The organism is Pseudomonas sp. MN1F (assembly GCF_009391885.1).
Taxonomy (GTDB): Bacteria; Pseudomonadota; Gammaproteobacteria; order Pseudomonadales; family Pseudomonadaceae; genus Aquipseudomonas.
Map to the genome: position 1 here is coordinate 1 of NZ_VZII01000005.1, position 115,343 is coordinate 115,343.

A 115,343-nucleotide genomic window follows, 5' to 3' on the forward strand; every position below is an offset into this window, starting at 1 on the left:
TTTCATCCATCAGGCCGATGATGGTCAGCTCTCTTACATAGCCCATCAACTCCGAGGCCTGCTCGCGGGCATCCCGGCAGGGAATGCCTGGCTCGATGCGGAACAGCGGATGGGTCTGGTGTTCGCCTTGGAAGAAGGTGGTTTTGCCGACGGTGAATTGGGTGTCGTCTGTGCTCATCGATTCCTCTCCTGAAGTTGTCGATTGCCTGTTATGGCTTCAATGCAGGCTGGTAGACCGCTCCAGGGCCAGTGACAGCGCATCCGCCTGGCCCCAGGCAATCTGCATGGCGCGTAGCCCATTCACCAACGATTCACGGGTTTGATCATCTTCGATGGCGTCGAGGATTCGGTGGCAATGGTTGTAGGCGAGCATCAGGTAGTGGGTGACGTTCATCACCACGTGATCGATGGGCACGATGCCTTCGCTGACGGCGTTGGTGAGGGTCTTGTCGGAGGGTAGGTCGAAATGATGGGGTGGGTCGGGGACGATCTTTTTCATAAAGACTCCTGAACGCTTGGGACTGCCGCTTCCGTTTCCACAGGAAGGGCGGCAGCTGTACACGGAGTGGAAACCCGAGTGCATTCAGGAAAACTCGGTAGGCACAGGCCTTCCGGGTACAGCCGCCATTAACGACAAACCCAAAATGCTTGATGCGGGTTTCCACACCCGATCGCTGAACTGCCAGCGACCCAGAGAGGCTAAAGGGCAGCGTATTCAGGAACAATCAGACGCGAGTCGACAGGGCTTGTAGGATATTTCCAGCCACATCATGCCGCCAGCCTCAACTTGTAGGACCCTTCTGAAAATACAGTAGGAAGAGCCATACAGACCCGCGTTTATTCCGTTGCATCCCCTCGGAAGCCTCAAAGCCCATGCCATCCAACGCAGCGAAGTAGCGTTCGCGCTCAAACTCAGGTATTGATGTGCGCGCTTTCATGAGGAGATCGTTGTGGAGTGGTACGAATCGTTGTTTCTGCAGGCCTGCGCCCATGTCATGACTCTGGCGAAAATAGCCCAGCCTCGCACCCCGCAAGGTGCACTGAAGCTGAATGTCACCAGCACCTATGAGTTGGTGGAAGCCTACCAACGTGGTGTGACCCTGGCCTTCAACGCTAAGGAGTTGCAGCAGCACTTCGTCGAAGGCGCAGATTGCGCGCTGCTGATCCTGACGAGCGAACACCAGTTCACCAGCACGTTGCAAGACATCAAGCGCCAACACGATGTGGTGCTGAGTGCCTCGCTCGGGACCAAAATCCGGTCCAGCGATTTCGCAACTTATCACGTTGACGTTGCGCTCATCCGCGCGACGAAAGCCGGTGCGATGGATATCGCCCACTAAGCAAGGGCTGCTCACAGCAGCCCTTCAACCAAATTAGCCGCGGATCTCTGCCACCACAGCTGCCAGCGCCTGGGCCGGGTCCGCCGCTTTGCTGATCGGGCGGCCGATCACCAGGTAATCGGAACCTGCGTCCAGCGCCTGGCGCGGCGTCAGAATGCGGCGCTGGTCGTCCAGCGCGCTACCCGCCGGGCGAATGCCTGGAGTCACCAGTTGCAGGCCAGGGTGCGCAGCTTTCAACGCTGGCGCTTCCAGCGCCGAGCACACCAGCCCGTCCATGCCGGCCTTTTCGGCCAGCGCAGCCAGGCGCAGCACCTGCTCCTGCGGGTCCACGTCCAGACCAATACCCGCCAGGTCTTCGCGCTCCATGCTGGTCAGCACGGTAACGCCGATCAGCAACGGCTGCGGGCCGCTGCGCTTGGCCAGCTCATCACGGCAGGCCGCCATCATGCGCAGGCCGCCGGAGCAGTGGACGTTGACCATCCACACACCCATTTCTGCAGCAGCCTTCACAGCCATGGCGGTGGTGTTAGGGATATCGTGGAACTTGAGGTCGAGGAACACCTCGAAGCCCTTTTCGCACAGGGTCTCGACAATGCCGGCAGCGCTGCTGGTGAACAACTCTTTGCCAACCTTCACCCGGCACAGAGCAGGATCGAGCTGGTCGGCCAGCTTGAGGGCGGCATCACGGGTTGGGAAATCCAGGGCGACGATCAGGGGCGTCTGGCAGGCGGACATGGTCAAGGTCTCTTTGGTAATTCGTAAACGGCGCGCATTGTAAACGAAGTGAGCGTGCCTTTGGGGCCAGGGCGCCATCAGAATTGGCCCAGACAGGTACGGCTCCTATAATTGAACCAACGGATAAGGCCATCGCTCAAAATTTGTACAAGCGAAACCTTCAAAGCGCATAGGAGAACGACAATGCCCTGGTATGCCTGGCTGATACTCATCATAGCCCTCGGCTCGATCGTGGGCGGGTTGATGATGTTGCGCGATACAGCGAAAAAGCTGCCGCTGACGGAAGAACAGCTGCGCAAAGTGCATGAACGCAATGCCGAGGCGGATGCCAAGGATGCGCAGGACCGGTAAGCTGCAGGCGGTGACGCCGGGGCAGACAGTTGCCAGCCCCGGCCAGCTACCCTACTCCACGACCAACTTGCCCCGGTTGCGCTCCAGCAGCGCATTGCCTATTCCTTTGATCTCCAGCAGTTCATCTACCGAAGCGAACGGCCCGTTGGCATCCCGATAAGCCACGATCGCTTCGGCCTTCGCTTTGCCAATGCCATTGAGTTCCTTTTGCAAGGTCGGCGCATCTGCGGTGTTCAGGTTCAACATGCCGGATGGCGCTTGTACCTGGCTTACCATCGGCACCGGCTCTTTCGGAGCGGCGCCTGTTGCAGGCGCGGCGCTGAGTGAAAAGGACAAGCCGGCAAACAGCGGCAACAGCAGGTAATTGAGGACGGTATTACGCATGAAGGTCACTCCTGTGAGTTGAGTTTGAAAGCAGCAAGATCCTTGGCTGCCCACTCAAGCTAGCGGCTCACAGGCCATTCTCCCAGCGTTTGTCGCAAGGGAATGGTAACCAGATTAGACGTCACAGCATGTTGCACGCCCGCCAGGTAAAACATCCCACAGCGGGCGTGCACAGTCCCTTCAGCGTCAGAAGATTGTGTCGCGCAGCACCCGTTGCAGGTACTGACCGTAGCCATTCTTCATCAGGGGTGCGGCCAGCTTTTCCAGCTGCGCAGCGTCAATCCAGCGCTGACGGTAGGCAACCTCTTCAGGGCAAGCGACTTTCAGGCCCTGGCGGCGTTCGATGGTGGCGATGAAACCGCTGGCTTCGAGCAGCGAATCATGGGTGCCGGTATCCAACCAGGCATAGCCCCGCCCCATCACCTCGACAGACAATTGCTCGCGCTCAAGGTACAGGCGGTTGAGGTCGGTGATCTCCAGCTCGCCGCGAGGCGAAGGCTTGAGCCCCTTGGCCATCTCGATCACGTCCTGGTCGTAGAAATACAAGCCGGTGACCGCGTAGTTGGACTTGGGCTGGAGCGGTTTCTCTTCCAGGCTGATGGCCTTGCCGCGGTTGTCGAACTCGACCACACCATAACGCTCAGGGTCGGTCACGTGGTAGGCGAAGACACTTGCTCCCTGATCACGGCCCATCGCATCGAACAGCAGCGTCTGGAAGTCATGGCCGTAATAGATATTGTCGCCCAGCACCAGTGCCGATAGGTCGTTACCGATGAAGTCTTCACCAATGATGAAAGCCTGCGCAAGGCCGTCCGGCGATGGTTGTACGGCATAGGTGATGTTGATGCCCCACTTGTGGCCATCGCCCAGCAACTGCTCAAAACGCGGCGTGTCCTGCGGGGTGGAGATGATCAGGATGTCACGAATGCCCGCCAGCATCAGCGTGGTCAGCGGGTAGTAGATCATCGGTTTATCGTAGACCGGCAGCAATTGCTTGGAGATTGCCAGTGTGGCCGGGTGCAGGCGCGTGCCCGAACCGCCTGCCAGAATGATGCCTTTGCGTTGCTTGAGTGTGCTCATTTGTCGTGCTTCCCTGAACGGCAGCTGTAGTTCTTTTCTACCCATTCCCGATAACTGCCTGACTGCACGCCCTCGACCCATGCAGCATTGTCCAGGTACCACTGCACTGTCTTGCGAATACCGGTTTCAAACGTTTCGCTCGGTTTCCAGCCTAGCTCGCGCTCGAGCTTGCGGGCATCGATGGCATAGCGTCGATCATGCCCCGGACGGTCGGCAACATAGCTGATCTGATCCGCATAGGGCTTGCCGTCAGCCCGTGGGCGGAGTTCATCGAGCAAGGAACAGACGCGCTCGACGATCTCCAGATTAGGTTTCTCGTTCCAGCCACCGACGTTGTAAACCTCGCCCACCATACCAGCCTCAAGCACCCGGCGAATGGCGCTGCAATGGTCCTTGACGTAAAGCCAGTCGCGAATTTGCTGACCATCACCGTACACCGGCAGCGCTTTGCCAGCCAACGCGTTGACGATCATCAGCGGAATGAGCTTTTCCGGAAAGTGCAGTGGCCCGTAGTTGTTTGAGCAGTTCGTGGTCAGCACGGGCAAGCCGTAAGTGTGGTGGTAGGAGCGTACCAGGTGATCGCTGGCCGCCTTGCTCGCCGAGTAGGGGCTGTTGGGCTGGTACTGATGGGTTTCGGTGAACGCCGGCTCACCGGCCTTGAGCGAGCCGTACACCTCATCGGTGGACACATGCAGAAACCGGAACGAATCCCGCCTAACACCCTCAAGCCCCTGCCAATAGCTGCGTACCGCCTCGAGCAACTGGAAGGTTCCGACCACGTTGGTTTCGACGAATGCCTGCGGACCGTGAATGGAGCGGTCGACATGCGACTCGGCGGCAAAGTTGAGCACCGCACGCGGTTGATACTCGGCCAGTAGCCGCTGCAGCAGCGGACCGTCGCCGATATCCCCGTGCACGAACACATGCTGCGGATTGCCCTGCAGGCTAGCCAGGCTTTGCAGATTGCCAGCGTAGGTCAGTTTGTCGAGGTTGATGAGGGTTTCGCCCGATTGGTTCATCCAATCCAGCACGAAGTTCGCACCGATAAAGCCGGCGCCGCCGGTAACCAGGATAGTCATGGGTTCAGGTCGGTCTCATGCGGTCGGTAGAAAGGATGCTGTAAGTGTAAACGAGATCATTGAAAGCGTTATCGGCTAGGGTACCCCGTGGCTTGAGGGTAAGCGCTCCATGAACCCCACATTCAAAGCGCTCAGTTGATCGCCGATGCCGTGCTCCCGATTTCTTTCTGGAGCCCGCACGCCATGATGCGTCCCGACGCCAAAGTCGAAAAGGTCTATCTCTACCCCAAGCCCGTCGACTTCCGAAAATCCATTGATGGTTTGGCGGCGCTGGTCGAGTTGGACATTAGGCTCTGTACGAAATCCCGAGAAACCCAATCGCCGCGCCTTGAACGCAGAGATTTTATAGAGTCCCCCGCCATCGACGGAAATGAATTCTGTGATGGCAAAGCGTTACCAACTCTCGGACGAGGCTTGGGGTTTGGTCTCCGATCTCTTCATCGAAACCCATGGCCGAGGGCGCCCGCGCCTTAGCGACCGACTGATGCTCGATGGCGTGCTCTGGGTGCTCTGTTCGGGGGCTGCGTGGCGGGACATGCCGGAGCGCTTCGGCCCGTGGTCAACGGTGTATCAAAGGTTTCGGGGTTGGCGAAATCAGGGCACATTCGATCAGATGCTCAAACGTCTGCACCTGAGATTGAATGAGCAGGGTTTGATCGATCTGCAAACCTGGATGATCGACTCAACCGCAGTACGTGCAACCCGAGCCTCATCTGGCGCTCGGAAAAAAGGGGGCCTGACGAGCCTGCCGATCACGCTCTAGGCCGCAGTCGCGGCGGCATGACAACCAAGATCCACATGCTCTGCGACGCCAACGAGTCCCCGTTGAGCTTCCTTCTCTCTGGCGGTCAAGCCAGTGACATCAGCTACGCCCAGCCTCTGCTGGACGGCGTCAGCATTCCCTCGAGCCTGCGTGGTCGCCCGCGTAAACGCTGTAAATGGCTGCTTGCCGACAAGGGCTACGACGCCGAAGCGCTACGCCGCTACTGCGATCAATATCGGATGCAGCCTGTCATCCCGCTACGCTCAATGAAGCGCAAGCCCAAACCTGGCTTACCCAGACTGTTTGATCTGCCCAAGTACCGGCAGCGCAACATCATCGAGCGCATGTTTGGCTGGCCGAAAGAGAATCGCAGGATCGTGACTCGCTTCGACAAGCTTGCGAAAAGCTATGCCGCCGTCTCACTGGCTTGTTCCATGCGGTGTATGCGACAACTCTTTTCGTACAGAGCCTACGAAGCCCTGCTGCCGTGGAACTGCTTGCCAGAAATGCCACGGTAAACCATTAACCCATAGTTGGCCAGGTGGGGTTCATGGATCGCGTACGGGCGAAGTTTTAAAACGTTCGGACTCCAGACGCTTGAGCCAGAGACAGAAGCCGTTTCGCTGGTAAGTAGGCCGCCACTCATTCACCCATCAACTCAACCGCGAAGAAGCCTGATGATAAAAAACAGCCCTAGAGCCATTAAATAGAAAACCAGCGCATTAAGAATATACATCTCACCATACCAAATCCAGTGCATGACGGACGAAGCGCAAAGCATGTAGAGAAGTGTGCGCAGATAATCATTCTCGCGAAAGCCCGAGTCAATCAGCCGCAAAAAACATACACTAATAAAACCATTCATGAAAACACCGAACAGCCCAAAGTTCTCAAATGCGACACCAGCAACGTGAATACCCCCCATGCCAGTAATAATATACCAGAGAGCAGGGTTATCCACCGTGATTGGCTTCATCATCCCGAACAGCGAATAGACTGGCGATGGAGCCAATGAAAGAAACATATCGATGTAAGTTTGGCCATATCGCAGATGTTCTCCATCCCAGAAGTACGTCAACTGCTCCACAAGAGGCAAAATCACCGCATTCCAGGAGTTAAACAGGAAAAACTGCTCGATATTGTCTGCTGTCAGAACAATATCCATCCGAACCATGGAAATCACCACACCACTCGACAACAGCAGCAACATGAAAAGGCTGACGAAGAACAGTGTTTTCAGCTTGATCAAACTGCTATAGCGATACATAAGCCCGAGTATGCAGGCGACGAAGAGCACAACAAAGTCCCTATCCCCTGTCATTGCATTTGCAACGCAGTAGGACAGCACCAGCAGCACAGATGCGACTGTTATCAGCCGGGACGGATAAACCAAGGCCAAGGCGACCACAGCAATGATGGAAAATACCATCACCGACTCAGTCCCTGTAAACGCCTCGAGCATTGAGTCTATATTAACGAACCGATAGCCAATAAGCATGACACAGGCCACAAAGAATAGTGCGCCTGCCGCTTTGAAGTCCGCAGGTGAAAAAAAACCGCTCCGCTGTGGCCCCAGACTACTCACGCTCCTCACGGGCGCCAGGAGCGAAAGGAGGTAGGCCAATAATCCACCAACAACGCCAATGCTCCATACCAGCGAAAGCCTCAGCACAAAAGCATCATCTACGGAGAAATCATACCCACCTATTGGCCACAACGTGACCGTTTCACTCCACAAGCAGCTTATGAGACCGAGAAAAGGCACCGAATAACAGACAGTATACAGCGCTATCAAATATTTTTTGGACAGCAGGCACATAATGCACTGCGAGACCAAAATCACCAAACACATCAAAACCAGCAATATGATCATAATCCTAATCCAACAAAGTCCTGGAGCCCAACCAGCAGGCGAGCTCGACAGTCGCCCCCTCCCCAAGCATCCGGTTCACCCATTCCCAGTCATTCACCGTAGCAACACACGCAGTCCCAACACAATTAGAACCAGCATTTGAGCAATGAGAGCATAGACAAAGCACCTGAAAAGACTGACAGCAAACATGCTCCCCTCAGTACTTACGAACAATGTCGACAGCAGATAAACAACGGCATATACAACGCTGGCCGAGAATACGATCCAGGTCATACGCTTGCTGTGCATTACCTGGGTTATGATCGTAGTCATCAGACCGAGCCCGCCCGCGGAGAGAGCGAAGCCGAGAAGTTCTTTCTTCTCGCAGAGCCCGTCACCGAGATAACACAACCATAGATCCCGGGCAAAAAACATCAGCAAGGGCAACAAGATGGAGGCAGCAGCCCCCAGTACCAAATACAGCCTGCTGGCACGCCCATCAAGCCCTGCTAGCCGGACGACGACATAAGAGGCAAGAGCACTTGGGAGCACAGTCACCAGAATGTAGAACAGGAAAAACAGGTTGAAATAACCAACCTCAGACGCGCTTGAGCTGGCGTTGGCAAAAATCATCAGACAGATGATATGGACAGGCGCCCCGAGAAGCATGCTCCCTGCAACAGCAGGCACCCCTGAGCGGGACAACGTCGAGCTCATTTCCCGAAAAGAAAAGATGACCCTCTGAAGGCCCTGCACACCCCCCGCAGCATTGGCCTTCATGATCTGGAAACCGATAGCAGGAGCAATCAAAGTGCACAAGCCCAGCGCCAGGAGCGAAAACTCCACACGCCTTGAAAAGCTTGCCACGGCGATCACTACCAACAGGCCCGTCAGACCATGAGCGGCCAAGGCCACCGCCCACTTTACGGACGCTTCGACCGTATACATAAGCCCTGTAAAGGTCAGATTACATACACAGGCAAAACCGAGTATGAAGGCTGCAAACAGTAGGTAGTCAGCATTCCGCTCATAAGATGAAGCAGGAGCAGAGAATAAACTGAGCACGATGACACAAAGCGCTCCCACTGCGGCTCCACCCCATATCGTCAAGCTCAGGAAAGTCCTGTAGTCAGCCTTGCCCTCACTGAAGACCACATAACGACTAAAAGCAACACTAAAGGCTTCACCGACTACGGTCGCTATACCCGTTATGATGACGTAACTATACGAAAATTCGCCATACAGCTCTATACCCAAAACACGAGCCAAACTGAAAAGCAATAAAAACATGCACAGTTTGTTTAAAAGAACTGTAATTGCGCAGATACCCCTAGCCACAGGAATCAACTTCTCGCAAAGAAAGAGATATACCAATCTACCGACTTCAGCAGTCCGGCTTCGACATTAAACGCAGGATCATAACCTAGTAGACTTCTGGCTTTGCCAATATCGGCCTGCGAATGCCTTACATCACCTGCACGAAAGTCTCGGTAAACCATACTTGAATCAGAGCTTACGCCCGCACTCGACAAGGCATCACTGATGCCGGAGAACAGCTGATTAAGCGTGGTACGATCACCGACAGCGACGTTGTAGACATTATTCTTCGCCTCAGCACTGGCACATGCAGCGAGAATATTGGCCTGTACAGCGTTTTCTACAAAACAAAAATCCCGACTCGTCTCACCGTCTCCGTTAACAAAGACTTCCTCGCCGTTAATCATGGCTGCGGTCCATTTTGGGATCACAGCAGCATATGCACCATTGGGATCCTGGCGCTTGCCAAATACGTTGAAGTAGCGAAGCCCAATGCTATGCAGGCCATATGTACTGGAGAACACTTCAGCATATAGCTCGTTAACATACTTGGTGACCGCATAGGGCGAAAGAGGCTTCCCTATCACCCCTTCTACCTTCGGCAGCGCGGGATGATCACCATAAGTGGAACTGGAGGCGGCGTAGGTGAAACTCTTGACCTTGGCATCCTTCGCTGCAACCAGCATATTCAGGAAGCCGTCGATATTGGTGCCGTTCGTGGTAATCGGATCATTGATAGAACGCGGGACCGACCCCAGAGCCGCTTGATGCAGAACATAATCGACAGAAACGGATTCTTGGACGGAAAAGCTCATAGCCTTCCTGCAATCATCGATATTTCGGATATCGCCTTCAATCAGCACGAAATGGGCCCATTGCTCTGCAGTGACGGCAGCCTGCACCTCATCCAGATTGTAATGGTGGCCGGTTGAAAAGTTATCAAGACCTACCACTCGCTGATCCAGTTGGAGCAAAGTCTCCAATAGATTGGACCCGATAAATCCGGCAACCCCAGTGATCAACCAGACCTTGGGATCTTTTTTTAATTCAGCTTTTACTTCTTCGAAGCGACTCATGGCGTTCTCTTGTCTTGACATTTTAAAATCGATGTCAGACGGGCGAGAAACTCGCCCGCTTGGCATTTACAGACGCAGATCCGACTGGGAAGCATCGAGTAAATATTTGAGGTCATAAAGGACGTGCTCAACCTTGCCCAGGCTCCGAATACTTTCAGGCCCCATGGCAGCGAACTCGTTATGCGCTACAGCCAGAATGATACCGTCGTAAGACCCGGCCTGCGGCTGGCTGACAGGGGTAATCGAATACTCATGCATCGCTTCTGCAGAATCGACCCAAGGATCGTAAACGTCCACGACGATATTGAATTCAGCCAGTTCATTGACTATGTCAATGACTTTTGTATTACGGAGGTCAGGGCAGTTTTCCTTGAATGTCAGCCCCATGATCAGAACTCTCGCACCATCCACATGAATTTTGCGCTTGAGCATAGCCTTGACCAACTGCGATACGACATAGGCGCCCATGTTGTCGTTCAGTCGACGTCCGGCCAGAATAATTTCTGGGTGGTAACCTATGGACTGTGCCTTATGGGTAAGGTAGTAAGGATCCACACCGATGCAATGACCACCGACCAATCCTGGACGGAACGGCAAGAAGTTCCACTTCGTCCCTGCGGCCTCCAGAACTGCCTGAGTATCGATCCCCAACCTGTTGAAAATGAGGGCGAGTTCGTTGATCAGTGCAATATTCAAATCGCGCTGCGTATTTTCAATGACCTTGGCGGCCTCGGCTACTTTGATGCTCGTAGCTTTGTGGGTACCCGCCACAATGATGGTCTTGTAGAGTTCGTCTACCAGATCTGCCACTTCTACGGTCGAGCCAGACGTAACTTTCTTGATGGTAGTAACGCGATGCTCTTTATCGCCCGGATTGATACGCTCCGGGCTGTAGCCCGCATAGAAATCGGTATTGAACTTCAGCCCGGAGACTTTCTCCAGCACTGGAACACAGTCTTCTTCGGTTGCACCCGGATAAACTGTCGACTCATAGATAACAATGTCACCTTTTTTCAATACCCGCCCGATAGACTGGCTCGCCTTGATCAGCGGAGTGAGATCTGGCTGCTTATGCTCATCGATGGGCGTCGGAACGGTAACGATAAAGATATTGCATGCGGACAAATCGTCCAGGGCAGAGGTGAAGCTCAACCCCGACGCACCCCGGAGCTCATCATCAGAAACCTCAAGGGTCGCGTCGTGACCAGCCCTCAGCGCCTCGACCCGGCGCAGGTTTATATCAAAGCCTACAACCTGCATTTTTTTGCCAAACTCAACTGCCAATGGCAAGCCCACATAACCGAGACCTACTATGGCCAACTTTACGTCTTCGAGTTTAAGCATTGTTTTCCCTTGCCATTCTTCAATATTAAGTCAATCAAAAGTCATGCATGACGCGGCGCTGAGCTCGAACATGACAACTGCGCGCGCCAGAGATTACACCGAAATCGCCACACGGAGCCATACTCAATTTTCAGCCGGCAAACACTGACGAGCCCGGCTTACACCTGCGGCACGCCGCCCCCCCCCGTCGAGGCGCTGACGACCAGCCCTGCCAAGGAGAGGCCTGCACCGATAAATGGAAAAGAATTGTATTAGGTTCGGGGAGTAGTGCTCGCGAAAATGCAGGTTGTGCGCCGAAAAAAGGCTTCGGGATTCCCCGATCAAGTCAGCACAGGCCGCCTGACCTGTGCTGAAATAGCCCGCCGTCCAACAGACCTCTACAAGCCCTCCACCCCATGAGTCAGATGAGCTTTTCCGATTTCGAGTACGCCGGTAAGCGCAAGCAAACCCGTCGCGAGCGCTTCCTGGCCGAGATGGAGCAGGAACCGCTCACGGCGGGTCTGCTTGCGCTTACCGGCCTATTCGAAATCGGAGAAGCTCATTTGACTCATGGGAAAGGCTTGCAGGGGTGGCTGAGTGAACGGCTATTTCAGCACAGGTCGGCTGACCCGTGCTGACTTAATCGGAGAATCCCTAACGCAGCGTTTCCTTGGCCGCCTTGCAAACCTAGATCGTGACAAGGAGGAGTCAAACCCGCGTTCTTTACAAAATCTGAATCCCGGGCCTGCGACGGGCACTGACCACGTGTAGTACTGAAGCCAGCCGTCACACAACATGCAACCGTTTGTAATCGTCACCCGCTGGCAACACCCGAACAACGTACGTCGCGCATTCTTACACGATGCAAAAATAACTGTGTATGATCATGAAATTTCATTAACCGCACGCTCAAAATTCATGAAACATGCCATGCCATTTTCCTTATCCAGGCGTACTGCTTTCAACGTTGCACTTTGCTTGACAGTAGTCCTCGGTTTTGTGCTGGTCTATCATCTGGGTTTTCGCGCCATGTCGCTGCGTACCGATGCCACGCCGGAAAGACTGAGGGACTTCACCTTTCCCGTCTGGCAAAGCGTCCCCTGGTCCCAACACGGGTTCCTGACCTTCCTGAACGCAGATGCGTACTCCAAGCATGAGGCCTATGCCAACCATTCCACCCTGTACCTGATTTTCATGAGAGGTCTGCACCAGTTACAGCAATGGGTACCGATGTTCACCATGCGCATGACCGGAGCGACGCTGGCCATGCTCGCGTCACTGGGCGTCGTGTGGTTTGCAATCCGCAACCAGCTCGCCAGCCTCTGTGACTGGCGGCGCTGCCTGCTGGTGCTGGCGGCCTTCCTCTATTTTCTGACATCGCCAGGCTTCTGGATTTCACTAGGCAAATTCAACGTCGACAATGGATTCGTCTTTGTTTTCCCCTTGGTATTGCTGACCAGTATCTTGCTGGAGCGCAACGGAGCCAGGGGCAGGTCGTTCTGGATCAGCGGCCTGGCGCTTTGCGTAGTGATGCCGATGGCCTCTGCCCTGTTCAGCTTCTTCATGCTGGGCATGGCGCTGCTGGTCCATGGTGCCGACAGGCGCCGGGTAATAGCCTCAGTCGTGCTTATGGCAGTTTCAGTCGTGCTTTATCTGCAACCTGTGCTCGTCGCCAAAGTGCTCGGATATTCCAGTGAAAACAGTACATGGCTGTTTCGTTCCGGACTGGATGGTGATATGCGTTTCTATGGCAATTTCATCGATTCGGTTGTAGCACCCCAGTTCAACCGCCCCTGGTACATGATCGCCATTCCCGCAATCCTGCTCATCATCCAGCTCGGCTATGGTCACTGCCAATCGAGCAGCACAGCACTCACAACGGTACAGGCCGTCAACGCGCAGGGCATGCTGCAGACATTCTCGGTCTATCTGCTGATGCTGCTGTTCTGGCCTCAGGCCGTCTCAATCCATCCCTATTTATACGACGCGCTGCTGGTGGGGCCGATAGTGGCATGGACGGTCATCAACTTTGCGACCCGACCAGTATTTGGCAGACACCTCTTCGTATGGCTACTCGTGCTGGCCTTTCTGATCCAGTTCAACCTCACCAAGATTTCTCAGGCCGGAAATTGCGCGGAGTGTTTCTTCCCTACGTGGGGCATGCTGGGCGAACGGGTCGGATAAAAATGGACAACGTGAAGTCAATCGCGATTCTGCAATCGAATTATATCCCCTGGAAAGGCTATATAGACATGATGGCGTGTGTGGATGAGTTCATCTACTACGACGAAGCGCAGTACACAAAGAATGACTGGCGCAATCGCAACAAGATAAAGACACCTCAAGGCTTGCACTGGCTGAGCATCCCAGTCGGCTCTGCCATTCATCGGCGCATTTGCGACGTGACTGTCAGTGATCCACGCTGGGCTGCGCGACACTGGAATACTCTGGAGGCGAACTATCGTCGCAGCGCTTTCTTTGAAGAAATCAGCGCGTGGCTACAGCCGCTCTATACGTCTGGCCTCGTACATTTGTCCGAGATCAATCAATCCCTGTTGCACGGCATCTGCCAGTACCTAGGTATTTCCACACGCCTGAGTCGGTCTACCGATTATGTCCTTGAAGGCACCCAGACCGGAAAGCTGGTCAACTTGTGCAAGCAGGCCGGGGCCACCGAATATGTTACCGGTGCGGCGGCACGTGCTTATCTCGAGGAGGAATTGTTCGCCAAGGAGGGAATCAGGTTGACCTATTTTGATTACGGAGGATATCCCGGCTACTCCCAGCCATGGGGGGAGTTCGTTCATGAGGTCAGCGTCCTAGATCTGTTGTTCAACTGCGGCCCAGATGCGGCCACCTACATGAAGCACGTGCAAAGATGAAGCTCGCCATTGTAGCCACCCTGTACAAGTCTGCCTCCTTCATCGCCGAATTCCATCGCCGGGCCAGCGCGGCAGCATCCGAATTCGCAGGCGATGATTATGAGATCATCCTGGTCAACGATGGATCACCCGATGACTCGCTAGCGATGGCGATCGCACTGGCGGATGAAGACCACCACCTGAGGGTGGTAGACCTGTCGCGCAATTTCGGACATCACAAGGCGATGATGACCGGGCTTGCACAGAGCGATGCGGACCTGGTCTACCTCATCGACAGCGATCTGGAAGAGGATCCCGAGTGGCTTTGCGCCTTCGCCAATGCATTGACGCATGGTCAGGCAGATGTGATCTATGGCGTGCAGGAGGCTCGCAAGGGAGGCCTCTTCGAACGCTGGAGCGGGAGCTGGTTCTGGAGCCTGTTCAACGCGCTGACCGACATGTCCCTGCCACCCAACATCGTCACCTCGCGACTCATGACCCGCCGTTACGTCGATGCACTATTGCGTCATGAAGAGCGCGAAGTGTTCATGGCGGGCCTGTGGCATATCACCGGCTTCGTACAAATACCTTTCGTGGTCAGGAAGCTAAGCCGAGGAACATCCACCTACACCCTTCGGCACAAGATAGCCTTGCTGGTCAACTCCATCACCTCATTCTCCAACAAGCCACTGACTGCGATTTTCTATATCGGTGCACTCATCTCGGTATTGGCGCTGCTGGCCAACATCTACCTGGTGCTGAACTGGCTCTTCTTCAGTCGTACACTCAGCGGCTGGACATCCTTGATGGCGTCCATCTGGCTCATTGGCGGAATGCTGATCTCCTCGATAGGTATAATTGGCATCTATCTTTCAAAAATTTTCTCCGAAGTGAAACAGCGTCCTTACTCCATCATCCGCCAGATTTATCAGGGCCAGAAGAAATGATCCGGATTGTCTTTCTCTGCTCCGGCGGCGGCGGCAACCTGCGTTTCGTCGCCGAAGCCATTCGCATCGGCGCGCTTCGGGCACAGTTGGTAGCGGTCATCACCGACCGCGAATGCCTGGCCAATCAATTTGCCCGAGAGCACTGCATCCCTAGCGAGATCATCGATTTCAGTGAACCGGGGCAGAAAACACTGGCACGCATGTTGCGCGACATGAACGCCGATGTTGTCATCACCAACGTACACCGGATTATCGTGCAGAACGTCGTGGAGGCCTTCGCAGGCCGCCTGTTGAATCTGCATTACTCCCTGCTGCCCGCCTATGGCGGAATGATCGGGAGCAAACCAGTCGAAGCCGCCCTGGCAGCCGCTAGCCCGTTCATCGGGGTGACGGCTCACCTGGTCGATGTTGTTGTGGATGCAGGCCATCCGCTGGTGCAATCCGTTATCCCCGTGCAATCGGGCGACACCGTATCGACCTTGATGGACACCGTTTTTCGCGCCGGATGCCTGAGCCTCCTCAACGCAATTTTATTGCATGCCGGAACTCCGGCCCTATACTGCGGCACCCATCGCCTCGGGGACCGTAACGTCTTTATCAATCCAGAAATGCCCCTGGATCATGGACTTTTCGATCAAGCGATGTGGCAGCGCATTGCCGATTATCCCGATTCCGCGCATTGATGGGCCTAGCACACGGAAAGCTGCCCATGAAATATTACTTACTCATCCTCCCAGTCGCCTTGCTGGTCAGCTATAGCCAGCTGATCGTGAAGTGGCGCGCCCAAGCCGGCCCAGGACCAGCGTCAGATGGCGTAATCGACCGCCTGATCGCGTTCCTGAAAGATCCTGTTCTGATGTCGGCTTATGGCGCGGCCCTGCTGGCATCGTTCGTTTGGCTGTTCGTCGTGGCACGCATGCCGCTGGCGGTCGCATTCCCTGTCTACATCGGCACCACCTTTCTGCTCGTGCTGATGGGTAGCCATCTCATCCTCGGAGAGCCGCTGAACTGGACCAAGATCGTGGCCGCCTCGCTGATTCTGGGTGGAATTCTGCTGGGGGTAACCTCCGATGCCTGAATCACCTGTCGACGAAATGCGCACATGGTTCGCCGTATTGCGTACGCGCATGCCTGACAAGGAAGCGCAGACCCTGTTCGATACCTATGCCGAAGAGGCCTTGTTTGGCCGACGCCTGATTGCCCCCGACATTGAGCAACTGCCCGCCGGCAGTTCCATCCTGGAAGTCGGTGCAGGGGCAATGCTGCTGAGCAGCCAACTGACTCGCGAAGGTTTCAAGGTCACGGCACTGGAGCCCACCGGAAGCGGATTCTCGCACTTTCAACGGATGCGGAAAGTTGTGCTCGAAAGTGCCAACGAGGGCGGCTTCGCTCCAACCCTATGCGCCATTCGTGCAGAGCAGTTACAGCAGCCTGACACCTTTGCCTACGGCTTCTCCGTCAACGTCATGGAACATGTCGATGATGTCGGCACCACACTGGAGCGCGTGACGCAGAGCCTGAAACCTGGAGCGACCTATCGCTTCACTTGCGCAAACTATCTCTTCCCCTACGAACCTCACTTCAATCTGCCTACACTGTTTTCCAAGAAGCTGACAGAAAAGGTGCTGGGCCCGCGAATTTTCAACAGTCGCAGGGTAAGCGATCCTTCCGGGACATGGCAGTCGTTGAATTGGATCACAGTGCCACAGGTTGCTGGTATCGTCCGCCGCTCCAAGAGAATGCGGGCAGTATTCGACCGTCATACGCTGGTCTATGCTTTCGAACGCATACTGAGCGATCCTCTGTTCGCCAGTCGTCGCTCGCCACTGATGTGTAGTTTGATCACCTGTATGGTGAAGATGCGCTTGCACAAGCTCTTGAGCCTCGTCCCTGCAAGCCTGCAACCCATCATTGATTGCCGGATCAGCAAGCCACACCCACGCAAGACAACATGACCCCGAACCTGGTATGTGAAGTCTGAAACAACGCGCATTTTCATTCCCGATTGAGGCTGGTAAATATGGCTGATCCTATTCCGTTCAATTCGCCGTACATGACGGGCAAGGAGTTGTTTCACATCGCAGAGGCGAAGTTTCAGAACAGGCTGGCCGGCGACGGCAATTTCACCAAACGTTGTCACCAATGGCTGCAGGAACAAACGGGCAGCAGCAAGGCTCTCTTGACGCACTCTTGCACCGCTGCCCTGGAAATGGCTGCCCTTCTGCTGGAGCTGCAACCTGGGGATGAAGTTATCCTTCCCTCGTTCACATTCGTCTCAACCGCTAATGCCTTCGTGCTCCGCGGCGCTGTCCCGGTGTTTGTCGACATACGAGAAGACACACTCAACCTCGACGAGTCGCTGGTGGAGGACGCCATTACCACCCGAACTCGCGCCATCGTTCCTGTGCATTATGCCGGCGTGGCATGTGAGATGTACCGCATCATGGAAATCGCGGCACGATATGGTCTGAAGGTAGTAGAAGATGCCGCACAGGGGGTGATGGCCAGTTATAAAGGCCAGGCGTTGGGTGCCATAGGTGATTACGGCGCATTCAGCTTTCACGAAACCAAGAACGTAATTTGCGGCGAAGGTGGCGCCCTGCTGGTTAACTCACCAACGAACACGCTTCAAGCAGAAATCATCCGCGAGAAGGGGACTGACCGCAGCCGTTTCTTCCGTGGCGAAGTCGACAAATACACATGGCAGGAAGTCGGATCCTCGTTTTTGCCAGGGGAAATAACGGCGGCTTTTCTCTGGGCACAGTTACAAGAGGCGCATTGGATTACCCAAGAGCGATTGGCCATCTGGCATCGCTATCATTGCGGACTTGAACGACTGGAAGCCTCAGGTGCAATCCGACGTCCGGTCGTTCCGGTCGACTGCCAGCACAATGCACACATGTATTACGTACTGCTCTCTCCAGAACTGAATCGTCAGGCAGTCCTCGAAAGCCTCAAGCGACAGGAAGTCCAGGCAGTATTCCACTACGTTCCGCTGCACGATTCGCCGGCAGGACGCAGGTTCGGTCGTGTACAGGGAGGCCTGGAGGTAACGTCACAGCAGTCTGCCCGCCTGATCCGCTTGCCATTATGGGTCGGGATCACTGCGGAACAGCAAGCAAGGGTTATCGATGCACTGGAACAAGCGGTACGCTGACCGCCCTCGTATCATAGGGGCGCCCAGCGTCAGGACTCGATAGCCCAGCGTTGGCAGACATGGTCTCCATGACTGCCAACCCGACGCCAGTAGGCTATAGGCTACTGGAAGACTTGAACCTGCGCCCCACGTCGATCAATGCCTGCTGCGCCGTTACAGGAGCGGACCAGCCCAGCAACTTCCCGGCCTTTGAGGCATCGATCTGCAGTGAGCCGCACAACTGTGTATACATGCTCTTCTTGCCCACTAGGCCCATTGTGAACCCGAGCAATTCTGCCGGGACAGGGAGCATGATGGATTTTTTGTTCATCCCCTTGCTTAGGAGTCGAATGGTGTCGCCGATCGACAGGTCTTCGGCATCACTGATCAAGAACGTCTGATTCGCCGCACCGGGATGAATCGCACAGGTCACGATAAAATCGACCAAGTTCTCCAGTGCAACCATGCTTCTCAGGTTTCGCACCATCCCGAAAGGCAGGGGTATGCCAAGACTCACCAACTTCAACAAACGACGGAAGTTACCAGGTGCATTCTCCGCGTAGACCAAAGGCGGACGAATGATTACCAACTCCATTCCAGTACCTTCGGCCATGGACTTCAGCGCATTCTCCGCCTCTAGCTTGGAAGTGGCGTAATCGGCATGAGGTGCAGGGAGGGAACTTTCGGAAAAAGGCGCTTCGTGGGTCAGGTTCCCGTTGACCCCAATTGAACTGATAAATACAAAACGCTTGACCCCGCTGCTGATCGCTTGCGATGCAAGAGCAACTGCACCGTCGACATTCACTCGCCGGAACTCTGCCAGGGGATCTGTCACCGAGTCCTTCAACACGTGCGCTCGAGCAGCGAGGTGGACCACTACGTCCACCCCCCTGAGAGCCTCCGACCAATCGGTAGAGCTACCGATATCACCGACAGCGTATACCCTGGCAGAGGTCTGGGCCGTCACAGGCCGCCGAACGGTACCCGAAGCTACGTACTGCGTATCCTGCTGCAAACGCGAAAGAACAGCGCTGCCAACAAATCCATTTGCACCAGTCACCAATATGTGCATCTTCACTCCAGCAGTTGTACCTAGCCAAACCGACGTCACGCAGCCAAGAGAAACATTATTCTTCGCTGCATGCACCCTGACTCACGGATCAAGACGACGCTGCAAGTGAATCCAGTCGACGATCTCCCCCTCAGGCGCATAGCCACTAACGGTCTCCCGCAGTATCTGGCGCACGCGATCGTAGTCGTCGCTGGAAACGGCTGCCAGCAGCTCAGTCAGTTTTTCCTTGAGCTCATCCCATGCAATAAAGTCTTCGTTGGCGCTCATGATCATTGGATGCTGGGTAGCCACCACATTGGCACCGATCAACAGCTCTTCGTAGAGTTTTTCCCCCGGACGCAATCCGCTGAACTCTATGAAGATATCACCATGAGGATTACGCTCGGAGCGAATACTCAGCCCGGACAGGTGAATCATTTTTTCCGCCAGCTCCACAATCTTCACCGGCTCGCCCATGTCCAGCACGAAGACATCACCCCCCTGCCCCATGGACCCTGCCTGGATAACCAGCTGTGCGGCTTCCGGAATGGTCATGAAATAGCGGGTGATATTCGGATGAGTCACCGTGATCGGGCCGCCGGACTTGATCTGCTTGTGAAACAGCGGAATGACAGACCCGGAGGAACCGAGCACATTGCCGAATCGCACCATGGTAAAGCGAGTCTTGTTGACCTGCGAAACATTACCGCCATCCCCGAAAAGCACCGGGGCGACTTCACGGCTCAACGCTTGCAACGTCATTTCGGCCAAGCGCTTGGTACTACCCATCACGTTGGTCGGCCGAACAGCCTTGTCAGTGGAAATCAGTACAAAGTTGGCCACACCAGCACGTAGTGCAGCCTGGGCCGTGTTCAAGGTACCAATCACATTGTTGAGTACGCCCTCGGCAATGTTGTGCTCAACCATCGGAACGTGCTTGTAGGCCGCCGCGTGGTAAACCGTATCGACCCGCCATGCCTTCATGATTTCGAACAACTGCGTTTGATTCCGCACGGAGCCAAGGATAGGCAACAATCGGACAGACAAGGACTCTCGGGAAACCCGCTGCTCAAGCTCGGAAAGAATGCTATACAGGTTGAACTCACTGTGCTCCAGCAGAATCAGTGTCCTGGGCGCCAAGCCAACGATCTGCCTGCAAAGCTCAGAGCCAATGGAGCCACCGGCCCCCGTAACCAGAACTGACTGACCAAGAATACAGCGCTCAAGCAGTGCTTCCTGTGCCGGTACGGCATCCCTCCCCAGCAGGTCGGCGATATCGACTTCTTGAATGTCGTCGACCTTGACACGCCCACTGGCTAGGTCCATGAATCCTGGAATACTACGCACATGCAGCGGGAAACCTTCGAGGTAGCCCAAAATCTCGCGACGGCGCCCTCGAGTCGCCGAAGGAATGGCCAGCAGGACTTCCTGGGCCCCAGTAGCATCGATCATCCGCTGAATATGAAGGGACTTGTAAACCTGCAAACCGGAAATAACCCGATCCGCAATGCTTGCATCATCGTCGATGAAGGCCACCGGACGCATGACTTTGCCCATACGCAAAGCGGCAACCAATTGGTTGCCGGCTGCTCCCGCGCCGTAAACTGCAACTTTCGGCAACCCGTTATCACGGCTGGTGAAAGGTACATGTTGCGTCGCTGCAAACCAGTCGCCCATAAAGTACTGGCGCATCGCCAGGCGCAGACCGCCGACCATAACCATGCTCAACCACCAGTAATTGAAGATGATGGACCGGGGAACGACGTTCTGGTGATTACTGTACCAATAAACTACGAACCCGAGAATGAGCGCAGAAAGACTGACTGCCTTGATGATCGCAATAAGTGCGTCATTGCCGAAATAGCGCATGACTGCACGGTACATACCAAACCTGATGAATAATGGGATAGCAACGACCGGCGCACAGAGGAAAAGCCATAGATGATCAGCAATGGGGTCGGCCATGTCCTCGATACCCAGGCGAACCACGAATGCGAGCCAAAGGGCCGCCCACACAAGAATGACATCAGCCAAAACCTGAAGAAGAAGCTTCTGCCGACGCGGAAGCCCCAGCATCGTAACTCGCAATTTATCGAAAACCCCTTCGAACACTACTACAGCTCCTCTAATGAATCTTGTTGCAACGTCTGCAATAACCTACGCCGAGCGGTCAACCCTTTTCAAGCGATCCAGCCCTGAATCCGACAACCAATGCTACTAACGGTGTGTAAGCCAGTAGAACGCCCACTACGCCATCCAGACCGAGCAGCATGACGCACATCGCTATCGGCAACAACCACAGAAGATTCAGGGCCGCAACAGCGAGAGTAACGGGCAGATGCTTGCCATACTTCCGGGAAGCGAACTGGTACGCGTGGCTGCGATGAGCCTCATAGACCTTGTCTCCACGCGCCAGGCGTCGAACCAGCGTAAAGGTCGCGTCGACTATGAAAACGCCTAGCAATATGAGCCAGCACCAAAACAACTGCGACGATGCCCATGCCGCCTGAATCGATAGAACGCCGAGGATGATACCGAGGAAACCGCTGCCGGCATCCCCCATGAAAATTCGTGCAGGAGGAAAATTCCAATATAGAAAGCCAGCCACCGCCCCTGCCAGCAGCAGCGGTAGGATTGCCAATTGCGCAAATCCGCCGACGACACACAGCAGGCTGATACCTGCACAGGCGCAGATCGCCTCGACACTGGCAATGCCGTCGATGCCATCCATGAAGTTGTAGAGGTTCAACAACCACACCAGATAGATTGCGGCAATCACGCTACCGAACCAGGCGAGGTCAAGTGTCCAGCCAAAAACCTCTAGAGGCGGCAGGCCACCCAACCAGAACATTGCCCAACCAGCGGCAATGAAATGCCCCAACAAGCGCCAACGCGCAGCGATATGCCCATGGTCGTCCATGAAGCCGATAATCGCTATCAAAGCCCCTGAGCCCGATAATGCGATCAACACATCGGTGAAATCCAGTTTGCCTGCCAGCAAGGCCAAGGACGCGAGAAACGAAATGACAATCGCCACCCCACCGCCGCGCGGAGTAGGCACCACATGCGAACTACGATCATTGGGAATATCAATGATACTCTTCGCCAACGCATACCGACGCAAAACTGCAGTAAGCCACAGGGAAACAAGGAACACCAGTGGAGTCAGCCACCATTGAGTCATTTTTAGATTTTTCCTGGGTAGTACTTTACGGTGACCGCGTCTGCACGGCTGGAATCGGAAGTCGTGGACACGCTACCGACTCTAGCTGATACAGCGACTGTGCGTCGGACTCAATCCTTGCGCCAAACCGTGCGATTGATGTAGTCCGTATAACTCAGCACCACGCGAACTACCTGCAGTGACACAGGGCCACCTTCGTAGTCCGGCACTACCGGGATGGCGCGGCCATTTGCCGCGTGCTGGGAAGTGACGACCTTGACTGCCGCCAGAACAGGATCCTTCTTCAAGCCACTCATGATCAGCGTACCCTGATCCATACCTTCCGGACGCTCGTGGGCGTTACGCAACGTCACAGCTGGCAGGTTGAGCAGGGACGCCTCTTCAGTGATGGTGCCACTGTCGGAAAGCACACAGAATGCAGACATCTGCAGCTTGATGTAGTCAAGAAGACCAAATGGTTTGACGAAGCGAATCAACGGGTGATCCAGCGATTCACCCAACGCCTCCAGACGCTTGCGAGTCCTGGGGTGAGTAGAAACGATTACGGGATATCCGTAGACGTCAGCCAGCGCTTTCAGCGTGACCAGCAAGTCCTGGAGATTCTCCGGTGTATCGACGTTCTCTTCGCGGTGCGTACTGACGACAAAAAACTTGTCCAACTCAAGACCGCTGCGCTCCAGAACATCGGAGCACTCAATCTTCGGCCTGTAGTAATCCAGCACTTCGTGCATGTGCGAGCCGGTTTTGATGATGGTTTCCGGACGAATACCCTCGGCAATCAGATAACGCCGAGCATGCTCGGTAAGGACCATGTTGATGTCACTCAAATGATCCAGCACCTTCCGGTTCAGTTCCTCGGGCACCCGTTGATCGAAGCACCGATTTCCTGCCTCCATATGGAATACTGGAATCTTGCGACGCTTGGCAGCAATAACAGCCAGGCAGGTGTTTGTATCACCGTAAAGCAGCAACGCATCGGGCTTCTCGAGATCGAAGATCTCATCCGCCTTGGTAATGACTTCAGCGATGGTCTGCGCGGCAGTTTCACCCGCGGCTCCTAGAAAATGATCGGGCTTGCGAATCTCGAGATCGTCAAAAAAAACCTGATTCAGTTCATAATCGTAGTTTTGCCCAGAGTGCACCAGGACATGATTTACCTGCCGATCAAGCTCGGCTATGACACGACTCATCTTGATCAGTTCTGGACGAGTCCCTACCAGCGTCATGACCTTAAGCATCAAGCTGCTCCTGAATGTAATCGAGGTTAAGGAGCAACTCCTTGATTCCCGGCACATCAAGACGCTCGGTGTTATGCGACGTATAGTCGTCGAGCTCGGAGATCTTTTGCTCACCCTCTACAAAGTACTTTTTATAGTTCAAGTCACGGTTGTCAGCCGGGATGCGGTAATAGCGCCCCATGTCTTCGGCTTTGGCCATCTCTTCACGAGACACCAGCGACTCATAAAGCTTTTCACCATGGCGTGTACCGATAACGCGGACAACGTTATCTTTGCCAAAGATTTCCTTGATCGCCTCTGCAAGCTCTCCTACCGTGGAGGCTGGTGCCTTCTGAATGAAGAGATCACCTTGCTGGCCGTGCTCGAAGGCGTGGAGTACCAGATCGACGGAGTCTTCCAGCGACATCAGGAAACGGGTCATGGCAGGATCGGTGACAGTCAGATCCTCACCCGTCCTGAGTTGCTCCACGAAAAGGGGAATGACTGAGCCACGGGAGGCCATGACATTACCATAGCGAGTCGCGCAGATGACGGTTCCGCCTGCCGGAATGGTGCGTGACTTGGCAACCATGAGCTTTTCGGCCATTGCCTTCGAGATGCCCATCGCATTGATGGGATAGACCGCTTTGTCAGTACTCAGCACTACGACGCGCTTGACGTCTCGGGCAATCGCGGCATTAAGCACATTCTCCGTTCCCTGGACATTGGTGCGTACGGCTTCCATGGGATAGAACTCGCAAGAAGGCACCTGCTTGAGGGCCGCCGCGTGGAATATATAATCTACACCGACCATCGCCTGCTTCAGGCTGTCATAGTCACGAACATCACCGATGTAGAACTTGACTTTATCATTAGCCAAGGCGATGCGCATATCTTCCTGTTTTTTCTCATCCCTGCTGAAAATCCTGATTTCTCTGACATTGGTATTCAGAAAACGCTTCAGCACCGCATTACCAAAAGAGCCGGTACCGCCAGTAATCATCAAAACTTTATTATCAAACATAGAAACCTTCCAATTTAGCTCAAGCCGTTACAGTGCACACGGGACACATGTAACCCGCAGAGGTGCTTCATGGCTTACCTGAGACAAGAAATCAACGCCCTTCCCACATGGCCCGAACCAGCTCAGGCCAGGAAGGGGCCACATAACCGGTGGCTTCACTGAAACGCCCGCCATCAAGCGAGCGATCAATAACCAGATTGTCATCAGGCGTTATTTTAATATCCTTGGCATATTGCTTTGCCAGAAGGCGCAAAAGCTCAAGCTTGGACACGGGCTGTGCCGCAACGTGATACAGGCCGCACAACTCCGGTCGAGGCAAGACGTAGTCTTTCATGACACGCGCCAGTTCAACGGTTGGAAGGCCTGAGAAAACAGCCTTGGAAAATCCTTTGACCGTGCCCTCCTGGGAGAGGAACCAGTCAACCAAGGATTGAGACGAGTTCAATTCATGCCCGATGATTGACGTGCGCAAAGTGATCGCGCCCGGCAAATCATGCAGCTCGCCGATATACTTGGACTTTCCATAAAGATCCTCAGCGTCAGAAGTATCATTCTCATGATAGTTCCCCTGGCGACCTGAAAACACGCAGTCGGTACTGACATGTATCAACCGCGCCTGCGCAAGAGAGCACAGGGCTGCCAACCGGTGCGGCAACATGGAGTTGATGGGCAATGCCGTGAGAGGGTCTTTCGCATCTGCCAATTGCTTGATCAGACCGACACAGTTTATGACCACCTCAGGACGAACCTTGTTGAGTACATTAACGAGCGCCTGCTGGTCCAGCACATCAACACCCGGCAGCAACCGGGAATGGCTCGATTGCGAAAAGTTCCGCAACCCCGTGAGGTTACGCAATGTCCCCCACACTTCATGACTATCGTCATTATCAAAGACCTTGAATACCGCGTTGCCCAGCATTCCGGTCACACCCAGCACCAAAACCCGCATAACTACTCCTTTCCACCGGCTTTTCCAAGCATTTCCACCAGAGACTCGACCTGATGCCGCATATCAAAATGCACGTCGAAGTAAGCCCTGCCATTCCTGCCCATTCTGTCACGCTCTTCCTTTCCAGACGCCTTCATCCGCTGAATTGTCTCGACAAGCGGCCCCGCCTTTTCGGCTGGCGTCGCCATACCTGCCTGCGCTTCCACGACAACCCTGGCTCCTTCGCCATTCAAGCACGCGATGATCGGTCTTCCCGCGGCAAGATACGCCTGCACCTTGCTGGGAATTGTCTGGGTGAAGATCTCATCGGCGTTCAGGGTAACAAGCAATGCTCCGGCGCGCTCGAAAACCTGCGGCATCATGTCCATCGGAAAGCGGCCGGTCAAAATGAGATTGTCCAGTCCGTGCAGGTCCTTTTGCTCTTTCAACCAGTTGAAACGACTGCCACTACCCACCAGGACCACACGAATCTCCGGGTCATCACGGAGACTGAGTGCAGCCTGGACGATGGTTTCCAACGCTTGAGCGGTTCCCAGGTTGCCGGCGAAAACAACACAGAAATGCCGATCAAGCAGTTGAATCAGGTCGTCAGGGATTATACCGGACGGAGTAACCGGAACGGCGTCGATACTATTCGGGTAGTAAACTATCTTGTCGCGACAGGCATAACGCGCAACAGGTTCGAAAAACGCTTTTGACTGAACGAAAAGCGAATCGCAAAAGGCATATATTCCTTTCACCACATAGCCGGCTATCTTCAACGCCAGCTTGTTCTTGATATAGCCGGTAGCAGCCAGGCTTTCTGGCCAGAGGTCCTGGACCCAAACCGTCAGTGGCGCCCGTTTTATATATTTCAGGGGAATGGCCGGGATTGCCTGTGTCAAAGGAGACATGGCAAATACAAAAATGGCATCAAACTTCCGCTTACGAAGCATGAAGGGAAACGCAAGCAAACCAAAGAAAACGAACGACAGGTAGTTTAGAATCAGGTTTTTTGCCCCACCTGCACCACGAGCGCACATCGGCACACGTAACACCTCGACTTTATCGAGATAACGCTCACGCTGAGTTCCGGCAAAACCATAACCGGAAAAATACTTGCCTTCTGGATAGTTCGGCTTGCCCGTCGCCACAACGACCTCGTGGCCCTGTTCATGAAGATGCCGAACAATATCATTGATAATGAAAGACTCGGGCCAGAAATACTGAGTCACCACCAAGATCTTCAACTTACTCGACCCCGAATTACTGTGCATTGTCGACTGACTTGAATATGGTTAACCAGGTAGATTTAGCGGTATTCGCCCAATCAAATTTATTTGCCTGCACTACAGCAGCCTCGGCAAGACGACGAGAGTATTCCTCGTCCGAAAGCACCCTTACCATTGCCCTGGCGATATCGTCGGGGTCGAATGGAGAGAAGTATTCAGCTGCCTCTGCCGCAAACTCGGGCATCGGCATGACGTTGGACGAGAGCACCGGCCGCCCCGCGCCCAAGGACTCAAGCAGGATATTCGGGCAGTTTTCACAAGAGGAGGCGAACACTACCAGCTCCGCATGTCGATAGTATGCTGGAAGCTCCAAATACGGGACCGCCCCCAGAATACTCACTCGATCAACGAGACCACGATCCCTGATCAGTTCATGCACCCGCTCAGCGCCAGGCATGTCAGACTCGCCAATCAGCACCAGACGAAACTGCTTCTGGAAGCTATCTGGTAAACTCGCATACGCACTGACGACCTCATAGTGATGCTTATAAACGTCAAAACGAGATACGTAGAGGATATAGCTTTCTTCGGTCAGACGCTGAGGGCGTGCAACGTTGGCATCCACCTCCCTGAACTCTTTTCCGATGCCATGCGGGATCGTTACCGGGTTGGGGATTTTTGTCAGTCCCTCAATAACGCTTCGTGCATAATCAGAGATGAAGATAGTGAGATCTGCTTCTGACATGCTGCGCAACATGGCACGGTACAACAGCCAGTTCCTGACCCGCTGCAGGCCAAACGGAATATAGCCCAATACACGCTTGTCGAAAGGTATCATGTTGCGGAACATGGTGACGACTTTGCACCCCTGCGGGACCGAACCGGCGACCACTCCACCAGGGCAAAACAACACATCTGCCTTGACCTTCCGCAGATAAGCCGGCAACAGCAACTTCTCCCAGAGGGTCCTGGTGAGAGGATTCTCAACAGGCCACTCAGGATAATGACGGGTGATCGCAGGGTGCTCGGGAAGTTTAAGTCCTTCTGGCGCCAGGATTATGATCTTTAAATCAGCACGATCCGGAATATGCCTTAGCAAATTAATAAGATAAGTTTGCCCGCCGCCCAGCCTAGCAGAAAAGGCGTTGATAACGATATTCAATTGAAAACTTCCTTATTCTTGCAAGCTTCACCATAACCGTCCGAAACCTGCGTCTCCCTCAGCCAGGCCTGGAACATCAAGACGTTCCAGATATGTACGCTGCGGTCAAACTTACCAAGCAAATGCTCGTGCCATACGCGTCCTACCTTGTCCGCATCCAGATACCCTTCCTCGGCAAGGCGTTTGGGGCACAGCAAATCCTCTGCCCATTCTCGCAACGGGCCACGCAACCAGTCCCCCAACGGAATAGAGAAGCCGGCCTTGGGGCGATCGATCAGCTCTGAAGGCACGTAACGATCGAGAAGGCGACGCAACGCCCATTTTCCCACACCGTCTCGCACAAGAAAGCGCTCGGGTAGAGAGAATGCGAACTCGGCAACGCGATGATCCAGCAACGGCGCTCGCGACTCAAGACTTGAGTGCATGGTTGCCCTGTCGACCTTCACCAGGAGATCGTCCGTCAGGTATTGTTTGACATCCCAACGCCTCATTGCCGAAATGTCGCCTTCCTCCAGCCCCGGGAATCCATCGAACCCACTGCACTGCCCGCCAATGACGATGCTTTCTTCTGGCTGCCAGTGGGACATGAGGCGGATATACATTTCACCAAGGCTCCGCGACTCGATCAACTGCCCTAGACGATTGACTCGGCGCCCATTGATCGACCGGTGGTATCGCTTGGGGAGCAATCCGGTCAACCTGTCCCAGCCGGCCGCAGAGGGCCCTGTCAGAACGGAAGACACCGCAGCTCTCAGGGGCATTGGCACCTTGCTGACCTTGCGCCAGAGATTGGCTGTAATCGGATAGCGCGGATACCCGGCGAACAACTCGTCCCCACCATCACCAGTCAAGGCAACCGTGACATGTTCACGCGTCAGCTTTGAAACCAAGGTCGTCGGAATCTGGGAAGAATCGGCGAAAGGCTCATCATATATACGGGGCAACAAAGGAATTAATTCAGCTGCATCCATTGCCTTGACATACATTTCAGTATGGTCAGTTCCAAGGTGCCGGGCAACTTCACGGGCATAGGGCGCCTCGTTGAATGCCTCTTCCTCAAAACCAATGGTGAACGTTCGAATTCGGCTCGAGCTCTGCGCCTGCATCAACGAAACGATCAGACTGGAGTCGACGCCCCCCGAGAGAAATGCACCGACTGGAACATCGGAAAACGACTGAAGACCGACTGCGGTTGAAAGGTGTTGATGCAGGGTATCCAGCACCTCTGAGTCGCTGGCTTGATTGAATTGACCTCTCGCGCCGGCAACGCGCTCATTGTCCAGACTCCAAAACGGTCGCGACTCGCCCGCGATGCCTTCCTCAGACACCTGCAAGAAGTGACCAGATTGCAGCTTGAAGATATTCTCGTAAATCGAGTGCGGCGCAGGAATATAGCCAAACCGCATATAATCAGCCAAAACATTCCGGTCAATTACAAGGTCCCTCCCGCATTGAGCCCTGATCGCCTTGAGCTCCGACGCAAAATAGAAACCCTGTTTGACCCGACCAAAATAAAGAGGTTTTTCTCCCAGGCGGTCGCGGGCCAACGTAAGTATCCGTGCCTGCTTGTCCCAAACAGCAATGGCAAACATGCCGACGAGGCGGGGCAGTGTCTGTTCAATCCCCCAATGCTCGAATGCTGCCAGCAACACTTCGGTATCGGAATGACCGCGCCAGCTTAAAGTCGCGCCTGCAGAGTCGAGCTCCTTGCGCAGGATCGCAAAGTTATAGATTTCACCGTTGAATACGATTACATAACGATCGGAAACCGAATGCATCGGCTGATGCCCGTGGGCAGACAGATCCAGAATAGCCAACCGCCGGTGGCCAAGAGCCAAGCCTGCCTGCTCGTCTAGCCAGACACCGCTATCGTCGGGCCCACGATGAAAAAGTGGTGCAAGCATAGACTGGATACGCCCTTCCAACGTCCCCACGTTATTCGCCATCAACCCTGCGAAACCACACATGTATACACTCAATCCTTAGCAAAATGGCCTATTGCGCCCGGAGACACCAAGCATCCCGAAACAGAAAACCGGTAAAATATCAGAGCTCGCCGAGAGCAAAGTGCCATCCTAGCGAATGATCGCGCTCTTCGGAAAACACAGGGAGAACGCAGGCATTCTTTTACCAATTTTTAGCCCCACAGCCAACCGAAAGCGACAGCCAGGAAGGCTCAATGAGGTAAGTCCGACAAACCTGCGGCGCAAATGCCATGGCAAAAGAAACATCGCAGCACCCGCGACGCAGTGTAACGCTCCATGAACCCCACATTCAAAGCCCCTCCCTGGAAACGGATGCTGTGCCCCCTACTCCCTTCTGGACCACACCGCCATGATGCGACCCGACACAAAAGTCGAAAATCTATGGCCTCCCTCATTTTTGCAATACTGATTACTGGCTGCAGTGGTTGGTTTGCTTAGATCTATCCGGCGTCTGTTTGGGGCACGCCCCGCGCCACGATGAGAGTCGCGCCTGACAAACCGTGCGCTTGCTGGAGCGACGGGCGTGGAGAAGCTACCGAAGGCCCAGCCCAGACGCTTGATGATGGACGGAGTGTGATCCATGAAGCCCACCTATCACATGATGGGCAGCAGGTTACTACGGCATCTCCGGCGAGCAGTTCCACAGCAGCAGCCTTTCGTATTCCTCTACCGACGGGGCCTGCGGCAACCACTCCAGTACGTGGCGCAGCCACGTGCAGGGCTCTTGGCCGTTGACCTTTGCGGTCTCGACCAAGCTGTAGATCTGCGCACTGGCCGTAGCGCCCTTGGGCGTGTCACTGAACAGCCAGGCTTTACACCCGATGACAAACGGCTTTATCGCACGCTCTGCCAGGTTGTTGTCGATCGGCAAATGGCCAGCCTCCACGTGGCGCGCTAGCCCTCCAGCAGGCGCAGTGGTACCTCCTGCGCACGGCTGGTGGTGTAGTCGAACAGCACAACTTATCGGTCAGGTGGCCCGCTGGCCTGCACCCACATCCAAGATTGACTGGTCGGGTCGCGGCCTGGCTCTTTTAGGACCTGTACGCGCGTTTCGTCGCAGTGAATCACCGGGCTTTCCAGCAACGGGTCACGCATCAGGTTCAGCAGCGGCTGGAAGTGTTCGCTGCACTGAATCACCCAGCGCGCCAAGGTTTGCCGGGGGATGTCGATGCCGTGGCGGGACAGTACGCTTTCAAAACAGTGCAGTGGCAAGCCATCGACGTACTTGGTCGTCAGCAGCATGGCCAGCACGCTGGGGCTGGCCATGCTCTTTTCGATCAATTGGGCTGGCTTGTCAGCAGTGACCGGCGCAGTTTCGCAGCCACGGCACCCGTAGACCTTGCGCACGTGTTTGAGTACGCGGATCTGCATCGGCACGATGTCGAACTGCTCGCTGGCTTCCTCGCCAATGACATGCTTGCGGCAACCCCAGGCGCAGGTCAGTTCGTGCTCGGGCAGATCTTGGATGACTAATTTGGCTTTATCGACCCACTAGCAACATGAGAAAAAATCATGCTATCGAAGAGCGCGCCTGCACCTCCGGCAATCGCTCACCAACTTCCCGAGAGAGTTCTTCCGGCAAGATAGTCGAGGCCGAACTACTGAGGCCTATAACACGAATTCGCCGAAGCTTTTTCTTATATGCAGCCCGTATGAGCACAACGAAAACCCCCAGCAACAAGCCACCAACTGCTGTGAGCAATACTATCAACGCTTTGCGCGGCTTTACCGGCTCTGCGGCAGCGACGGCTCGCTGATCAACACTAACCAACTGCAAGCCCTGCAACTGAGTATCAATAGCCTTCAGGCGCTCCCGCTCGACCCGCAGCGCTTCGACACCCTCCAGGAAATCCTGATCGTTGGCCCGAGCCTTGATCGCCTCGACATTTCGGTTATTGGCAAGCAACAGGAGCTCTTTGCGAATCTGACCGATTCTTGGCTCAACAAAGTCATCAGAGATACGCTGGCGCAGAACACTGCGCTCGGCCTCAAGCACTTCGGTACCCATGAAATAAAGCGGTACCGGCCGACCATTCACCTCAGTACGGATAATGTTTCCATTCGCAGCAACATCATCGGCCATCTTGGAGGGTGTGGATGGCCTCTTCAAGCCCAGACTACGAGCGATACTGATAGCCTCGTCCAGCTCAGCCAAACGCGATTCACGCTGCATTTTAAGCTGTACACGCAAAGCTTTAAGCTCGTCATTCAGCTGCGCGCGCTTGATGGCATCTTCTTCTTCCAAACGAGCGATACGCCCTTCGTTCGCAGTCCGGTATTCCGTAACGGCCGAATTCAGCTTGGCATCCACCTCCGCCAGGCGGTTGGCCACAATCACCTGCACATCTTTTGATAGCTGAATGCGCTCTCGCTCAACAGCATAATCGACGAACGCATTCAGGACAGCCGGACCATCAACATCTTTCCCGTAACGCATTTTCAAACCGATAATGCTAGTTAACAAATCGGTTTTTTTGGAGTCAGCCTGGACGACGCCAAGTGCGGTGCTATTAAATTCTTGAAAGGCTTGCTCAATGGTCTGCCCGTCGCCCCTGAAGGCTTCCACAAGGTCTGGCCTGGAACGAAAGTAGTCAAGCCGTGTGGTGTAAGAGTCCAGCCTTGCACCCACATGTTTCAGCGCTTCCTCAGGGGGAAGGCTGTAGATCTTAGAGCGGTTCAGTGCATCCAATTGATTAAGCTCAACAGGACGTAATTTGGCAGAAGCCTCATATTCAGGAGGGATGATGTAGGCAAGCGCGACACCGATGACTGCAAAAAGCGTACCCATGCACGCAATAAATAAACGCCGGCGCCAGACAGTTCGAAAAAGGTCAAAAATATCTATTTCACCAGAACCGACTCTGTAGGTGTCGCGAGATTCGATGCTCACTGATTTTTGCCTGCATTATAACGGGGATATCCCCAGGACAGGCAGGGGTAGAAGGGCCACTTCGTGCGCCTCATACAGCTATCCATGTCGTTGGGCGGGAGGGAGGCGCATTGTTACACCTTCCCAACCCGACCACAATGCTTAACAGCTACCTTGAGCCATCAAATTGCCTTAACCATGGCTCCTTCGATTCAACCACCGGTCACGGCCCAGTGCTGCAAACACCCCCATCGCCAGACCAGCAAGGACTGCGAACGCCATAATGATTGCCTTGCGCGGTTTGATCGGTTTATCGGGCTGAGAGACAGCCCCATCTTGCTGATACATTGCGACCAGCGCCGGATCAATCCTCAGATTACGCATGAAGTTTAGTTTTTCCTGTTTTTCACGTAGACCCGGGATGTAGGGATCGTCAGAGGGGCGAGACTCAAGGTTGGCGATCTCTGCCTCCAGCGCCTTCGTGCCACGCATGTACGTAAGCGACCCTCCCATCCCCGCCGAAACCTCACTGGACAAGGTATTCGATATGATCGGCGGCTTTTCCAAACCGATGGACTTGGCAACACGCAATGCCTCATTGAGCTGGGCAATCTGGTCTGCTCGCTGATTGGACGCACTGGCCCGTGAAGCTCGGATTTGCTGCTCCAGGTTATCAGCCAAAACCGATATATCACTGCTCGCACCGCTTAGCAGCTCATTCTTGGCCCGGTCCGCAGCCATTTCCGCATAGCTAGACACCCAAGTCGCCGCCCGGCGCGGATCCTCGACATTCGCCGTAAGCACGTACCGCTCAGGCATATCTTTGGAAGCCTGAGCGACCTTAAGCATACTGTTAAACTTGGCGTACAGCGAATCACGTGAATCACCCCGCTCTTCGTCAGTCAGCGTAGGCAAGAAAGCATTACGAAAGAATTTGTCTCGTACTGCCTCAGACTGGAGCGCCTTAAGGTAGATACTGTACACATCCTTAGCCCTGAGCGGCGCAAGCCCAGTGCTATCGCCACGACCGTAGTTTAGCTGTGCAATATCATTCTGTGACGGCGGCTGAATGTAGAGCTTCGCCTCGTACACCGGGGAAACCAGTGTAACGTAAGCGACCCCTACAGCAATCACCGGTACCGCGACTAGCGCCACCCAAATCTTTTGCCGCCATACCCCCTGCACCAGCTCAACTAGATCAATCTCACCACCACCACCACTCAGGCGCTCGCGTTCATTGCGCATTTAGTCTTTTTTTCCTTGGGTCCGTCTGATTGCGTCAACAGAGGGGGGGCCACCACCAAGCCACAAGGCTCTCCCACCCCCCTCTCGGGTCCAGCGTAGCGGCAATTTGCCAACCTGCCTGCGATATTTCAATGACTTCGCATTAATCAGTAGTAGAGAGACCCGACCTAAGGAAGTTCCTCACTTCTTGCCAGATTACGCGCTTCCCGCCCAACGGTCATTCCGCAATTGTGACGCTCAGCTCATTTCCCGTCGCCGCAAACGTTTCCCTCAACACCCGAGCCAGCGCCTGTTTCGCCCGCCCCTCTCCATGCACCAACACTACCTGCCGCGCATTACAACCCCGCGCAAATCTCACCAACCCTGCCTGATCCGCATGCCCTGAATAACCTCCAAGCGAAACCACCTTGGCCCGGATCTCATACAGCTCACCATCCAGATCAATCTGCACGAACCCTTCCGCACCTTCACTAGCCTGAATCACAGCCCCAGGAGTGCCCTTGGCCTGGTAGCCAACAAATACCACCTCATGCCGCGGATCCGCCAGCATCGCCTTGAGATAGCCGACAATCCTCCCGCCTGAGCACATCCCATTCCCCGCAATGACAATCGCCGGCCGCCCGGTGCTCTTCAAGTAGTTCACCACCTGCCGGTGGCGGGCGTGCGTATCGACGCACACTAGCTGACCAAACCCCAAGGGGTCGCGCCCCTGACTGACCCGCGCGCTGGCCTCGTCATTCCAGTAGTCATGCAACTGACGATAGACATCCGTAATATGCTGAGCCAGCGGCGAGTCGAGAATGATGGGTAGCTGCGACCATGCATAGGTGTCATCGCCTAGCACCACTGCAGGATCACCAAGCAATGCCCTGCGGTGAAGGATATCTTCGAGCTCGAACAACAATTCCTGAGCGCGGCCCAGGCTGAATGCGGGAATGAGGATGGTGCCACGGTCCTGCAGCGCGCGATCGATGACCCGCTCGAGCTGCTGCTGGCGATCGCTGCGATCCGAATGAAGGCGGTCGCCGTAGGTGCTTTCCAGCACCAGTACATCTGCCCGCTCCGGCGGCTGCACCTGGCGTAGCAGTGGATTGCCTTCGTGGCCAAGGTCGCCGGAGAAGACGATGCGCTGATTGCTATTCGCCACCTGGACATCGCACTCCACATAAGCGGAGCCCAGCAAATGCCCGGCACGCTGCAGGCGGATCATGCACTTGAGTTGGGATTTTTCGACTACGGCGTGCCAATGCCCAAAGGGAACGGGCACTACCAGGCCATCGATAATCTCAAGGTATCGCGCCACCTGAGCAGGCTCGCTGCTGATGGTCAGCTTGTAGGCATCTTCCAGAACCAGCGGCAGCAACTTTGCCGATGGTTCACTGCAAAGGATCGGGCCACGATAACCGGCGGCGAGCAGTGCCGGGATTCGCCCGACATGGTCGAGATGCACGTGGGTGATCACCAGGGCCTGGATACCCTGCACTACAAAGTCAGGAGGCAGCGAACCCGCCCCGGGGGCGCCTCGGCGCCCTGCTCCAGGCCACAATCCACCAACAGACTGGTAGTCGAATCCAGATGGAGCCGGTGGCAGGACCCTGTTACGCCACGAGCGCCACCGTGATGGGAGATACTGGGGAATTGCATAGGGTCGCACGCTCGCCGGGCTGCTGAATGGATGCGTATTACTCCATTTCACCGGCTGCGCGCATAGGTGAAGCATTCTTAGAAAGCTGTAGGCATTTTCATCAATTGCCGTTGAGCACCGCTTGGCGTGCCGACGCGCGAATCTTCCGCTTGCTGCGCTGCACGCCGTAAGCACCGAGCAGCGGACCAACAGCCAGGCCCACCACCAGAGCGGCAAGCACAGGCACAGCCACCGGCAGGGCCGGCGCAGACCAACCGAAGAGCACCAGTGATACGGCTTGCTGATTCTCCAGCACGAAGAACAGCACCACAGCTGCCAAAAGCAGCACGAACAACGCCGCCAAGGCGCGCTTCAGGTTATGCATCAGACTGCTCCTTCTGACTCAAGTGTGCTCGTGCTCTTCTTCATTGACCCGGTCACGCAGCTCTTTACCTGGTTTGAAATGCGGCACGAACTTGCCTTCGAGCTCTACCGACTGGCCGGTCTTGGGGTTGCGACCTACCCGCGGAGCGCGATAGTGCAGGGAGAAACTGCCGAAACCGCGGATCTCGATGCGATCTCCGGTGGCCAGGCATTGGGACATCTGTTCAAGCATGGTCTTGATGGCCAACTCCACGTCTTTCGACGAGAGCAGCCCCTGATGGGTGACAATACGTTCGATCAGCTCCGACTTCGTCATATTTTTCCCTTCGTTATCAAGCAGCTAGATCATTGCTTAATCAGTTTGTAGCACGCTCGGAAGGATTTGAACAGGGTGGTTCTTGACTTAATAAAAAAATTCAAGATTGGATTGTAATGAAATAAGAGCCGGAGCCCGGCCGCACGGCTTCGCGTCGCCTTTCTGCGCAAGTGCCTGTCATGTCACAAACCGGAACGGTAGTCGGCGTATACATGAAAAACGCCACCATGACACACCTAAGCCTTGCAGGATTTGTCATAATCGCGAGTAGGACGCATCTGCTTTGATCCCAGCTTAAGCAGATTGCGAAACAGCTTACCTACCTTGCTCGTTGAGTCGTACTCACAAGGATCGTTTATGCGGATCACCCCCCTTTCGCTCGCCCTGGCGACCCTGGTAAGCGCCACTGGCACTTTCGCTCAATCCGCCCACCAACCCCAAACCTGGGATGATGAGCCTTCCGAGTTTCTAGGCGTTCCGTTTCAGGGCGATTTCAAAGCCCAGGTTCCGGAATGCCCCGACAGCAGCCCACGCCAACCGACACTGTGCCGGACCAGCACCACGGACCCAGATCGGTATGAAATTCACGGACTGCCATACCTTCCAATCAGTTCGGGGTATCAGCTTTTCGCGGCCCTGAAGGGTGGCGCCATCAGCCAACTGATGCTGACCGGCAACTCCAGCAGCCTTGAGCTGGTCGATGACTTTCTGACGGACACCCTGGGGCAGCCTGGCTCAAGCCTGAGCCGCCGAATCCAGTTAAGTTCAGGCGCGTCCTATGAGATGAAGACCATCTCGTGGGAGGGCAAGCGAGTAGCGGTACATTTCCAGCGGAACGAAAGTGACCTGAGTCGTTATACCGTGACGTTCACGCCTTCGGCAGCAGACCTCAAGACCTTGGGGATGAACTCAGCAGCCGGAACGCAACACGTACAAACAACTGCTCGCTGACCTGGGGGACTAACACGCCCGCACGCAAAACCATAATTGCAGGCATAAAAAAAGGTGGCCCGAAGGCCACCCCTTTTTTTACCGATCAAACAGAACTCAGTTCTGCTTGGCCATTGCTTCGCGCAGCAGCGCAGCCATGGTGGTGTCGGCAGCCGCTTCCGGAGCGTTTTTCAGGCTCTGGATGGCTTCACGCTCTTCAGCGTCGTCTTTCGACTTGATCGACAGGCTGATGACGCGCGATTTGCGGTCAACGCTGATGATCTTGGCTTCGATCTCTTCGCCTTCTTTCAGGACGTTACGCGCGTCTTCAACGCGGTCACGGCTGATTTCGGAAGCTTTCAGAGTGGCTTCGATGTCGTCGGCCAGGGTGACGATGGCGCCCTTGGCGTCAACTTCTTTCACGATGCCCTTGACGATAGCGCCCTTGTCGTTGACAGCAACGAAGTTGGAGAACGGATCGTCTTCCAGCTGCTTGATGCCCAGGGAGATGCGCTCGCGCTCTGGGTCAACCGACAGGATGACGGTTTCCAGCTCGTCGCCCTTCTTGAAACGACGTACGGCTTCTTCGCCGGTTTCGTTCCAGGAGATGTCGGACAGGTGAACCAGGCCGTCGATGCCGCCGTCCAGACCAATGAAGATACCGAAGTCGGTGATCGACTTGATGGTACCGGTGATCTTGTCACCCTTGTTGAACTGGCCGGAGAAGTCTTCCCATGGGTTGGACTTGCACTGCTTGATGCCCAGGGAGATACGACGACGCTCTTCGTCGATGTCCAGAACCATGACTTCCACTTCGTCGCCAACCTGAACGACTTTCGACGGGTGGATGTTCTTGTTGGTCCAGTCCATTTCGGAAACGTGTACCAGACCTTCAACGCCTTCTTCCAGCTCAGCGAAGCAGCCGTAGTCGGTCAGGTTGGTAACGCGAGCCTGTACACGGGTACCTTCTGGGTAACGTGCAGTGATAGCTACCCATGGATCTTCGCCCATCTGCTTCAGACCCAGCGAAACGCGGTTGCGCTCACGGTCGAACTTCAGAACGCGTACGTCGACTTCGTCGCCAACGTTAACGATTTCCGATGGGTGCTTGATGCGCTTCCAGGCCATGTCGGTGATGTGCAGCAGGCCGTCGATACCGCCCAGGTCCACGAATGCGCCGTAGTCGGTGAGGTTCTTGACGATACCTTTGACTTGCTGGCCTTCCTGCAGGGTTTCCAGCAGGGCTTCGCGCTCGGCGGAGTTCTCGGCTTCCAGCACGCTGCGACGGGAAACGACAACGTTGTTGCGCTTCTGGTCCAGCTTGATGACCTTGAATTCCAGCTCTTTGCCTTCCAGGTGGGTGGTGTCGCGCACTGGGCGGACATCAACCAGGGAGCCCGGCAGGAACGCACGGATGCCGTTAACGTCGACAGTGAAGCCGCCCTTAACCTTACCGTTGATAACGCCCTTGACTACTTCTTCGGCGGCGAAAGCTGCTTCCAGAACAATCCAGCACTCGGCGCGCTTGGCTTTTTCACGGGACAGTTTGGTTTCGCCAAAGCCGTCTTCGACCGCGTCCAGCGCAACGTGAACTTCGTCACCAACCTTGATGGTCAGCTCGCCAGCTTCGTTGTAGAACTGCTCGAGCGGGATGACGCCCTCGGACTTCAGGCCAGCGTGTACGGTAACCCAGTCGCCGTCGATGTCGACAACGATACCGGAGATGATGGCACCCGGCTGAAGATTGAGGGTTTTCAGGCTTTCTTCAAAGAGTTCTGCAAAGCTTTCGCTCATTTTAATTCCTGTAGATTCGGGCGAAACAGACGCCCATCGCCACATTCCAGACAATGTGGGTTTGTTTTAAGTAAAGGAAAGCCGGCAGGACGTTGACTGGTGCCCCTGCCTGCTCTCCTGGCTATCAGACCAAGTCGCGCTGGGCGATCTCGCTCCTGATACGTTGCAACACCTGCTCGATGGACAACTCGGTAGAGTCCAGCTGAATGGCATCGGCCGCTGGTTTCAGCGGGGCCACTGCACGCTGGGTGTCACGCTCATCACGCGCACGAATCTCATCTAGCAGACTCGACAGACTAACATCTTCACCCTTGCCCTTCAACTGCAGGTAGCGGCGACGGGCACGCTCCTCGGCACTGGCGGTGAGGAAAACCTTCAGCGGCGCGTCCGGAAACACCACGGTGCCCATGTCGCGACCGTCGGCGATCAGGCCCGGCGCCTCACGGAAGGCGCGCTGACGCTGCAGCAACGCTTCACGCACCGCTGGCAGCGAGGCGACCATCGAGGCGCCGGCACCGACCGTTTCGGTACGGATGACGTTACTGACGTCCTCGCCTTCGAGGATGATTTGCTGAAGCTTACCCGGCTCGGCAGCGATGAACTGCACATCCAGATGGGCGGCCAACGCCTTGAGCAGCTCTTCGTTGGTCAGGTCGACGCCGTGGTTGCTGGCATTGAACGCCAGCAAACGGTACAGCGCGCCGGAATCCAGCAGCTTCCAGCCCAGCTCGCGAGCGAGGATGCCGGCAACGGTACCCTTGCCCGAGCCGCTTGGGCCGTCGATGGTGATGACCGGTGCCTGCGAATTCACGACTTGCCCTCTTCGGCGACGCGGATACCGACATCGGCGCACAGCTTGAGGAAGTTCGGGAACGACGTGGCGACGTTGGCGCAATCATGGATGCGGATCGGCGCGCTGGCACGCAGCGAGGCAACGCTGAAGGCCATGGCGATACGGTGATCCCCGTGACCGTGCACTTCGCCACCGCCGAGCTGGCCGCCGTCGATGATGATGCCGTCCGGGGTCGGCTCGCATTTGATGCCCAGGGTGATCAGGCCGTCGGCCATGACCTGGATACGGTCGGACTCCTTCACCCGCAGCTCTTCGGCACCACGCAGCACGGTACGCCCTTCGGCGCAGGCAGCGGCAACGAACAGTACCGGGAACTCGTCGATCGCCAGCGGCACCAGCTCTTCAGGGATGTCGATGCCCTTGAGCTTGGCGCCACGCACGCGCAGGTCGGCCACTGGCTCGCCGCCGACTTCACGCTGGTTCTCCAGGGTGATGTCGCCGCCCATCAGGCGCAGGATGTCGATCACGCCGGTGCGGGTCGGGTTGATGCCGACGTGCTCGAGCACCAGCTCGGAGCCTTCGGCAATCGATGCAGCCACAAGGAAGAACGCCGCCGAGGAGATATCTGCCGGCACTTCGATACGGGTGGCGGTGAGCTTGCCACCGGACTGCAGCGAAGCGACCGGGCCGTTGCTTTCGACCGAGTAACCGAAGCCGCGCAGCATGCGCTCGGTGTGGTCACGGGTCGGGGCTGGCTCGGTGACGGTGGTCTTGCCTTCGGCGTACAGGCCGGCCAGCAAGATGCAGGATTTGACCTGGGCGCTGGCCATCGGCAGCGTGTAGGTCAGCGCCTTCAGCTTGCTACCACCGCGAATGGTCAGCGGCGGACGGCCGTCCGGGCCAGTCTCGACCACCGCGCCCATTTCGCGCAGCGGGTTGGCCACGCGGTTCATCGGGCGCTTGGACAGCGAGGCGTCGCCGGTCATGGTGACATCGAACGGCTGGCCGGCCAGCAGGCCGGAAAGCAGGCGCATCGAGGTGCCGGAGTTGCCGACGTAAAGCGGACCAGGTGGCGGCTTGAGGCCGTGCAGGCCGACACCATGGATGGTCACGCGGCCATGGTTAGGGCCTTCGATGACCACACCCATGTCGCGGAATGCCTGCAGGGTCGCCAGGGCGTCCTCGCCTTCAAGGAAACCTTCGACTTCGGTCGTGCCCTCGGCCAGCGAGCCGAGCATGATCGAACGGTGGGAAATCGACTTGTCGCCCGGTACGCGGATTCGCCCGGTCAGGCGGCCACCCGGTTGGGCCAGGAAAATCAGATCGTTGGCGTTCATAGCGTCCACATAGGCCCGGCGGGCCAGGATTTTACTGAAATGCTCGCGGGCAACGCGTGCACGGGTGAATACACCCAGCAGCTGGTGCCCGTCCCCAGCATCGACCGCGTCGCGCAAGGCGTCGAGGTCGCTGCGAAATGTGTCCAGGGTGCGCAGGACTGCCTCGCGGTTGGCGAGGAAGATGTCGTGCCACATGGTCGGGTCGCTACCGGCGATTCGCGTGAAATCGCGGAACCCTCCCGCAGCGTACCGGAAGATGTCGAGGTTTTCATTGCGCTTGGCAAGCGAATCGACCAGGCCGAAGGCCAGCAGGTGCGGCAGGTGGCTGGTGGCAGCCAGCACTTCGTCATGGCGCTCCACCGGCATGTGCTCGACATCGGCGCCCAGCGCACGCCACAAACGGTCGACCAGCGCCAGCGCAGCCGGGTCGGTCTCTTCCAGCGGCGTGAGGATGACCTTGTGCCGACGGAACAGGGCGGCGTTGGAAGCCTCTACCCCGCTCTGCTCGGAGCCGGCGATGGGGTGGCCGGGAACGAAGCGCGGCAGGCGCTCTGCGAAGACGGCGCGCGCTTCACGCACGACATTGCCCTTGGCGCTGCCAACGTCGGTAATCACGGCGGTGCCGAGGTCGAGCAGAGCCAGACGGGCCAGGACCTTTTCCATGGCCAGGATCGGCACGGCGAGCTGGATGACGTCGGCGCCGATGCAGGCGGCAGCGAGGTCTTCTTCGCACCGGTCGACCACGCCCAGCTCGACAGCCAGCTTGCGCGACGGGGCATCCAGGTCGACGCCGACCACTTCGCGGCACAGGCCGCTTTCACGCAAGCCCTTGGCAAAGGAGCCACCGATCAGGCCGAGACCTACCACCACCAGGCGATTGATGATTGGCGCGGGTTTGGTTTTTGCTGCATTTACCACTGGTGCGAACCCTGTTCAGAAATCTAGGCAGCCTGTAAGACCGCAGGGGCCTGCTTTGCAGGCCATCGCCGGCAAGCGCGGCCCCCACAGGGGGCGCGAATCGGCCCCCGACAATCTCAAATCAAAGCACTGCCTTTGGATAGGAACCCAGCACCTTCAGCGCCACGGCCTCTTGGCTGATCTTCTCCAGCACCGCCTTGATCAGCGGGTCGCGGTGGTGGCCGACGAAGTCGATGAAGAATACGTAGGTCCACTTGCCGCTGCGCGACGGGCGGGTTTCGATACGGGTCAGGTCGATGCCGTTCTCGTGGAACGGCACCAGCAGCTCGTGCAGCGCACCCGGCTTGTTGCTCATCGAGACGATGATCGAGGTCTTGTCGTCGCCGGTCGGCGGCACTTCCTGCTGACCGATCATCAGGAAGCGCGTGGAGTTGTCCGGGCGGTCTTCGATCTTTTCAGCCAGGCGAGTCAGACCATACAGGTTGGCCGCCATGTCGCCGGCGATCGCCGCCGAGTTCCACTCGCCCTTGACCCGCTTGGCCGCCTCGGCGTTGCTCGAAACAGCAACGCGCTCGACGTTCGGGTAGTGCGCGTCCAGCCACTTGCGGCACTGGGCCAGCGACTGGGCGTGGGAGTAGATGCGGGTGATGCTGTTGGTCTTGGTGTTCTCGCCCACCAGCAGGTGATGGTGGATGCGCAGCTCGACTTCGCCGCAGATCACCATGTCGTGCTCGAGGAAGCTGTCCAGGGTGTGGCTGACCGCACCTTCGGTGGAGTTTTCCACCGGGACAACGCCAAAGTTGACGGCACCGGCCGCCACTTCGCGGAACACTTCGTCGATGGCCGCCATCGGGCGGCTGACCACGGCGTGACCGAAGTGCTTCATGGCCGCAGCCTGGGTGAAGGTGCCCTCAGGGCCGAGGTAGGCGACCTTGAGCGGTTCCTCCAGGGCCAGGCAGGACGACATGATTTCGCGGAACAGGCGCGCCATCTCTTCGTTGCCCAGCGGGCCCTTGTTGCGCTCCATCACGCGCTTGAGCACGGCAGCTTCGCGCTCGGGGCGGTAGAACACAGGCTTTTCGCCTTCAGGCAGCGAAGCAGTCTTGACCCGCGCCACTTCTTCGGCGCAGCGGGCGCGATCGCTGATCAGCTCGAGAATTTTCTCGTCGAGGCTGTCGATGCGAACGCGCAGGGCTTTGAGTTCCTGTTCGGACATCAGCCGTGCTCCTTCTCGAATTCGGCCATGTAGGCCACCAGGCCTTCTACTGCTTCCAGGCCCAGGGCGTTGTAGATCGAGGCGCGCATGCCGCCAACCGAGCGGTGGCCCTTGAGGTTGAGCAGGCCACGGGCGTCGGCGCCGGCCAGGAAGGCCTTGTCCAGGCGCTCGTCAGCCAGGCGGAACGGCACGTTCATCCACGAGCGGGCATTGTGGGCGATCGGGTTGGTGTAGAACTCGCTGGCGGCGATGAAGCCGTACAGGCGGTCCTTCTTGGCGCGGTTGCGCTGCTCCATGGCCTCGACGCCACCCTGCTGCTTGAGCCACTCGAACACCAGGCCCGAGAGGTACCAGGAATAGGTGGCCGGGGTGTTGTACATCGAGCCATTGTCGGCTGCGACCTTGTAGTCGAGCATGGTCGGGCAGATGCTGCGGGCACGGCCGATCAGGTCTTCACGAACGATCACCACCACCAGGCCGCTCGGGCCGATGTTCTTCTGCGCACCGGCGTAGATCATGCCGTACTGCGAGACGTCGATCGGGCGCGAGAGGATGTCGGAGGACATGTCGACCACCAGCGGGACGTCGCCAGTTTCTGGAACCCAGTCGAACTGCAGGCCACCGATGGTCTCGTTGGACGCATAGTGGACGTAGGCAGCGTTCTTGGTCAGCTTCCACTCGTTCTGGCCCGGAATGGCCAGGTAATCGTAGGGCTTGGCGCTGGCGGCAACATTGACGGTGCCGAAGCGACGCGCTTCCTCGATGGCCTTTTTCGACCAGATACCGGTTTCGACGTAGTCGGCAGTGCCGTTTTCCGGCAGCAGGTTCAGCGGAATTTCGGCGAACTGCTGGCTGGCACCGCCCTGCAGGAACAGGACCTTGTAGTTGGAGGGGACGGACAGCAGGTCACGCAGGTCCTGCTCGGCCTTTTCAGCGATGGCCACGTAGTCGTCGCTGCGATGGCTCATCTCCATCACCGACAAGCCCTTGCCATTCCAGTCCAGCATCTCGGCCTGGGCACGCTGCAACACAGCGTCAGGAAGCGCGGCAGGGCCTGCGCAGAAGTTAAAGGCTCGTTTGCTCACATCCACTCTCGCTCTGCTCTTATCAGTCAAACGGGGCGACCTTGGTCGCCCCGCTCGGGTTCACGCTTGCTTATTCCTGCGGAGCCTCTTCGGCGCCTGCAGCTTCATCATCCGGCGCATCGGCCTCGACGCCCTCCTCGTCCGTCTCGATCACATCATCGAGTTCGTCCTCGGATGGCTCCTGGATTCGCTCCAGGCCCACCAGCGTTTCATCGGCAGCCAGCTTGATCAGGGTTACGCCCTGCGTATTTCGGCTCAGGCTGGACACCTCGCCAACCCGGGTACGAACCAACGTACCCTGGTCGGAAATCAACATGATCTCTTCGCCTTCCTGCACCTGAATGGCGCCGATCAGCAGACCATTGCGCCCCTTGGTACCCATGGCGATCACGCCCTGGCCACCACGGCCGCGGCGTGGGAACTTGGACAGCGGGGTGCGCTTGCCAAAACCACGCTCGGAGGCGGTGAGGATCTGCGAGCCGGACTCCGGAATCAGCATCGAGATGATCTGCTGCCCCTTGCCCAGCTTCATGCCACGCACACCACGGGCGTTACGGCCCATTTCACGCACCACGCTCTCGGCGAAGCGGATCACCTTGCCAGCGTCGGAGAACATCATGACTTCCTTGGCACCGTCAGTGATGGCCGCGGCAATCAGGGTGTCACCTTCCTTCAGCTTCAAGGCGATCAGGCCGTTGGAGCGCGGACGGGCGAACTGCACCAGCGGTGTCTTCTTGACGGTACCCGAGGCGGTGGCCATGAAGATGTACGCGCCGGTCGGCTCTGCAACCCACTCAGGGGTATCGCCGTCTTCTTCATCGACTTCTTCGGCCTCTACCAGCTCACCCTCGAGCACGGTGTCTTCAGCCTCTTCCAGCTCTTCGTCCAGGTCGGCGTTCTGCTGCAGGGCTTCGAGGTCGATCTGCAGCATGGCGGTGATGCGCTCACCCTCCTCCAGCGGCAGCAGGTTGACCAGCGGGCGACCACGGGCAGCGCGGGACGCTTCCGGGATTTCGTAGGTTTTCTTCCAGTACACCTTGCCCTTGCTGGAGAACAGCAGCAGCGTGGCATGGCTGTTGGCGACCAGCAGGTGCTCGATGTAGTCCTCGTCCTTCACGCCGGTCGCCGACTTGCCCTTGCCGCCACGGCGCTGGGCCTGGTAAGCGGACAATGGCTGGGTCTTGGCATAACCACCATGGGAGATGGTTACCACGCGCTCTTCTTCCGGGATCATGTCGCCGTAGTTGAGGTCGTGGGTGGCATTGAGGATTTCGGTGCGACGCGCATCGCCGTACTCGGCACGGATCGCTTCGAGCTCTTCGCGGATCACTTCCATCAGGCGCTGGGCGCTGCTGAGGATGCGGATCAGTTCGCCGATCTGCTCGAGAATTTCCTGGTACTCGGCCAGCAGCTTCTCGTGCTCCAGGCCGGTCAGGCGGTGCAAGCGCAGGTCGAGGATGGCCTGAGCCTGCTCCGGCGACAGGTAATACTTGCCTTCACGCAGACCGTACTGCTCTGGCAGGTCTTCAGGGCGGCAGGAATCGGCGCCGGCGCGCTCGACCATGACCTGCACGGCACTGGATTCCCACGGGGTGGAAATCAGCGCTTCCTTGGCTTCGGACGGGGTCGGCGAGGCCTTGATCAGGGCGATGACCGGGTCGATGTTGGACAGCGCGACCGCCTGCCCCTCAAGGATGTGGCCACGCTCGCGGGCCTTGCGCAGCTCGAACACGGTACGACGGGTCACCACTTCGCGGCGGTGACGGACGAACGCTTCGAGCAGGTCCTTGAGGTTGAGCAGGCGCGGGCGGCCGTCGACCAGGGCAACCACGTTGATACCGAACACGCTCTGCAGCTGGGTCTGCTGGTAGAGGTTGTTGAGCACCACCTCCGGCACCTCGCCGCGGCGCAGCTCGATGACGATGCGCATGCCGTCCTTGTCGGACTCGTCGCGCAGCTCGGTGATGCCTTCGATCTTCTTCTCTTTGACCAGCTCGGCGATCTTCTCGATCAGTCGGGCCTTGTTCAGCTGGTACGGCAGCTCGGTAATGACGATCTGCTGGCGGCCACCGACCTTGTCGATGTCTTCGATCTCGGAGCGGGCGCGCATGTAGATGCGGCCACGGCCGGTGCGGTAGGCCTCGATGATGCCCTGGCGGCCGTTGATGATGCCGGCAGTCGGGAAGTCCGGGCCCGGGATGAACTGCATCAGCTCATCGATGGTGACTTCCGGGTTGTCGATCAGCGCCAGGCAACCGTCGATGACTTCACCGAGGTTGTGCGGCGGGATGTTGGTCGCCATGCCCACGGCGATACCGCTGGAACCGTTGACCAGCAGGTTGGGGATACGGGTCGGCATGACCGCCGGGATCTGCTCGGTGCCGTCGTAGTTGGGCACCCAATCGACGGTCTCTTTGTGCAGGTCGGCCAGCAGCTCGTGGGCCAGCTTGGTCATGCGCACTTCGGTGTATCGCATGGCTGCGGCGTTGTCGCCGTCGACCGAACCGAAGTTGCCCTGGCCGTCGACCAGCAGGTAGCGCAGCGAGAACGGCTGGGCCATACGCACGATGGTGTCGTAGACCGCAGTGTCGCCGTGCGGGTGGTACTTACCGATCACGTCACCGACCACACGGGCGGATTTCTTGTACGGCTTGTTCCAGTCGTTGCCCAGTTCGCTCATCGCATAGAGAACGCGACGATGCACGGGCTTCAAGCCATCACGCGCATCGGGCAGCGCTCGCCCGACAATCACGCTCATCGCGTAGTCGAGGTAAGACTGTCTCAGTTCGTCTTCGATATTGACCGGGAGGATTTCTTTGGCCAGTTCGCCCATGAGAAGCCTGATTCCTTTTTCTGGTGAAACTTCGCAGCTCCATCAAGGGCCGAACGAAGCTCGCCGCCGCAGCGCATAGGGGTGCGACGACTTACGACAAATCAATGAGTTGTTGCATGGATCTGCGCAATGAAGGCCGCCTTCGTGGGCGGTCTTGGAAACTGCCGGATGTTATCACAAAGGCGGGGGCGGTGGGGAGATGTGGCGCGAGGGTGCTCGGCTTGAGTTTTGTGTCGCCTGTGAGATCGAGCGCCGCCCTACCCCCGATCAATGCAACCGCTTGCGACACATCAACTGGGCCAGCTTGGCGGTATCCGGCCGCTCGACGATGCCGCGCTCGGTGACGATCACGTCGATCAGGTCGGCCGGGGTCACGTCGAATACCGGGTTGAAGGCCTCTACCTGCGGCGCCACACGGGTACCGGCATAGTCCAGCAACTCATCAGCCTCACGCTCTTCCAGCGGAATGTCCTCACCGCTGGCCAGGTTGAGGTCGATGCTGGTGCTCGGCGCCACCACCATGAAGCGCACGCCGTGGTGCATGGCGCTGACGGCCAGCTGGTAAGTGCCGATCTTGCTCGCCACATCGCCATTGGCAGCAATGCAGTCGGCGCCAACCACCACCCAGGTGATGCCTTTGGTCTTCATCAGGTGAGCCAGCGCCGAATCGGCGCACAAGGTCACCGGGATGCCCTCTTTGGCCAGCTCCCAGGCCGTCAGGCGCGAGCCCTGGAGCCAAGGGCGGGTCTCACCGGCATACACCCGCTCGACCATCCCCTCCAGATAACCGGCGCGAATCACCCCCAGGGCCGTGCCGATACCGCCACTGGCCAGGGCGCCGGCGTTGCCGTAGGTCAGCAAGGTCTGCTCATTGCCCTGATGGCGACGGATCAGTTCGATACCGTGCTGGGCCATGGTCAGGTTGGCTTCGCGGTCACTTTCATGGATGGCAATCGCTTCGGCTTCCAGTGCGGCCAGCACGTCCTCTTCGCCACGCACACGCAGCAGGCGCTCGCGCATGCGGTTCAGCGCCCAGAACAGGTTGGCCGCGGTAGGCCGGGCTTCGGCCAGGCTGAGGAAGTCCTCTTCCAGGTCCATTTCCCAGTCGCCACCCTGGGCCAGGCGCTCTTCCAGGGCCAGCACCAGCCCATAGGCCGCAGCAATGCCAATGGCGGCGGCACCGCGCACGGCCATGTCGCGGATCGCCGCCACCACCTGCGCGACATTGTCGCAGGTCAGCCAGCGTTCTTCCGACGGCAGCAGGCGCTGGTCGAGCAGGTGCAGGGCGCCGCCTTGCCAGCGCATCCCGGTCACCTTCTCCGCCGCCAAAAGTCGCTCGCGCATTGCCTCTCCCCGTCGTTCGGATATCAAAAGCCGGCGATTATAGCGACCCTCGGCCGCAGACGCTCGGGTATACTGCGCCGCATTTGAAGTGCAAGTTCCAGAGGATTGTTCAATGAGCAACGTCGACCACGCCGAAATCGCCAAGTTCGAAGCCTTGGCCCACCGCTGGTGGGACCGCGAAAGCGAGTTCAAGCCGCTGCACGACATCAACCCGCTGCGCGTCAACTGGATCGACGAGCGCGTCGGCCTGGCGGGCAAGAAGGTGCTGGACGTTGGCTGCGGCGGCGGCATCCTCAGCGAGGCCATGGCCTTGCGCGGCGCCACCGTCACCGGTATCGACATGGGCGAAGCGCCATTGGCCGTTGCCCAGCTGCACCAACTGGAGTCGGGCGTCGAGGTCGAGTACCGGCAGATCACCGCCGAGGCCCTGGCCGAGGAGATGCCCGAGCAGTTCGACGTGGTCACCTGCCTGGAGATGCTCGAACACGTGCCCGACCCGTCCTCGGTGATCCGCGCCTGCTACCGCATGGTCAAGCCTGGCGGCCAGGTGTTCTTCTCGACCATCAACCGCAACCCCAAGGCCTACCTGCTGGCCATCGTCGGCGCCGAGTACATCCTCAAGATGCTGCCGCGCGGTACCCACGACTTCAAGAAGTTCATCCGCCCGTCCGAGCTCGGCGCCTGGAGCCGTGTCGCCGGCCTTGCGGTCAAGGACATCATCGGCCTGACCTACAACCCGCTGACCAAGCACTACAAGCTTAGCAGCGACGTTGACGTCAACTACATGATCCAGACCCTGCGCGAGGAATGAGCATGCGTTTGCGAGCAGTACTTTTCGACATGGACGGCACCCTGCTCGACACGGCGCCGGACTTCATCGCCATCTGCCAGGCCATGCTCGCCGAGCGCGGCCTGCCGAGCATCGATGACCAGCTGATCCGCGACGTGATCTCCGGCGGCGCCCGCGCCATGGTGGCGGCAACCTTCGCCATGGCCCCCGAGGCCGAAGGCTTCGAGGCCCTGCGCCTGGAGTTCCTCGAGCGCTACCAGCGTGACTGCGCGGTGCACAGCAAGCTGTTCGATGGCATGGGCGAGCTGCTGGCCGACATCGAAAAGGGCAACCTGCTGTGGGGCGTGGTGACCAACAAGCCGGTGCGCTTCGCCGAGCCGATCATGCAGCAGCTGGGCCTGGCCGAGCGTTCGGCACTGCTGATCTGCCCGGACCACGTGAAGAACAGCAAGCCCGACCCGGAGCCGCTGATCCTCGCCTGCAAGACCCTGGACCTGGACCCGGCCAGCGTGCTGTTCGTCGGTGACGACCTGCGCGACATCGAGTCTGGCCGCGACGCCGGCACCCGTACGGCCGCGGTGCGCTACGGCTATATTCATCCAGAGGACAACCCGAACAACTGGGGCGCCGATGTGGTGGTGGACCACCCGCTGGAACTGCGCAAGGTGATCGACAGCGCCCTGTGCGGCTGCTGACCTCCCCAGGCTCTACAAGGACACCTGACATGTTCGACTACACCGCCCGCCCCGGCCTGCTCGCCGGCCGCGTCATCCTGGTCACCGGCGCCGGCCGCGGCATCGGTGCCGCGGCCGCCAAGGCCTATGCCGCCCTGGGCGCCACCGTGCTGCTGCTGGGCAAGACCGAAGCCAACCTCAACGAGGTCTACGACCAGATCGAGGCCGCCGGCCACCCGCAGCCCGTGGTGATCCCGTTCAACCTGGAAACCGCCCTGCCGCACCAGTACGACGAGCTGGCGGTGATGATCGAGGAGCAGTTCGGCCGCCTCGACGGCCTGCTCAACAACGCCTCGATCATCGGCCCGCGCACACCACTGGAGCAGCTGTCGGGCGACAACTTCATGCGCGTGATGCACATCAACGTCAATGCCACCTTCATGCTCACCAGCACCCTGCTGCCGCTGCTCAAGCTGTCGGAGGACGCCTCGGTGGTGTTCACCTCCAGCAGCGTCGGGCGCAAGGGCCGGGCCTACTGGGGTGCCTACGGGGTGTCGAAGTTCGCCACCGAAGGGCTGATGCAGACCCTGGCCGACGAGCTGGAAGGCGTGGCGCCGGTACGCTCCAACAGCATCAACCCGGGCGCCACGCGCACGGCGATGCGGGCACAGGCGTATCCGAGCGAGAACCCGCAGAACAACCCGCTGCCGGAAGAGATCATGCCGGTCTATCTGTACCTGATGGGGCCGGATAGCAAAGATGTGAACGGGCAGGCGCTCAACGCCCAGTGAGCCTTGTGTCGCCTGTCCTGGCCTCTTCGCGGGTTTACCCGCGAAGAGGCCAGGACAGGACTCAGCCAGCGGCCAAGGCCGGGCGCATGCGCCCTTGCTGGCGCGCTTCCAGTTGCATGCACCGCTCCAGGAACAGGTACATGCAGTCATAGCTCTTGCAGATCGCCTTGCGCAGCTCGTTGCGCAGCCCCAGGGTCGGGTTCTCGCCCGCCAGCGTGCAGATGATCTCCAACGCCTCCCACGGGTGCGCATCATCGTACTGGGCATGCATCTTCAACCACTTCATCGCCCGCTTGCGCTGGTCCTCCGGGAAGCCCATGGCATAGGTGTCCTCGGCGCACACCACCGCCGACCACTCGCCGGTCGCCCCCTCGATCGCATAGTTGGTCGCCGCCATGGCAATCGCCAGCGACTCGGTGGTGCACACACGCCAGCACCAGTCGTTCAGCCCGTTCAGCTCTGGCGGTACATCCTGCGCCTGCAGATCATGCAGATGTACGCCATGGGCCTGGCACCAGTTGACCCAGTAGTCGGCATGGTTGAGCTCGACGCGGATGTTGCGCATCAGCCAACGCCGCGCCATGTCCTCGCCGGGGTGGCGGGCATAGCGGGTCTTGGTCAGGTTATGGGCCATGTACAGGGAAAACTGTTCGACCACCGGCCAGCCACCGATCAGGTACTGGCGAATGGTCGACTGGCGCAACTGGCCATCACGCAGGCGTTGGTAGAACGCGTGTTCGACCACCCGGCGCTTGCTTTCACGGCAATCCTCGATCAGTTGCTGGGCCCACTGGGGGTAACTGGCCGGGTCCATCAAGGGCCCGATACGTACGAATGCATCAATCACTTTCAGCTCCTTGATCCTTGTGATTTAGCGGACGTGTTTTCAGCGAAAAGTACCGGGCGCCCGATGCAGCAAGGGCCGCGCAGCAATCCGTTGGCGCTGCAGACTGTCGCAGGTGAACACCTGCGGTCGTTCAATCAGATAGCCCTGGGCGTAATCCACGCCGATCTCCTGCAAGGCCTGCTCGATCAACGGTGTTTCGACGAACTCGGCGATGGTCCGCTTGCCCATGACGTGGCCGATGTGATTGATCACCTCGACCATGGCACGGTTGACCGGGTCGTCGAGCATATCTTTGACAAAACTTCCGTCGATCTTCAAGAAGTCGACGGGTAAATGTTTCAAATAGGCGAATGACGACATTCCGGCGCAGAAGTCGTCCAGCGAGAACTTGCAACCCAGCCCTTTCAATTCGTTGATGAAACGGATGGCACTGCCGAGGTTGGCAATGGCGCTGGTCTCGGTGATCTCGAAGCAGATCATCCGTGGCGGAATGGCATACTCGACGAACAACCGCTGCAGGTAGTCGAGGAACTTGTCGTCGCCGATGCTGGTGCCCGAAAGGTTGATTGCACACATGGCCAGCGGCCCGTCCCGCTCTTCGTCCAGGCACTGGCGGATGACCTGGAACACATTGCGCACCACCCAGCGGTCAAGCGCCGTCATCAGGCCGTAGCGCTCGGCGGCCGGGATGAAACTGTCCGGAAGGATGGTGCGGCCGCTTTCATCATGCAGGCGCAGCAGGATCTCGATATGGCCGGGGCCTTCGATGGTCTTCAGCGCGGCGATTTCCTGGCAATAGAGGCAGAAGCGGTTTTCCTCCAGGGCAACATGCAGGCGCTGGATCCAGGCCATTTCGCCAAAGCGCATGGACAGCTCGCTGTCGTCGGCGTGGTAAACCTGCACCCGGTTACGGCCCTTTTCCTTGGCCATGTAGCAGGCCATGTCGGCAGCCCGCAACGAGGCCTCCAGCGTGCCGGGTGCCTGCGCAATGTGCACCAGGCCGATACTGACAGTGGTCACGAACGGCCTGCCCTTCCACACGAAGTGCAGGCTCTGCACGGCCTGGCGCAGGTTCTCGGCGATGCGCTCGGACTGTTCGGCCGGGCAGTTCTCCAGCAGCACGCCAAATTCATCGCCGCCCAGGCGCGCCAGGGTGTCGCCTTCGCGCAACCCTGACTGCAGCACCGCACAGATGTGCCTGAGCAGCTCGTCACCTGCCGCATGGCCGCTGGTGTCGTTGACCAGTTTGAACTGATCGAGGTCGAGGAACATCAGCGAATGCCGACCGGCCTGGCGCACCAGGCCATTAAGCGCCTGTTCCAGGCGGTATTCGAATTCGCGGCGGTTGGCCAGGCCGGTCAAGGCGTCATGGGTGGCCTGCCACGACAGGTTGGCGATGTACTGGCGCTCCTGGGTCATGTCGTGCAGCACCAGCACGATACCGGCCACCTGGTCGTTGTTGATGATCGGCGAGCCAACCAGGTTGACCGACACCGTGCTGCCATCCAGGCGCTGAATCAGCCGGGCATGCTCGGCGCCGCCCTTGAGGCTGCCACTGAGCACCTGCTCGACCAGCGAGCAGCATTCGCCCTCTTCCTGGTCGTCGAGCAGGCTGAACAGCGCCCCCAGCGGCAAGCCCAGCGCCTGGCCGGACTGCCAGTGGGTCAGCTGCTCGGCAGCAGGGTTCATGTAACCGATATTGCCCTCGACATCGGCGGTGATCACTGCGTCGCCAATCGACTCAAGGGTGATCTGCGCCCGCTCCTTCTCTTCCCGCAGGGCATTGGCGAAGGCCTGGCGCTGGGCCAGCAGCTTGCTCGAACGGCGCCAGGCAATGGTGATGAGGAACAGCGCGGTCAGCAGGTTGGTGACCAGCAGCACCCGCAGCAGCATCCGCGAGCCTTCGCCCAAGGCATCACTGAAGGCCTTGGCGGCGGGCGTGACGCCTTCGTTGATCGCAACGATGCGGTTTTTCCAGTCATCGAGCTGGGCCGCGTTGACCTGCCCTGCAGCGAAACCAGAGTGCATTTCGCTGGCCAGCATATCGAGCTTGATCAGGTAGTCATCGCCGATGTTCCAGTAGTCGATCGCCGTCTGCATGTAGCTGACCTGGCGGAAATTACGGTAGAACCAGATGATCCGGTCGACATCGTCCGGGTGGTTGCCGCCCTGCAGCACGGCCTGGCGGGCGCCTTCCAGGTCCGGGCTGGCCTGGTCGAGCAGCTCTCGCAGCTCGTGGTCGCCCTGGGGCACGGCCATGGCCTGGCGATAGCGCTGATAGGTGCGCTCGTCTCGGTCATCGGCATACAGGTTGAGGTAATAGATGGCATCTTTCTGGGCCTTGGACCAAAGGCTTTCACCGGCCACGTAGGCACGAACCGCCGACAATGTATAAAGGCTGAGGCTACCCAGCATCACCTGGAACACGACGACGGCGATGAAGGGCCAGATGATACCTACCAACCTTGGCGCTTCTTGAGTGCGATTTCCCTTCATTTAGTCCCTGTCGCAGAGCAGATAAGACTTTGAATCAACCCAGACAAGCACAGCGTAGGCCATTTGCCATCTAAGTGGAGGGGAATTTACGCCGGCAACGTTGGGGAGTTTGAGCAGGAGCAATCCAGGGGCATTGTCAGGTCTGCTGCAAATGCCCATACAACTTGGCATACAGCCCACCCTCGGCTATCAGCTGCTGATGGTCGCCATCCTCGGCCACGTGGCCACCGTCGAATACCAGTACCCGGTCGGCCTGCTTCACCGCCGACAGCCGGTGCGCAATGATCAGCGTGGTCCGGCCGCTGAGGAAGCGCGCCAGTGCCTGGTGCAGGTTGTACTCGGTGGCGGCATCCAGCGCCGAGGTGGCTTCATCGAGAATCACCACCTTGGGCTCGGCCAGAACCATGCGGGCAATCGCCAGGCGCTGGCGCTGGCCACCGGACAGGCGCACCCCCGAACGGCCAACCACGCTGTCCAGCCCTTGCGGCAAGGCGGCGATGGTGGCGTCCAGCTGGGCGATGCGCAGGGCTTGCCAGCAGGCTTCGTCGCTGCAGTCACGGCCCATGGTCAGGTTGGCGCGCACACTGTCGTTGAACAGCGATGGGTGCTGCAGCACCACCGCGACGTTTTCGCGCAGTGTCTCAAGGCCGATTTCCTGCAGGCTGGCACCGCCAAAGCGGATGGTCCCGGCCTGAGCGCTGTACAGGCCCAGCAGCAATTGCACCAGGGTGCTCTTGCCGCCACCACTGGCGCCAACGATGGCCACCTTCTCACCGGGAGCGATGGCCAGGTTCAGCTGGTCCAGCACCGGCTCGTCGGCGTAGGCGAAGCGCAGGTCGCGCACCTCGATGCCCACCGTCTCGCGGCCGGCGAACGGGTCGCTGGCGGCCGGGTACTGCGGCTCGTCAGCCCGCGACAGCAGCTCGTTGAGCCGGCTCAGCGCACCGCCGGCGGCGTAGTAGGCATATTGCAGGTTGAGCAGCTGCTCCACCGGGCCGATCATGAACCACAGGTAGCTGAACACCGCGAGCATCTGCCCGATCGACAGGTCGGAGAACAGCACGGTCAACATCGCCGCCGCACGGAAAATATCGATACCGAACTGGAACAGCAGGCCACTGGCGCGGCCACTGGCATCGCTCTTCCATTGCGATTCCACGGCATAGTCGCGTACTTCACGGGCCCGCAGGCCGAGGCGGCCGAGGAAGTAGCCCTGGCGATTGCCGGCACGGATTTCCTGGATGGCATCCAGGGTTTCCGACAACGCCTGGGTAAAGCGCGAGGTGCTGTCGTTCTCGAGTTTTTTCAGGTGTTTGACGCGTTTGCCCAACTGCACGGTGAAGTAGATCACCAGCGGGTTGAACAACAGGATCAGCAACGCCAGCTTCCAGTGCATCCAGAGCAGGATCGCCGCCGTGCCGGTGAGGGTGAGCATGGCCACCAGGAAGCGGCTCAGGGTCTCGCCGACGAACTTGTCGAGGGTATCCAGGTCGGTGACCAGGTGCGTGGTCACGGTGCCGCTGCCGAGGCTTTCGTATTCCTTGAGCGAGATGCGCTTGAGGCGCTCGATCAGGCGAATGCGCAGGCGGTAGACGATGTCCTTGGCCAGCCCGGCGAACAGCTTGGCCTGCACCACGTTGAAGGCCAGTGCCGCCAGGCGCAGGCACAGCGTGGCCGCCAGCATCAGGCCGATGTAGCCGGCCGCCACTTGCCAGCCGCTCGGCAGCAGTTGGTTCATCCATTTCAGCGCGGCGTCGCCGTGGCCCAGCAGCACTTCGTCGACCAGCAACGGCAGCAGCAACGGGATCGGCACGGCGCAGCAGGCCGCCAGTACGGCTACCAGATTGGCGGTCCAGAGGTTTTTCTTGTGATGCAGGGCCAGGCGGCGGATTTCCGCCCAGCTCAGGCGATCGGGCGCAGCGGCGGGCTTCCCTGGCACAGGGTCTGGCGACCCTGGCAGATCAAGCACAGACGGCCTGCTGTAGCCAGCGGCCAAGCAGGGGTTGCAGGCTGTCCAGCGGCTGGTAGCCGTTGGTCAGCAAGGCCAGTTGGCCGTTGCGCTCGGCCAGCAGGGTCGGGAAGCCGGCGATGCCGAGGTCCTGCACCCAGCTGAAGTCCGCGCTGGTGGCGGCGCGGATGTCATGGCTGGCGAACTGCTGGGCGAAGCGCTCGCGGTCGAAGCCGGCCTGTTCGGCCAGCTCGACCAGTTGCGGGGCACGGGTGACATCCACGCCCTGCTCGTAGAACGAACGCTGGATCAGCGCCAGCAGCGGCCAGACACGCTCGGCATCCAGCTCGCGGGCAGTGACCAGGGCGCGGCAGGCCGGCTCGGTGTCGTAGACAAAGCCGTCAGGCATGGCGCCCTCGAAACGGAACGGTTGCCCGGTGGCCTCGGCCACCGCCTGCCAGTGCTCGAGGATGTACTTGCGGGTCGAAGCATCCAGCGCGCTGCCGCCGCTGCGCAGGCCGCCCGGTACCAGGCGAGTGCTGACGCCCGCCTCGGCGGCCTGTGCGATCAGCGCCGCGGCCACTGGCGCGAAACCCCAGCACCAGGAGCACATCGGGTCCATCACATAGATCAGGCGGGCGGTCATGGCTCAAGCCTCGGCTTTGTAGTTGTAACCAATCGGGTGCGGCTGGTTGCGGGCCTTGGCCAGCTCGATCTGCTTCTGCCGGTCGATGGCGCTGCGCCGGGTCTTCTCGCTCAGGGTGTCCCAGCAATGCGGGCAGCTCACGCCTGGCGAATAGTGCTCGGACTCGCGGTCCTTGGCATCGACCGGGTGGCGGCAGGCATGGCACTGGTCGTACTCGCCTTCGCTCAGGTCATGGCGCACCGTGACGCGGTTGTCGAAGACGAAGCAGTCGCCGTCCCAGAGGCTTTCTTCCTGAGGCACTTCCTCGAAGTATTTCAGGACGCCACCCTTAAGATGATAGACCTCCTCGAAGCCTTCACCGAGCATGTAGCTGGAAGCTTTTTCGCAACGGATGCCGCCGGTGCAGAACATCGCGACCTTCTTGTGCTTGCTCGGGTCGAAGTTGGCCTTGATGTACTCGGGGAACTCGCGGAAGGTCTCGGTCTTCGGGTCGATGGCGCCCTTGAAGGTGCCGATGGCCACTTCGTAGTCGTTGCGGGTATCGATCAGCAGTACTTCCGGGTCGCTGATCAGGGCGTTCCAGTCCTTGGGCTCGACATAGGTGCCGACGGCCTGGTTCGGGTCGACGCCCGGCACACCGAGGGTGACGATCTCTTTCTTGAGCTTGACCTTGGTGCGGTAGAACGGCTGCTCGTCGCAGTAGGACTCCTTGTGGTCGACATCGACCAGGCGCGGGTCGTTGCGCAGCCAGGCGAGCAGGCCGTCGATGCCTTCGCGGGTGGCCGAAACGGTGCCATTGATGCCTTCTTGAGCCAGCAGCAAGGTGCCTTTGACGCCGTTGTCGAGCATGGCCTTGAGCAGTGGCTCACGCAGCTCGACGTAGTCTTCCAGGGTGACGAACTTGTACAGCGCCGCCACGACGATAGCTTGGGACATGAAATCGGTTCTCCAGGTGGTCACCCTCGTAAGGGGCGGACCGGAATGACAAATAAAAACGCGCCGACAAGCGGCGCGTTGTGCAGTCTACCAGAATGCCGAAAAGGATTCAGTGCCCGCCGCCAGCACACACCGGTGAGGCCGGCGCCACGCCCACCTTGGCCCACTCTTCGGCCGTGTAGGTGTGAATCGCCAGGGCATGGATCTCGCCCATCAGCTCACCCATGCTGGCGTAGACCTTCTGGTGGCGCTTGACGCTGTTGAGCCCGGCGAACTGCTCGCTGACGATCACCGCCTTGTAGTGGGTCTCCTGGCCACGGCTGTGCATGTGGCTTTCGTTGAGCACTTCAAGGTGTTGCGGTGCCAGCGCGGCCAGTTGCTGCTCGATGCGTTGCTGCATGCTCATCGGGTGTTACTCACTTCTTGGCCGGGGCGGCGGCCTTGCCAGCGTTCGGGTCCAGCTCCTTGGTCATGTCGTCGAGCAGCTTGTTGACCACCGGTACAGCCGGTTCCAGGCTGGTCTGGGTCAGCTGGGCCGACTGCTGGGTGACCTTGGGCATTTCACGCAGGACTTTCTTGCCCAGCGGCGACTCGTAGAACTTGACCAGGTCCTTGAGCTCCTGCTCGGTGAAGGTCTGGGTGTACAGGTCGACCATCTTCGGCTTCAGCTTGTTCCAGCCGATGGCATTGTCCAGGGCGGCGTTGGCCTTGGCCTGGTAGCTCTCGAGCACCGGCTGCTTGGAGGCCGGGGCCTTGGTCTGGGCGAAACGCTGGGCGAACATCTGCTGGACCTGCATGTACACCGGAGTGCCCAGTTTGTCGGCATTGGCCAGGGTCAGGAATTTCTCGGCGGCAGCGTTGTGGCTAGGAGTGGCAGCGAGTACCTGGCCGCTGGCACAGGCCAGGGCAACGGCAGCACAGAGGACACGGAGACGGGTCATTGCATTTCCTTCAAGGAGGGGGAGGCGGTACCTCAGAGTAGAGCATTCTGCTCCCGCAGGGGCGCAGCGCTCAAGTGGCACGACGAGGGAATGAACCGCTCGAACGCATGAGGGCCTAAACTGCTGATTCTGACTGACAAAGGAGTGAACGCAGCATGAGCCGTATCGAGACAGACAGCCTGGGCCCGGTCGAAGTTCCTGAGGACGCCTACTGGGGCGCGCAGACCCAGCGCTCGCTGATCAACTTTGCCATTGGCAAGGAACGCATGCCGCTCGCGGTGCTGCACGCCCTGGCACTCATCAAGAAAGCCGCCGCGCGGGTCAACGACCGCAACGGCGACCTGCCCGCCGACATCGCCCGCCTGATCGAACAGGCCGCCGACGAAGTGCTCGATGGCGAGCATGACGACCAGTTCCCGCTGGTCGTCTGGCAGACCGGCAGCGGCACCCAGAGCAACATGAACGTCAACGAGGTGATCGCCGGGCGCGCCAACGAGCTGGCCGGCAAGGGCCGTGGCGGCAAGGCGCCAGTGCACCCCAATGATCACGTCAACCGCTCGCAGAGCTCCAACGACTGCTTCCCCACCGCCATGCACATCGCCGCCGCCCAGGCCGTGCACGACAAGCTGCTGCCGGCGATAGCCGAGCTGTCGTCGGGCCTGGCCGAGCTGTCGGCGCGCCACGGCAAGCTGGTCAAGACCGGCCGCACGCACATGATGGACGCCACGCCGATCACCTTCGGCCAGGAGGTGTCGGCCTTCGTCGCCCAGCTCGACTACGCCCAGCGCGCCATCCGCGCCACCTTGCCGGCCGTTTGTGAGTTGGCCCAGGGCGGTACGGCCGTGGGCACCGGGCTCAACGCCCCGCATGGTTTTGCCGAAGCCGTGGCGGCCGAGCTGGCGGCCCTCTCCGGCCTGCCCTTCATTACGGCCCCCAACAAGTTCGCCGCCCTCGCCGGCCATGAGCCGCTGACCAGCCTGGCCGGTGCACTGAAGACCCTGGCGGTGGCGCTGATGAAGATCGCCAACGACCTGCGCCTGCTCGGTTCCGGCCCGCGTGCGGGGCTGGCCGAGGTGCGCCTGCCGGCCAACGAGCCGGGCAGCTCGATCATGCCCGGCAAGGTCAACCCGACCCAGTGCGAGGCGCTGTCGATGCTGGCCTGCCAGGTACTGGGCAACGACGCGGCCATCGGCTTTGCCGCCAGCCAGGGGCACCTGCAGCTGAACGTGTTCAAGCCGGTGATCATCCATAACCTGCTGCAGTCGATCGAGCTGCTGGCCGATGGCTGCCGCAACTTCCAGCAGCATTGCGTGGCCGGGATCGAGCCGGATGCCGGGCAGATGGCGGCGCACCTGGAGCGCGGGCTGATGCTGGTGACAGCGCTAAACCCGCACATTGGCTATGACAAGGCGGCAGAGATTGCCAAGAAGGCCTACAGCGAGGGCAAGACCTTGCGCGAAGCAGCGCTGGAGCTGAAGTACCTGACCAATGAGCAGTTCGACCAGTGGGTGAGGCCGGAGAACATGCTGGCGCCCGGTGGCAAGGGCTGATTCGGTTTCTTGAAGCTGGCGCGATTCCTTGTGGGAGCCGCGCTTGCCGGCGATGGGCCGCAAAGCGGCCCCGGCGATTTATGCAGCAATCTTGAAATCGTGGGGCCGCTTCGCGGCCCATCGCCGGCAAGCGCGGCTCCCACAAGGACAGCGCACGCCAGTTGGAGCGCGTAGTCTTATGCCAGGCGCGCCCTTCTGGCCTTCCACCCGGCCACCAGCGAAGGCCCCAGGGCCACCAGGGTCGACCCCGCCACCACCGTCACCGCCCCTATATAGCCCAGGGTATTGATGTCCTCGGCATGGACATACTCCGGCCACACCACAGCCGCCAGCGCCACCGCAACGAAGGTCACCAGCGGCGTCAATGCCAGCGTGGCACTCACCCGCGACGCCTCCCAATGCGCCAGCGCTTCGGCAAACGCGCCATACGCCACCAGGGTGTTCAGGCAACAGGCCAGCAACAGCCAACCCTGCACCGGGGTCAATTGCAGCGCCTCCAGCGGATGTACCCAAGGCGTCAGCAGGGCCGCGCAGCTCAGGTAGATGACCATCATCACCTGCTGCGAATGCCACACCGTCAGCAACTGCTTCTGGCTCAGGGCATAGAACACCCAGATGCTGGTGGCCAGGAGAATAGTCAGAACACCGGTGGTGTAAGCACCCAGCGAGGTCAGCAACTCTTCCAGGCGCTGGTTGAAGAACAGGCAGAACCCGCCCAGCAGCACCAGCAGGCCGATGCCCTGCCCCAGGCTGAAACGCTCCTTGAACACGAACACGCTGGCCACCAGCAACAGCACCGGGCCGATCTGCACCACCAGCTGGGCGGTGCCGGGGCTCAACAGGTTCAGGCCGATCAGGTACAACACGTAGTTGCCCATCAATCCAAACACGGCCACCGCGACCAAGGCTTTGCCCTTGGGCGCCAGCTTGCGCAGCGAAGGCAGGCGCCGCTGGGCCGCCAGCCAGGCGAACAGCACGCCACCGGAGACCAGCAGGCGGTACCAGGTAACGGTCACCGGATCGACCACCTGCAATACCTGCTTGAGCTTGATCGGCAGGATGCCCCAGAGCAGCGCGGTCAGCAGTGCCAGGAACAGGCCATAGCCCCAGCGGCCGGAAGTTGTGTGCATACAGTCCTCGAATTAGCCCGTGGTGGGGTAACCGAAGTCTAAGGGCTTGCAGCACCGGGCCGGAGGAAAAAGCCGGGAAATTAATTCATCGGGTCATTCCCTGACGGCATGCCTGGTCATTTCTTGTCCTTGGCGAACGCCGCCTCGATGGCTTCGTTGATGGTGCGCAGCACCTTCACCCGTGCCCAGCGCTTGTCGTTGGCTTCGACCAGGGTCCAGGGTGCGATCTCGCTGCTGGTACGGTCGACCATGTCGCCCACGGCCTGGCTGTAGTCGTCCCATTTTTCACGGTTGCGCCAGTCGTCTTCGGTGATCTTGTAGCGCTTGAACGGGATCTGCTCGCGCTCTTCAAAACGCTCCAGCTGGGTCTGCTGGTCGATCGCCAGCCAGAACTTGACCAATACCACACCGGCATTCACCAGTTGCTCTTCGAAGTCATTGATTTCGCCGTAGGCCCGCATCCAGTCAGCCGGGCTGCAGAAGCCCTCCACCCGCTCCACCAGTACCCGGCCATACCAGGAGCGGTCGAAGATGGTGAATTTGCCGCGCGCCGGGATGTGCCGCCAGAACCGCCACAGGTAAGGCTGCGCACGCTCTTCTTCAGTGGGTGCGGCAATCGGCACGATGCGGTACTGGCGCGGGTCCAGCGCTGCCGCCACGCGGCGGATGGCACCGCCCTTGCCGGCGGCGTCGTTGCCTTCGAACACCGCCACCAGGGCATGCCGACGCATGCGCTTGTCACGCAACAGGCCGGCCAGGCGGGCCTGCTCGCTGACCAGCTGCTCCTGATAGTCGGGCTTGTCCAGGCGCAAGGTCATGTCCAGGGCGCCGAGCAGGCTGCGCTGGTCGATACTCTGGCCCAGCGGGGCGACGTTGCCCTGGTGCTTGCCCTTGGGGTTGTTGGCCAGTGCCGCCTGCAGGCTGTCCAGCAGGATGCGCCCCACCGCCAGGCTGCGGTAGTTCGGGTCGACCCCTTCGACAATGTGCCACGGCGCGTAATCGCGGCTGGTGCGGCGCAGCACGCGTTCGCCGAAGCGCACGAAACGGTCGTAGGTTTCCGACTGCTGCCAGTCCAGCGGGCTGATCTTCCAGCTGTGCAGCGGGTCGTCCTTGAGCGATTTCAGGCGCGCCTTCATCTGCTTCTTGGACAGGTGGAACCAGAACTTGATGATCAGGGCGCCTTCGTCGCAGAGCATCTGCTCAAGCCGTTCGGCACCGGTGATGGCCTGGTCGAGCACGGCGTCCTTGAACTGGCCATGGACCCGCCCCTGGAGCATCTGGCTGTACCAGTTGCCGAAGAACACGCCCATCCGCCCTTTGGGTGGCAGCGCCCGCCAGTAGCGCCAGGCCGGCGGCCGGGCCAGTTCTTCATCGGTCTGCTGGTCGAAGGTGAGCACGTCGATCATGCGCGGGTCCATCCACTCGTTGAGCAGCTTGACCGTCTCGCCCTTGCCGGCGCCTTCAATACCGTTGATCAGCACGATCACCGGGAACCGCGCCTGCTGCTTGAGTTCGTACTGGGCCTCCAGCAGCGCCTCGCGCAAGGCGGGGACTTCGGCGTCGTAGGTTTCCTTGTCGATGCTGTGACCGATTTCTGCAGATTCGAACATGCACTGGCTCCTTCATTGGATAAGCAAGACTAGCGGATTTGCGCAGTGCCTGTGCAAACCCGGCAGATGACATAAAATCCGCACATCCGCTGCAACCGAGCCAACCATGTCCACCCTCCTCCAGCATGCCCAGATCGACTGGGACGACCAGGGCCGCCCCCACTCGCGGCAGTACGACGACGTCTATTTCTCCAAGAATGAAGGCACCGACGAAACCCGCTACGTGTTCCTCGAACAGACCCGCCTGGCCCAGCGCTTCGCCGACCTGGCGCCACACCGCAGCCTGGTGATCGGCGAGACCGGCTTCGGCACCGGCATGAATTTCTTCTGCGCCTGGCAGCTGTTCGCCGAGCAGGCCCATGCCGACGCGCGCCTGCATTTCATCAGCGTCGAGAAGTACCCGCTCGGCCAGGACGACATGGCCCGCGCCATGCGCCTGTGGCCGGAGATGGCGGCCTTCACCGAGCCGTTCCTGGCGCAGTACGTAGCGGTCCACCCGGGCTTCCAGCAGTTCAGCTTCGACAATGGCCGGGTCACCCTGACCCTGCTGATCGGCGACGTACTGGAGCAACTGCCGCAGCTCGACGCCAGCATCGACGTGTGGTTCCTCGACGGCTTCGCGCCCGCGAAGAACCCCGACATGTGGACCCCCGAGCTGTTCGCGCAACTGGCACGGCTGGCCCACCCCGGCACCGCGTTGGGGACCTTCACCACCACCGGTTGGGTACGCCGCGGGCTGATCGATGCCGGCTTCACCATGAAGAAGATCCCAGGCATCGGCAAGAAGTGGGAGGTGATGAGTGGTGAATACAGCGGGCAGCCATCGCCGGCCGGCGCGGCGCCCTGGTACGCCCGCCCAGCCCCCGTGGCAGGCCCGCGCCAGGCACTGGTGATCGGTGCCGGCCTGGCGGGCAGTGCCAGCGCCGCCAGCCTGGCCGCTCGCGGCTGGCAGGTGACGGTGCTGGAGCGCCACGCGGCCCCCGCGCAGGAGGCTTCGGGCAACCCGCAGGGCGTGCTGTACCTGAAGTTGTCCGCCCATGGCACCGCCCTGTCGCAGATGATCCTGGCCGGTTTCGGCTACACCCGGCGCCAGCTCGAACGGTTGCAGCGTGGCCGCGATTGGGACGCTTGCGGCGTACTGCAGCTGGCCTTCGACAGCAAGGAAGGCGAGCGCCAGGCCAAGCTTGCCGAGGCCTTCGACAGCAGCCTGCTGCGGGCACTGGAGCAGCCTGAGGCCGAGGCGATTGCCGGGGTGGCGCTGCCTGCGGGCGGCCTGTTCTACCCCGAAGGTGGCTGGGTGCACCCACCTGCCTTGTGCCAGGCACAACTGCAGCACCCGAACATTCGCGTTCAACTTCATCAGGACGTGGTCGAGCTGCGCAAGGCCGACGGCCTGTGGCAGGCGTGGGATGGCGAGCGGCTGCTGGCCAGTGCGCCGCTGGTGGTGCTGGCCGGGGCTGCCGATGTGCGCCGCTTCGAGCCTTGCGCGCAATTGCCACTCAAGCGTATCCGCGGGCAGATCACCCGCCTGCCGGCCACCACCGCCAGCCGTGCATTGCGCACCGTGGTTTGTGCCGATGGCTACGTCGCACCGCCCCGGGGTGATGAGCACACCCTGGGCGCCAGTTTCGACTTCCATAACGACGACCTGACGCCCACGGTCGCCGAGCATCAGGGCAACCTGGCGTTGCTGGACGAGATTTCCACCGACCTGGCCTCGCGCCTGGGTGCAGGGGCACTCGACGCCGAGCAGTTGCAGGGGCGTGCGGCGTTTCGTTGCACCAGCCCCGACTACCTGCCGATTGTCGGGCCGGTCGCCGACCCGGCGTTGTTTGCCGAGGCTTATGCCGTGCTCGGCAAGGATGCGCGGCAGGTGCCGGAGGTGGCGTGCCCGTGGTTGGACGGGTTGTATGTGAACAGTGGGCATGGGTCGCGGGGGTTGATTACCGCGCCGTTGAGTGGCGAGTTGATTGCGGCCTGGGCCAGTGGTGAGCCGTTGCCGTTGCCACGGGTGGTGGCTGAGGCCTGCCATCCGAACCGGTTCATGCTGCGCAGGCTGATTCGCGGGAAGTGAGGTGGCTGGGGGCGTATGGCGCTCGATCTCACAGGCGACACAAATTTATCGGCACACACTTCAGGCCTCACTCCGGCTTATAACAGATTGATCTAAAACTCCCACAAACCTCACAGGTCAGTTCCTTACAGGGTGCCCTAATCCGGGGCACTCATTCCCCAACGGAAAAACCGGTAAGGACCTATGTGCGGATTAGCAGGAGAGTTACGTTTCACCCCCATCGACCAAGCCCCTCGCCCAGCCGACCTGGCTGCGGTAGAGCGCATCACCCACCACCTGGCGCCCCGTGGGCCCGACGCCTGGGGCTTCCATAGCCAAGGCCCGATCGCCCTCGGCCACCGCCGGCTGAAGATCATGGACCTGTCCGACGGCTCGGCGCAGCCGATGGTCGACAACACCCTCGGCCTGTCGCTGGCCTTCAACGGCGCCATCTACAACTTCCCCGAGCTGCGCCAGGAGCTGCAGGCCCTGGGCTACAGCTTCTGGTCCGAAGGCGACACCGAAGTGTTGCTCAAGGGTTACCACGCCTGGGGCGCGGCCTTGCTGCCCAAGCTCAACGGCATGTTCGCCCTGGCCATCTGGGAGCGTGACAGCCAGCGCCTGTTCCTGGCACGCGACCGTCTCGGCGTCAAGCCACTGTACCTGTCGCGCAACGGCGAACGCCTGCGCTTCGCCTCGACCCTGCCAGCGCTGCTCAAGGGCGGCGACATCGACCCGATGATCGACCCGGTGGCGCTCAATCACTACCTCAACTTCCATGCCGTAGTGCCTGCGCCGCGCACGTTGCTGGCCAATGTGCAGAAGCTCGAACCCGGCACCTGGATGCGCGTTGATCGCCACGGTGAAGTCGAGCGCCAGACCTGGTGGCAACTGCATTACGGCCCCAACCCGGACGAACGCGACCTCGATCTGGAAGGCTGGACCACCCGCGTGCTCGACGCCACCCGCGATGCCGTGGCGATCCGCCAGCGCGCCGCCGTGGACGTCGGCGTGCTGCTGTCTGGCGGTGTCGATTCCAGCCTGCTGGTCGGCCTGCTGCGCGAGGTCGGCGTGGACGACCTGTCGACCTTCTCCATCGGCTTCGAGGATGCCGGGGGCGAGCGCGGTGACGAGTTCCAGTATTCCGACCTGATCGCCAAGCATTACGGCACCCGCCACCACCAGCTGCGCATCGCCGAGCACGAGATCATCGAGCAGCTGCCGGCCGCCTTCCGTGCCATGAGCGAGCCGATGGTCAGCCACGATTGCATCGCCTTCTACCTGCTGTCGCGGGAAGTGGCCAAGCATTGCAAGGGCGTGCAGAGCGGCCAGGGCGCCGACGAGCTGTTCGCCGGCTACCACTGGTACCCGAAAGTGGACGGCGCAGAGGATGCCTTCGCCGCCTACCGTGGCGCCTTCTTCGACCGCAGCCACGACGAATACCGCGATACCGTCCAGGCCCCGTGGTTGCTGGAAACCGACGCCGCCGGCGACTTCGTCCGCGAGCACTTCGCCCGCCCCGGCGCCCCTGATGCCGTGGACAAGGCGCTGCGCCTTGACAGCACGGTGATGCTGGTCGACGACCCGGTCAAACGGGTCGACAACATGACCATGGCCTGGGGCCTGGAGGCGCGCACGCCGTTCCTCGACTACCGCCTGGTCGAGCTGTCGGCGCGCATCCCGGCACGCTTCAAGCTGCCTGACGGTGGCAAACAGGTGCTCAAGCAGGCCGCACGGCGGGTGATCCCGCACGAGGTGATCGACCGCAAGAAGGGCTACTTCCCGGTGCCCGGCCTGAAGCACCTGGACGGTGCGACGCTGGGCTGGGTGCGCGAGCTGCTGACCGACCCAAGCCAGGACCGTGGCCTGTTCAATCCGGCCATGCTCGACCGCCTGCTGAGCAACCCGCACGGCCAGCTCACCCCACTGCGCGGCTCCAAGCTGTGGCAGCTGGCGGCCCTGAACCTGTGGCTCAGCGAACAAGGAATCTGACCGATGAAAGCCCACGAGATCGCATACGGTCAGCGCCTGCTGCGCGGCCAGGCGCCGTCCTACGAGCGCCTGCAGGCACGCCTGGCCGGCGACGGCAGCGAGCCCCACGACCAGCCGCGGGCCTTGCACTGTGGCTGGGGGCGGCTGTTGATCGGCCACACCTACCCGGACGCCGCCAGCCTGGCCGCCGCGTTGCAGGACGAACGACCCGGCGAGCGCGACATCGCCTTGTACGTGGCCGCCCCCCAGCAGCTACTGGCCCAGGCACCACAGCAGCTGTTCCTCGACCCCTCCGACACCCTGCGCCTGTGGTTCACCGACTACCGCCCGGCGCAGCGCGTGTTCCGCGGCTTCCGTGTGCGCCGGGCGCAGAACCCTGGCGACTGGCAGGCGATCAACACCCTGTACCAGGCGCGCGGCATGCTGCCGGTCGACCCCGAGCGGGTCACCCCGCGCCACCTCGGTGGCCCGGTGTACTGGCTGGCCGAGGATGAAGACAGCGGCGCGGTGATCGGCAGTGTCATGGGCCTGAACCACAGCCAGGCGTTCGACGACCCGGAACACGGCAGCAGCCTGTGGTGCCTGGCCGTGGACCCACAGTGCACCCGTCCGGGCGTCGGCGAGGTGCTGGTACGCCACTTGGTCGAGCACTTCATGAGCCGTGGCCTGGCCTACCTCGACCTGTCGGTACTGCATGACAACCGCCAGGCCAAGCGCCTGTACGAGAAACTCGGTTTCCGCAACCTGCCGACCTTCGCGGTCAAGCGCAGGAATGGCATCAACCAGCAGCTGTTCCTTGGTCCTGGCCCGGAAGCCGGCCTGAACCCCTATGCCCGCATCATCGTCGACGAGGCCTTGCGCCGTGGTATCGAAGTGCACGTCGACGATGCCGCTGGCGGGCTGTTCACCCTCAGCCTGGGCGGGCGCCGGATTCGCTGCCGCGAGTCGCTGAGCGACCTCACCAGCGCCGTGACCATGACCCTGTGCCAGGACAAGCGCCTGACCCGGCATGCCCTGCACAACGCCGGGCTGCAGGTGCCGGCGCAACAGCTGGCCGGCAATGCCGACGACAACCTGGCGTTTCTCGACGAGCATGGCGCGGTGGTGGTCAAGCCGGTGGACGGCGAACAGGGCCAGGGGGTGGCCGTGAACCTCACCCGCATCGAGGAGGTGACCCAGGCCGTGGAAAACGCCCGTCGCTTCGACAGCCGTGTGCTGCTGGAGAGCTTCCATGCCGGCAGCGACCTGCGCATTCTGGTGATCGGCTATGAGGTGGTGGCGGCGGCGATTCGCCACCCGGCTCAAGTGATCGGTGATGGCAAGCACAGCATTCGTCAGCTGATCGAGGCGCAGAGCCGTCGGCGCCAGGCGGCAACCGGGGGCGAAAGCCGCATTCCGCAGGACGACGAAACCGAGCGCACCCTGCACGGCGTTGGCCTGGGCTACGACGATGTGCTGCCGGCCGGCCAGCGCCTGGCAGTGCGACGCACGGCCAACCTGCATACCGGCGGCACCCTGGAAGACGTCACCGAACGCCTGCACCCGGTGCTGGCCGATGCTGCGGTACGGGCGGCGCGGGCGCTGGAGATTCCGGTGGTGGGCCTGGACTTCATGGTCCGCGACGCCGAGCAACCGGATTACGTGATCATCGAAGCCAACGAGCGCGCCGGCCTGGCCAACCATGAGCCGCAGCCGACGGCTGAGCGGTTTGTCGATTTGCTGTTCCCGCATAGCCGGGCTTTGCCATGACTCTGTGTTGGGGCCTTCGCGGCACGCCCGCAAAGGCCCCAACACAGAAACCCAGGAGTACCCATGACCGAACGACTCCCCGAACCCGACCTCGACTACATGAAGCGCGTCCTGCTGGAGATGCTTGCCATCCCCAGCCCGACCGGTTTCACCGACACCATCGTGCGCTACGTGGCCGAACGCCTGGACGAACTGGGCATTCCCTTCGAACTGACCCGCCGCGGCACCATCCGCGCCACCCTCAAGGGCCGGCAGAGCTCACCCGACCGTGCGGTCTCGGCCCACCTCGATACCATCGGCGCCAGCGTGCGCCAACTGCAGGACAACGGCCGCCTGGCCCTGGCCCCGGTAGGCTGCTGGTCGAGCCGCTTCGCCGAGGGCAGCCGGGTCAGCGTATTCACCGACACCGGCGTATTCCGTGGCAGCGTGCTGCCGCTGATGGCCAGCGGGCACGCCTTCAACACCGCGATCGACCAGATGCCGATCAGCTGGGAACACGTCGAGGTACGTCTGGATGCCTACTGCACCACCCGCGCCGATTGTGAAGCGCTGGGCATTGCCATCGGTGACTTCGTCGCCTTCGACCCGCTGCCGGAGTTCACCGAAAGCGGCCACATCAGCGCCCGCCACCTGGACGACAAGGCCGGCGTGGCAGCCCTGCTGGCCGCACTCAAGGCGGTGGTGGAAAGCGGTCGCCAGCCACTGATCGACTGCCACCCGCTGTTCACCATCACCGAGGAAACCGGCTCCGGTGCCGCTGCGGCCCTGCCCTGGGACGTCAGCGAGTTCGTCGGCATCGACATCGCCCCGGTCGCTCCCGGCCAGGCGTCCAGCGAGCATGCGGTGAGCGTGGCCATGCAGGATTCTTCCGGGCCGTATGACTACCACCTGTCACGCCACCTGCTGAAGCTGGCAGGTGACCAGGACGTGCCGGTGCGCCGCGACCTGTTCCGCTATTATTTCAGCGATGCGCACTCGGCCGTGACCGCCGGGCATGACATCCGCACCGCGCTGGTGGCGTTCGGCTGCGATGCCACCCATGGCTACGAACGTACCCATATCGACAGCCTGGCCGCGCTCAGCCGCCTGCTTTCGGCCTACCTGCTCAGCCCACCGGTGTTCGCCAGCGACTCGCAACCGGCCAATGCTTCGCTGGAGCGCTTCAGCCACCAGCTGGAGCACGATGCGCAGATGGAGAGCGACACCCGGGTGCCGGCCGTGGACAGCCTGGTAGGAAACAAAAGCTGATGGCCGTGGAATCGCGTAGCATGCAGGCCATCATGAACAAGACTGTGCACTGCCCATGCTGATCCCCTACGACCAACTGCAAGCCGAAACCCTGACCCGCCTGATCGAGGACTTCGTCACCCGCGACGGCACCGACAACGGCGACGATACCCCGCTGGAAACCCGTGTACTGCGGGTGCGCCAGGCGTTGGCCAAGGGCCAGGCGTTCATCCTGTTCGACCTGGAGAGCCAACAGTGCCAGTTGCTGGCCAAGCATGACGTGCCTCGCGAGCTGCTCGACTGACAGGCCCGGCCTCTTCGCGGCTGAAGCCGCGAAGAGGCCGGTACAGGCTGATCAGGGCTGGTCAGCCTTGCACACCTGCCCCGCCTTGATGCGCCGGTAAACCTCGGCCCGGTGCACCGGCACCTTGCGCGGCGCATCCACGCCAAAGCGCACCATGCCATTGTGCGACTCCACCACCTTGATCCGAATATCGTCACCAATGGTGATGACTTCGCCGATTTCACGCGTGATCACCAACATGCTCCGCCCCTCTCTGAACAGGAAAAAACCGCAGAGTGCTTGGGGATATTCGTCTGGACAATACTTCACCAGCAATTCAGAACAGGCCTACGCGGGCCGGTAATTTCTCCTACAGACAACTCCTACAATCAACGCGTCTGCGCCTTGGCCCGCATCTTTACCGCCATCTCCGCCATCTCGTCGTACAGCCGCTCCGGCGCCTGGCGCTTGAGCTGCCAGGCCTGGCGCCCGGCCTCGTGGGGCAGGATCAGGAACTCACCCGCGGCGACTTGCTGGTGGATGTAGTCGGCGATATCCGCCGCGCTGATCGGCGAGCCTTCCAGCAGCTTGCCGACCTGGGCCTTCATCGCCGGGTTCGGCCCGCGGAACGAGTCGAGCAGGTTGGTCTGGAAGAACGACGGGCACACACAGTGCACCGCCACTTCAAGCTGGCGCATTTCCACCAGCAGGCTCTCCGACAGCGCCAGCACTCCGGCCTTGGCCACGTTGTAGTTGCTCATGCCCGGCCCCTGCATCAGCGCCGCCATGGAGGCGACGTTGATGATGCGCCCCTTGCTGCGCTCGAGCTGCGGCAGGAACGCCTTGCAGCCCTTGACCACGCCCATCAGGTTGACCGCGATCTGCCAGTCCCAGTCTTCCAGCGACAGCTCGGCGAAGAAGCCGCCCGAGGCGACGCCGGCGTTGTTGACGATCACATCGATGCCGCCGAATTTTTCTTCGCAGGCCTGGGCCAGGGCGGTGAGCTGGCTATAGTCGCGCACGTCGCAGCGCTGGACGAACCCCTCGCCGCCTGCGGCCCGCACCAGCGCCAAGGTTTCGCGCAGGCCCGCTTCGTTGACATCGGCCAGCGCCAGCTGCCAGCCCTCGCGCGCCCAGCGCAGGGCGATCTCGCGACCGAGGCCGGAGCCGGCGCCAGTGATCATGATGCGGTTTTGCATGGTGGCACGCCTTGTTCTGACAGGTTGTGCAACGAGTCTAATCAAGGCTTTGGCCAGAGGCAGGATTCATCAGGCTAGTGAATGGGCGGGCATGACTGTGTGGTCAGTACCGGCAGCATTCAAATGGAATCTTTCACAAGCGGCACCGGTCCGAATTTACAAGAGGCCAGCAGTCCGAGGCCCTTGCCCCTCAACCACACAAGGACTCCGTCATGACCACGATCCTCATCATCATCCTGATCCTTCTGCTGATTGGTGGCTTACCGGTCTTCCCGCACTCGCGCAGTTGGGGCTATGGCCCGTCCGGCATCATCGGCGTGGTGCTGGTGATTCTGCTGGTGCTATTGCTGCTAGGCATGATCTAGCCGCAGCAAACGAAAAAACCGCGCCTAGGCGCGGTTTTTTCGTTATCGGGCAGATTAGTGCGAAACGGCGCCGGAAGCCCCCAGGCCGGTCTGCGAGCGCACGAATTGCGGGAAGAACTTGGCACGTTCCTCATCCGCAGCCTTGGACTTGTCGGTAATCGAGAAGAACCAGATACCGACGAAGGCGATGATCATCGAGAACAGCGCCGGGTACTCGTACGGGTAGATGGCTTTTTCATGGCCGAGGATCTGCACCCAGATGGTCGGGCCGAGGATCATCAGCGTCACTGCGCTCACCAGGCCCAGCCAGCCGCCGATCATGGCGCCGCGGGTGGTCAGCTTCTTCCAGTACATCGAGAGCAGCAGTACCGGGAAGTTGCAGCTGGCGGCGATGGAGAACGCCAGGCCGACCATGAAGGCGATGTTCTGCTTCTCGAACAGGATGCCCAGGCAGATCGCCAGCACGCCGAGGGCGATGGTGGTGATCTTCGACACGCGGATCTCGTCCTTGTCGTTGGCCTTGCCCTTGCGCCAGACGCTGGCATACAGGTCGTGGGAAACCGCCGAGGCACCGGCCAGGGTCAGGCCGGCGACCACCGCCAGGATGGTGGCGAAGGCCACGGCCGAGATAAAGCCGAGGAACACGCTGCCACCCACGGCATCGGCCAGGTGCACCGCCGCCATGTTGTTGCCACCGATCAGGGCGCCAGCGGCGTCCTTGAAGTCCGGGTTGGTGCTGACCAGCAGGATCGCGCCAAAGCCGATGATGAAGGTCAGGATGTAGAAGTAGCCGATGAAGCCGGTGGCGTACAGCACGCTCTTGCGCGCTTCCTTGGCGTCACTGACGGTGAAGAAGCGCATCAGGATGTGCGGCAGGCCAGCGGTACCGAACATCAGCGCCAGGCCCAGGGAGAATGCCGAGATCGGGTCCTTGACCAAACCGCCCGGGCTCATGATCGCTTCGCCCTTGGCGTGCACCTTGATCGCCTCGGAGAACAGGGTGTTGAAGTCGAAGCCCACGTGCTTCATCACCATCAGTGCCATGAAGCTGGCGCCGGACAGCAGCAGCACTGCCTTGATGATCTGTACCCAGGTAGTGGCCAGCATGCCGCCGAACAGCACGTACAGGCACATCAGGATACCCACCAGGATCACCGCGACGTGGTAGTCGAGGCCGAACAGCAGCTCGATCAGCTTGCCCGCGCCGACCATCTGCGCGATCAGGTAGAAGGCCACCACCACCAGCGAACCGGAGGCCGACAGGGTGCGGATTTCCTTCTGCCCGAGGCGGTACGAGGCGACGTCGGCGAAGGTGTACTTGCCGAGGTTGCGCAGGCGTTCGGCAATCAGGAAGAGGATGATCGGCCAGCCAACCAGGAACCCGATCGAGTAGATCAGGCCATCGTAGCCAGAGGTGAACACCAGCGCGGAAATACCCAGGAACGAGGCTGCCGACATGTAGTCACCGGCAATCGCCAGGCCGTTCTGGAAGCCGGTGATCTTGCCACCGGCAGCGTAGTAGTCAGCCGCCGACTTGTTGCGCTTGGAGGCCCAGTAGGTGATCCCGAGGGTGAAGGCGACGAAGGCCACGAACATGGCGATCGCCGGCACGTTCAGCGGTTGTTTCTGCACCTCGCCGGTCAGGGCATCGGCGGCCCACACGGCGGGTGCAAAGGCTCCGCAGGCCAGTACGGCCAGGGCTTTGGCGTGGCGAATCATTGTTGCGCCTCCTTCAGGATGACCTTGTTCAGCTCATCGAACTCACCGTTGGCGCGGCGCACGTAGATGGCGGTCAGGACGAATGCCGAAACGATCAGGCCGACGCCCAGGGGAATACCCCAGGTAATCGACGAATCAGGGCTGAGCTTGGTGCCCAGAAGCTGAGGACCGTAGGCGATCAGGAGGATGAAGGCGCAGTAGAGGCCGAGCATGATCGCCGAGAGAATCCAGGCGAACCGTTCACGTTTGCTGACCAGCTCCTTGAAGCGCGGGCTGTTTTGTATCGAGAGGTAAATGCTGTCGTTCATTGTTTTTGTCCTAGCAGCACAGGTAGGGGATGGAACCCACACCCTTACTTTATGCAGCTGTTGGACGCCAACCAGACGACCTTAGTCTTAGATGCAACGGTGTTTTACCGATTGCGTAACAAAGTGACGGCCCTTTCGCGGATAAATACGCTCCCTGCAGGAGCGGATTTATCCGCGATGAATCAAAACTGGCCCAAAAGGGTTGTTACTTGCCAGTCCACTCCTTCACGCGGTCCGGGTGCTTGGCCACCCAGTCCTTGGCCGCCGCTTCAGGCTTGGCACCTTCCTGGATCGCCAGCATCACCTCGCCGATCTCGTCCTTGGACTGCCACTGGAATTTCTTCAAAAACTCCGCCACTTCCGGCGCCTTGGTCGCCAGTTCCTTGCTGCCGATGCTGTTCACGGTCTCGGCCGCGCCATACACGCCTTTCGGGTCTTCGAGGAACTTCAGCTTCCACTTGGCGAACATCCAGTGCGGCACCCAGCCGGTCACTGCAATCGACTGCTGCTTGGCATATGCGCGGCCCAGCTCGGCGGTCATCGCCGCACCGGAACTGGCCTGCAGCTTGTAGCCGGTCAGATCGTAGTCCTTGATGGCCTGGTCGGTCTTGAGCATCACCCCGGAGCCGGCATCGATACCGACGATCTTCTGCTTGAAGCTGGTGTCGGTCTTGAGGTCGGCAATGCTCACCGCCTTGACGTACTCGGGGACGATCAGGCCGATCTTGGCATCCTTGAAGTTCGGGCCGTAGTCGACCACGTTGTCCTTGTTCTTGGTCCAGTATTCACCGTGGGTCACTGGCAGCCAGGCCGAGAGCATGGCGTCGAGCTTGCCGGTGGCCACACCCTGCCACATGATGCCGGTGGCCACAGCCTGCAGCTTCACGTCGTAACCCAGTTTCTGCTTGATCACTTCTGCAGCGACGTTGGTGGTCGCCACACTGTCGGCCCAACCGTCCACATAACCAATGCTCACTTCTTTGGCCATGGCCTGTGCAGCGCTCATGGCCAATACCAGGGCGGTGCCCACACCCAGGAAACGGCGCATTCTTGTAAAAGTAGCCATCAAAGCATCCCCTCGTCAGGTCTTGGAGATTGCATCATCTTCCTGCAACAAAGGTCGACCTGCTCCCACTGCGACCTGTACCGCACCATTGGCGACAGCACTGTGCCATTAGCGGCATTGGCCTACGCCGACCTGCGCGATCCTTGCATGCCAAAGGTTTGGCGCCGGGCTACTATCTAACGTTTTGCGCCTGACGATGGACCGCCCAATGCCTGATGCTTCCCGCCTGCTGCCGTTGTACCTGCTCGCCTGCCTGCTCGCCCTGCTCGGGCTGGGGACGCTCTGGTACGGGCTGGGCAAGCCGGTCTTGCTGCCTGACGCCGCCAGCCCCACGCACAAACTGCAATGTGCGTCGTACACACCGTTCGACAAGGACCAGTCGCCCTTCGACCAGCCTTTCCGCCTGCGCCCGGCGCGCATGGACGCCGACCTGGCGTTGCTGGCCGAGCGATTCCAGTGCATCCGCACCTATTCGATGACCGGCCTTGAGGCAATCCCGGCGCTGGCGCGCAAGCATGGGCTGAAGGTGATGCTCGGCGCCTGGGTCAACGCCAACCCGGTCGACACAAGCAAGGAAGTGGACGCGCTGATCGCCGCCGCCAATGCCAACCCGGACGTGGTCAGCGCAGTGATCGTCGGCAACGAGGCGCTGTTGCGCAAAGAGGTGACCGGCGAGCAGCTGGCTGCGCTGATCAACAAGGTGAAAAGCCAGGTCAAGGTGCCGGTGACCTATGCCGATGTCTGGGAGTTCTGGTTGCAGCACCCGCAAGTGGCGCCCGCCGTGGACTTCCTGACCATCCACCTGCTGCCCTACTGGGAAGACGACCCGCGCGGCATCGACGATGCCCTGGCCCATGTCGCCGAGGTGCGCCAGGTGTTCGGCAACCGTTTCGCGCCCAAGGACATCTTCATCGGTGAAACCGGCTGGCCCAGCGAAGGCCGCCAGCGCGAGACCGCCGTGCCCAGCCGGGCCAACGAGGCGCGTTTCATTCGTGGTTTCGTCAGCATGGCCGAGGCCAACGGCTGGCACTACAACCTGATCGAGGCATTCGACCAGCCGTGGAAACGTGCCAGTGAAGGCGCGGTGGGCGGTTACTGGGGGCTGTACGATGCCGATCGGCAGGACAAGGGCGTGCTCGAAGGGCCGGTCAGCAACCTGCACTACTGGCCGCAATGGTTGCTGGCGAGCGTGCTGTTGATGGCGGTCACGCTGCTGATGGCCGGGCGCCCCGCTACACCGCTGGCGGCCTTGCTGCTGCCGCTGCTGGCAGCGTTTGGCGCGGGCTGCCTGGGGTTGTGGGGCGAGTTGATGCGCACCCATGCCCGGTTTGCCGGGGAATGGGTGTGGGCGGTGGTGCTGGCCGGGTTGAACCTGCTGGTGCTGATGCACGCGGCCCTTGCCCTGGTAAGCCGCGACGGCTGGCGTCGGCGGCTGTTCGGGTATTTGCAGGCCCGGGCGGGTTGGCTGTTGCTCGCGGCGGGTTTTGCAGCGGCGGTGAGCATGCTGGCGATGGTGTTCGACCCGCGCTACCGCAGCTTCCCGAGCGTGGCACTGGCATTGCCGGCGGTGGTGTACCTGCTGAGGCCGGTGGCGGCGCGGCGAGCGGAGGTAGCGTTGCTGGCCTTTATCGTCGGCGCCGGGGTGCTGCCGCAGCTGTATCGGGAAGGGTTGGAAAACCAACAGGCCTGGGGGTGGGCGGTGGTCAGTGTGTTGATGACTGCAGCTTTGTGGCGAAGCTTGCGGTTACGCCTGGCTTGATAACCTGGGGCCGCTTCGCGCCCCATCGCCGGCAAGCGCGGCTCCCACAGGGGCCTGCGTACGCCGATCAAGGTGGGAGCCGCGCTTGCCGGCGATGGGCTGCAAAGCAGCCCCTGTCAGCCCCGGTGCGGTTGCCGAACCAGCCGCAACCCGGCCAGCACCACTACGAACACCGCAATGCTGGCGGTATACAGCACCAGGGCGGGAATGCCGAACACCAGCGCCAACACCGCCAGCCACCAGCCGGCGCGCCCCGCAACCAGCTGCGCGAGCAAAGCCAACCCCAACCCGGCCCAGGCCATCACCTGAAAATGGATGCCCAGGCCCAGCAGCGAACGCACCTGGCACTGCCAGTGGTCGGCCGGCACCGTGCACAGCCCGACCCACTGTCCATCCTCCATCAACCCATAGCGCACGCCATAACTGGCGGCGAGCCAGATGGCCAGAAACATCAGCAACAGAGCGGCCGGCAGCGAGCGAGACATCCCATTCTCCAATAGCGGTAATCGAAACCATCCATGATCGCCCAAGCCCAGTTGTAAGGCAAAATCACAACCCTGCAGCTATGTTGCAGATAACAAGCACACCAAAGGCCTCCGCACTCGGCAACTTTGCCCTGGCAAGCGTGGTCCTAGCCTGCGTACTGCACGACCTTGATCCTTCTGGGGGAATACATGCTTCGATCTTGGCGCCTCGCCGCCCTTCTTGGCGGCCTGCTCATGGCTGCGGCCGCTTCGGCGCGGGATATCGACGCCGCCAGCTACGGCTACCCCTTGACCAACCCGTTCGAGGCGACCATCGCCACCACGCCGCCGGAGCAGCGCCCGACCCTGCCCAGTGACGAGGACATCGACCAGTCCGACTACAGCCTGAACCTGCGCCCGGAGCGCGAGTTCAGCCTGCCCGACAACTTCTGGGCAGTGAAGAAGCTCAAGTACCGCCTGGCACGCCAGGACCATGAGGCACCGCTGATTTTCCTCATCGCCGGTACCGGTGCGCCCTACTACAGCAGCATCAACGAATACCTCAAGAAGCTGTTCTACCAGGCCGGTTTCCACGTAGTGCAGCTGTCGTCACCGACCAGCTACGACTTCATGAGCGCCGCCTCACGCTTCGCCACCCCCGGCGTCAGCCAGGAAGATGCCGAAGACATGTACCGGGTGATGCAAGCCGTGCGAGCCCAGCACCCGCGCCTGCCGGTCAGCGAGTATTACCTCACCGGCTACAGCCTGGGCGCGCTGGACGCTGCCTTCGTCAGCCACCTCGACGAAACCCGTCGCAGTTTCAACTTCAAGCGCGTGCTGCTGCTCAACCCGCCGGTCAACCTGTACACCTCGATCAACAACCTCGACAAACTGGTGCAGACCCAGGTCAAGGGCATCGACCGCAGTACCACCTTCTATGAGCTGATGCTGGAGAAGCTCACCCGCTACTTCCAGGACAAGGGCTACATCGACCTCAACGACGCCCTGCTGTATGACTTCCAGCAGTCGAAACAGCACCTGTCCAACGAACAGATGGCCATGCTGATCGGCACCTCGTTCCGCTTCTCGGCAGCCGACATCGCCTTTACTTCCGACCTGATCAACCGCCGCGGCCTGATCATTCCGCCGAAATTCCCGATCACCGAGGGCAGCAGCCTGACGCCGTTCTTCAAGCGGGCCCTGCAGTGCGACTTCGACTGCTACATGACCGAGCAGGTGATCCCGATGTGGCGCGCCCGCACCGATGGCAACAGCATCCTGCAGCTGGTCAACCAGGTCAGCCTGTATGCGCTGGAAGACTACCTGCACAACAGCGACAAGATCGCCGTGATGCACAATGCCGACGACGTCATCCTCGGCCCCGGCGATATCGGCTTCCTGCGCAAGGTGTTCGGCGATCGCCTGACCCTTTACCCCCATGGCGGCCATTGCGGCAACCTCAATTACCGCGTCAACAGCGACGCCATGCTGGAGTTCTTCCGTGGCTAAACCATTCCTTCTCGCCACCGCACTGCTAGTCGTCGCCGGCAATGCCCTGGCCGCGGAAACCGCGCCACGGGCCAGCGTGATCGAAGCCGACCCGCAAGTGACCCATGCGCCGCTGACGCCCGAGGCCGACGGCTTCATCGACCCGCTGCGCGAACTGAAATTCAACCCGGGGCTCGACCAGCGCGAATTTGAACGTTCGACCCTGGAAGCGCTGAACGTGTACGACCCGCTGGAATCGATGAACCGGCGCATCTACCACTTCAACTACCGGCTGGACCAATGGGTGCTGCTGCCGCTGGTCAGCGGATACCAGTACGTTACGCCCAGCTTCGTGCGCACCGGGGTGAGCAACTTCTTCAACAACCTGGGTGACGTGCCAAACCTGTTCAACAGCGTGCTGCAGCTCAAGGCCAAGCGCTCGGCGGAGATCACCGCGCGGCTGATGTTCAACACCATCATCGGTGTGGGCGGCTTGTGGGACCCGGCCACCCGCATGGGCCTGCCGCGCCAGAGCGAGGACTTTGGCCAGACCCTGGGCTTTTATGGCGTACCGGAAGGGCCGTACCTGATGCTGCCGGTGCTCGGCCCGTCGAACCTGCGCGACACCACCGGGCTGGTGGTGGACTATGCCGGCGAGCAGGCGGTCAATTACCTGAACGTGGCCGAGGCCAGCGAAAATCACCCGGAGATCTTCGCCTTGCGCGTGGTGGACAAGCGCTACACCACCAAATTCCGCTATGGCCAGCTCAACTCGCCGTTCGAGTACGAGAAGGTGCGGTATGTGTATACCCAGGCGCGCAAGCTGCAGATTGCCGAGTAAGCAGGCCTGGCCTCAAATTCCCAGGAACTGACACAGCTCGCGCTTCTTGGCCAGGGCATCACGCCGCCCTAGCTCGATCAGCTCGCTGCAATAGCTGGCCTCGAACAAGAGATAGCTCAATACCCCTGCACCGCTGGTCCGGGTCGCGCCCGGACCGCGCAGGAACAGGCGCAGCGCCGCTGGCAACTCGCGCCGGTGCCGCGCGGCGATCTCGTCCAGCGGTTGGCTGGGCGCTACCACCAACACCTCGATCGGCGCCAGCCCCAGGCGCCGTGCATCCAGGTGCGCCGGCAGCAGCCGGCTGAGGTGGTTGAGCCGCTGCAGCAGTTCGATATCGTCCTCAAGGCTGTCGATGAAAGTGCTGTTAAGCAGGTGCCCACCGATCTGCGCCAGGCTCGGCTGCTGGCCGCTGAATACACGCTGGGGCGGCAACGGCGCCGCCGGGCGCTGCGGGTTGCCGCTGACCCCGACCACCAGCACCCGGCTGGCACCCAGGTGCAGGGCCGGGCTGATTGGTGCCGACTGGCGCACAGCACCGTCGCCGTAATACTCGTCGCCCAGGCGCACCGGGGCGAACAACAGCGGAATCGCCGCGCTGGCCAGCAGGTGGTCGATGGTCAACGGCGTGGGCACGCCGATGCGGCGGTGGCGCAGCCAGGCGTCGATGGTGCCGCGCCCCTGGTAGAAGGTCACCGCCTGGCCACTTTCATAGCCGAATGCGGTCACGGCGACAGCCCTTAGCTGCTCGGCGGCGATGGAATGACCGATGCCATCCAGGTCCAGGTGCGACTCCAGCAGGCCGCGCAGGGGGCTGCTGTCGAGCAAGGCCACCGGCGCCTGGCCGCCCAGGCCAAGCAGGCTGTGGCCGACGAAGCGGCTGGCCTGGCGCACCACGCCGGGCCAGTCGCTGCGGATCACCAGGCGGCTGCGGAAGTTCTGCCAGAACGTGGTGAGGCGCTGCACGGCGTCGTTGAAGCGGGTGGCGCCGCTGGCCAGGGTGACGGCGTTGATGGCGCCGGCCGAGGTGCCGACGATCACCGGGAACGGGTTATGTGCGCCGGGCGGCAGCAGCTCGGCGATGCCGGCGAGGACGCCGACCTGATAGGCGGCACGGGCGCCGCCGCCAGAGAGGATCAGACCAGTTACCGGGGGTGGCGCCATGGATTCCTTCCTGGATCAGCGTTTTTTCTTGTCGTACAGCCGCGGCGCGCCCTCGGGCCGCGACTTGAAGCGCCGGTGCGCCCACAGGTACTGCTCCGGGCACTCGCGCAGCACGCCTTCGACCCACTGGTTGATGCGCAGGCAATCGGCTTCTTCGCTCTCACCGGGGAAGGCCTCCAGCGGCGGGTGGATCACCAGACGATAGCCGCTGCCGTCCTCCAGGCGCTTCTGGGTGAACGGAATCACCTGCGCCTTGCCCAGGCGGGCGAACTTGCTGGTCGCGGTGACCGTGGCAGCCGGAATACCGAACAACGGCACAAAGATGCTCTGCTTGGCGCCGTAGTCCTGGTCCGGTGCGTACCAGATCGCCCGGCCCGAGCGCAGCAGCTTGAGCATGCCACGCACGTCATCCCGCTCCACGGCCAGCGAATCGAGGTTGTGCCGCTCACGGCCACTGCGCTGGATGAAGTCGAACAGCGGGTTGCCGTGCTCGCGGTACATGCCGTCGATGGTGTGGGCCTGGCCGAGCAGCGCGGCGCCGATTTCCAGGGTGGTGAAGTGCACCGCCATCAGGATGGCGCCCTGCCCGGCCTGCTGCGCAGCCTGCAGGTGCTCCAGGCCTTCGATGTGGGCCAGGCGCGCCAGGCGGGCCCTGGGCCACCACCAGCTCATGGCCATCTCGAAGAAGGCGATACCGGTGGAGGCGAAGTTGGCCTTGAGCAAACGCCGCCGTTCGTCGTCGGACAGCTCAGGGAAACACAATTCAAGGTTGCGGGCGGCAATGCGCCGGCGCTCGCCGGCCACGCGGTACATCAGCGCGCCCAGGGCACCGCCGAGCCACAGCAGGGCACGGTAGGGCAACTGCACCACCAGCCACAGCAGGCCCAGGCCCAGCCACAGGCCCCAGAATCGCGGGTGGAGGAAATAGGGTCGAAAACGCGGGCGTTCCATTGAAGCTTCCGGCAAGACAAAGGCCGAGCATTCTACATCGGATCGGCACCGGTTGCGGCCAACCGGTCTTATCGTTATAAGTCAGGGCACTTTTTTCGCAACAAGCCGTCTATGCAGACCATGAGCCCAAACCACACACCCGACACCGCCTCCGTGTTCCAGCTCAAGGGCAGCATGCTCGCCATCACTGTGCTGGAACTGGGGCGTAACGACCTGGAAGCCCTCGACCGCCAACTGGCGGCGAAAGTGGCCCAGGCCCCGAATTTTTTCAGCAACACGCCGCTGGTGCTGGCGTTGGACAAGCTGCCGGCCGACGAAGGGGCGATCGACCTGCCCGGGCTGATGCGTATTTGCCGCCATCATGGCCTGCGTACCCTGGCGATCCGCGCCAACCGTATCGAGGACATCGCTGCGGCGATCGCCATCGACCTGCCGGTGCTGCCGCCGTCCGGCGCCCGCGAGCGGCCGCTGGAGCCTGAACCCGAGGTAAAGAAGGCCGAGCCTGCTCCGGCCCCGGCCCCGGCTCCCGAGCCAGCCCTTGTGCAAGAGGTGCGGCCGACCCGGATCATTACCGCGCCTGTGCGTGGCGGCCAACAGATCTACGCCCAGGGGGGCGACCTGATCGTCACCGCCTCGGTCAGCCCGGGTGCGGAACTTCTCGCCGATGGCAACATCCATGTGTACGGCGCCATGCGCGGCCGCGCCCTGGCCGGGATCAAAGGCAATACCAAGGCACGTATCTTCTGCCAGCAGATGACCGCCGAAATGGTCTCGATCGCCGGCCAGTACAAGGTGTGCGAAGACCTGCGCCGCGACCCGCTGTGGGGTGCCGGTGTGCAAGTCAGCCTGTCCGGTGACGTGTTGAACATCACCCGTCTTTAACGGATACTTGCCGTCATTTTTAGAGCAACTTTTTTATCTGTTGCCATTATTTGCATTTTGCTGGGACACATGTCCCGACTTATTTAGGGGTGAAACACCTTGGCCAAGATTCTCGTCGTTACTTCCGGCAAGGGGGGTGTGGGCAAGACCACCACCAGCGCCGCCATCGGCACCGGCCTCGCACTGCGCGGCCACAAGACTGTCATCGTCGACTTCGACGTGGGCCTGCGTAACCTCGACCTGATCATGGGCTGCGAGCGCCGCGTGGTGTACGACTTCGTCAACGTGGTCAACGGCGAAGCCAACCTGCAGCAGGCCCTGATCAAGGACAAGCGCCTCGAGAACCTGTTCGTGCTGGCCGCCAGCCAGACCCGCGACAAGGACGCGCTGACCCAGGAAGGCGTGGAAAAGGTGCTGATGGAGCTGAAAGAACAGTTCGAGTACGTCATCTGCGACTCCCCGGCCGGTATCGAGAAAGGCGCACACCTGGCAATGTACTTCGCTGACGAAGCGATTGTCGTGACCAACCCTGAAGTGTCCTCGGTACGTGACTCGGACCGCATGCTGGGCATCCTGTCGAGCAAGTCGCGCCGCTCCGAGAACGGCGAAGAGCCGATCAAGGAACACCTGCTGATCACCCGTTACCACCCCGAGCGCGTCGAAAAGGGCGAAATGCTCAGCATCGCCGACGTCGAAGAGATCCTGGCGATCAAGCTCAAGGGTGTGATCCCCGAGTCGCAGGCCGTGCTCAAGGCCTCCAACCAGGGCATCCCGGTGATCCTCGACGACCAGAGCGATGCCGGCCAGGCGTACAGCGACACTGTCGACCGCCTCCTGGGCAAAGAGAAACCCCTGCGTTTCATCGAAGTGCCGAAGCAAGGATTCTTCGCGCGCCTGTTTGGAGGCAAGTAAACCATGAACCTTTTTGACTTCTTTCGTGGCAGACAGAAACAGACCAGCGCGTCGGTAGCGAAAGAGCGTCTACAGATCATCGTGGCGCATGAGCGCGGCCAGCGCAGCGAACCGGACTACCTGCCGGCGCTGCAAAAAGAACTGCTGGAAGTGATCCGCAAGTATGTGAATATCGGCAACGATGATGTGCACATCGAGCTGGAAAACCAGGGCAGCTGCTCGATTCTGGAGCTGAACATCACCTTGCCTGATCGCTGATTCAGTCGCTTCAGGCACAGGCAAAAACCACTGGGGCTGCATTGCAGCCCCAGTGGTTTTTGTCATTTCCATAGAGAACCCGCAATGCCGCTGTCGAACATCCAGATCCTCCATGAAGACGCCGCCATCCTGGTGATCAACAAACCGACCCTGCTGCTGTCGGTGCCTGGCCGTGCCGAGGACAACAAGGACTGCCTGATCACCCGCCTGCAGGAAAACGGCTACCCGGACGCGCTGATCGTGCACCGTCTGGACTGGGAAACTTCCGGCATCATCCTGCTGGCCCGCGATGCCGACAGCCACCGCGAGCTGTCGCGCCAGTTTCATGACCGCGAAACCGAAAAGGCCTACACCGCGTTGTGCTGGGGCCAGCCGGCGCTGGACAGCGGCAGCATCGACCTGCCCCTGCGCTACGACCCGCCGACCAAGCCACGCCACGTGGTGGACCATGAACAGGGCAAGCATGCGCTGACCTTCTGGCGCATCGTCGAGCGTTGCGGGGATCACTGCCGGGTCGAGCTGACGCCGATCACCGGGCGTTCGCACCAGCTGCGCGTGCACATGCTGTCGATCGGCCATCCGCTGCTGGGCGACCGCCTGTATGCCAACCCAGAGGCGCTGGCGGCGCATGAGCGGCTGTGCCTGCATGCCTCGATGTTGAGCTTCACCCACCCGGTCAGCGGTGCGCGATTGAAGTTCGAGTGCCCTGCCCCCTTCTGAAGGTATCTGCGCTAAACTCGCGCCACTGCTGTCTGGAGTGAGTTATGCGCGAAGCACTGAATACCGGCCTGATTGAATTCCTCAAGGCCTCCCCGACGCCCTTCCATGCCACCGCCAGCCTGGCCCAGCGCCTGGAAGCGGCCGGCTACCAGCGCCTGGACGAGCGTGACAGCTGGGCCACGGTGCCCGGTGGCCGCTACTACGTTACCCGCAACGACTCCTCGATCATCGCGATCAAGCTGGGCAAGCAGTCGCCGCTGCACAGCGGCATCCGCATGGTCGGCGCGCACACCGACAGCCCTTGCCTGCGGGTCAAGCCGCAGCCTGAGCTGCAGCGCCAGGGCTTCCTGCAACTGGGCGTGGAAGTGTACGGCGGCGCGCTGCTGGCGCCGTGGTTCGACCGCGACCTGTCGCTGGCCGGGCGCGTCACCTTCCGCCGTGACGGCAAGGTAGAAAGCCAGCTGATCGACTTCAAGCTGCCGATCGCGATCATCCCCAACCTGGCGATCCACCTGAACCGCACTGCCAACGAAGGCTGGCAGATCAACCCGCAGAACGAACTGCCGCCGGTTCTGGCCCAGGTGGCCGGTGACGAGCGCATCGACTTCCGCGCCGTGCTCACCGAGCAGCTGGCCCGCGAGCACGAGCTCAACGCCGACGTGGTGCTGGATTACGAGCTGAGCTTCTACGACACCCAGGACGCCGCGCTGATCGGCCTGAACGGCGACTTCATCGCTGGCGCCCGCCTGGACAACCTGCTGTCGTGCTATGCCGGCCTGCAGGCGCTGCTGAGCGCCGACAGCGACGAAACCTGCGTGCTGGTGTGCAACGACCATGAAGAAGTCGGCAGCTGCTCGGCCTGCGGCGCCGATGGCCCGATGCTCGAACAGACCCTGCAGCGCCTGCTGCCAGACGGCGACGCTTACGTGCGCACCCTCCAGCGCTCGCTGATGGTTTCGGCCGACAACGCCCACGGCGTGCACCCCAACTATGCCGACAAGCACGACGGCAACCACGGGCCCAAGCTAAACGCCGGGCCGGTGATCAAGGTCAACAACAACCAGCGCTACGCCACCAACAGCGAAACCGCCGGGTTCTTCCGCCACCTGTGCATGGCAGAGGAAGTGCCGGTGCAGAGCTTCGTGGTGCGCAGCGACATGGGCTGCGGGTCGACCATCGGGCCGATTACCGCCAGCCATCTTGGGGTGCGCACGGTGGATATCGGTTTGCCGACCTTTGCCATGCATTCGATCCGCGAGCTGTGCGGCAGCCATGACCTGGCGCACCTGGTGAAGGTACTGAGCGCCTTCTACCGTAGCCGCGAACTGCCTTGAGGTGCTGGGGGCTGCTGTGCAGCCCCAGAACGCCTCAGGCCAAATCCTGCGCAAGGTCAATCCGCCTTCTGCCCAACCCGCTATGCTTGTTGTATGGCCCCCAAAGCAGAAGGACCACTGCCCATGTCCCCCTTTCTCTCGCTGTTCGTGCCGGTGTTCCTGTTCCTGATGCTGCTGACCATCGGTTTCAGTATGCGCGAGCGCAATATCGGCGTGCTGATGATGTGGATCGGCACACTGGGCATCTTTGGCCTCACCTGCTGGACGATCCTGGAGAAACTGCCGACATAAACCTCTACACTCGGGCAACCGTTTGACCTGAGGTAGATTTCCCGGTGCCAGCCTTCCTGCGTTGCCTAGCCCTGCTGTTGTTCATCTTCATGTCCCCGGTCCAGGCGGCGGGCTTGCCCAGCCTGCTGGGCTCCAGCGCCCCCGCCCAGCCCGAAGCCACCGAGCCACTGGGAAAATCGCTGGACGAGGTGATCAAGAACCTCGAAAACGACCAGCAACGCGCCAAGCTACTGGCCGACCTGAAGAAGCTGCGCGACGCCACCAAGCAATCGCAACCCACCGTCGAGCAGGGGGTCCTGGGCCTGATCGGCGGCGCCCTGAGCGACTTCGAAAAGCAGTTCAGCGGTGACTCCAGCCCGTTCTACCGCTGGTCGCAGGAAATCGAACAGGCCCAGGCCGAACTGACCGAGCTGATCGTGCCGGTGCATCAATGGCCGGCCATCCTGTTCGGCTTTGCTGCAGTCATCGCCGTGTGGAGCCTGCTGGCCTATGCCTTCAACTGGGTCGGCCACCGCGTGCGGGTGCGTTTCGGCCTGACCGAGGAACTGCCGCAACACCCCCGTACCTGGGACCTGGTGCGCTTCGCCCTGCGCAAGCTGGGCCCGTGGCTGGTGGCACTGATCTTTACCGTGTACCTGAGCTTCGCCCTGCCGCCGTCACTGGGCAAGTCGCTGGCGATGGTGCTGGCCTATGCGCTGGTGGTCGGCACCTGTTTCTCGGCCATCTGCGTGATTGCCTTCTCGCTGCTCGACGGCCCTCATCGCCACCGCGCCCTGCACATCCTGCGCCACCAGGCCTTCCGCCCGCTGTGGCTGATCGGCAGCTTCGCCGCCTTTGGCGAGGCCATGAGCGACCCGCGCATGCTGGTCGCCCTGGGTACCCACCTGGCGCACGCCCTGGCGACCCTGGCCAATGTCATCGCGGCGCTGTCGTCCGGCCTGTTCATCCTGCGCTTCCGCCGGCCGATCGCCCACCTGATCCGCAACCAGCCTCTGGCCCGGCGCCTGACCCGGCGCACCCTGAGCGACACCATCGAGATCCTCGGCAGCTTCTGGTTCGTGCCCGCGCTGATCCTGGTGGCCGTCTCGCTGTTCGCCACCTTCATTTCCGCCGGTGACACCAGCACCGCGCTGCGCCAGTCGTTGATGTGCACCGTGCTGGTAGTAGTGTGCATGGTGCTCAACGGCCTGGTGCGCCGCCACGCCGCCAACCCCAAACGCGCCAGCAAGCGCCAGGTGGTGTACGCCGAGCGCCTGCGCAACTTCGGCTACCTGCTGGTGCACCTGTTCATCTGGCTGGTGTTCATCGAACTGGGGCTGCGCGTGTGGGGCCTGTCGATGATCGGCTTCGCCGAAGGCGATGGCCATGAGGTGAGCGTGCGCCTGCTGGGCCTGGCCGGCACGCTGATCGTCGCCTGGCTGGTGTGGATCCTCGCCGACACCGCCGTGCACCATGCCCTGGTGCGCTCGCGTCGGGGCATGGCCAACGCCCGTGCGCAGACCATGATGCCGCTGATCCGCAACGTGATGTTCGTGGTGATCTTCATCATTGCGGTGATCGTCGCCCTGGCCAACATGGGCATGAACGTCACGCCGCTGCTGGCCGGTGCCGGTGTGATCGGCCTGGCCATCGGTTTTGGCGCCCAGTCGCTGGTGGCCGACCTGATCACCGGCCTGTTCATCATCATCGAAGACTCACTGGCGATCGACGACTACGTCGATGTCGGCGGCCATCTGGGCACGGTCGAGGGCCTGACCATCCGCACCGTGCGCCTGCGTGACATCGACGGCATCGTGCATACCATCCCGTTCAGCGAGATCAAGAGCATCAAGAACTACTCCCGTGAGTTCGGCTACGCGATCTTCCGTGTGGCCATCCCGCACAGCATGAACATCGACCAGGCGATCACACTGATCCGTGAAGTGGGGCAGAAACTGCGCAACGACCCGCTGATGCGCCGCAATATCTGGTCGCCGCTGGAATTGCAGGGGGTGGAGAGTTTCGAGTCAGGCTCGGCGATCCTGCGGGCGCGGTTCAAGACCGCGCCGATCAAGCAGTGGGAAGTGTCGCGGGCGTTCAACCTGGCGCTGAAGCGCCAGCTCGATGAAGCCGGGCTGGACCTGGCCACGCCGCGCCTGTCGGTACAGGTAGTGACTGCCGGTGGCGGTGGCGTGACAGGGGCCGGCGCCTCCAGCTAACGCGCTAGCCCGCCTGCGCGCGAATGCGGATGGCATCGTGCCGCCAATACTCCAGGTCACAGTCGATCAGGTGCCCATGCTGGTCACTGTTGACCCGGGTGATATGCAGGCCCGGGCTGCCGGCCGACACCTTCAGCGCCCCCGCCGCATCCACCGGCAAGGCCGTCGGCAGGATCTCGAAGCACACCTGCCCGTACCGGATGCCATACACCCGCCCGTAGATCTCGGTCAGCGACTGCGCCAGGTCGTGTTCGAGGATGCCGGGAAAATACCTCGGGTTCAGGTAGTGCTCGGCATACAGCACCGCCCGCCCATCAATGCGCCGCAACCGGCAGATCCGCACCACGCTGGACAGTGCCGGCAGCTGCAGGCGTGCACAGATGGCCGCCGAAGCCGGCTGCAGGCGCGCCGAGAGCAATTCGGTGCTGGCCTCCCGCCCCTGGTCGCGCACCATCGCATGGAAGTGGCTACGCTCGATCAGGTCGTAGGTCAGGCGCTGCGGTGCGACGAACCAGCCACGCCGTTCTTCGCGGTAGATCAGGCCCTGGGCTTCCAGCTGCACCAGTGCCTCGCGCAGGGTGATGCGCGTGGTGGCGAACACCTCGCTGAGCTTGCGCTCGGCCGGCAGCTTGCCGCCCGGCGCCAGCAGGCCGTGCTCGATCTGCTCCTGCAGGGCATGGCAGATGGCTGTTACCGCGCGCGGTGGCGTCGACTGCATCAAAAGGTTACCTATTTGGACTAGTCCAGCCCCATGACGGGGCCTCTGGAGAATAGTGCAAGCCTAGGCAGGGCTGATGAACATCCTGTGACAAAGGCCTGGGCAGACACTGCCAGAAACGCGCCAAGCCAGCATATCCGGGGGGATCGGGTGGTCTACGCTGTAGCTTCAAGGGCTGCTCAGGCCCTGCCCTACATCAAACTGTCACGCAAGCGGCCTACCTTGGCTCAAGCTTTGCTGACCTAGACCAACGGTCAGCAAAAACAGCTTCATTCATAACAACGATCGCTAAAGGCACCCACCCAAGGAGCTTCGGATGAAAAAGTTGTTCATGGCGTCACTGCTCGGTTCGGCCATTACCCTGTGCACCTCGGCCATGGCCGCAGGCCCCGACCTCAAGGCCCTGGAAGACGCCGCCCGCAAGGAAGGCACCGTCAACAGCGTGGGCATGCCCGATGCCTGGGCCAACTGGAAAGGCACCTGGGAAGACCTGGCCAGCAAATACGGCCTCAAGCACAGCGACACCGACATGAGTTCGGCCCAGGAAATCGCCAAGTTCGAAGCCGAGAAGGACAACGCCAGCGCCGACATCGGTGACGTCGGTGCCGCCTTCGGCCCGATCGCCGCCAACAAGGGCGTGACCCAGCCGTACAAGCCAAGCACCTGGGACCAGGTACCTGAGTGGGCCAAGGACAAGGACGGCCACTGGGCGCTGGCCTATACCGGCACCATCGCCTTCATCATCAACAAGGACCTGGTCAAGGAAGGCGATCGCCCGACCAGCTGGCACGACCTGGAAAAAGGCAAGTACAAGGTCGCCATCGGTGACGTCAGCACTGCCGCCCAGGCCGCCAACGGCGTGCTGGCCGCGGCCATCGCCTACAAGGGTGACGAGAAGAACATCGAGCCTGGCCTGCAGCTGTTCACCAAGCTGGCCCAGCAGAAACGCCTGTCGCTGGCCAACCCGACCATCCAGACCATCGAGAAGGGCGAGGTCGAAGTCGGCGTGGTGTGGGACTTCAACGGCCTGAGCTACCGCGAGCAGATCGACCCCAAGCGCTTCGAAGTGCTGATCCCGTCGGATGGTACGGTGATCTCCGGCTATACCACCATCATCAACAAGTACGCCAAGCATCCGAACGCGGCCAAGCTTGCACGTGAGTACATCTTCAGCGACGCCGGGCAGATCAACCTGGCCAAGGGCCATGCGCGGCCGATCCGTGCCGAGCACCTGAAGCTGCCCGAGGATGTGCAGGCCAAGCTGCTGCCCAACGAGCAGTACAAGGCGGCGCAGCCGATCAAGGACGCCGCAACCTGGGAAGCGACCTCCAAGGCACTGCCGCAGAAGTGGCAGGAGCAAGTGATCATCGAGATGGAATGAATCAGCTGCTAGCTTCAAGCTGCAAGTAGAAGCCGATCCGCTTTTACTTGCAGCTTGTGGCTTGCTGCTTGTCACTTGAACAATTGGAGCCACCATGCAACACAACGTCATCCTGGTCCTGCTCGACGGCCTCAACTATCAAGTCGCCCACCACGCCATGGGCCACCTGCACGCCTACGTCGAGGCCGATCGCGCCGCGCTGTACCGCATGGAATGCGAACTGCCGTCGCTGTCACGGCCGCTGTACGAGTGCATCCTCACCGGTGTGGCACCGATCGACAGCGGCATCGTGCACAACAACGTCAACCGCCTGTCCAACCAGCGCAGCGTGTTCCACTATGCCCGCGAAGCCAACCTGGGCACGGCCGCGGCGGCCTATCACTGGATGAGCGAGCTGTACAACCGCTCGCCCTTCGACCCGCAACGCGACCGCCACACCCACGCGCCGAAGCTGCCGATCCAGCACGGCCTGTTCTACTGGGACGATCGCTATCCCGACTCGCACTTGCTGGCCGACGGCGAATATCTGCGCCGCCGCCATGCACCGAATTTCCTCCTGGTACACCCGATGAGCATCGACGACGTCGGCCACCGCCATGGCCTGGACAGCAGCCAGTACCGCAACGCTGCGCGCAGCGCCGACATCCTGTTGTCCGACTACCTGCCGGGCTGGCTGGAAGAGGGTTACCAGGTGCTGGTCACCGCCGACCACGGCATGAACAACGACCGCTCGCACAACGGCCTGCTGGCCGAGGAGCGTGAAGTGCCGCTGTTCGTGTTCGGCGACGCCTTCAGCCTCGACCCGGCCGCCAAACCGCTGCAGACCGAACTGTGCGGGACCATCTGCGAGCTGCTGGGGGCTGCACACGACAAGACGGTTTGCCGGGAGTTGCTCAAGTGAACCGTGGCCGCTACCTGGCCCTGCTCTGCCTGCTGCCGTTCGCCGTGTTCTTCGTCATCTTCCAGATCGCCCCGCTGGCCTGGGTGGCGATCAACAGCCTGCAATCGGAGGCCGGCTGGGGCGTGGACAACTTCAGCAAGGTGTTTGCCTCGAAGTTCTACCTGCAGGCGCTGCAACGCAGCCTGGAGATCAGCTTCTGGTCGAACCTGTTCGGCATCGTCATCGCCACCCTCGGCGCCTACTCGCTGCGCCAGGTCGACTCGAAGCTGCGCGACTTCGTCAGTGCCTTTGCCAACATGACCAGCAACTTCGCCGGGGTGCCGCTGGCCTTCGCCTTCATCATCCTGCTCGGCTTCAACGGCGCGCTGACCCTGCTGCTGAAACAGATCGGCCTGCTGGAGGACTTCAGTATCTACTCCAAGAGCGGCCTGATCCTGGTGTACACCTACTTCCAGATCCCGCTCGGCGTGCTGCTGCTCTACCCCGCCTTCGACGCCCTGCGCGAAGACTGGCGCGAGTCGGCCGCGCTGCTCGGGGCCAGCCACTGGCAGTTCTGGCGGCATATCGGCCTGCCGGTACTGACCCCGGCGCTGCTCGGCACCTTCGTCATCCTGCTGGCCAACGCCCTCGGTGCCTACGCCACCGTATATGCCTTGACCACCGGCAACTTCAACGTGCTGCCGATCCGCATCGCCGGCCTGGTGGCGGGCGACATCAGCCTCGACCCGAACCTGGCCAGCGCCCTGGCGATGGTGCTGGTGGGGCTGATGACGCTGGTCACGGTGGTTCATCAATGGCTGCTCAAGAGGAGCTACCATGCGCGCTGAAAAAACCTCCGCCAGGCTCTACCATCGGCTGGTGGTGTACCTGCTGTTCCTGATCCTGCTGCTGCCGCTGGCCGGCACCCTGCTCTACTCGCTGGCCACCAGTTGGTCGGCGAGCCTGCTGCCCAGTGGCCTGACCTTCAAGTGGTACGTCGCGCTGTGGAGCGAACCACGCTTTCTGGCCGCGTTCGGCCAGTCGCTGCTGGTGTGCGTGGGCGCGCTGCTGCTGTCGGTGGTGCTGATCCTGCCACTGCTGTTCGTGGTGCACTACCACTTCCCGAAACTCGACGCACTGATGAACATCCTCATCCTGTTGCCGTTCGCGGTGCCGCCGGTGGTGTCGTCGGTGGGCCTGCTGCAGCTCTATGGCAGCGGCCCGATGGCGATGGTCGGCACGCCGTGGATCCTGATCGGCTGCTACTTCACCATCGCCTTGCCGTTCATGTACCGGGCGATCACCAACAACCTGCAGGCGATCAACCTGCGCGACCTGATGGACGCCGCCCAGCTGCTCGGCGCCAGCACCTGGCAGGCCGCCCTGCTGGTGGTGCTGCCGAACCTGCGCAAGGGCCTGATGGTGGCGCTGCTGCTGTCGTTCTCGTTCCTGTTCGGCGAGTTCGTGTTTGCCAACCTGCTGGTCGGCACCCGCTACGAGACCCTGCAGGTGTACCTGAACAACATGCGCAACAGCAGTGGCCACTTCAACAGCGCGCTGGTGATCTCGTATTTCGCCTTCGTGCTGGTGCTGACCTGGGTCGCCAACCGCCTGAACAAGGACAAAACCTGAGATGAGCTTCGTCAGCGTACAGAACCTGCAAAAAAGCTACGCCGGCAGCCCGGTGTTCGAGAACATCGACTGCCAGATCGAACGCGGCGAGTTCGTCACCCTGCTCGGCCCCTCCGGCTGCGGCAAATCCACCCTGCTGCGTTGCATCGCCGGGCTGACCCCGGTGGACGGCGGCAAGATCCTCCTCGACGGCCATGACATCGTGCCGGTCAGCCCGCAAAAGCGCGGCATCGGCATGGTGTTCCAGAGTTACGCGCTGTTCCCCAACATGACCGTGGAGCAGAACGTTGCCTTCGGCCTGCGCATGCAGAAGGTCAAGGCCGATGAAAGCCAGCAGCGTGTGCGCGAAGCACTGGACCTGGTGGAGCTGGGCAGCTTCGCCGGGCGCTACCCGCACCAGTTGTCCGGTGGCCAGTGCCAGCGCGTGGCGCTGGCCCGCTCGCTGGTCACCCGCCCACGCCTGCTGCTGCTCGACGAGCCGCTGTCGGCGCTGGATGCGCGCATCCGCAAGCACCTGCGCGAGCAGATCCGCGCGATCCAGCGCGAGCTGGGGCTGACCACCATTTTCGTCACCCACGACCAGGAGGAGGCGCTGACCATGTCCGACCGCATCTTCCTGATGAACCAGGGGCGCATCGTCCAGAGCGGCGATGCCGAAACCCTCTACACCGCGCCCGTGGACCTGTTCGCCGCCGGATTCATCGGCAACTACAACCTGCTCGACGCCGATAGCGCCAGCCGCCTGCTGCAACGCCCGGTGGCCGGTCGCCTGGCGATCCGCCCGGAGTCGATCACCCTGGGCGTCAACGGTGAACTGGATGCCGAGGTGCGCAGTCACAGCCTGCTTGGCAACGTCATCCGCTACCGCGTCAACGTGCGTGAGGTGGAACTGGTGGTCGACGTGCTCAACCGTTCGCCTGGGGACCTGCATGCCGACGGCCAGCGGGTTTCCCTGTCGATCGACCCCACGGCGCTGCGCGAAGTGGCCTAAGGAGAATCAGCAAGATGGCACTGGCAATTTTCGATCTGGACGAAACCCTGATCCACGGCGACTGCGCGTCGCTGTGGAGCGAACAGATGGCCCGGCTGGGCTGGGTCGACGGCAAGGAGTTCCTGCGCCGCGACCATGAACTGATGGCCGCTTACGGCAAGGGCCACCTGCAAATGGAGGACTACATGGCCTTCAGCCTGGAGCCGATTGCCGGGCGCACGCTGGAGGAAGTCGAGCATCTGGTGGCGCCGTGGGTCGAAGAAGTGATCGAGCCGCTCATCTACGGCGACGCCTGCCGCTGTATTGCCGAGCATCGCCAGCGGGGCGACCGGATACTGATCATTTCTGCCTCAGGCACGCACCTGGTCGGGCCGATTGCGGCGCGGCTGGGGGTGGATGAGTACCTGGCGATCGAGCTGGAGGCGGTGAACGGGGTGTATACCGGTAAGACTCACGGCGTGTTGACCTACCGCGAGGGCAAGATCACCCGGTTACTGGAATGGCTGGATCAGGAGCAGGAGAACCTTGAGGGGGCGAGTTTCTATTCCGATTCGCGCAATGACCTGCCGCTGTTGCTGAAGGTCGATTACCCGCATGTGGTGAATCCGGATGCGGTGCTCAGGGAGCATGCCGAGAAAAATGATTGGCCGGTCTTGAGCTGGACGTGAGAGTCATGGCACCTGTTCCGACCCTTTCGCGGGGGCAAGCCCGCGAAGAGGCCGGGCCTGCTTACGCAAGGCTTGGGTCGATCACCATCACCAGTTTGCCAGACACCTGGTTGCTCTCAAGCTCGGCATACGCCGCTTGGGCAAACTCCACCGGGTAGGTATCGACCAGTTGCGGCGACAGGCGACCTTCGGCAAACAGCGGCCACACCTGCTGCTGCAGATCACGCAGCAGTTCGGCCTTGAAGCCGTCGTCGCGGTTGCGCAACGTGGATCCGGTGATCTCCAGGCGCTTGCCCAGCACCTGTGCCAGGTCCAGTTCGAACTTGCGCCCGCCCATCAGGCCGATGATCACCCAACGCCCGTCACGGGCCAGCAACTTGAGGTTGAGCTCGCCGTAACTGGCACCCACCGGGTCCAGAATCACATCGAACGGCCCGAAGCCTTCCAGCGCATCGAGATCCTGGTTACGCACCACGCCACCCGCAGCACCCAGCGCCTCACAGTAGTCCAGGCGGTCCTGGGAGCCGACACTGACCCATACCGGGCTGCCAAAGGCCTTGCACAGCTGGATCGCCGCCGAGCCCACACCACTGGCGCCAGCATGCACCAGCACCTTCTCACCGGCCTTCACCTTGCCCAGCTGGAAGATGTTCAACCACGCCGTGGCATACACCTCCGGCAGCGCCGCCGCTTGGTGCAGGCTCAGGCCCTCTGGCACCGGCAATACGTGGCGGGCATCGACCACCACTTGTTCGGCCATGGCACCGCTGGCCAACAGCGCGCAGACGCGGTCGCCCACACGCCAATCAGCGCCAGCGCCGACTTCCTCGATCACCCCGGCGCACTCCAGGCCCATGTACGGGCTGGCGCCTGGCGGCGGTGGATACAGGCCCTTCATCTGCAGCAGATCGGCGCGGTTCAATCCCGCAGCAGCCACGCGAATGCGCACTTGGCCCGCGTCACAGGCCGGGCGTTCGGCCTCGACCCAGGCCACATGTCCGTCAACGCCTTGCAATGCCTTCACAGTGCCTCCATAGTTGAATCACAGACTGAGCCTGAGGAGCCCGCTCCCCAGGCTTTTTGCAGTATTTGCCCGGCTCCGATGGAACCGGCGAACGGAAAAGACGGCCTACTATGCGTGATCAATTGCCTCCACGTCGAATCAGCATGAAGCATTTCCTCCCAAGCACCGCCCTGGCCCTCATGGTTGGCCTGGGCAGCCTCACGCTCGGCGGCAATGCGGCGGCCGCCAACAAGTGGGACAGCCTGCAGCCGGACCGCGACGAAATCGTCGCCAGCCTTAACGTGGTGGAGCTGCTCAAGCGTCACCACTACAGCAAGCCACCGCTCGATGACGCCCGCTCGGTGATCATCTACGACAGCTACATCAAGCTGCTCGACCCGGCCCGCAGCTACTTCACCGCAGCCGACATCGCCGAATTCGACAAGTGGAAGACGCAGTTCGACGACTTCCTCAAGAGCGGCAACCTCGACCCCGGCTTCACCATCTACAAACGCTACCTCGACCGCGTCAAGCAGCGCCTGGACTTCGCCCTGGCCGAGCTGGGCAAGGGCGTCGACAAGATGGACTTCACCACCAAGGAAACCTTGCTGATCGACCGCAAGGATGCTCCGTGGGAGAAGGACCAGGCCGCGCTCGACGAGCTGTGGCGCAAACGCGTCAAGGACGAGGTGCTGCGCCAGAAGATCGCCGGCAAAGAGCCGAAGCAGATCCAGGAAACCCTGACCAAGCGCTACAAGAACCAGCTGGCGCGCCTGGACCAGACCCGTGCCGAGGACATCTTCCAGGCCTATATCAATACCTTCGCCCAGTCCTACGACCCGCACACCAACTACCTGTCGCCGGACAACGCGGAAAACTTCGACATCAACATGAGCCTGTCGCTCGAAGGCATCGGCGCGGTGCTGCAGAGCGACAACGACCAGGTCAAGATCGTGCGCCTGGTGCCGGCAGGCCCGGCCGCCAAGACCAAGCAGGTGGCACCGGCCGACAAGATCATCGGTGTCGCCCAGGGCAACAAGGAAATGGTCGACGTGGTCGGCTGGCGCCTGGACGAAGTGGTCAAGCTGATCCGTGGTCCGAAAGGCTCGATAGTACGCCTTGAAGTCATCCCGGCCAGCAATGCGCCAAGCGACCAGACCAGCAAGATCGTCTCGATCACCCGCGAAGCCGTGAAGCTCGAAGAGCAGGCGGCGAAAAAGTCGGTGCTCAAGCTCAAGCAGGACGGGCGTGACTACAAGCTCGGCATCATCGAAATCCCAGCCTTCTACCTGGACTTCAAGGCCTACCGTGCCGGTGACCCTGAGTACAAGAGCACCACGCGCGACGTGAAGAAACTGCTCACCGAGCTGCAGAAGGAAAAAGTCGACGGCGTGGTCATCGACCTGCGCAACAACGGCGGCGGCTCCCTGCAGGAAGCCACCGAGCTGACCAGCCTGTTCATCGAGAAAGGCCCGACCGTGCTGGTACGCAACAGCGACGGCCGCGTCGATGTGCTCGAGGACGAAAACCCCGGTGCCTTCTACAAAGGCCCGATGGCGCTGCTGGTCAACCGCCTGTCGGCCTCGGCCTCGGAGATCTTCGCCGGCGCCATGCAGGACTACCACCGTGCGCTGATCATCGGTGGCCAGACCTTTGGCAAAGGCACCGTGCAGACCATCCAGCCCCTCAACCATGGCGAGCTGAAGCTGACCCTGGCCAAGTTCTACCGGGTCTCCGGGCAGAGCACCCAGCACCAGGGCGTGCTCCCGGACATCGACTACCCGTCGATCATCGACACCAAGGAAATCGGCGAAAGCGCCCTGCCTGAGGCCATGCCGTGGGACACCATCCGCCCGGTGGTCAAGCCAGCAGTCGACCCGTTCAAGCCGTTCCTGGCCGACCTCAAGGCCAAGCATGACGCACGCAGCGCCAAGGATGCCGAGTTCACCTACATCCGTGACCGCCTGGCCCTGACCCAGAAGTTGATGGACGAGAAGACCGTCAGCCTCAACGAGCAGGAGCGCCGTGCCCGCCACGATGACGTCGAAACCAAGCAGTTGGCCATGGAGAACATCCGTCGCAAGGCCAAGGGCGAGGAGCCGCTCAAGGAGCTGAAGAAAGTCGACGAGGACGCCCTGCCGGAAGACGATGACAAGACCAAGCCGGAAGACGATGCCTACCTGGCCGAGACCGGTCGCATCCTCATCGACTACCTGAGCGAAAGCACCAAGATGGCCAAGAAGTAACGCTCAGCACAGGCTGAAAGAAAAAGGGGCGAACATTTGCATGTTCGCCCCTTTTTTTCGCCACTTACTGCAGGTCGACATTCAAGCTCGGTGTGCCAAATGCCGCCAGCGAGGCGTTGGAGCCGGCGAAATAGCCGCTCCAGAATTGCTGCAACTGCTCCATGGTCTTGCCCGAACGGTAGGCGTGCTTGACGTCCTGGGTCACCAGTCCGGCGCCAGCGACATAAACGCGGGCCCCCTGCAGGTCGGCGAACAACTGGCGCTCGCCAACACGCTTGAGCTCAGCCGCCGGGTTGAGGTCACGAATTCGGTTGTTGGCGTAGAAACTCCCGAAGTCACTGTTTTCCAGCATGTCCGACAGCAGCAGGATCACGCGCTCGTCGGCCGGGCGTGAGGCCAAGTCGTTACCGATGTCGCGCAGCGAATGAAAAATCTCGCTGCGCGGAATGTCCTCGGTCGCCTCACGAAGGGTCTGGACGAAGACCTGCCCGAATTTCTTGTGCAAGAACGCCTGCTGCTGCGCTAGACACTTGTCGAAAGTACGCAGCGACTGCATGCCGACATCATCACGAACATTACCTGGCAGGGGTGTATTCAGTTCGCCGGCGAAACGCAGCTGCATGTACTTGCCCGGCACGAATGCCGAGAAACTGTAAAGGCGCAGCTTGTCGCCAGGGCCGACGAAGCGGTTTACCTGGGCCCAGGCGGCTTTCTGGATGCTCTCGGGCATCGGGATGGTCTGGTCGACGATCACCGTCAGCTCACGTCCGCTGCCCGCCTGGCGGAACGCATCAATCCTGGCATGGCCATAGCAGTCGGGAACGTCGTTGCGCTCGCTGGCCTGGGCCAGCGCAGGCAGGCAGAGCAGTGCGGCGAACAAGGTCTTGAGCTTCATTCAGACGCCTTCGAAATCTTTCAACAATTTCTGTTCGTCGCGCAGTGCCAGCACCGCACCGAGGTCAAAACCCTTGGCCTGGCAGATGGTGCGCAACTGCTCGTCGCTGTAGCCCGTCAGGTCCTTGTTGCGCAAGGCGTCAAGGGCTGAGGCAGGCGCGGCGGCAGGCATCTCGGGCAAGGCTTCCCGAGGCGCCGCGACAACAGCCTGCGGCGCGGCTTCGGCTGGCGCGCGCGGGTCTACCTTGGCTGGGCTGGCAGTGGCCGCCTGGCGGGCATGGCTGTCTTCCTGGCGAAGGCGCACGAAGGCGTTGAAGTCGCGGTTCTGCGAGGCGTCAATGGCCACCGCCACGTCCGGGTTGGTGGTCGGGCGACGCGACAGCTTCATCTGCAGCTTGCGCAACTTGTGGTCGGCATGGGCACTGATACGGATGCGCTGGTTTTCCATCCAGCGTTCGAGTTCGTCAGCATTGTTGAAGGCATGCGAATACGCCCAGGCCTTCTTCGACTCCACACCCGCGAAACCGAAGATCGAGGCCAGCCAGACACTCACTGCCTGGATGGCAATGTAAATGACCGACAGCACGACGAAGGTGATCAGCGACGCACTGCGGATGGCGTCCATCTTGTCGGTCAGAGTGTTGTCGCTAGCCTGCTGGTTCAGGGTCGCCGAGTCATCGGGCAGCTCGAACGGGCTGGCTTCGCCCTCGACCTGCTGGGCAAAGATGTCCGGGTTGCCGACCATCTCGGTCTCGATGCTCTTGAGCTGGTAGGCACGAATGCCAAACGCCGCGCTGGCCATGATCAGCACGACCAGGGCACAACCGATGATCCAGCCGCGCTTGGGCGTGACTGTGTGATTGGTATTGAGGCGCGCGAGGATACGGTTGTAGTCCTTGGCACCGTTATCGCTGTAGGTATCCTTGATGCGGATACCCGGCAGCTGCTTCAAAGCATTGCTGCCCCGCTCGGGGTCGCTCTCCCACCAGTGCCGAGCCTTGCTGACCAGGGCGTTATGGTGAATGGCGCGGCCTGCCGCTTCGGCGAAGCCGGCAGAGATGATCGACAGCAAGAACGCCGCCATCCAGCCCAGGTAGGTCTGGTCGTTGCTCGAAAGGTTCTGGTTGATGAACGGCACCAGGACATAAGCGAAACCGACGGCTTCGAACAGGATAAGCAAGAAGGTCAACACCAGGACCCAGAGCGGACGTTCACGGCGATCGCTTTCACCGATGGCGTCCAGATACGCTTCGCACTTGTTGTAGTACTCGGCGTTCTTTTCACCGACGTCCTGGTAATAGTCGTAATAGGCGTCGCACAAAGTGGTTTCGCTAAGTAGCCATTTGCGCTTGTCGGCAATGGTGCTGGCGCGGGCCAGGCGGGCGACCGTGCCGATCAGCGGCAGGCCGTGCCAGACACGCATGGCGGTATACACCACCTGTTTCCAGTGCATGACGCACAGGATGGCCGCAACCAAGGCCAGCATGACCCCGGCACTGATCAGCCGGTTGGCCACGACCAATGCCATCAACTCGTTGAAACTGAACGCTTGCATGTGTCTTCCCTGTTTCAGGTACGAACCGGCACGAACCGGGCGGTAAAGGTTTCGCCGTCGCGGCGGGGGTAAAACAGCGCGCCATCGGTGGCCTTGGCGCTACCCTTGCTGAACACCACGTCCATGCAGGACACCGGCGCTTGCGGATCTTTGAGGAACACCCGGTACAGCACGCGGTCTTCACCTTCATAGGTGTTGGCTACCGCATCGGCCTTGATCAGCGCCTTGCGATTGCCCTTGGCATAGTCAGTCACTACCTGGATAAACGGCTGGCGATCGACCGCCGCATCCACGCGCAGGATCGACACTGGAGAAATGGTCACCAGGTGACCATTGACAGTTTGCGCCCAGACGCGGTTGTTGTAGCCCGGCAGATAATCGGTGGTCGGGTGGCTGTCGAGTGCCTGGCCACTGGCGAGGTTGAACACCTTGCCGCTTTCGCGTGGCTGGTCGGCCTCGCAGCTGCTCACCGGGATTGTGCTGGCATACGCCGGAGACACCAGTGTGAACCCGCCGCTTTTCGGTGTGATGGTCTGCCCCAGTGTCCATTGGCTACTGGACACTGCCTCCCCGCCGAAATCGATCAAAGCCCCGCTACGGACAACCATTGCTGGCCCGCTTGCCGCGGGAGCCGCCGTCTTTTCCGTCGCGTTGGGCCTGGCGGGCAAGCTGGCAGCTGGCTTTGCCTTGGCGGGCAGGTGACTTGACCACCGTCGCCGTGCCGTGGGCCAGGTACTTGGGATTGTTCTGCTCGGCATTCACGCGCTTGACCAGTGTGGCGGTGTCGTTGACCTCGACGAACTCGACACGACGGTTCTTGCCACGTTGCATCGGGTCACTGTTGTCCGCAACCGGGCGTGAGGCCCCTGCCCCCTGAAAGTACATGCGCTGGCGTGCAATACCCTGCTCGGCAAGGATGCTGGCCACCGCCCGCGCCCGCCGCTCGGAAAGCTGCTGATTGAAGCTCGCGCTGCCGGTGGCGTCGGTGTGGCCAACCACCAGAATCGCCGTATCGCGCTGGCCGCCGTAGGCGCTGGCCAACTTGCGCACCTGGCGCTCACCGTCGGGGCTGAGCTGGGCACTGCTGACAGCGAACATGCCCTCATCCTGCACCTGGGCGACGAAACCCGCCTCCTGTGGTGCAGCACTGGCGGTGGCCGCCGGGGTGTTGAGGGTTTCAACGTCAAGTTGCAGGTGTTCTTCCTGGGCCAGGCTGCGTAAACGGTCGATGCGGTCCTTGTACGCCAGCGCTGCACCGCAACCGGCGGCTGCACCAATGACCGCACCACCGATAACTGCACCATTGCCCTTGTTGCTGAGCGCCCCTGCTGCCGCCCCTGCCAGGGCGCCGACCGTGCCGCCCAGCAGGCAGTTGGCCGTGCGGCTATGGGTATGGGAAAACTCTTCGATGCTGGCGCAACCGCTGACGCCGACTGCCACGGCAAGGGCTAGGGCCGTGCTGCGCACATTGTATTTTGAAGCTGACAAACCCGTCTCCCGAGCAATCCACTGACTCAGGGCGCCCACCACGCAAAGGCGCTGGCTGACGTTCGTCCCTGAACGACAAATTTTGTAAAAATGAAAGGCGCGGGGATTTCATCACAGCCATTGACGCCAATACAACGGCGAATATGCCGTTTACCCCACAATGATGGCAATTTAATGCATGCTGTCATCAAATGGTCACTGCACTGTCGTGAAATACACCGGCCGGGGTGCGTCTGCCTGGCCTCTTCATCTTCAGGAATTCACCATGACCGTCGCCGAACAGCTCAGTGCCTTGAGCGCCATTTTGGCTCAGCGCAGCATTCACAGCCTGTTCCAACCGATCGTCTGCCTCAGCGAACGGCGCATTTTCGGCCATGAAGCCTTGAGCCGGGGCCCGTCCAACAGTCCGCTGCATTCACCCTTGAACCTGTTTGCCATTGCCCGCCAGGCCGGTCACCTGACCGAACTGGAGGCCGCGTGCCGGGAAAGTGCGTGCCGACGCTTCAGCCAGCAGGGGCTCGACGGCAAGCTGTTCCTCAACATTTCACCCGAATCGCTGCTGGAACCGCACTACCCTTCCGGGCGCACCCTCAAGCTGCTCGAACAAGTGGGGCTGGCACCCAACCGTGTGGTGATCGAACTGACCGAGCAGACCCCTACCGACGATTTCCAGCTGCTGTCCAATGCCTTGCATCACTATCGCGACATGGGCTTTTCCATCGCCCTGGACGACCTCGGCGCGGGCTATTCGAGCCTGCGCCTGTGGTCGGAGCTGCGTCCCGAGTACGTGAAGATCGACCGCCACTTCATCGATGGCATCCACCGCGACCCGCTCAAGCGCGAGTTCGTCGGCTCCATCCTGCAGATTGCCCGGGCCTCGAAGGCGCAGGTGATAGCCGAAGGGATCGAGCTGCCGGAAGAGCTGGCGGTGTTGACCGAGATGGGTGTGGACCTGGTGCAGGGGTATCTGCTGGGGCGGCCGCAGGAGATGGGAGTGCGGGAGAATCAGCAGCTATTGGCGCAGGTGCTGCCCGTGGCTCTGGTCGAGCAGCCGACGGTGGGCCTGAATGCCACGATCGGGCAAATCATGGCGCTGTTCGGGCGGCATGAGCACCTGGAGTCATTGGAAATTCGCGATGCCGAAGGCATGCCCTGTGGCCTGGTTCATCGCAATGCATTGCCTGTACCGGCCTCATCGCTGGCAATCCAGCGATGAGGCCGGTACAGGCAATTAATCAGGCTGTTTCGGGATAGCTGTACTCAAACACCCGAACGACCTCGGAGGCATGCCAGGACGCCGCCTCCATGCCATCTACCGGCCCCGAAAAACGCCCCAGGCGCTCCACGCACTCGAAAAAGCCGGTGCGCGGCAAACGGCTGGCACCCTGGCTGATCACCAAGGAGCTGCGCAGTGGCTGCTCGGCGCGGGCATCGAGCACCGCCAGGTACTCCAGCGCAGCGGTGAGGGTCTGCATCGCCGGGCTGGGCAACTGCAGGCGCTCGATCAGCGCACGGTAAGTGAGCAGGTGGCGTTGACGGCGGGCCAGGTCAAGCTCGTCCAGCAGGTTTTGCCAATGCTGTCGGCTGATCCTGACCTGGCTCATGATGGCTCGCTCCAGCCGGCCACCCCCAGATGCCAGGCCAGGGCACGGCGGATTGCAGCATCCGGCTGGCGCTCGCCCGATTCGATCATGGCCAGGTACGCCGGGCTGACCCCGACATTACGCGCCAACTGCTCTGGGGCGATGCCTTTGGCCTGGCGCAGTTGCGCCACTTCACTGAACGCTGGCAGGCTGGCTGCCGGGGCGCTTTGTTGCGCTGATTCGCCAGCCACCTCGGCCGGAGCTTGCCCGGCTGCCCTGAGCAGCGCCTGATACTGCTCCCAGGGCACGACGGCGTACTCGGGCTGACCGTCCCGGCTAATGACCTGAATACCCATACAACCCCCTTACGTAAGCATTACCGTTTTCGCGCCTGCTACAGGCTTTCGACCAATAGCGAAAGGCAATCGGGCTGCTCCCCTTTCGTTATATCCCATTGTAAGAGATTTCCGATCAGCGTGCCCAACGTCAGTGCAAGAGAGCGCGATTCTGATGTGCTGTTCAAGTTCTGATGCCGGCGGTTGCCTATAGAGAATACTTGTCGTCTTCCCGAATCGGTTGACCAATGCACCGACCAAAGATATTGGCCAAGTGCCCATCATCACCAAGGTAAGATTGGATATTGGCCGCGACCCACTCTTCGCTATTCACACCATCCCAGTTGATGGAGAACCCCGCGTTCACGATGATCCACTCAAAAAGGATACGCTGAGTGCGTCCATTGCCCTCCCTGAACGGGTGCGCAACGTTCAATGTGCCATAGGCCTCTGCCACCGCTTTGATCAGCTGGTCGCGCGAGTAATCTTCGAACCATCTCGCTGCCGCCATTTTCGAGAATTCTTTCCTGGATTCTGGCTCTATGAATTCAGGACTACAAAACCTCGTGCTGCCTTTGCTGATTGCAGCAGTACGTAGTTTTCCCGCCCAGCTGTAGATCTTCGAGAAAAGCGCGCAATGAATTTGCCTTAGGGATTCCAGGCTATAGGGAGGAGGCACGAACTCTAAAGCGGAAGCCGCGATTGCGCTGAGATAACGCTCGGCATCCTCAAGGTCTTCAGGATCGCGCAGGTCGAGCAGATTTATGAGTACGTCAGTTCCCGGATAGCAATCCGAGTCTTGTTCAGCACCGTACTTGTCCCTTCTCAAGCCTTGACCAGCTGCACAGCCTTGAGCGCAGCAACACGAGTGGGCAACTTGATTTCACCATCATCTTTAGACACGCAGAATCCCTCAAGCCGAAGGCTGGCTGCATAGTTGGCTTTGCGATGCTTGGCATACCAGGCTTTCTTGGCTTCCAGACTGAGCTTTTCCATATCTTCGACCTTACGGTTACGTGCCTTCAGATTGTAGCTGATCAAGGCGTCCATTTGGGCAATTGCCTTCCCCACATGTCAGTGCGCTTTGCGCTCCAGGCGCAGTGCTTCGGGGGTGTCGGGCAGGCGTTCGACCACCCGCAGGCGCTCAGGCGCCTGGCTGTCGCGCCAGGCCTTGAAGCGCGCCAGCTCATCAGCCACGGTCTTCAACACCCAGCCGAGCACGGCGATGTCATCGAGAAAACCGACGCCGAGAATCCAGTCGGGGATGGCGTCGATGGGGCTGACGAAGTACAGCAAGCCGGCGACGATGGTCACCAGTGCCTTGGGGCTGATGGCGCGGTACTCACCCCGCCACCAGGCCAGGCAAAGCGACTGCAGCAGCTTGACGTCATCGCGCAACTGGCCGATGCGCGGGCCTTTGCGGGCCACTGCGAACAGCAAGGCCGGCAACCGGCCACGGCTGAGCAGGCGCTCGGCCAGGGGCAGGAAACGGGCGAAATTCCAGGCGCTCATGGAGCCTCCAGCAGGGGAAGGTTATCCACATTTATTGTGGATAACCTTGTGAACAGGGCGAAGTTTGTGACGGCGGGCGCCCACAAGGCAAGGGCCCCGGTCAGATCGGGCGTTTTTTACACAGTCGTTTCAGATCCGCAAACGTTTTGCGTCAGAAGCTTCCGGCTTCTTCACTCTGCCCTTGCTCGGACAGTGCCAGCCGCACGAGGTTCGCCGAATGATCCCCCACAAACGACAACGCCCCGTCAGGACGGGGCGTTGTGCAGGTACCAGCCGTTATTACTTGGCAGGTGCTTCGGCCGGAGCTTCAGCTTCTGGCGCTTCGCCACCCTGCAGTTGGGCCGGGTCCTTGATGGCGATCAGTTCCAGGTCGAACACCAGGACCGAGTTGGCCGGGATCAGCGGGCTCGGGCTCTGGGCGCCGTAGGCCAGTTCAGCCGGGATGAACAGCTTGTACTTCTCGCCAACGTGCATCAGCTGCAGGCCTTCGACCCAGCCTGGGATCACACCGCTGACGGGCAGGTCGATCGGGCTGCCGCGCTCGACCGAGCTGTCGAACACCTTGCCATCGATCAGCTTGCCTTCGTAGTGAACGGTGACCACGTCGGTCGGCTTCGGCTGCGGGCCGTCAGCCTTCTTCACGACTTCGTACTGCAGGCCCGAGGCGGTGGTAACCACGCCAGGCTTCTTGGCGTTTTCTTCGAGGAATTTCTTGCCGGCGCTGGCAGCTTCTTCGCTGGCCTTGGCCAGGCGTTCTTCGGCGCGCTTCTGCAGCGCGGTGAAGGCTTCTACCAGTTCTTCGTCCTTGATGCGTTGCTCTTTCTTGCCGACAGCGTCTTCGATGCCGAGGGCGACTGCTTTCGAATCAAGGTCTTCCATGCCTTCCTGAGCCAGGCTCTTGCCCATGTTCAGGCCGATACCGTAGGAGGCTTTCTGTGCCGGAGTCTTCAGCTCGGGGCTGCTGGCTTGTTGATCGCAGCCAGCCAGTACCAGGCCTACCAGGGCAACCGCAGCCGCCAGACGATGCTGTTTCATGCTATTTCCTTGTTCATGCGCCATAAGGGCAATCAGGGTAAAGCCGCGAGCTTATCAGGCGGCCATCACCAATGGCTACCGGCATAAGAGCGGGTTTTCGTAAGGAAGTTCAGTAGGTAAAGGCTTCTTCATGGATGCTGTACAGCCATTGGCCAGTATTGACCCTTTGTGCCGGGTTTTCCTGGTTTTTGTGGCTTTTTATTTCTGGCAGTTCTGATCAGGGATACGCGCCTTCCCGGTACTGCTCAGCGAGCTCGCGCAGCACCTCGCACACCCACTGCCCCTGCAGACTCAACGGCAATGCCGCATTGCGGCAGATGCCCACCGAACCGCCCGGCTCGCGCACGCCGAGGTCAACTTCGGCCAGCTCACCCCGGCGCAAATCCAGCAGCACCGCATCACGCGGCGCCACCCATAATGCGTCACTGCCCAGCAGATAACGCCGGCTCAGCGCCAACGACAAGGTTTCCAGCCGCTGCGCCGGCATCTGGATGCCGCACTGCACAAACAGGCTGTCTGCATGCTGGCGGATGGTGGTACCCGGCGGTGGCAGCACCAACGGATACTGCCCGACCCGCTGCCGCTCCACCGGTGCGCTCGCCAGCAAGGGATGACCGGGGCGCACCACCAGGGCCATGGACTCGCTGTACAGGTGCTCGAATGACAGCCCCTGAATCTGCGGGCTGTCGGTCATGCGCCCGACCACCAGCTCCAGCTCGCCCAGGTGCAGTTGCCCGAGCAACTGCGCACTGACCCCGGTGACCACGCTGATCACCAAGGCCTCATGGCGCTGATGCAGGCGGCACAGCACCTCAGGCATCAGCAGCCCCTCGACCGTCGACAGCACACCAATACGCACCTGCGACGGCGCCCGCGCTTCACCGCGCAGGCTGCTCACGCCATCACGCAGCGCCTGCACGCTGGGCCCGGCGTAACGCATGAAGCGGGTGCCAGCCGGGGTCAGCTCGACGCCCTGGCGGCTGCGCTCGAACAGACGCGCTTCGAGCAGGTCTTCTAGCTCCTTGAGCGTCTTGGAGATCGCCGGCTGGCTGATCGCCAGGATGTCCGCCGCCCTGGCCAGGCTGCCCTGCCGGGCAATCTCCAGGAAACACAGCAGGTGGCGGTACTTGATACGGGTGTCGAGGTTCATGCCGGCAAGCTTACCGCATCGCCACCTGCGGCGTATCCGGGTCGCGCTGCTGGCGGCGGAACTGCCCAGGCGGCAGGCCGTGGATCTGGCGGAAGCGCCGGGAGAAGTAGGCCTCATCGGCGAAGCCACAGAGCCGCGCCACCTCGCCCACCGGGCGGCTGCCATTGAGCAGGTAGTTGCGTGCAGTGTGCATGCGCCGCTCCAGCACCAGCTCGCTGAAGGTCTTGCCGATTTCCTTGCGCAGCCAGTGGGTCAGGTAGGTCGGCGACAAGTAAGTGGCGGCGGCGACTTTCTGCAGGTTCAGGTCGGGGTCGTCGATATGCCGGCGCAGGTACTCGCTCATGCGCCCCAGCGCGGCGCGGCGGCTGAGCTGCGCGGCATTGCTGTCAGCCAGTTCGCGCAGCGGCTCGGCGTACAGGCCGCAAACCTGGCCGATCAACTGCAGCAGCAGGCCCTTGAGCACTTCGCGGGTGCCGAAACGGCGGTTGGCATCCAGTGCGCGCATGCGTTCGAGAACCTGCCGCACCTCGGCGAACTCGGCCTCATCAAGGCAGAAGTCGAGATGTTCCTGGAAGCGGAACGGTGACAATTCCGGAGCCTGCAGGATCGACACCTCTTCCAGGTCCATCGGGTCGCAGGCCAGGTGCGGCAACAGGAACGTCTGGGAGAAATTGATCACCACGAAATCGCTGTCAGCCGGGTGCGGGATCACATGCACCCGATGCGGCAGGATGAAGGCCAGGGTGTTGCGCCTGAAGGGGCGCTGCACGCTGCCGATGTGCTGCACCGTGTCGCCACCGAAATTGATCTGAATCTGGAAGTACTCGTGGCGATGCGGCGCGGTTTCGGCGGGGCGGCCGCGCTGGTCGCGGATGTAGAAATCCATCAGCTCGCTGCGCTGCTGCATGACGTAGGTCGGAACCTCGCGCTTGGGGGGCATGGGCAATCTCCGGGTTGCGGGGCTATAAGTTGTACGATGTCCAAACTCTGCAATTTAACCCCTTCTGCAAAAACCTGCGCAACAGCAAATCCACGCAACCCGCAAAAAACGGGACATCCAGCAGAAAATACGAACAAAACCCCACTTATGAAATTTCTTGGACAGCGCAGCGCTGCCCCGCCTGCCGTGAAAAAAACGGTCTAAACCCGCCGTTGCATTCATCTCGTTGTACGACCACTTTAGAAAAGGGACTGCAGCCCAACCTCTACCAACAACAACAAACGAGGTCGACTCATGTCGAGCACGCCTACCCCCCGCGCCGCGTCGTCATACGCGCTGGACGCGGCCCCTGCCCAGCGCCTGCCCACCCGGCGCCGCTGGTTCATGCTGTCGCTGCTGCTGCTGGCGACCATCATCAACTACGTCGACCGGGTGAACATTTCCATCGCTGCGCCGTTCATGGCCAAGGACCTGGGCCTGGACAAGGTCGAGATGGGCTTGATCTTCTCCGCCTTCGCCTGGACCTACGCCCTGGCCCTGGTACCCGCCGGCTTCATCGCCGACCGCTTTGGCTCGCGCCTGACCTACGGCGTATCGCTGATCAGCTGGTCAGCGGTCACCGTGGCCCAAGGCCTGGCCAGCGGCTTCGCCTCACTGTTCGGCCTGCGCCTGGCGGTCGGTGCCATGGAAGCCCCGGCGTTCCCAGCCAACAGCCGCGCGGTCACGGTGTGGTTCCCCGCCCGCGAACGCGGCATGGCCAGCAGCATCTACGTGTGTGGCCAATACCTGGGCACCGCGCTGTTCACCGGCGCGCTGCTGTGGCTGGCGACCACCTACGACTGGCGCCACGTGTTCTACAGCACCGGTCTGGTCGGCATCCTGTTCGGCGTGGTGTGGCTGTGGCTGTACCGCGACCCGCTGAACTGCAAGAAGGTCAGCAAGGAAGAACTGGCCTACATCGAACAAGGCGGCGGCCTGGTGAAAAGCAGCCAGCAACGTACCCGCTTCGACTGGCGCCAAGTTGCCGAGCTGTTCCGCTACCGGCAGATCTGGGCCATCTGCCTGGGCAAGTTCGCCAGCACCTCGGCGCTGTATTTCTTCCTCACCTGGTTCCCCACCTACCTGATCGAAGAGCGCCAGCTGACCTTGATCAAGGTTGGCATTTTCGCGGTCATGCCATTCATTGGTGCCACGGTCGGCATCCTCCTCGCGGGGATCGTTTCCGACCTGCTGATCCGCAAGGGCTACTCGCTGTCATTCGCCCGCAAGCTGCCGCTGGTGGTGGGTTCGATGCTGGGCATGTCGATCGTGCTGGTGAATTTCACCGACTCCAATGTGCTGTGCATTGCCGTACTCACCCTGGCGTTCTTCGCCCAGGGTATCGCCTCGGCGTCGTGGGCAGCGGTGTCGGAAGTGGCGCCCAAGGAGCTGATCGGCTTGACCGGCGGGGTCACCAGCCTGGCGGCGAACATCGGCGGCATCGTCACGCCGATCGTGATCGGCGCGATCGTGCATGCCAGCGGCTCGTTCGCCATGGCGTTCTGGTTCATCGGCGGGGTGGCGTTGATGGGCACCCTGTCTTACTCGCTGCTGCTCGGGAAGCTGTATCGCATCGAACTGAAGACCACTGCATGAGCCCCGATTAGTCCAAGCCGCCCCTGCTTTCGTCCAACTTTATCGGCCAGCCTCTGACTTACGCTGGCCACTCCAGTACGGAGGATCCACCCATGACCTACCTGTTCAACCCGCCAGCCATCGTCAGCCTGCCGATCCGCGGCAGCGCTGCGCGCTTCCCGGTCGGCCGGGTGTTCTGCCTGGGCCGCAACTACCCATGGCCGGAGTCCTACGGCCCGGCGCCACAGGAGCCTGTGTTCTTCATGAAACCGGCGAGCAACGTGGTCGAGGCGCAGGGCGAACTGCCCTTCCCGCCGCAGACCAATGAGTTCTGCCACGAAATCGAGCTGGTCGCGGCGATCGCCAAGGGCGGCGCCGACATTGCCCAGGAGCATGCCCTGGAACACGTGTTCGGCTTTGCCGCCGGCCTCGACCTGACGCGTCGCGACCACCAGCGCAAGGCCAAGGCCGAGGGCCTGCCATGGGAAGGCGCCAAGGTGTTCGAGGCCTCGGCACCGATGACCGCCATCGTCCCCGCCAGCGAATGCACCTGGCCGCTGGATGCGTCGCTGTGGCTGCAGGTCAATGGTCAGGAGCGCCAGCGTGCCCACCTGAGCCAGCAGACCTGGGCCCTGGCCGAGGTGATCAGCCGGCTGTCCCGCCAGCTGCCGCTGCGCCCCGGCGACCTGATCATGACCGGCAGCCCGCCCGGTGTGGCGCCGCTGAACCCGGGTGACACGATCCACGCCGGCATCGATGGCATCGGCGAACTGCACCTGCGCGTCGGCCCTCGCCCTGCCGGGCAAGCCGCCAACGCTGCCTGAATTCACTGGAGCCCGAAATGAAGCAAAACAAGAAAATCGCCCTGGTCACCGGCGCCGGCAGCGGCATCGGTCGCGCCGTCGCCCTCGCCCTGCTGGAAGAAGGCTTCAGCCTGGTCCTCGCCGGCCGCCGCGCCGACCCCCTGCAAGCCGTCGTCGAACAGGCGCTGGCAGCGGGCGGTGAAGCCCTGGCCGTAGCCACCGACGTGCGCGATGAGCAGAGCGTCGCGCAGCTGTTCGCCACCATCGAGGAGGTGCATGGCCGCCTCGATGTGATCTTCAACAATGCCGGTATCAATGCCCCCGCCGTGCCGGTAGACGAGCTGCCGCTGGAGAACTGGCGCAACGTCATCGCCACCAACGTCGACGGCGTGTTCCTGTGCGCCCGCGCCGCCTTCGGCCTGATGCGCCGCCAGCAGCCGCAAGGCGGGCGGATCATCAACAACGGCTCGATCTCGGCGCACACCCCGCGCCCGTTCACCGCGCCCTACACCGCCAGCAAGCACGCGGTACTGGGCCTGACCAAGGCGCTGGCGCTGGATGGCCGCCCCTACAACATCGTCTGCAGCCAGGTGGATATCGGCAACGCCCTGACCGAGCTGTCCGAACGCATGACCCGTGGTGTGCGCCAGGCCAACGGCGAGATCGCCGCCGAACCGATGCTCGACGTGCGCCATGTGGCCGACGCGGTGCGCTACATCGCCGCGCTGCCACTGGATGCCAACGTACTGAACATGACCGTGATGGCCAGCAACATGCCGTTCGTTGGCCGTGGCTGAACCCTGTTCCTGATGGAGTGACCGATGAAACCTGAAGTCCTGCAACTGAGCCCGATCCTCATCCCGCAAATCCGTGAGCAGCTGGAACAGCTGTTCACCGTGCACTGCTACTACGAACAGGCCGACAAGGACGCCTATGTCAGCCAGCATGCCGACAACATCCGCGGGGTGATCACCGGTGGCCACACCGGCATCAGCCAGGCGCTGATAGCGCGCCTGCCCAACCTCGAAGTGATCGCTGTCAATGGCGTCGGCACCGATGCGGTGGACCTCGCCTATGCCCGCGATCGTGGCATTCAGGTGACCGCGACCATCGGCGCCCTCACCGAAGATGTCGCCGACCTCGCCATCGGCTTGTTGATTGGCTTGTGCCGGGGCATTTGCACCGGTGACCGCTTCGTCCGCGCCGGCCATTGGGCCACCAGCGCCACACCGCTGGCACCGTTGCCGCTGGCCCGCCAGGTGTCGGGCATGCGCGTGGGCATCGTCGGCATGGGCCGGGTCGGCCGCGCCGTAGCGCAGCGGGCGGCGGCGTTCGGTTGCCCGATTCGCTACACCGATTTGCAGGCGCTGGAAGTGCCTTATGGTTTCGAGGCGGATCTGCTGCAACTGGCCAAGGGCAGCGATGCGCTGATCCTGGCGGCGGCGGCCGACAAGGGCGAAGCGCTGGTCAACCGCGAGGTGCTGCAGGCGTTGGGAGCCCAGGGGTATCTGATCAACATCGCACGCGGCAAGCTGGTGGATGAGCCGGCGCTGATTGCCGCGCTGGAGGCCGGCGAGATCGCTGGCGCGGCGCTGGATGTGTTTGCCGATGAACCACGGGCGCCCGAGGCCTTGTTCGAGCGTGAGGATGTGGTGCTGCAACCGCATCGCGCCAGTGCCACGGTGCAGACCCGCACGCGCATGGGTGAGATGGTGGTGGCCAGCCTGGTGGATGTGTTTGCCGGGCGCAAGCCGCAGGGGTTGGTGGTCTGATTTGAAACTGGAATAAGAACGGCGAATGGCAAGCTGAATGCCACTCACCGTTCCACTTTTTGCCGCACAAACTTACATTAAGTTACTTCTAGCCAAAACATCTCAAAAGTCATTTGGCGAAAAATCCTACAAGGTTTTAGGAAGAGCGAAGCTCCTCTGAGAATTGATTCCTCGTTAGTGTTCAGGTGCAAATCATATGCATCTGTTCGCTAACCAACCGTTGGCCGGCATAGCCGTGCGATGACGGGTGAAAGAGGAACTTCAATGCTCAACAAGTTTGATTCAAACAGCAAGAAGCCGGCTACGGCAAATGCCACCCAAGAGATAAACGAGCACAATACCAGGCCCATCCTCAAACCCTCGGCATGGGGCTCCAGTCCCACATCTCACTCCCCAGACAGCCAATCCGAATTCGCTGAGCCGCATGAGAGCAACCCGGTCGCCCCTGACTTCAAACTACGCGGCACTTTCCAGAGCCCGTTGCTGAACAGCGCCGTGCCCATGGCGGTGACGTGCGGGATCTACAGCTACCGCCTGCAATTGCTGACCAACGAAGTGCTGGAGTCGCTCAAGCACAATGCCTGCGATGGGTGTGAGGAAAAAGGCCGATGAACAGTAAAGCCTTGGTCGAGCTCATCAACGAGCATCACCGCTCCGGGCAGCACAGCTATGTGCTGCTGGACCCGCTGGCAGCCCCGAAAGACAGCGAACATTCATTACTCAAAAACCTGAAGTCGGTATTGGGCGACTGTGCGATGACACGGGTGGTTAGGCCTAATATGCCCCATGCACCTGAATCGCATCCAGTGCTCGTGTGCCTTGGCTCACCAGGCAGCTTGCCTGACGCGGCGCTGCTGGAGCTGACAACAAAGGCTGCCGAACACGACATGCACCGGCGCAAGCGCCAGGTCTGTGGCTGGCTGCTCAGCGAAGCCGCGCCCTCTGCCATTGCATCTCACGTGACCGCGCTGTGCCGTTTGCCCGAAGCATCCGGAGCGACGTCGTTTCACCCTGTTTACGAACCGCTGCGACTGGAACTGCTGGCAGCGTTGTTCGAGCGTGCGGAACAGGGACCGTGGTGGCCGATCGAGCGCTGGGTGTTCGTGACCAGTGGCGGCAGCCTGGCGAGCCTGAGAGGTCAGCCTCGCAACCGGCGTAGTCTGCCTGCGGGCGCCATCGGTGTGCAGCAGGACGCCGCGCTGATCGAGGCCGTGTTAGCGATATGGAAAGCGTCCCTCCTGTTTACCAGTGCTACCAAAGTCTCAACGTTGCCTCCTTTCGCTGCTGTGCGTGCCTCCAATCACATCAATAGTGCGCGCGGGCTCGGCTTGAGCGCTGAGCAGGACATCCAGGCACTTGCCCTGCATCTGCTTTGCCTGCACCCACAGCTGCACACCCTCCAGGCCGTGCGCGACATGATCGATGCGGCCATTCATCGGCAATGCCCGCTGAGCGCCCAGCTGGCGCGCTACTCCGATTCGAACTGGCAGCGCCTGGTTGCCACCCTCCCCTGTCACGAGGCCTACCCATGAGCTTCAGCCAGAACATTGCCAACCTGATCACCGAAACCGACTTCCTCCTCACCCCCTGCAAAGCCTGCCAGCGCCAGGGCCTGCCCATCCTCCCCCTGCGCCACGCCGTGGTTCCCGATACCCGCCCCGGCAGCGACCCCGCAACGCAAACCCGGAGGGGCCTGCGCACGTTACGCAGTGGTTACCTCTATGTGCTGCTCGACCAGCGCATCTGGCACGCCTACGAGGTCACCGCGCAAGGCCACTTGCGCCGCATCAATCCCTACGAGCCTAATCCTGGCCCACCAGCGTCGCTGCCCGAGCGCTGCGTGCATGAGGACCACGACATCCCCTCGTCCTTCCTCAACATCGACACCGAGACTTACGGCTCGGCCTGGCTGGCGTTCTCCAGTGATCCCTGGCCGGTCAGCGTGCTGCAGGCTTACAAGAGCGGCCAGTATCCTGCGCATCGCTTCGAGGGCCTGGACCTGATCCAGGCGCGCAAGCACCCCGAACTGCTGGGCCTGGCCATGACCCCGGATAACCTCCAGGTTGACCGCCAGGTGTTCGAATACGCCCAGCAACTGAACGGCCCGTTCGACAGCGCCCATGGCTTTCACAGCCGTTTCCTGCGCAAGACCGCCCTGCGCGGTTACCTGGTCAATGCCATGGCCCGGTACCAGCTGGAAAACGGCGTGCTGGCGGTGGTGCTCGACGATACCGTCGGCCTGATCCAGGAGTACAACCACCAGCGCCTGAACTGGGTGGTCAAGCGCCAGGCCTGGCGCGAAGACCCGCTGCGCGCCTATCAGCTGCAGACGTCGCAGATCCTGCAGATCATCCGAGCTACCCAGCGCGAATGGGCGGCGCAGAAAGTGTTCACGTTCGAAGCACAGACCGGTGATGGGCCGCCTGTGTTCGCCGATCCCGAAAAGCAGCGCCAGCCGGTGGTCGAGATGCGCCAGCAAGAGAGCGACGAAAAGCTCGAGGAGCGCTATGACGAACCCCGGCGTGCGGCGTTCCAGGCGGAGTATGAACAAGAGGAAGCCCGCTTCCAGGCCTACATCGACCGGCATGCCAGCACCTACGCGCAACTCTGTGAGAGCGCTGCCTTCGCCCTCATCGAAAGGCACGACTACGACGGCCGGGACCGCGAGTCGGGCATCGCCTACAGCAAGACCATCGCCGCCTGCCTGGCTGGTGGCATCACTGAAGCGCCGTCCATCAATCCTGAGCCAGCTTCCAACACCAGCGAAGCATTGTGGCTGAACTGGCTTCAGGACCCGAATAGCCCACCCTACCGGGCGCTCCTTCTTCGCGACGGGCCACTGATGGCAG

At 60.8% G+C, this 115,343-nt stretch carries 107 protein-coding genes and 3 pseudogenes (1 of these 110 running past the window's edge); 47 read left to right on the top strand and 63 right to left on the bottom strand.

What is annotated here, in order from left to right:
• A partial coding sequence (locus F6X59_RS01940) for a DUF3077 domain-containing protein (RefSeq protein WP_152954162.1) occupies positions 1-178 on the bottom strand: 178 nt, incomplete at its 3' end.
• A 39-nt stretch (positions 179-217) separates the two neighbouring features.
• Entirely contained in the window at positions 218-499 is a 282-nt protein-coding gene (locus tag F6X59_RS01945) for a hypothetical protein (RefSeq protein ID WP_152954163.1), read from the bottom strand.
• Between the two features lie 451 nt (positions 500-950).
• Here F6X59_RS01945 and F6X59_RS01950 point away from each other — a divergent pair, with 451 nt between their 5' ends.
• On the top strand, positions 951-1,340 hold the full coding sequence (locus F6X59_RS01950; RefSeq protein ID WP_372240275.1) for a hypothetical protein: 390 nt from the start codon (positions 951-953) through the stop codon (positions 1,338-1,340).
• Between the two features lie 33 nt (positions 1,341-1,373).
• Here F6X59_RS01950 and pyrF read toward each other — a convergent pair whose 3' ends face one another.
• Complete coding sequence (gene pyrF, locus F6X59_RS01955; protein ID WP_152954164.1) at positions 1,374-2,075, bottom strand: orotidine-5'-phosphate decarboxylase; 702 nt, start codon at positions 2,073-2,075, stop codon at positions 1,374-1,376.
• Between the two features lie 183 nt (positions 2,076-2,258).
• Between pyrF and F6X59_RS01960 the strand changes: the two genes are divergently transcribed.
• Complete coding sequence (locus F6X59_RS01960; RefSeq protein ID WP_003252762.1) at positions 2,259-2,426, top strand: DUF2897 family protein; 168 nt, start codon at positions 2,259-2,261, stop codon at positions 2,424-2,426.
• A gap of 51 nt (positions 2,427-2,477) precedes the next feature.
• On the opposite strand, the gene F6X59_RS01965 is transcribed toward F6X59_RS01960, so the two are convergent.
• The 3 genes from F6X59_RS01965 to rfbB all read right to left on the bottom strand — a co-directional run bounded on the left by F6X59_RS01965 (position 2,478) and on the right by rfbB (position 4,969).
• Positions 2,478-2,810 carry a ComEA family DNA-binding protein gene (locus tag F6X59_RS01965; protein ID WP_152954165.1) on the bottom strand — a complete coding sequence of 111 codons (333 nt, stop codon included), beginning with the start codon at positions 2,808-2,810 and terminating at the stop codon, positions 2,478-2,480.
• A gap of 186 nt (positions 2,811-2,996) precedes the next feature.
• On the bottom strand, positions 2,997-3,890 hold the full coding sequence (gene rfbA / locus F6X59_RS01970; protein WP_152954166.1) for a glucose-1-phosphate thymidylyltransferase RfbA: 894 nt from the start codon (positions 3,888-3,890) through the stop codon (positions 2,997-2,999).
• The gene (rfbB, locus tag F6X59_RS01975; protein ID WP_152954167.1) at positions 3,887-4,969 is read right to left on the bottom strand and encodes a dTDP-glucose 4,6-dehydratase; all 1,083 of its coding nucleotides are present in this window, start codon (positions 4,967-4,969) and stop codon (positions 3,887-3,889) included. The genes rfbA and rfbB overlap by 4 nt, the downstream gene beginning before the upstream one ends.
• Positions 4,970-5,351: 382 nt before the next feature.
• Here rfbB and F6X59_RS01980 point away from each other — a divergent pair.
• Positions 5,352-6,250, top strand: a protein-coding gene (locus tag F6X59_RS01980; RefSeq protein ID WP_152954168.1) for an IS5 family transposase whose coding sequence is annotated in 2 segments (ribosomal slippage) — positions 5,352-5,690 and positions 5,693-6,250 — 897 coding nt in all. Because the reading frame shifts where the segments join, the coding sequence is not laid out codon by codon here.
• 140 nt (positions 6,251-6,390) lie between these two features.
• Here the strand turns inward: F6X59_RS01980 and F6X59_RS01985 are convergent.
• The 4 genes from F6X59_RS01985 to tviB all read right to left on the bottom strand — a co-directional run bounded on the left by F6X59_RS01985 (position 6,391) and on the right by tviB (position 11,321).
• Positions 6,391-7,605, bottom strand: coding sequence for a hypothetical protein (locus F6X59_RS01985; protein WP_152954169.1), 1,215 nt, complete (start codon positions 7,603-7,605; stop codon positions 6,391-6,393).
• A gap of 93 nt (positions 7,606-7,698) precedes the next feature.
• Entirely contained in the window at positions 7,699-8,874 is a 1,176-nt protein-coding gene (locus F6X59_RS01990; RefSeq protein ID WP_152954170.1) for a hypothetical protein, read from the bottom strand.
• A 53-nt stretch (positions 8,875-8,927) separates the two neighbouring features.
• Positions 8,928-9,977 (bottom strand): NAD-dependent epimerase/dehydratase family protein, encoded by a 1,050-nt coding sequence (locus tag F6X59_RS01995; RefSeq protein WP_152954171.1) that lies wholly within the window; start codon positions 9,975-9,977, stop codon positions 8,928-8,930.
• Positions 9,978-10,043: 66 nt separating this feature from the next.
• A complete protein-coding gene (gene tviB, locus F6X59_RS02000) occupies positions 10,044-11,321 on the bottom strand; it encodes a Vi polysaccharide biosynthesis UDP-N-acetylglucosamine C-6 dehydrogenase TviB (protein WP_152954172.1) in 1,278 nt (425 codons plus the stop codon).
• 395 nt (positions 11,322-11,716) lie between these two features.
• Here tviB and F6X59_RS02005 point away from each other — a divergent pair.
• The 8 genes and pseudogenes from F6X59_RS02005 to rffA form a co-directional block, all read left to right on the top strand.
• Positions 11,717-11,833, top strand: a pseudogene (locus tag F6X59_RS02005) (IS5/IS1182 family transposase); the annotation flags it as partial.
• A 262-nt stretch (positions 11,834-12,095) separates the two neighbouring features.
• Positions 12,096-13,484, top strand: a complete 1,389-nt coding sequence (locus F6X59_RS02010; RefSeq protein WP_152954173.1) for a hypothetical protein — start codon at positions 12,096-12,098, stop codon at positions 13,482-13,484.
• 2 nt (positions 13,485-13,486) lie between these two features.
• Entirely contained in the window at positions 13,487-14,182 is a 696-nt protein-coding gene (locus F6X59_RS02015) for a WbqC family protein (RefSeq protein ID WP_152954174.1), read from the top strand.
• Entirely contained in the window at positions 14,179-15,108 is a 930-nt protein-coding gene (locus F6X59_RS02020) for a glycosyltransferase family 2 protein (protein WP_152954175.1), read from the top strand. Before F6X59_RS02015 ends, F6X59_RS02020 begins: the two co-directional genes overlap by 4 nt.
• A complete protein-coding gene (locus F6X59_RS02025) occupies positions 15,105-15,791 on the top strand; it encodes a phosphoribosylglycinamide formyltransferase (RefSeq protein WP_152954176.1) in 687 nt (228 codons plus the stop codon). The genes F6X59_RS02020 and F6X59_RS02025 overlap by 4 nt, the downstream gene beginning before the upstream one ends.
• Before the next feature lie 26 nt (positions 15,792-15,817).
• A complete protein-coding gene (locus F6X59_RS02030; RefSeq protein ID WP_152954177.1) occupies positions 15,818-16,186 on the top strand; it encodes a hypothetical protein in 369 nt (122 codons plus the stop codon).
• A complete protein-coding gene (locus F6X59_RS02035; protein ID WP_152954178.1) occupies positions 16,179-17,063 on the top strand; it encodes a bifunctional 2-polyprenyl-6-hydroxyphenol methylase/3-demethylubiquinol 3-O-methyltransferase UbiG in 885 nt (294 codons plus the stop codon). Before F6X59_RS02030 ends, F6X59_RS02035 begins: the two co-directional genes overlap by 8 nt.
• 65 nt (positions 17,064-17,128) lie before the next feature.
• Positions 17,129-18,265 (top strand): dTDP-4-amino-4,6-dideoxygalactose transaminase, encoded by a 1,137-nt coding sequence (gene rffA / locus F6X59_RS02040; RefSeq protein ID WP_152954179.1) that lies wholly within the window; start codon positions 17,129-17,131, stop codon positions 18,263-18,265.
• A gap of 94 nt (positions 18,266-18,359) precedes the next feature.
• On the opposite strand, the gene F6X59_RS02045 is transcribed toward rffA, so the two are convergent.
• From F6X59_RS02045 to ihfB, 15 genes and pseudogenes are all read right to left on the bottom strand, one after another.
• Positions 18,360-19,316 carry an NAD-dependent epimerase/dehydratase family protein gene (locus tag F6X59_RS02045; RefSeq protein ID WP_152954180.1) on the bottom strand — a complete coding sequence of 319 codons (957 nt, stop codon included), beginning with the start codon at positions 19,314-19,316 and terminating at the stop codon, positions 18,360-18,362.
• A gap of 81 nt (positions 19,317-19,397) precedes the next feature.
• Positions 19,398-21,371, bottom strand: coding sequence for a nucleoside-diphosphate sugar epimerase/dehydratase (locus F6X59_RS02050; RefSeq protein WP_152954251.1), 1,974 nt, complete (start codon positions 21,369-21,371; stop codon positions 19,398-19,400).
• 94 nt (positions 21,372-21,465) lie between these two features.
• Complete coding sequence (locus F6X59_RS02055) at positions 21,466-22,479, bottom strand: glycosyltransferase family 4 protein (protein WP_152954181.1); 1,014 nt, start codon at positions 22,477-22,479, stop codon at positions 21,466-21,468.
• Between the two features lie 110 nt (positions 22,480-22,589).
• Complete coding sequence (wecB, locus tag F6X59_RS02060; protein WP_152954182.1) at positions 22,590-23,717, bottom strand: non-hydrolyzing UDP-N-acetylglucosamine 2-epimerase; 1,128 nt, start codon at positions 23,715-23,717, stop codon at positions 22,590-22,592.
• Entirely contained in the window at positions 23,710-24,720 is a 1,011-nt protein-coding gene (locus F6X59_RS02065) for a polysaccharide biosynthesis protein (RefSeq protein WP_064304940.1), read from the bottom strand. The genes wecB and F6X59_RS02065 overlap by 8 nt, the downstream gene beginning before the upstream one ends.
• A gap of 91 nt (positions 24,721-24,811) precedes the next feature.
• Positions 24,812-25,669 carry an SDR family oxidoreductase gene (locus tag F6X59_RS02070; protein ID WP_152954183.1) on the bottom strand — a complete coding sequence of 286 codons (858 nt, stop codon included), beginning with the start codon at positions 25,667-25,669 and terminating at the stop codon, positions 24,812-24,814.
• A gap of 2 nt (positions 25,670-25,671) precedes the next feature.
• On the bottom strand, positions 25,672-26,898 hold the full coding sequence (locus F6X59_RS02075) for a glycosyltransferase family 4 protein (protein ID WP_152954184.1): 1,227 nt from the start codon (positions 26,896-26,898) through the stop codon (positions 25,672-25,674).
• A 16-nt stretch (positions 26,899-26,914) separates the two neighbouring features.
• Positions 26,915-28,042 carry a glycosyltransferase family 1 protein gene (locus F6X59_RS02080; protein WP_152954185.1) on the bottom strand — a complete coding sequence of 376 codons (1,128 nt, stop codon included), beginning with the start codon at positions 28,040-28,042 and terminating at the stop codon, positions 26,915-26,917.
• On the bottom strand, positions 28,039-30,009 hold the full coding sequence (asnB, locus tag F6X59_RS02085) for an asparagine synthase (glutamine-hydrolyzing) (RefSeq protein WP_152954186.1): 1,971 nt from the start codon (positions 30,007-30,009) through the stop codon (positions 28,039-28,041). The genes F6X59_RS02080 and asnB overlap by 4 nt, the downstream gene beginning before the upstream one ends.
• 634 nt (positions 30,010-30,643) lie before the next feature.
• Positions 30,644-31,497: pseudogene (locus tag F6X59_RS02090) on the bottom strand (IS66 family transposase); the annotation flags it as partial.
• 40 nt (positions 31,498-31,537) lie between these two features.
• Positions 31,538-32,917, bottom strand: coding sequence for a Wzz/FepE/Etk N-terminal domain-containing protein (locus F6X59_RS28800; protein ID WP_372240276.1), 1,380 nt, complete (start codon positions 32,915-32,917; stop codon positions 31,538-31,540).
• Positions 32,918-33,088: 171 nt separating this feature from the next.
• The gene (locus F6X59_RS02100; protein WP_152954187.1) at positions 33,089-34,141 is read right to left on the bottom strand and encodes an LPS O-antigen chain length determinant protein WzzB; all 1,053 of its coding nucleotides are present in this window, start codon (positions 34,139-34,141) and stop codon (positions 33,089-33,091) included.
• A 217-nt stretch (positions 34,142-34,358) separates the two neighbouring features.
• A pseudogene (locus F6X59_RS02105) lies at positions 34,359-35,785 on the bottom strand (MBL fold metallo-hydrolase RNA specificity domain-containing protein).
• A gap of 101 nt (positions 35,786-35,886) precedes the next feature.
• On the bottom strand, positions 35,887-36,150 hold the full coding sequence (locus tag F6X59_RS02110; protein WP_152954188.1) for a LapA family protein: 264 nt from the start codon (positions 36,148-36,150) through the stop codon (positions 35,887-35,889).
• Between the two features lie 18 nt (positions 36,151-36,168).
• The gene (ihfB, locus tag F6X59_RS02115) at positions 36,169-36,465 is read right to left on the bottom strand and encodes an integration host factor subunit beta (protein WP_054886605.1); all 297 of its coding nucleotides are present in this window, start codon (positions 36,463-36,465) and stop codon (positions 36,169-36,171) included.
• Positions 36,466-36,822: 357 nt separating this feature from the next.
• On the opposite strand from ihfB, the gene F6X59_RS02120 reads away from it, so the two are divergent.
• Positions 36,823-37,416, top strand: a complete 594-nt coding sequence (locus tag F6X59_RS02120; protein WP_152954189.1) for a hypothetical protein — start codon at positions 36,823-36,825, stop codon at positions 37,414-37,416.
• Between the two features lie 96 nt (positions 37,417-37,512).
• Here F6X59_RS02120 and rpsA read toward each other — a convergent pair whose 3' ends face one another.
• The 7 genes from rpsA to mtnA all read right to left on the bottom strand — a co-directional run bounded on the left by rpsA (position 37,513) and on the right by mtnA (position 48,715).
• The gene (rpsA, locus tag F6X59_RS02125; RefSeq protein ID WP_012313291.1) at positions 37,513-39,189 is read right to left on the bottom strand and encodes a 30S ribosomal protein S1; all 1,677 of its coding nucleotides are present in this window, start codon (positions 39,187-39,189) and stop codon (positions 37,513-37,515) included.
• A 124-nt stretch (positions 39,190-39,313) separates the two neighbouring features.
• Entirely contained in the window at positions 39,314-40,000 is a 687-nt protein-coding gene (cmk, locus tag F6X59_RS02130; protein WP_372240277.1) for a (d)CMP kinase, read from the bottom strand.
• Positions 39,997-42,204, bottom strand: coding sequence for a bifunctional prephenate dehydrogenase/3-phosphoshikimate 1-carboxyvinyltransferase (locus F6X59_RS02135; protein ID WP_346653860.1), 2,208 nt, complete (start codon positions 42,202-42,204; stop codon positions 39,997-39,999). The genes cmk and F6X59_RS02135 overlap by 4 nt, the downstream gene beginning before the upstream one ends.
• A 154-nt stretch (positions 42,205-42,358) precedes the next feature.
• Complete coding sequence (pheA, locus tag F6X59_RS02140; protein ID WP_060508965.1) at positions 42,359-43,453, bottom strand: prephenate dehydratase; 1,095 nt, start codon at positions 43,451-43,453, stop codon at positions 42,359-42,361.
• The gene (gene serC, locus F6X59_RS02145; RefSeq protein ID WP_372240278.1) at positions 43,453-44,538 is read right to left on the bottom strand and encodes a 3-phosphoserine/phosphohydroxythreonine transaminase; all 1,086 of its coding nucleotides are present in this window, start codon (positions 44,536-44,538) and stop codon (positions 43,453-43,455) included. Before serC ends, pheA begins: the two co-directional genes overlap by 1 nt.
• A 70-nt stretch (positions 44,539-44,608) precedes the next feature.
• Entirely contained in the window at positions 44,609-47,371 is a 2,763-nt protein-coding gene (gyrA, locus tag F6X59_RS02150; protein WP_152954191.1) for a DNA gyrase subunit A, read from the bottom strand.
• Between the two features lie 267 nt (positions 47,372-47,638).
• A complete protein-coding gene (gene mtnA, locus F6X59_RS02155) occupies positions 47,639-48,715 on the bottom strand; it encodes an S-methyl-5-thioribose-1-phosphate isomerase (protein ID WP_152954192.1) in 1,077 nt (358 codons plus the stop codon).
• A 112-nt stretch (positions 48,716-48,827) separates the two neighbouring features.
• On the opposite strand from mtnA, the gene ubiG reads away from it, so the two are divergent.
• From ubiG to F6X59_RS02170, 3 genes are read left to right on the top strand one after another with little or no spacing between them, the layout of a single operon-like run.
• Positions 48,828-49,526, top strand: a complete 699-nt coding sequence (ubiG, locus tag F6X59_RS02160; RefSeq protein ID WP_152954193.1) for a bifunctional 2-polyprenyl-6-hydroxyphenol methylase/3-demethylubiquinol 3-O-methyltransferase UbiG — start codon at positions 48,828-48,830, stop codon at positions 49,524-49,526.
• A 2-nt stretch (positions 49,527-49,528) separates the two neighbouring features.
• Entirely contained in the window at positions 49,529-50,200 is a 672-nt protein-coding gene (gene mupP, locus F6X59_RS02165; protein WP_152954194.1) for an N-acetylmuramic acid 6-phosphate phosphatase MupP, read from the top strand.
• A 29-nt stretch (positions 50,201-50,229) separates the two neighbouring features.
• Positions 50,230-50,970 carry a YciK family oxidoreductase gene (locus tag F6X59_RS02170; protein WP_103449589.1) on the top strand — a complete coding sequence of 247 codons (741 nt, stop codon included), beginning with the start codon at positions 50,230-50,232 and terminating at the stop codon, positions 50,968-50,970.
• Positions 50,971-51,031: 61 nt separating this feature from the next.
• On the opposite strand, the gene F6X59_RS02175 is transcribed toward F6X59_RS02170, so the two are convergent.
• The 7 genes from F6X59_RS02175 to F6X59_RS02205 all read right to left on the bottom strand — a co-directional run bounded on the left by F6X59_RS02175 (position 51,032) and on the right by F6X59_RS02205 (position 58,784).
• Positions 51,032-51,817 carry an iron-containing redox enzyme family protein gene (locus tag F6X59_RS02175; protein ID WP_346653814.1) on the bottom strand — a complete coding sequence of 262 codons (786 nt, stop codon included), beginning with the start codon at positions 51,815-51,817 and terminating at the stop codon, positions 51,032-51,034.
• Positions 51,818-51,856: 39 nt separating this feature from the next.
• Positions 51,857-54,313 carry an EAL domain-containing protein gene (locus F6X59_RS02180; protein WP_152954195.1) on the bottom strand — a complete coding sequence of 819 codons (2,457 nt, stop codon included), beginning with the start codon at positions 54,311-54,313 and terminating at the stop codon, positions 51,857-51,859.
• Between the two features lie 136 nt (positions 54,314-54,449).
• Positions 54,450-56,282, bottom strand: a complete 1,833-nt coding sequence (locus F6X59_RS02185) for an ABC transporter ATP-binding protein (protein ID WP_372240279.1) — start codon at positions 56,280-56,282, stop codon at positions 54,450-54,452.
• The gene (locus tag F6X59_RS02190) at positions 56,275-56,907 is read right to left on the bottom strand and encodes a DsbA family protein (RefSeq protein WP_152954196.1); all 633 of its coding nucleotides are present in this window, start codon (positions 56,905-56,907) and stop codon (positions 56,275-56,277) included. The genes F6X59_RS02185 and F6X59_RS02190 overlap by 8 nt, the downstream gene beginning before the upstream one ends.
• Before the next feature lie 3 nt (positions 56,908-56,910).
• On the bottom strand, positions 56,911-57,843 hold the full coding sequence (locus F6X59_RS02195) for a rhodanese-related sulfurtransferase (protein ID WP_152954197.1): 933 nt from the start codon (positions 57,841-57,843) through the stop codon (positions 56,911-56,913).
• A gap of 109 nt (positions 57,844-57,952) precedes the next feature.
• Positions 57,953-58,249, bottom strand: a complete 297-nt coding sequence (locus tag F6X59_RS02200; RefSeq protein ID WP_152954198.1) for a BolA family transcriptional regulator — start codon at positions 58,247-58,249, stop codon at positions 57,953-57,955.
• Positions 58,250-58,259: 10 nt separating this feature from the next.
• The gene (locus F6X59_RS02205; RefSeq protein ID WP_152954199.1) at positions 58,260-58,784 is read right to left on the bottom strand and encodes a DUF2059 domain-containing protein; all 525 of its coding nucleotides are present in this window, start codon (positions 58,782-58,784) and stop codon (positions 58,260-58,262) included.
• A 155-nt stretch (positions 58,785-58,939) separates the two neighbouring features.
• Here F6X59_RS02205 and F6X59_RS02210 point away from each other — a divergent pair, with 155 nt between their 5' ends.
• On the top strand, positions 58,940-60,334 hold the full coding sequence (locus F6X59_RS02210; RefSeq protein WP_152954200.1) for a class II fumarate hydratase: 1,395 nt from the start codon (positions 58,940-58,942) through the stop codon (positions 60,332-60,334).
• A gap of 176 nt (positions 60,335-60,510) precedes the next feature.
• On the opposite strand, the gene F6X59_RS02215 is transcribed toward F6X59_RS02210, so the two are convergent.
• Together F6X59_RS02215 and pap are read right to left on the bottom strand one after the other, a co-directional pair.
• Complete coding sequence (locus F6X59_RS02215) at positions 60,511-61,464, bottom strand: DMT family transporter (RefSeq protein ID WP_152954201.1); 954 nt, start codon at positions 61,462-61,464, stop codon at positions 60,511-60,513.
• Between the two features lie 116 nt (positions 61,465-61,580).
• Positions 61,581-63,074 (bottom strand): polyphosphate:AMP phosphotransferase, encoded by a 1,494-nt coding sequence (gene pap / locus F6X59_RS02220; protein ID WP_152954202.1) that lies wholly within the window; start codon positions 63,072-63,074, stop codon positions 61,581-61,583.
• 106 nt (positions 63,075-63,180) lie between these two features.
• On the opposite strand from pap, the gene mnmC reads away from it, so the two are divergent.
• The 5 genes from mnmC (at position 63,181) to F6X59_RS02245 (ending at position 70,399) form a co-directional block, all read left to right on the top strand.
• Positions 63,181-65,148 (top strand): bifunctional tRNA (5-methylaminomethyl-2-thiouridine)(34)-methyltransferase MnmD/FAD-dependent 5-carboxymethylaminomethyl-2-thiouridine(34) oxidoreductase MnmC, encoded by a 1,968-nt coding sequence (gene mnmC / locus F6X59_RS02225; RefSeq protein WP_152954203.1) that lies wholly within the window; start codon positions 63,181-63,183, stop codon positions 65,146-65,148.
• Between the two features lie 183 nt (positions 65,149-65,331).
• Positions 65,332-67,119, top strand: a complete 1,788-nt coding sequence (locus F6X59_RS02230; RefSeq protein WP_152954204.1) for an N-acetylglutaminylglutamine amidotransferase — start codon at positions 65,332-65,334, stop codon at positions 67,117-67,119.
• Positions 67,120-67,122: 3 nt separating this feature from the next.
• A complete protein-coding gene (gene ngg, locus F6X59_RS02235; RefSeq protein WP_152954205.1) occupies positions 67,123-68,868 on the top strand; it encodes an N-acetylglutaminylglutamine synthetase in 1,746 nt (581 codons plus the stop codon).
• A gap of 63 nt (positions 68,869-68,931) precedes the next feature.
• A complete protein-coding gene (locus tag F6X59_RS02240) occupies positions 68,932-70,116 on the top strand; it encodes an osmoprotectant NAGGN system M42 family peptidase (protein WP_110639583.1) in 1,185 nt (394 codons plus the stop codon).
• 55 nt (positions 70,117-70,171) lie between these two features.
• A complete protein-coding gene (locus tag F6X59_RS02245) occupies positions 70,172-70,399 on the top strand; it encodes a YheU family protein (RefSeq protein WP_003252629.1) in 228 nt (75 codons plus the stop codon).
• 51 nt (positions 70,400-70,450) lie between these two features.
• Here F6X59_RS02245 and csrA read toward each other — a convergent pair whose 3' ends face one another.
• A complete protein-coding gene (gene csrA, locus F6X59_RS02250) occupies positions 70,451-70,639 on the bottom strand; it encodes a carbon storage regulator CsrA (protein ID WP_152954206.1) in 189 nt (62 codons plus the stop codon).
• A gap of 128 nt (positions 70,640-70,767) precedes the next feature.
• The gene (locus tag F6X59_RS02255) at positions 70,768-71,577 is read right to left on the bottom strand and encodes an SDR family oxidoreductase (RefSeq protein WP_152954207.1); all 810 of its coding nucleotides are present in this window, start codon (positions 71,575-71,577) and stop codon (positions 70,768-70,770) included.
• A 212-nt stretch (positions 71,578-71,789) separates the two neighbouring features.
• On the opposite strand from F6X59_RS02255, the gene F6X59_RS02260 reads away from it, so the two are divergent.
• Positions 71,790-71,942, top strand: a complete 153-nt coding sequence (locus F6X59_RS02260) for a DUF3309 family protein (RefSeq protein ID WP_003252624.1) — start codon at positions 71,790-71,792, stop codon at positions 71,940-71,942.
• A 54-nt stretch (positions 71,943-71,996) separates the two neighbouring features.
• Here the strand turns inward: F6X59_RS02260 and F6X59_RS02265 are convergent, their stop codons facing one another.
• From F6X59_RS02265 to F6X59_RS02275, 3 genes are all read right to left on the bottom strand, one after another.
• The gene (locus F6X59_RS02265) at positions 71,997-73,661 is read right to left on the bottom strand and encodes a cation acetate symporter (protein ID WP_152954208.1); all 1,665 of its coding nucleotides are present in this window, start codon (positions 73,659-73,661) and stop codon (positions 71,997-71,999) included.
• The gene (locus F6X59_RS02270) at positions 73,658-73,969 is read right to left on the bottom strand and encodes a DUF485 domain-containing protein (protein WP_152954209.1); all 312 of its coding nucleotides are present in this window, start codon (positions 73,967-73,969) and stop codon (positions 73,658-73,660) included. Before F6X59_RS02270 ends, F6X59_RS02265 begins: the two co-directional genes overlap by 4 nt.
• Positions 73,970-74,174: 205 nt before the next feature.
• Positions 74,175-75,035 (bottom strand): glycine betaine ABC transporter substrate-binding protein, encoded by an 861-nt coding sequence (locus tag F6X59_RS02275; protein WP_152954210.1) that lies wholly within the window; start codon positions 75,033-75,035, stop codon positions 74,175-74,177.
• 196 nt (positions 75,036-75,231) lie between these two features.
• Here F6X59_RS02275 and F6X59_RS02280 point away from each other — a divergent pair, with 196 nt between their 5' ends.
• Complete coding sequence (locus tag F6X59_RS02280) at positions 75,232-76,794, top strand: beta (1-6) glucans synthase (protein WP_152954211.1); 1,563 nt, start codon at positions 75,232-75,234, stop codon at positions 76,792-76,794.
• Positions 76,795-76,910: 116 nt separating this feature from the next.
• On the opposite strand, the gene F6X59_RS02285 is transcribed toward F6X59_RS02280, so the two are convergent.
• Complete coding sequence (locus F6X59_RS02285; RefSeq protein WP_152954212.1) at positions 76,911-77,279, bottom strand: hypothetical protein; 369 nt, start codon at positions 77,277-77,279, stop codon at positions 76,911-76,913.
• 189 nt (positions 77,280-77,468) lie between these two features.
• Here F6X59_RS02285 and F6X59_RS02290 point away from each other — a divergent pair, with 189 nt between their 5' ends.
• Together F6X59_RS02290 and F6X59_RS02295 are read left to right on the top strand one after the other, a co-directional pair.
• The gene (locus tag F6X59_RS02290) at positions 77,469-78,767 is read left to right on the top strand and encodes a serine/threonine protein kinase (protein ID WP_152954213.1); all 1,299 of its coding nucleotides are present in this window, start codon (positions 77,469-77,471) and stop codon (positions 78,765-78,767) included.
• Between the two features lie 76 nt (positions 78,768-78,843).
• A complete protein-coding gene (locus F6X59_RS02295; protein ID WP_372240283.1) occupies positions 78,844-79,587 on the top strand; it encodes a VacJ family lipoprotein in 744 nt (247 codons plus the stop codon).
• Positions 79,588-79,599: 12 nt separating this feature from the next.
• On the opposite strand, the gene F6X59_RS02300 is transcribed toward F6X59_RS02295, so the two are convergent.
• Positions 79,600-80,748, bottom strand: coding sequence for a patatin-like phospholipase family protein (locus tag F6X59_RS02300; protein WP_152954214.1), 1,149 nt, complete (start codon positions 80,746-80,748; stop codon positions 79,600-79,602).
• 15 nt (positions 80,749-80,763) lie between these two features.
• The gene (locus F6X59_RS02305) at positions 80,764-81,699 is read right to left on the bottom strand and encodes a lipid A biosynthesis lauroyl acyltransferase (protein WP_152954215.1); all 936 of its coding nucleotides are present in this window, start codon (positions 81,697-81,699) and stop codon (positions 80,764-80,766) included.
• 111 nt (positions 81,700-81,810) lie between these two features.
• Between F6X59_RS02305 and minC the strand changes: the two genes are divergently transcribed.
• From minC to F6X59_RS02335, 7 genes are all read left to right on the top strand, one after another.
• Entirely contained in the window at positions 81,811-82,581 is a 771-nt protein-coding gene (minC, locus tag F6X59_RS02310; RefSeq protein ID WP_152954216.1) for a septum site-determining protein MinC, read from the top strand.
• Positions 82,582-82,680: 99 nt separating this feature from the next.
• Positions 82,681-83,493, top strand: coding sequence for a septum site-determining protein MinD (gene minD / locus F6X59_RS02315; protein ID WP_152954217.1), 813 nt, complete (start codon positions 82,681-82,683; stop codon positions 83,491-83,493).
• 3 nt (positions 83,494-83,496) lie between these two features.
• Entirely contained in the window at positions 83,497-83,751 is a 255-nt protein-coding gene (gene minE / locus F6X59_RS02320; protein ID WP_003252572.1) for a cell division topological specificity factor MinE, read from the top strand.
• 84 nt (positions 83,752-83,835) lie between these two features.
• A complete protein-coding gene (locus F6X59_RS02325) occupies positions 83,836-84,471 on the top strand; it encodes an RluA family pseudouridine synthase (RefSeq protein ID WP_152954218.1) in 636 nt (211 codons plus the stop codon).
• Between the two features lie 44 nt (positions 84,472-84,515).
• Positions 84,516-85,805 (top strand): M18 family aminopeptidase, encoded by a 1,290-nt coding sequence (locus F6X59_RS02330; protein WP_152954219.1) that lies wholly within the window; start codon positions 84,516-84,518, stop codon positions 85,803-85,805.
• Positions 85,806-85,928: 123 nt separating this feature from the next.
• Positions 85,929-86,096, top strand: coding sequence for a hypothetical protein (locus tag F6X59_RS28325; RefSeq protein ID WP_165837385.1), 168 nt, complete (start codon positions 85,929-85,931; stop codon positions 86,094-86,096).
• 44 nt (positions 86,097-86,140) lie between these two features.
• On the top strand, positions 86,141-88,294 hold the full coding sequence (locus F6X59_RS02335; RefSeq protein ID WP_372240280.1) for a mechanosensitive ion channel family protein: 2,154 nt from the start codon (positions 86,141-86,143) through the stop codon (positions 88,292-88,294).
• 4 nt (positions 88,295-88,298) lie between these two features.
• Here F6X59_RS02335 and F6X59_RS02340 read toward each other — a convergent pair whose 3' ends face one another.
• The gene (locus tag F6X59_RS02340) at positions 88,299-89,012 is read right to left on the bottom strand and encodes a UTRA domain-containing protein (protein WP_152954220.1); all 714 of its coding nucleotides are present in this window, start codon (positions 89,010-89,012) and stop codon (positions 88,299-88,301) included.
• 316 nt (positions 89,013-89,328) lie between these two features.
• On the opposite strand from F6X59_RS02340, the gene F6X59_RS02345 reads away from it, so the two are divergent.
• The 6 genes from F6X59_RS02345 to F6X59_RS02370 all read left to right on the top strand — a co-directional run bounded on the left by F6X59_RS02345 (position 89,329) and on the right by F6X59_RS02370 (position 94,564).
• The gene (locus F6X59_RS02345; RefSeq protein ID WP_152954221.1) at positions 89,329-90,393 is read left to right on the top strand and encodes an ABC transporter substrate-binding protein; all 1,065 of its coding nucleotides are present in this window, start codon (positions 89,329-89,331) and stop codon (positions 90,391-90,393) included.
• Positions 90,394-90,487: 94 nt separating this feature from the next.
• Positions 90,488-91,294: an alkaline phosphatase family protein gene (locus F6X59_RS02350; RefSeq protein WP_152954222.1), complete on the top strand. Its 807-nt coding sequence runs from the start codon at positions 90,488-90,490 to the stop codon at positions 91,292-91,294.
• Positions 91,291-92,121, top strand: a complete 831-nt coding sequence (locus F6X59_RS02355; RefSeq protein ID WP_372240281.1) for an ABC transporter permease — start codon at positions 91,291-91,293, stop codon at positions 92,119-92,121. The genes F6X59_RS02350 and F6X59_RS02355 overlap by 4 nt, the downstream gene beginning before the upstream one ends.
• Entirely contained in the window at positions 92,111-92,905 is a 795-nt protein-coding gene (locus F6X59_RS02360) for an ABC transporter permease (protein ID WP_152954224.1), read from the top strand. The genes F6X59_RS02355 and F6X59_RS02360 overlap by 11 nt, the downstream gene beginning before the upstream one ends.
• 1 nt (position 92,906) lies before the next feature.
• Positions 92,907-93,896, top strand: a complete 990-nt coding sequence (locus tag F6X59_RS02365; RefSeq protein ID WP_152954225.1) for an ABC transporter ATP-binding protein — start codon at positions 92,907-92,909, stop codon at positions 93,894-93,896.
• Positions 93,897-93,910: 14 nt separating this feature from the next.
• Entirely contained in the window at positions 93,911-94,564 is a 654-nt protein-coding gene (locus F6X59_RS02370) for an HAD family phosphatase (protein ID WP_152954226.1), read from the top strand.
• 61 nt (positions 94,565-94,625) lie between these two features.
• On the opposite strand, the gene F6X59_RS02375 is transcribed toward F6X59_RS02370, so the two are convergent.
• A complete protein-coding gene (locus F6X59_RS02375; RefSeq protein WP_372240282.1) occupies positions 94,626-95,588 on the bottom strand; it encodes an NAD(P)H-quinone oxidoreductase in 963 nt (320 codons plus the stop codon).
• Positions 95,589-95,731: 143 nt separating this feature from the next.
• On the opposite strand from F6X59_RS02375, the gene F6X59_RS02380 reads away from it, so the two are divergent.
• The gene (locus F6X59_RS02380; protein WP_178120023.1) at positions 95,732-97,813 is read left to right on the top strand and encodes a carboxy terminal-processing peptidase; all 2,082 of its coding nucleotides are present in this window, start codon (positions 95,732-95,734) and stop codon (positions 97,811-97,813) included.
• 64 nt (positions 97,814-97,877) lie between these two features.
• Here F6X59_RS02380 and F6X59_RS02385 read toward each other — a convergent pair whose 3' ends face one another.
• The 4 genes from F6X59_RS02385 to F6X59_RS02400 are packed head-to-tail and all read right to left on the bottom strand — an operon-like array spanning position 97,878 to position 101,750.
• Complete coding sequence (locus tag F6X59_RS02385; protein WP_152954228.1) at positions 97,878-98,708, bottom strand: hypothetical protein; 831 nt, start codon at positions 98,706-98,708, stop codon at positions 97,878-97,880.
• Positions 98,709-100,262, bottom strand: a complete 1,554-nt coding sequence (locus F6X59_RS02390; protein ID WP_152954229.1) for a hypothetical protein — start codon at positions 100,260-100,262, stop codon at positions 98,709-98,711.
• Between the two features lie 14 nt (positions 100,263-100,276).
• Positions 100,277-100,825, bottom strand: coding sequence for a hypothetical protein (locus tag F6X59_RS02395; protein WP_152954230.1), 549 nt, complete (start codon positions 100,823-100,825; stop codon positions 100,277-100,279).
• A gap of 31 nt (positions 100,826-100,856) precedes the next feature.
• Complete coding sequence (locus F6X59_RS02400; protein ID WP_152954231.1) at positions 100,857-101,750, bottom strand: OmpA family protein; 894 nt, start codon at positions 101,748-101,750, stop codon at positions 100,857-100,859.
• Between the two features lie 265 nt (positions 101,751-102,015).
• Here F6X59_RS02400 and F6X59_RS02405 point away from each other — a divergent pair, with 265 nt between their 5' ends.
• Complete coding sequence (locus F6X59_RS02405) at positions 102,016-102,966, top strand: EAL domain-containing protein (RefSeq protein WP_152954232.1); 951 nt, start codon at positions 102,016-102,018, stop codon at positions 102,964-102,966.
• A 19-nt stretch (positions 102,967-102,985) separates the two neighbouring features.
• On the opposite strand, the gene F6X59_RS02410 is transcribed toward F6X59_RS02405, so the two are convergent.
• From F6X59_RS02410 to F6X59_RS02445, 8 genes are all read right to left on the bottom strand, one after another.
• Positions 102,986-103,354: a hypothetical protein gene (locus tag F6X59_RS02410; protein ID WP_027918137.1), complete on the bottom strand. Its 369-nt coding sequence runs from the start codon at positions 103,352-103,354 to the stop codon at positions 102,986-102,988.
• Positions 103,351-103,689, bottom strand: coding sequence for a helix-turn-helix transcriptional regulator (locus tag F6X59_RS02415; RefSeq protein WP_152954233.1), 339 nt, complete (start codon positions 103,687-103,689; stop codon positions 103,351-103,353). The genes F6X59_RS02410 and F6X59_RS02415 overlap by 4 nt, the downstream gene beginning before the upstream one ends.
• Positions 103,690-103,876: 187 nt before the next feature.
• Positions 103,877-104,497 (bottom strand): Fic family protein, encoded by a 621-nt coding sequence (locus tag F6X59_RS02420; RefSeq protein WP_152954234.1) that lies wholly within the window; start codon positions 104,495-104,497, stop codon positions 103,877-103,879.
• Positions 104,494-104,664 (bottom strand): YhfG family protein, encoded by a 171-nt coding sequence (locus tag F6X59_RS02425; protein ID WP_152954258.1) that lies wholly within the window; start codon positions 104,662-104,664, stop codon positions 104,494-104,496. The genes F6X59_RS02420 and F6X59_RS02425 overlap by 4 nt, the downstream gene beginning before the upstream one ends.
• A 78-nt stretch (positions 104,665-104,742) precedes the next feature.
• On the bottom strand, positions 104,743-105,180 hold the full coding sequence (locus F6X59_RS02430) for a YkvA family protein (RefSeq protein WP_152954235.1): 438 nt from the start codon (positions 105,178-105,180) through the stop codon (positions 104,743-104,745).
• A gap of 279 nt (positions 105,181-105,459) precedes the next feature.
• Positions 105,460-106,215 (bottom strand): FKBP-type peptidyl-prolyl cis-trans isomerase, encoded by a 756-nt coding sequence (locus F6X59_RS02435; RefSeq protein ID WP_027918134.1) that lies wholly within the window; start codon positions 106,213-106,215, stop codon positions 105,460-105,462.
• 217 nt (positions 106,216-106,432) lie between these two features.
• Positions 106,433-107,365, bottom strand: a complete 933-nt coding sequence (pcaQ, locus tag F6X59_RS02440) for a pca operon transcription factor PcaQ (RefSeq protein WP_152954236.1) — start codon at positions 107,363-107,365, stop codon at positions 106,433-106,435.
• Positions 107,366-107,375: 10 nt separating this feature from the next.
• The gene (locus F6X59_RS02445) at positions 107,376-108,305 is read right to left on the bottom strand and encodes a helix-turn-helix domain-containing protein (RefSeq protein ID WP_152954237.1); all 930 of its coding nucleotides are present in this window, start codon (positions 108,303-108,305) and stop codon (positions 107,376-107,378) included.
• Positions 108,306-108,599: 294 nt separating this feature from the next.
• Between F6X59_RS02445 and F6X59_RS02450 the strand changes: the two genes are divergently transcribed.
• The 7 genes from F6X59_RS02450 to F6X59_RS02480 form a co-directional block, all read left to right on the top strand.
• Positions 108,600-109,940, top strand: a complete 1,341-nt coding sequence (locus tag F6X59_RS02450; RefSeq protein WP_152954238.1) for an MFS transporter — start codon at positions 108,600-108,602, stop codon at positions 109,938-109,940.
• Between the two features lie 92 nt (positions 109,941-110,032).
• Positions 110,033-110,743 (top strand): fumarylacetoacetate hydrolase family protein, encoded by a 711-nt coding sequence (locus tag F6X59_RS02455; RefSeq protein ID WP_152954239.1) that lies wholly within the window; start codon positions 110,033-110,035, stop codon positions 110,741-110,743.
• A 17-nt stretch (positions 110,744-110,760) separates the two neighbouring features.
• Positions 110,761-111,519 carry an SDR family oxidoreductase gene (locus F6X59_RS02460; RefSeq protein WP_152954240.1) on the top strand — a complete coding sequence of 253 codons (759 nt, stop codon included), beginning with the start codon at positions 110,761-110,763 and terminating at the stop codon, positions 111,517-111,519.
• Positions 111,520-111,543: 24 nt separating this feature from the next.
• The gene (locus tag F6X59_RS02465; protein WP_152954241.1) at positions 111,544-112,494 is read left to right on the top strand and encodes a 2-hydroxyacid dehydrogenase; all 951 of its coding nucleotides are present in this window, start codon (positions 111,544-111,546) and stop codon (positions 112,492-112,494) included.
• A gap of 264 nt (positions 112,495-112,758) precedes the next feature.
• On the top strand, positions 112,759-113,106 hold the full coding sequence (locus tag F6X59_RS02470; protein ID WP_152954242.1) for a hypothetical protein: 348 nt from the start codon (positions 112,759-112,761) through the stop codon (positions 113,104-113,106).
• Positions 113,103-114,026: a hypothetical protein gene (locus F6X59_RS02475; protein WP_152954243.1), complete on the top strand. Its 924-nt coding sequence runs from the start codon at positions 113,103-113,105 to the stop codon at positions 114,024-114,026. The genes F6X59_RS02470 and F6X59_RS02475 overlap by 4 nt, the downstream gene beginning before the upstream one ends.
• Positions 114,023-115,343, top strand: partial view of a T6SS effector BTH_I2691 family protein gene (locus tag F6X59_RS02480; protein WP_152954244.1) — the start only. Its footprint extends 1,865 nt past the window's final position; 1,321 of the gene's 3,186 nt are visible here — the first part of the coding sequence; the start codon lies at positions 114,023-114,025; the stop codon falls past the right edge of the window. Before F6X59_RS02475 ends, F6X59_RS02480 begins: the two co-directional genes overlap by 4 nt.

Bases quoted from the DNA above. Each gene is read 5' to 3' on its own strand.
- F6X59_RS01945 (WP_152954163.1), bottom strand. From the start codon at position 499: ATGAAAAAGATCGTCCCCGACCCACCCCATCATTTCGACCTACCCTCC.
- pyrF (WP_152954164.1), bottom strand. From the start codon at position 2,075: ATGTCCGCCTGCCAGACGCCCCTGATCGTCGCCCTGGATTTCCCAACC.
- F6X59_RS01960 (WP_003252762.1), top strand. From the start codon at position 2,259: ATGCCCTGGTATGCCTGGCTGATACTCATCATAGCCCTCGGCTCGATC.
- F6X59_RS01965 (WP_152954165.1), bottom strand. From the start codon at position 2,810: ATGCGTAATACCGTCCTCAATTACCTGCTGTTGCCGCTGTTTGCCGGC.
- rfbA (WP_152954166.1), bottom strand. From the start codon at position 3,890: ATGAGCACACTCAAGCAACGCAAAGGCATCATTCTGGCAGGCGGTTCG.
- rfbB (WP_152954167.1), bottom strand. From the start codon at position 4,969: ATGACTATCCTGGTTACCGGCGGCGCCGGCTTTATCGGTGCGAACTTC.
- F6X59_RS01985 (WP_152954169.1), bottom strand. From the start codon at position 7,605: ATGATCATATTGCTGGTTTTGATGTGTTTGGTGATTTTGGTCTCGCAG.
- F6X59_RS01990 (WP_152954170.1), bottom strand. From the start codon at position 8,874: ATGTTTTTATTGCTTTTCAGTTTGGCTCGTGTTTTGGGTATAGAGCTG.
- F6X59_RS01995 (WP_152954171.1), bottom strand. From the start codon at position 9,977: ATGAGTCGCTTCGAAGAAGTAAAAGCTGAATTAAAAAAAGATCCCAAG.
- tviB (WP_152954172.1), bottom strand. From the start codon at position 11,321: ATGCTTAAACTCGAAGACGTAAAGTTGGCCATAGTAGGTCTCGGTTAT.
- F6X59_RS02010 (WP_152954173.1), top strand. From the start codon at position 12,096: ATGCAACCGTTTGTAATCGTCACCCGCTGGCAACACCCGAACAACGTA.
- F6X59_RS02015 (WP_152954174.1), top strand. From the start codon at position 13,487: ATGGACAACGTGAAGTCAATCGCGATTCTGCAATCGAATTATATCCCC.
- F6X59_RS02020 (WP_152954175.1), top strand. From the start codon at position 14,179: ATGAAGCTCGCCATTGTAGCCACCCTGTACAAGTCTGCCTCCTTCATC.
- F6X59_RS02025 (WP_152954176.1), top strand. From the start codon at position 15,105: ATGATCCGGATTGTCTTTCTCTGCTCCGGCGGCGGCGGCAACCTGCGT.
- F6X59_RS02030 (WP_152954177.1), top strand. From the start codon at position 15,818: ATGAAATATTACTTACTCATCCTCCCAGTCGCCTTGCTGGTCAGCTAT.
- F6X59_RS02035 (WP_152954178.1), top strand. From the start codon at position 16,179: ATGCCTGAATCACCTGTCGACGAAATGCGCACATGGTTCGCCGTATTG.
- rffA (WP_152954179.1), top strand. From the start codon at position 17,129: ATGGCTGATCCTATTCCGTTCAATTCGCCGTACATGACGGGCAAGGAG.
- F6X59_RS02045 (WP_152954180.1), bottom strand. From the start codon at position 19,316: ATGCACATATTGGTGACTGGTGCAAATGGATTTGTTGGCAGCGCTGTT.
- F6X59_RS02050 (WP_152954251.1), bottom strand. From the start codon at position 21,371: ATGCTGGGGCTTCCGCGTCGGCAGAAGCTTCTTCTTCAGGTTTTGGCT.
- F6X59_RS02055 (WP_152954181.1), bottom strand. From the start codon at position 22,479: ATGACTCAATGGTGGCTGACTCCACTGGTGTTCCTTGTTTCCCTGTGG.
- wecB (WP_152954182.1), bottom strand. From the start codon at position 23,717: ATGCTTAAGGTCATGACGCTGGTAGGGACTCGTCCAGAACTGATCAAG.
- F6X59_RS02065 (WP_064304940.1), bottom strand. From the start codon at position 24,720: ATGTTTGATAATAAAGTTTTGATGATTACTGGCGGTACCGGCTCTTTT.
- F6X59_RS02070 (WP_152954183.1), bottom strand. From the start codon at position 25,669: ATGCGGGTTTTGGTGCTGGGTGTGACCGGAATGCTGGGCAACGCGGTA.
- asnB (WP_152954186.1), bottom strand. From the start codon at position 30,009: ATGTGTGGTTTCGCAGGGTTGATGGCGAATAACGTGGGGACGTTGGAA.
- F6X59_RS02100 (WP_152954187.1), bottom strand. From the start codon at position 34,141: ATGCGCAATGAACGCGAGCGCCTGAGTGGTGGTGGTGGTGAGATTGAT.
- F6X59_RS02110 (WP_152954188.1), bottom strand. From the start codon at position 36,150: ATGCATAACCTGAAGCGCGCCTTGGCGGCGTTGTTCGTGCTGCTTTTG.
- ihfB (WP_054886605.1), bottom strand. From the start codon at position 36,465: ATGACGAAGTCGGAGCTGATCGAACGTATTGTCACCCATCAGGGGCTG.
- F6X59_RS02120 (WP_152954189.1), top strand. From the start codon at position 36,823: ATGCGGATCACCCCCCTTTCGCTCGCCCTGGCGACCCTGGTAAGCGCC.
- rpsA (WP_012313291.1), bottom strand. From the start codon at position 39,189: ATGAGCGAAAGCTTTGCAGAACTCTTTGAAGAAAGCCTGAAAACCCTC.
- pheA (WP_060508965.1), bottom strand. From the start codon at position 43,453: ATGTCCGAACAGGAACTCAAAGCCCTGCGCGTTCGCATCGACAGCCTC.
- gyrA (WP_152954191.1), bottom strand. From the start codon at position 47,371: ATGGGCGAACTGGCCAAAGAAATCCTCCCGGTCAATATCGAAGACGAA.
- mtnA (WP_152954192.1), bottom strand. From the start codon at position 48,715: ATGCGCGAGCGACTTTTGGCGGCGGAGAAGGTGACCGGGATGCGCTGG.
- ubiG (WP_152954193.1), top strand. From the start codon at position 48,828: ATGAGCAACGTCGACCACGCCGAAATCGCCAAGTTCGAAGCCTTGGCC.
- mupP (WP_152954194.1), top strand. From the start codon at position 49,529: ATGCGTTTGCGAGCAGTACTTTTCGACATGGACGGCACCCTGCTCGAC.
- F6X59_RS02170 (WP_103449589.1), top strand. From the start codon at position 50,230: ATGTTCGACTACACCGCCCGCCCCGGCCTGCTCGCCGGCCGCGTCATC.
- F6X59_RS02180 (WP_152954195.1), bottom strand. From the start codon at position 54,313: ATGAAGGGAAATCGCACTCAAGAAGCGCCAAGGTTGGTAGGTATCATC.
- F6X59_RS02190 (WP_152954196.1), bottom strand. From the start codon at position 56,907: ATGACCGCCCGCCTGATCTATGTGATGGACCCGATGTGCTCCTGGTGC.
- F6X59_RS02195 (WP_152954197.1), bottom strand. From the start codon at position 57,843: ATGTCCCAAGCTATCGTCGTGGCGGCGCTGTACAAGTTCGTCACCCTG.
- F6X59_RS02200 (WP_152954198.1), bottom strand. From the start codon at position 58,249: ATGAGCATGCAGCAACGCATCGAGCAGCAACTGGCCGCGCTGGCACCG.
- F6X59_RS02205 (WP_152954199.1), bottom strand. From the start codon at position 58,784: ATGACCCGTCTCCGTGTCCTCTGTGCTGCCGTTGCCCTGGCCTGTGCC.
- F6X59_RS02210 (WP_152954200.1), top strand. From the start codon at position 58,940: ATGAGCCGTATCGAGACAGACAGCCTGGGCCCGGTCGAAGTTCCTGAG.
- F6X59_RS02215 (WP_152954201.1), bottom strand. From the start codon at position 61,464: ATGCACACAACTTCCGGCCGCTGGGGCTATGGCCTGTTCCTGGCACTG.
- pap (WP_152954202.1), bottom strand. From the start codon at position 63,074: ATGTTCGAATCTGCAGAAATCGGTCACAGCATCGACAAGGAAACCTAC.
- mnmC (WP_152954203.1), top strand. From the start codon at position 63,181: ATGTCCACCCTCCTCCAGCATGCCCAGATCGACTGGGACGACCAGGGC.
- F6X59_RS02230 (WP_152954204.1), top strand. From the start codon at position 65,332: ATGTGCGGATTAGCAGGAGAGTTACGTTTCACCCCCATCGACCAAGCC.
- ngg (WP_152954205.1), top strand. From the start codon at position 67,123: ATGAAAGCCCACGAGATCGCATACGGTCAGCGCCTGCTGCGCGGCCAG.
- F6X59_RS02240 (WP_110639583.1), top strand. From the start codon at position 68,932: ATGACCGAACGACTCCCCGAACCCGACCTCGACTACATGAAGCGCGTC.
- F6X59_RS02245 (WP_003252629.1), top strand. From the start codon at position 70,172: ATGCTGATCCCCTACGACCAACTGCAAGCCGAAACCCTGACCCGCCTG.
- csrA (WP_152954206.1), bottom strand. From the start codon at position 70,639: ATGTTGGTGATCACGCGTGAAATCGGCGAAGTCATCACCATTGGTGAC.
- F6X59_RS02255 (WP_152954207.1), bottom strand. From the start codon at position 71,577: ATGCAAAACCGCATCATGATCACTGGCGCCGGCTCCGGCCTCGGTCGC.
- F6X59_RS02260 (WP_003252624.1), top strand. From the start codon at position 71,790: ATGACCACGATCCTCATCATCATCCTGATCCTTCTGCTGATTGGTGGC.
- F6X59_RS02265 (WP_152954208.1), bottom strand. From the start codon at position 73,661: ATGATTCGCCACGCCAAAGCCCTGGCCGTACTGGCCTGCGGAGCCTTT.
- F6X59_RS02270 (WP_152954209.1), bottom strand. From the start codon at position 73,969: ATGAACGACAGCATTTACCTCTCGATACAAAACAGCCCGCGCTTCAAG.
- F6X59_RS02275 (WP_152954210.1), bottom strand. From the start codon at position 75,035: ATGGCTACTTTTACAAGAATGCGCCGTTTCCTGGGTGTGGGCACCGCC.
- F6X59_RS02280 (WP_152954211.1), top strand. From the start codon at position 75,232: ATGGACCGCCCAATGCCTGATGCTTCCCGCCTGCTGCCGTTGTACCTG.
- F6X59_RS02285 (WP_152954212.1), bottom strand. From the start codon at position 77,279: ATGTCTCGCTCGCTGCCGGCCGCTCTGTTGCTGATGTTTCTGGCCATC.
- F6X59_RS02290 (WP_152954213.1), top strand. From the start codon at position 77,469: ATGCTTCGATCTTGGCGCCTCGCCGCCCTTCTTGGCGGCCTGCTCATG.
- F6X59_RS02300 (WP_152954214.1), bottom strand. From the start codon at position 80,748: ATGGCGCCACCCCCGGTAACTGGTCTGATCCTCTCTGGCGGCGGCGCC.
- F6X59_RS02305 (WP_152954215.1), bottom strand. From the start codon at position 81,699: ATGGAACGCCCGCGTTTTCGACCCTATTTCCTCCACCCGCGATTCTGG.
- minC (WP_152954216.1), top strand. From the start codon at position 81,811: ATGCAGACCATGAGCCCAAACCACACACCCGACACCGCCTCCGTGTTC.
- minE (WP_003252572.1), top strand. From the start codon at position 83,497: ATGAACCTTTTTGACTTCTTTCGTGGCAGACAGAAACAGACCAGCGCG.
- F6X59_RS02325 (WP_152954218.1), top strand. From the start codon at position 83,836: ATGCCGCTGTCGAACATCCAGATCCTCCATGAAGACGCCGCCATCCTG.
- F6X59_RS02330 (WP_152954219.1), top strand. From the start codon at position 84,516: ATGCGCGAAGCACTGAATACCGGCCTGATTGAATTCCTCAAGGCCTCC.
- F6X59_RS28325 (WP_165837385.1), top strand. From the start codon at position 85,929: ATGTCCCCCTTTCTCTCGCTGTTCGTGCCGGTGTTCCTGTTCCTGATG.
- F6X59_RS02340 (WP_152954220.1), bottom strand. From the start codon at position 89,012: ATGCAGTCGACGCCACCGCGCGCGGTAACAGCCATCTGCCATGCCCTG.
- F6X59_RS02345 (WP_152954221.1), top strand. From the start codon at position 89,329: ATGAAAAAGTTGTTCATGGCGTCACTGCTCGGTTCGGCCATTACCCTG.
- F6X59_RS02350 (WP_152954222.1), top strand. From the start codon at position 90,488: ATGCAACACAACGTCATCCTGGTCCTGCTCGACGGCCTCAACTATCAA.
- F6X59_RS02360 (WP_152954224.1), top strand. From the start codon at position 92,111: ATGCGCGCTGAAAAAACCTCCGCCAGGCTCTACCATCGGCTGGTGGTG.
- F6X59_RS02365 (WP_152954225.1), top strand. From the start codon at position 92,907: ATGAGCTTCGTCAGCGTACAGAACCTGCAAAAAAGCTACGCCGGCAGC.
- F6X59_RS02370 (WP_152954226.1), top strand. From the start codon at position 93,911: ATGGCACTGGCAATTTTCGATCTGGACGAAACCCTGATCCACGGCGAC.
- F6X59_RS02380 (WP_178120023.1), top strand. From the start codon at position 95,732: ATGAAGCATTTCCTCCCAAGCACCGCCCTGGCCCTCATGGTTGGCCTG.
- F6X59_RS02385 (WP_152954228.1), bottom strand. From the start codon at position 98,708: ATGAAGCTCAAGACCTTGTTCGCCGCACTGCTCTGCCTGCCTGCGCTG.
- F6X59_RS02390 (WP_152954229.1), bottom strand. From the start codon at position 100,262: ATGCAAGCGTTCAGTTTCAACGAGTTGATGGCATTGGTCGTGGCCAAC.
- F6X59_RS02405 (WP_152954232.1), top strand. From the start codon at position 102,016: ATGACCGTCGCCGAACAGCTCAGTGCCTTGAGCGCCATTTTGGCTCAG.
- F6X59_RS02410 (WP_027918137.1), bottom strand. From the start codon at position 103,354: ATGAGCCAGGTCAGGATCAGCCGACAGCATTGGCAAAACCTGCTGGAC.
- F6X59_RS02415 (WP_152954233.1), bottom strand. From the start codon at position 103,689: ATGGGTATTCAGGTCATTAGCCGGGACGGTCAGCCCGAGTACGCCGTC.
- F6X59_RS02425 (WP_152954258.1), bottom strand. From the start codon at position 104,664: ATGGAAAAGCTCAGTCTGGAAGCCAAGAAAGCCTGGTATGCCAAGCAT.
- F6X59_RS02430 (WP_152954235.1), bottom strand. From the start codon at position 105,180: ATGAGCGCCTGGAATTTCGCCCGTTTCCTGCCCCTGGCCGAGCGCCTG.
- F6X59_RS02435 (WP_027918134.1), bottom strand. From the start codon at position 106,215: ATGAAACAGCATCGTCTGGCGGCTGCGGTTGCCCTGGTAGGCCTGGTA.
- pcaQ (WP_152954236.1), bottom strand. From the start codon at position 107,365: ATGAACCTCGACACCCGTATCAAGTACCGCCACCTGCTGTGTTTCCTG.
- F6X59_RS02445 (WP_152954237.1), bottom strand. From the start codon at position 108,305: ATGCCCCCCAAGCGCGAGGTTCCGACCTACGTCATGCAGCAGCGCAGC.
- F6X59_RS02450 (WP_152954238.1), top strand. From the start codon at position 108,600: ATGTCGAGCACGCCTACCCCCCGCGCCGCGTCGTCATACGCGCTGGAC.
- F6X59_RS02455 (WP_152954239.1), top strand. From the start codon at position 110,033: ATGACCTACCTGTTCAACCCGCCAGCCATCGTCAGCCTGCCGATCCGC.
- F6X59_RS02460 (WP_152954240.1), top strand. From the start codon at position 110,761: ATGAAGCAAAACAAGAAAATCGCCCTGGTCACCGGCGCCGGCAGCGGC.
- F6X59_RS02465 (WP_152954241.1), top strand. From the start codon at position 111,544: ATGAAACCTGAAGTCCTGCAACTGAGCCCGATCCTCATCCCGCAAATC.
- F6X59_RS02470 (WP_152954242.1), top strand. From the start codon at position 112,759: ATGCTCAACAAGTTTGATTCAAACAGCAAGAAGCCGGCTACGGCAAAT.
- F6X59_RS02475 (WP_152954243.1), top strand. From the start codon at position 113,103: ATGAACAGTAAAGCCTTGGTCGAGCTCATCAACGAGCATCACCGCTCC.